General features: G+C 72.3%; 105 protein-coding genes and 2 tRNA genes (2 of these 107 cut by a window edge). 45 read left to right on the top strand and 62 right to left on the bottom strand.

All coding sequences use genetic code 11. The features are described 5' to 3' along the window. The 3 genes in view from GA0070617_RS24505 to GA0070617_RS24510 are tightly spaced (at most 53 nt apart) and all read right to left on the bottom strand, a layout consistent with a single transcriptional unit that may run on beyond the window. Window positions 1–100, bottom strand: the start of a protein-coding gene (locus tag GA0070617_RS24505; protein WP_229688642.1) for a phosphoadenylyl-sulfate reductase. Its footprint begins 662 nt before the window's first position; the window shows 100 of its 762 coding nt (coding positions 1–100); it begins with the start codon at window positions 98–100; its stop codon lies beyond the left edge, outside the window. 53 nt (window positions 101–153) lie between these two features. Beyond that, on the bottom strand, window positions 154–312 hold the full coding sequence (locus tag GA0070617_RS30790) for a hypothetical protein (protein WP_175440644.1): 159 nt from the start codon (window positions 310–312) through the stop codon (window positions 154–156). Next, window positions 309–2,021, bottom strand: a complete 1,713-nt coding sequence (locus GA0070617_RS24510; protein WP_091447267.1) for a nitrite/sulfite reductase — start codon at window positions 2,019–2,021, stop codon at window positions 309–311. Before GA0070617_RS24510 ends, GA0070617_RS30790 begins: the two co-directional genes overlap by 4 nt. A 507-nt stretch (window positions 2,022–2,528) precedes the next feature. Here GA0070617_RS24510 and GA0070617_RS24515 point away from each other — a divergent pair. Then, window positions 2,529–4,037, top strand: coding sequence for a glycosyltransferase family 39 protein (locus GA0070617_RS24515; RefSeq protein ID WP_229688639.1), 1,509 nt, complete (start codon window positions 2,529–2,531; stop codon window positions 4,035–4,037). Window positions 4,038–4,168: 131 nt separating this feature from the next. Here GA0070617_RS24515 and GA0070617_RS24520 read toward each other — a convergent pair whose 3' ends face one another. Together GA0070617_RS24520 and GA0070617_RS24525 are read right to left on the bottom strand one after the other, a co-directional pair. After that, window positions 4,169–5,683, bottom strand: a complete 1,515-nt coding sequence (locus GA0070617_RS24520; RefSeq protein ID WP_091447273.1) for a PAS domain-containing sensor histidine kinase — start codon at window positions 5,681–5,683, stop codon at window positions 4,169–4,171. 24 nt (window positions 5,684–5,707) lie between these two features. Next, the gene (locus GA0070617_RS24525; RefSeq protein WP_091443268.1) at window positions 5,708–6,739 is read right to left on the bottom strand and encodes an SIS domain-containing protein; all 1,032 of its coding nucleotides are present in this window, start codon (window positions 6,737–6,739) and stop codon (window positions 5,708–5,710) included. Window positions 6,740–6,926: 187 nt separating this feature from the next. Here GA0070617_RS24525 and GA0070617_RS24530 point away from each other — a divergent pair, with 187 nt between their 5' ends. Beyond that, window positions 6,927–8,753: a tetratricopeptide repeat protein gene (locus GA0070617_RS24530; protein ID WP_091443271.1), complete on the top strand. Its 1,827-nt coding sequence runs from the start codon at window positions 6,927–6,929 to the stop codon at window positions 8,751–8,753. Between the two features lie 6 nt (window positions 8,754–8,759). Here GA0070617_RS24530 and GA0070617_RS24535 read toward each other — a convergent pair whose 3' ends face one another. Then, the gene (locus GA0070617_RS24535; protein WP_091443274.1) at window positions 8,760–10,349 is read right to left on the bottom strand and encodes an MDR family MFS transporter; all 1,590 of its coding nucleotides are present in this window, start codon (window positions 10,347–10,349) and stop codon (window positions 8,760–8,762) included. Between the two features lie 105 nt (window positions 10,350–10,454). Here GA0070617_RS24535 and GA0070617_RS24540 point away from each other — a divergent pair, with 105 nt between their 5' ends. Further along, the gene (locus GA0070617_RS24540) at window positions 10,455–11,021 is read left to right on the top strand and encodes a TetR/AcrR family transcriptional regulator (protein ID WP_091443278.1); all 567 of its coding nucleotides are present in this window, start codon (window positions 10,455–10,457) and stop codon (window positions 11,019–11,021) included. A gap of 109 nt (window positions 11,022–11,130) precedes the next feature. Here GA0070617_RS24540 and GA0070617_RS24545 read toward each other — a convergent pair whose 3' ends face one another. Next, window positions 11,131–11,640 (bottom strand): GNAT family N-acetyltransferase, encoded by a 510-nt coding sequence (locus GA0070617_RS24545; RefSeq protein WP_091443281.1) that lies wholly within the window; start codon window positions 11,638–11,640, stop codon window positions 11,131–11,133. Beyond that, entirely contained in the window at window positions 11,637–11,858 is a 222-nt protein-coding gene (locus tag GA0070617_RS24550; protein ID WP_175440645.1) for a biotin/lipoyl-binding carrier protein, read from the bottom strand. Before GA0070617_RS24550 ends, GA0070617_RS24545 begins: the two co-directional genes overlap by 4 nt. Window positions 11,859–12,135: 277 nt before the next feature. On the opposite strand from GA0070617_RS24550, the gene GA0070617_RS32460 reads away from it, so the two are divergent. Further along, window positions 12,136–12,210 (top strand): 50S ribosomal protein bL37, encoded by a 75-nt coding sequence (locus tag GA0070617_RS32460; protein ID WP_370461611.1) that lies wholly within the window; start codon window positions 12,136–12,138, stop codon window positions 12,208–12,210. A gap of 67 nt (window positions 12,211–12,277) precedes the next feature. Here GA0070617_RS32460 and rsrA read toward each other — a convergent pair whose 3' ends face one another. The 5 genes from rsrA to GA0070617_RS24575 form a co-directional block, all read right to left on the bottom strand. Beyond that, window positions 12,278–12,565: a mycothiol system anti-sigma-R factor gene (gene rsrA / locus GA0070617_RS24555; protein ID WP_091443284.1), complete on the bottom strand. Its 288-nt coding sequence runs from the start codon at window positions 12,563–12,565 to the stop codon at window positions 12,278–12,280. A 1-nt stretch (window position 12,566) separates the two neighbouring features. Continuing rightward, on the bottom strand, window positions 12,567–13,406 hold the full coding sequence (locus tag GA0070617_RS24560) for a sigma-70 family RNA polymerase sigma factor (RefSeq protein WP_091443288.1): 840 nt from the start codon (window positions 13,404–13,406) through the stop codon (window positions 12,567–12,569). A 293-nt stretch (window positions 13,407–13,699) separates the two neighbouring features. Then, the gene (locus tag GA0070617_RS24565; RefSeq protein WP_091443291.1) at window positions 13,700–14,320 is read right to left on the bottom strand and encodes an alpha/beta hydrolase family protein; all 621 of its coding nucleotides are present in this window, start codon (window positions 14,318–14,320) and stop codon (window positions 13,700–13,702) included. 121 nt (window positions 14,321–14,441) lie between these two features. After that, complete coding sequence (locus tag GA0070617_RS24570) at window positions 14,442–14,837, bottom strand: WhiB family transcriptional regulator (RefSeq protein ID WP_091443295.1); 396 nt, start codon at window positions 14,835–14,837, stop codon at window positions 14,442–14,444. Between the two features lie 198 nt (window positions 14,838–15,035). Beyond that, a complete protein-coding gene (locus GA0070617_RS24575) occupies window positions 15,036–15,743 on the bottom strand; it encodes an SOS response-associated peptidase (protein ID WP_091443299.1) in 708 nt (235 codons plus the stop codon). A gap of 104 nt (window positions 15,744–15,847) precedes the next feature. Between GA0070617_RS24575 and aroA the strand changes: the two genes are divergently transcribed. The 4 genes from aroA to GA0070617_RS24595 all read left to right on the top strand — a co-directional run bounded on the left by aroA (window position 15,848) and on the right by GA0070617_RS24595 (window position 20,075). Next, window positions 15,848–17,149, top strand: coding sequence for a 3-phosphoshikimate 1-carboxyvinyltransferase (gene aroA, locus GA0070617_RS24580; RefSeq protein ID WP_091447283.1), 1,302 nt, complete (start codon window positions 15,848–15,850; stop codon window positions 17,147–17,149). Between the two features lie 165 nt (window positions 17,150–17,314). Beyond that, a complete protein-coding gene (gene rsgA, locus GA0070617_RS24585) occupies window positions 17,315–18,241 on the top strand; it encodes a ribosome small subunit-dependent GTPase A (protein WP_091447280.1) in 927 nt (308 codons plus the stop codon). Between the two features lie 50 nt (window positions 18,242–18,291). Then, window positions 18,292–19,095, top strand: coding sequence for a histidinol-phosphatase (gene hisN, locus GA0070617_RS24590; RefSeq protein ID WP_091443303.1), 804 nt, complete (start codon window positions 18,292–18,294; stop codon window positions 19,093–19,095). Between the two features lie 59 nt (window positions 19,096–19,154). Beyond that, complete coding sequence (locus GA0070617_RS24595) at window positions 19,155–20,075, top strand: hypothetical protein (protein ID WP_175440816.1); 921 nt, start codon at window positions 19,155–19,157, stop codon at window positions 20,073–20,075. Here GA0070617_RS24595 and GA0070617_RS24600 read toward each other — a convergent pair. After that, complete coding sequence (locus tag GA0070617_RS24600; RefSeq protein WP_091443312.1) at window positions 20,033–21,232, bottom strand: glycosyltransferase; 1,200 nt, start codon at window positions 21,230–21,232, stop codon at window positions 20,033–20,035. The two genes, GA0070617_RS24595 and GA0070617_RS24600, sit on opposite strands and share 43 nt — an antisense overlap. 283 nt (window positions 21,233–21,515) lie before the next feature. Between GA0070617_RS24600 and GA0070617_RS24605 the strand changes: the two genes are divergently transcribed. Together GA0070617_RS24605 and GA0070617_RS24610 are read left to right on the top strand one after the other, a co-directional pair. Continuing rightward, window positions 21,516–22,331, top strand: coding sequence for an ATP-binding protein (locus GA0070617_RS24605; protein ID WP_229688638.1), 816 nt, complete (start codon window positions 21,516–21,518; stop codon window positions 22,329–22,331). Window positions 22,332–22,390: 59 nt separating this feature from the next. Next, on the top strand, window positions 22,391–22,963 hold the full coding sequence (locus GA0070617_RS24610; protein WP_091443315.1) for a DUF5709 domain-containing protein: 573 nt from the start codon (window positions 22,391–22,393) through the stop codon (window positions 22,961–22,963). A gap of 10 nt (window positions 22,964–22,973) precedes the next feature. Here GA0070617_RS24610 and GA0070617_RS24615 read toward each other — a convergent pair whose 3' ends face one another. Together GA0070617_RS24615 and macS are read right to left on the bottom strand one after the other, a co-directional pair. Then, window positions 22,974–23,621, bottom strand: a complete 648-nt coding sequence (locus tag GA0070617_RS24615; RefSeq protein WP_091447288.1) for a response regulator — start codon at window positions 23,619–23,621, stop codon at window positions 22,974–22,976. Between the two features lie 8 nt (window positions 23,622–23,629). Beyond that, window positions 23,630–24,775, bottom strand: coding sequence for a MacS family sensor histidine kinase (macS, locus tag GA0070617_RS24620; protein ID WP_091443318.1), 1,146 nt, complete (start codon window positions 24,773–24,775; stop codon window positions 23,630–23,632). 156 nt (window positions 24,776–24,931) lie between these two features. Between macS and GA0070617_RS24625 the strand changes: the two genes are divergently transcribed. Continuing rightward, window positions 24,932–25,393, top strand: a complete 462-nt coding sequence (locus GA0070617_RS24625; protein WP_229688637.1) for an ATP-binding protein — start codon at window positions 24,932–24,934, stop codon at window positions 25,391–25,393. A 61-nt stretch (window positions 25,394–25,454) separates the two neighbouring features. Continuing rightward, complete coding sequence (glpK, locus tag GA0070617_RS24630; RefSeq protein WP_091443321.1) at window positions 25,455–26,939, top strand: glycerol kinase GlpK; 1,485 nt, start codon at window positions 25,455–25,457, stop codon at window positions 26,937–26,939. Window positions 26,940–26,943: 4 nt separating this feature from the next. On the opposite strand, the gene GA0070617_RS24635 is transcribed toward glpK, so the two are convergent. Further along, a complete protein-coding gene (locus tag GA0070617_RS24635; protein ID WP_091443323.1) occupies window positions 26,944–27,777 on the bottom strand; it encodes a phosphoribosylaminoimidazolesuccinocarboxamide synthase in 834 nt (277 codons plus the stop codon). A gap of 221 nt (window positions 27,778–27,998) precedes the next feature. Between GA0070617_RS24635 and GA0070617_RS24640 the strand changes: the two genes are divergently transcribed. Then, window positions 27,999–29,333, top strand: coding sequence for an ABC transporter substrate-binding protein (locus GA0070617_RS24640; protein WP_229688636.1), 1,335 nt, complete (start codon window positions 27,999–28,001; stop codon window positions 29,331–29,333). A gap of 13 nt (window positions 29,334–29,346) precedes the next feature. On the opposite strand, the gene GA0070617_RS24645 is transcribed toward GA0070617_RS24640, so the two are convergent. The 5 genes from GA0070617_RS24645 to GA0070617_RS24665 all read right to left on the bottom strand — a co-directional run bounded on the left by GA0070617_RS24645 (window position 29,347) and on the right by GA0070617_RS24665 (window position 34,444). Beyond that, complete coding sequence (locus GA0070617_RS24645; protein ID WP_091447296.1) at window positions 29,347–29,595, bottom strand: hypothetical protein; 249 nt, start codon at window positions 29,593–29,595, stop codon at window positions 29,347–29,349. A 141-nt stretch (window positions 29,596–29,736) separates the two neighbouring features. Next, window positions 29,737–29,813: transfer RNA gene (locus GA0070617_RS24650), tRNA-Met, on the bottom strand. A gap of 148 nt (window positions 29,814–29,961) precedes the next feature. Continuing rightward, window positions 29,962–30,038 (bottom strand) — tRNA-Met (locus tag GA0070617_RS24655). 143 nt (window positions 30,039–30,181) lie between these two features. Next, window positions 30,182–33,214: a UPF0182 family membrane protein gene (locus GA0070617_RS24660; RefSeq protein ID WP_175440647.1), complete on the bottom strand. Its 3,033-nt coding sequence runs from the start codon at window positions 33,212–33,214 to the stop codon at window positions 30,182–30,184. A 216-nt stretch (window positions 33,215–33,430) separates the two neighbouring features. Beyond that, on the bottom strand, window positions 33,431–34,444 hold the full coding sequence (locus GA0070617_RS24665) for a YlbL family protein (protein WP_175440648.1): 1,014 nt from the start codon (window positions 34,442–34,444) through the stop codon (window positions 33,431–33,433). A 180-nt stretch (window positions 34,445–34,624) separates the two neighbouring features. Between GA0070617_RS24665 and GA0070617_RS24670 the strand changes: the two genes are divergently transcribed. After that, window positions 34,625–35,854, top strand: a complete 1,230-nt coding sequence (locus GA0070617_RS24670; RefSeq protein WP_091443332.1) for a zinc-dependent metalloprotease — start codon at window positions 34,625–34,627, stop codon at window positions 35,852–35,854. Between the two features lie 102 nt (window positions 35,855–35,956). Here the strand turns inward: GA0070617_RS24670 and GA0070617_RS24675 are convergent, their stop codons facing one another. Beyond that, on the bottom strand, window positions 35,957–36,592 hold the full coding sequence (locus GA0070617_RS24675; protein WP_091443335.1) for a hypothetical protein: 636 nt from the start codon (window positions 36,590–36,592) through the stop codon (window positions 35,957–35,959). Between the two features lie 17 nt (window positions 36,593–36,609). Continuing rightward, window positions 36,610–37,140: a M48 metallopeptidase family protein gene (locus GA0070617_RS24680; protein ID WP_091443338.1), complete on the bottom strand. Its 531-nt coding sequence runs from the start codon at window positions 37,138–37,140 to the stop codon at window positions 36,610–36,612. Between the two features lie 505 nt (window positions 37,141–37,645). Here GA0070617_RS24680 and GA0070617_RS31815 point away from each other — a divergent pair. From GA0070617_RS31815 to GA0070617_RS24695, 3 genes are all read left to right on the top strand, one after another. Continuing rightward, entirely contained in the window at window positions 37,646–37,813 is a 168-nt protein-coding gene (locus GA0070617_RS31815) for a DUF5679 domain-containing protein (protein WP_007464795.1), read from the top strand. A 184-nt stretch (window positions 37,814–37,997) separates the two neighbouring features. Beyond that, window positions 37,998–39,134 carry a TOMM precursor leader peptide-binding protein gene (locus GA0070617_RS24690; protein WP_091443345.1) on the top strand — a complete coding sequence of 379 codons (1,137 nt, stop codon included), beginning with the start codon at window positions 37,998–38,000 and terminating at the stop codon, window positions 39,132–39,134. Between the two features lie 164 nt (window positions 39,135–39,298). Next, window positions 39,299–40,627, top strand: coding sequence for an ABC1 kinase family protein (locus tag GA0070617_RS24695; protein WP_091443349.1), 1,329 nt, complete (start codon window positions 39,299–39,301; stop codon window positions 40,625–40,627). A 446-nt stretch (window positions 40,628–41,073) separates the two neighbouring features. Here GA0070617_RS24695 and GA0070617_RS24705 read toward each other — a convergent pair whose 3' ends face one another. The 3 genes from GA0070617_RS24705 to GA0070617_RS24715 form a co-directional block, all read right to left on the bottom strand. Next, window positions 41,074–41,439, bottom strand: a complete 366-nt coding sequence (locus GA0070617_RS24705; protein WP_091443355.1) for a WhiB family transcriptional regulator — start codon at window positions 41,437–41,439, stop codon at window positions 41,074–41,076. Window positions 41,440–41,568: 129 nt separating this feature from the next. Further along, a complete protein-coding gene (locus GA0070617_RS24710) occupies window positions 41,569–41,823 on the bottom strand; it encodes a hypothetical protein (protein WP_091447299.1) in 255 nt (84 codons plus the stop codon). A 148-nt stretch (window positions 41,824–41,971) separates the two neighbouring features. Beyond that, a complete protein-coding gene (locus GA0070617_RS24715; protein ID WP_091443358.1) occupies window positions 41,972–44,164 on the bottom strand; it encodes an ATP-dependent DNA helicase UvrD2 in 2,193 nt (730 codons plus the stop codon). A 103-nt stretch (window positions 44,165–44,267) separates the two neighbouring features. Between GA0070617_RS24715 and GA0070617_RS24720 the strand changes: the two genes are divergently transcribed. Then, on the top strand, window positions 44,268–44,537 hold the full coding sequence (locus GA0070617_RS24720; protein ID WP_091443363.1) for a mycoredoxin: 270 nt from the start codon (window positions 44,268–44,270) through the stop codon (window positions 44,535–44,537). Between the two features lie 360 nt (window positions 44,538–44,897). Continuing rightward, on the top strand, window positions 44,898–45,887 hold the full coding sequence (locus GA0070617_RS30120; protein ID WP_139135751.1) for a hypothetical protein: 990 nt from the start codon (window positions 44,898–44,900) through the stop codon (window positions 45,885–45,887). 208 nt (window positions 45,888–46,095) lie between these two features. On the opposite strand, the gene GA0070617_RS24725 is transcribed toward GA0070617_RS30120, so the two are convergent. Next, entirely contained in the window at window positions 46,096–47,442 is a 1,347-nt protein-coding gene (locus tag GA0070617_RS24725; protein WP_091443367.1) for an MFS transporter, read from the bottom strand. 196 nt (window positions 47,443–47,638) lie between these two features. Between GA0070617_RS24725 and GA0070617_RS24730 the strand changes: the two genes are divergently transcribed. The 4 genes from GA0070617_RS24730 (at window position 47,639) to GA0070617_RS31820 (ending at window position 51,575) form a co-directional block, all read left to right on the top strand. Then, window positions 47,639–48,607 (top strand): helix-turn-helix domain-containing protein, encoded by a 969-nt coding sequence (locus GA0070617_RS24730; protein ID WP_091443371.1) that lies wholly within the window; start codon window positions 47,639–47,641, stop codon window positions 48,605–48,607. Between the two features lie 78 nt (window positions 48,608–48,685). Further along, on the top strand, window positions 48,686–48,910 hold the full coding sequence (locus tag GA0070617_RS24735; RefSeq protein ID WP_091443374.1) for a DUF397 domain-containing protein: 225 nt from the start codon (window positions 48,686–48,688) through the stop codon (window positions 48,908–48,910). 809 nt (window positions 48,911–49,719) lie between these two features. After that, entirely contained in the window at window positions 49,720–50,937 is a 1,218-nt protein-coding gene (locus GA0070617_RS24745; protein WP_229688689.1) for a hypothetical protein, read from the top strand. 338 nt (window positions 50,938–51,275) lie between these two features. Further along, window positions 51,276–51,575, top strand: a complete 300-nt coding sequence (locus GA0070617_RS31820) for a hypothetical protein (protein WP_229688688.1) — start codon at window positions 51,276–51,278, stop codon at window positions 51,573–51,575. A 178-nt stretch (window positions 51,576–51,753) separates the two neighbouring features. On the opposite strand, the gene GA0070617_RS30130 is transcribed toward GA0070617_RS31820, so the two are convergent. The 8 genes from GA0070617_RS30130 to GA0070617_RS24765 all read right to left on the bottom strand — a co-directional run bounded on the left by GA0070617_RS30130 (window position 51,754) and on the right by GA0070617_RS24765 (window position 60,282). After that, window positions 51,754–53,043 (bottom strand): hypothetical protein, encoded by a 1,290-nt coding sequence (locus tag GA0070617_RS30130; protein ID WP_139135752.1) that lies wholly within the window; start codon window positions 53,041–53,043, stop codon window positions 51,754–51,756. Between the two features lie 133 nt (window positions 53,044–53,176). After that, window positions 53,177–53,332 carry a hypothetical protein gene (locus tag GA0070617_RS30795; protein ID WP_175440649.1) on the bottom strand — a complete coding sequence of 52 codons (156 nt, stop codon included), beginning with the start codon at window positions 53,330–53,332 and terminating at the stop codon, window positions 53,177–53,179. A 19-nt stretch (window positions 53,333–53,351) separates the two neighbouring features. Then, window positions 53,352–54,926, bottom strand: coding sequence for a hypothetical protein (locus GA0070617_RS30135; protein ID WP_139135753.1), 1,575 nt, complete (start codon window positions 54,924–54,926; stop codon window positions 53,352–53,354). A gap of 132 nt (window positions 54,927–55,058) precedes the next feature. Then, on the bottom strand, window positions 55,059–55,214 hold the full coding sequence (locus GA0070617_RS30800; RefSeq protein ID WP_175440650.1) for a hypothetical protein: 156 nt from the start codon (window positions 55,212–55,214) through the stop codon (window positions 55,059–55,061). Window positions 55,215–55,233: 19 nt separating this feature from the next. After that, complete coding sequence (locus GA0070617_RS30140) at window positions 55,234–56,517, bottom strand: hypothetical protein (RefSeq protein ID WP_139135754.1); 1,284 nt, start codon at window positions 56,515–56,517, stop codon at window positions 55,234–55,236. Window positions 56,518–56,648: 131 nt separating this feature from the next. Beyond that, on the bottom strand, window positions 56,649–57,662 hold the full coding sequence (nudC, locus tag GA0070617_RS24755) for an NAD(+) diphosphatase (protein WP_091443377.1): 1,014 nt from the start codon (window positions 57,660–57,662) through the stop codon (window positions 56,649–56,651). Then, the gene (locus tag GA0070617_RS24760; RefSeq protein ID WP_091443380.1) at window positions 57,659–58,993 is read right to left on the bottom strand and encodes a M16 family metallopeptidase; all 1,335 of its coding nucleotides are present in this window, start codon (window positions 58,991–58,993) and stop codon (window positions 57,659–57,661) included. The genes nudC and GA0070617_RS24760 overlap by 4 nt, the downstream gene beginning before the upstream one ends. Further along, the gene (locus tag GA0070617_RS24765; RefSeq protein WP_091443383.1) at window positions 58,990–60,282 is read right to left on the bottom strand and encodes a M16 family metallopeptidase; all 1,293 of its coding nucleotides are present in this window, start codon (window positions 60,280–60,282) and stop codon (window positions 58,990–58,992) included. The genes GA0070617_RS24760 and GA0070617_RS24765 overlap by 4 nt, the downstream gene beginning before the upstream one ends. Window positions 60,283–60,556: 274 nt before the next feature. Between GA0070617_RS24765 and GA0070617_RS24770 the strand changes: the two genes are divergently transcribed. The 4 genes from GA0070617_RS24770 to GA0070617_RS24785 are packed head-to-tail and all read left to right on the top strand — an operon-like array spanning window position 60,557 to window position 63,863. Then, the gene (locus tag GA0070617_RS24770) at window positions 60,557–61,009 is read left to right on the top strand and encodes an RrF2 family transcriptional regulator (protein ID WP_091443387.1); all 453 of its coding nucleotides are present in this window, start codon (window positions 60,557–60,559) and stop codon (window positions 61,007–61,009) included. Between the two features lie 52 nt (window positions 61,010–61,061). Continuing rightward, on the top strand, window positions 61,062–62,156 hold the full coding sequence (locus GA0070617_RS24775; RefSeq protein WP_091443390.1) for an ABC transporter substrate-binding protein: 1,095 nt from the start codon (window positions 61,062–61,064) through the stop codon (window positions 62,154–62,156). Beyond that, a complete protein-coding gene (locus tag GA0070617_RS24780) occupies window positions 62,153–62,947 on the top strand; it encodes an ABC transporter ATP-binding protein (protein WP_373868447.1) in 795 nt (264 codons plus the stop codon). The genes GA0070617_RS24775 and GA0070617_RS24780 overlap by 4 nt, the downstream gene beginning before the upstream one ends. Next, on the top strand, window positions 62,937–63,863 hold the full coding sequence (locus GA0070617_RS24785) for an ABC transporter permease (protein ID WP_091443393.1): 927 nt from the start codon (window positions 62,937–62,939) through the stop codon (window positions 63,861–63,863). Before GA0070617_RS24780 ends, GA0070617_RS24785 begins: the two co-directional genes overlap by 11 nt. Before the next feature lie 73 nt (window positions 63,864–63,936). Here GA0070617_RS24785 and GA0070617_RS24790 read toward each other — a convergent pair whose 3' ends face one another. From GA0070617_RS24790 to GA0070617_RS24810, 5 genes are all read right to left on the bottom strand, one after another. Next, window positions 63,937–65,241, bottom strand: a complete 1,305-nt coding sequence (locus GA0070617_RS24790) for a DEAD/DEAH box helicase (protein ID WP_091443397.1) — start codon at window positions 65,239–65,241, stop codon at window positions 63,937–63,939. Between the two features lie 211 nt (window positions 65,242–65,452). Beyond that, window positions 65,453–65,656 carry a cold-shock protein gene (locus GA0070617_RS24795; RefSeq protein ID WP_091443400.1) on the bottom strand — a complete coding sequence of 68 codons (204 nt, stop codon included), beginning with the start codon at window positions 65,654–65,656 and terminating at the stop codon, window positions 65,453–65,455. Window positions 65,657–65,866: 210 nt separating this feature from the next. Further along, window positions 65,867–69,358: an ATP-dependent helicase gene (locus GA0070617_RS24800; protein WP_091443404.1), complete on the bottom strand. Its 3,492-nt coding sequence runs from the start codon at window positions 69,356–69,358 to the stop codon at window positions 65,867–65,869. Between the two features lie 35 nt (window positions 69,359–69,393). Then, complete coding sequence (locus GA0070617_RS24805; RefSeq protein WP_139135755.1) at window positions 69,394–73,146, bottom strand: ATP-dependent helicase; 3,753 nt, start codon at window positions 73,144–73,146, stop codon at window positions 69,394–69,396. Between the two features lie 519 nt (window positions 73,147–73,665). After that, window positions 73,666–74,511, bottom strand: a complete 846-nt coding sequence (locus tag GA0070617_RS24810) for an LOG family protein (protein ID WP_091443411.1) — start codon at window positions 74,509–74,511, stop codon at window positions 73,666–73,668. A gap of 153 nt (window positions 74,512–74,664) precedes the next feature. Between GA0070617_RS24810 and GA0070617_RS30805 the strand changes: the two genes are divergently transcribed. Beyond that, complete coding sequence (locus tag GA0070617_RS30805) at window positions 74,665–74,832, top strand: hypothetical protein (RefSeq protein WP_175440385.1); 168 nt, start codon at window positions 74,665–74,667, stop codon at window positions 74,830–74,832. A 42-nt stretch (window positions 74,833–74,874) separates the two neighbouring features. Here GA0070617_RS30805 and dapE read toward each other — a convergent pair whose 3' ends face one another. Further along, the gene (gene dapE, locus GA0070617_RS24815; RefSeq protein WP_091443415.1) at window positions 74,875–75,948 is read right to left on the bottom strand and encodes a succinyl-diaminopimelate desuccinylase; all 1,074 of its coding nucleotides are present in this window, start codon (window positions 75,946–75,948) and stop codon (window positions 74,875–74,877) included. A gap of 142 nt (window positions 75,949–76,090) precedes the next feature. On the opposite strand from dapE, the gene dapD reads away from it, so the two are divergent. Continuing rightward, entirely contained in the window at window positions 76,091–77,050 is a 960-nt protein-coding gene (dapD, locus tag GA0070617_RS24820) for a 2,3,4,5-tetrahydropyridine-2,6-dicarboxylate N-succinyltransferase (RefSeq protein ID WP_091443419.1), read from the top strand. 118 nt (window positions 77,051–77,168) lie between these two features. Here dapD and GA0070617_RS24825 read toward each other — a convergent pair whose 3' ends face one another. Continuing rightward, window positions 77,169–80,567 (bottom strand): S8 family serine peptidase, encoded by a 3,399-nt coding sequence (locus GA0070617_RS24825; protein ID WP_091447312.1) that lies wholly within the window; start codon window positions 80,565–80,567, stop codon window positions 77,169–77,171. A gap of 137 nt (window positions 80,568–80,704) precedes the next feature. On the opposite strand from GA0070617_RS24825, the gene GA0070617_RS24830 reads away from it, so the two are divergent. Continuing rightward, entirely contained in the window at window positions 80,705–81,241 is a 537-nt protein-coding gene (locus GA0070617_RS24830; protein ID WP_091443422.1) for a sugar O-acetyltransferase, read from the top strand. A gap of 101 nt (window positions 81,242–81,342) precedes the next feature. Then, window positions 81,343–84,090, top strand: coding sequence for a hypothetical protein (locus tag GA0070617_RS31825; protein WP_091443425.1), 2,748 nt, complete (start codon window positions 81,343–81,345; stop codon window positions 84,088–84,090). Between the two features lie 108 nt (window positions 84,091–84,198). Here the strand turns inward: GA0070617_RS31825 and GA0070617_RS24840 are convergent, their stop codons facing one another. The 4 genes from GA0070617_RS24840 to GA0070617_RS24855 all read right to left on the bottom strand — a co-directional run bounded on the left by GA0070617_RS24840 (window position 84,199) and on the right by GA0070617_RS24855 (window position 88,047). Then, window positions 84,199–84,876 carry a nucleoside/nucleotide kinase family protein gene (locus tag GA0070617_RS24840; protein WP_091443429.1) on the bottom strand — a complete coding sequence of 226 codons (678 nt, stop codon included), beginning with the start codon at window positions 84,874–84,876 and terminating at the stop codon, window positions 84,199–84,201. Beyond that, a complete protein-coding gene (locus GA0070617_RS24845) occupies window positions 84,876–85,517 on the bottom strand; it encodes an SIMPL domain-containing protein (RefSeq protein ID WP_091443432.1) in 642 nt (213 codons plus the stop codon). Before GA0070617_RS24845 ends, GA0070617_RS24840 begins: the two co-directional genes overlap by 1 nt. A 326-nt stretch (window positions 85,518–85,843) precedes the next feature. Then, window positions 85,844–86,911 (bottom strand): prephenate dehydrogenase, encoded by a 1,068-nt coding sequence (locus tag GA0070617_RS24850; protein ID WP_373868448.1) that lies wholly within the window; start codon window positions 86,909–86,911, stop codon window positions 85,844–85,846. Window positions 86,912–87,072: 161 nt separating this feature from the next. Then, a complete protein-coding gene (locus GA0070617_RS24855; protein ID WP_091443438.1) occupies window positions 87,073–88,047 on the bottom strand; it encodes a hypothetical protein in 975 nt (324 codons plus the stop codon). A 129-nt stretch (window positions 88,048–88,176) separates the two neighbouring features. On the opposite strand from GA0070617_RS24855, the gene GA0070617_RS24860 reads away from it, so the two are divergent. Next, window positions 88,177–90,018 carry a M48 family metallopeptidase gene (locus GA0070617_RS24860; protein WP_091443441.1) on the top strand — a complete coding sequence of 614 codons (1,842 nt, stop codon included), beginning with the start codon at window positions 88,177–88,179 and terminating at the stop codon, window positions 90,016–90,018. Between the two features lie 183 nt (window positions 90,019–90,201). Here GA0070617_RS24860 and dapC read toward each other — a convergent pair whose 3' ends face one another. Both dapC and fdxA read right to left on the bottom strand, forming a co-directional pair. Then, window positions 90,202–91,308, bottom strand: a complete 1,107-nt coding sequence (dapC, locus tag GA0070617_RS24865) for a succinyldiaminopimelate transaminase (RefSeq protein WP_280519284.1) — start codon at window positions 91,306–91,308, stop codon at window positions 90,202–90,204. Next, window positions 91,305–91,631 carry a ferredoxin gene (gene fdxA / locus GA0070617_RS31130; protein WP_030490464.1) on the bottom strand — a complete coding sequence of 109 codons (327 nt, stop codon included), beginning with the start codon at window positions 91,629–91,631 and terminating at the stop codon, window positions 91,305–91,307. Before fdxA ends, dapC begins: the two co-directional genes overlap by 4 nt. A 79-nt stretch (window positions 91,632–91,710) precedes the next feature. Here fdxA and GA0070617_RS24875 point away from each other — a divergent pair, with 79 nt between their 5' ends. Beyond that, a complete protein-coding gene (locus GA0070617_RS24875; protein ID WP_091443447.1) occupies window positions 91,711–92,685 on the top strand; it encodes a GNAT family N-acetyltransferase in 975 nt (324 codons plus the stop codon). Window positions 92,686–92,732: 47 nt separating this feature from the next. Here the strand turns inward: GA0070617_RS24875 and GA0070617_RS24880 are convergent, their stop codons facing one another. The 3 genes from GA0070617_RS24880 to mshB form a co-directional block, all read right to left on the bottom strand. Continuing rightward, window positions 92,733–93,200, bottom strand: coding sequence for a hypothetical protein (locus GA0070617_RS24880; RefSeq protein WP_091443450.1), 468 nt, complete (start codon window positions 93,198–93,200; stop codon window positions 92,733–92,735). Window positions 93,201–93,300: 100 nt separating this feature from the next. Further along, window positions 93,301–93,780 (bottom strand): hypothetical protein, encoded by a 480-nt coding sequence (locus GA0070617_RS24885; protein WP_091447316.1) that lies wholly within the window; start codon window positions 93,778–93,780, stop codon window positions 93,301–93,303. A 17-nt stretch (window positions 93,781–93,797) separates the two neighbouring features. Continuing rightward, a complete protein-coding gene (mshB, locus tag GA0070617_RS24890; protein ID WP_091443454.1) occupies window positions 93,798–94,766 on the bottom strand; it encodes an N-acetyl-1-D-myo-inositol-2-amino-2-deoxy-alpha-D-glucopyranoside deacetylase in 969 nt (322 codons plus the stop codon). An 86-nt stretch (window positions 94,767–94,852) separates the two neighbouring features. On the opposite strand from mshB, the gene GA0070617_RS24895 reads away from it, so the two are divergent. After that, window positions 94,853–96,994 (top strand): S9 family peptidase, encoded by a 2,142-nt coding sequence (locus GA0070617_RS24895; RefSeq protein WP_091443457.1) that lies wholly within the window; start codon window positions 94,853–94,855, stop codon window positions 96,992–96,994. Between the two features lie 45 nt (window positions 96,995–97,039). Here GA0070617_RS24895 and GA0070617_RS30155 read toward each other — a convergent pair whose 3' ends face one another. Further along, window positions 97,040–97,288, bottom strand: coding sequence for a hypothetical protein (locus GA0070617_RS30155; protein ID WP_139135757.1), 249 nt, complete (start codon window positions 97,286–97,288; stop codon window positions 97,040–97,042). 26 nt (window positions 97,289–97,314) lie between these two features. Between GA0070617_RS30155 and GA0070617_RS24900 the strand changes: the two genes are divergently transcribed. The 4 genes from GA0070617_RS24900 to GA0070617_RS24915 all read left to right on the top strand — a co-directional run bounded on the left by GA0070617_RS24900 (window position 97,315) and on the right by GA0070617_RS24915 (window position 102,096). Next, entirely contained in the window at window positions 97,315–97,863 is a 549-nt protein-coding gene (locus tag GA0070617_RS24900; protein ID WP_091447319.1) for a Uma2 family endonuclease, read from the top strand. Window positions 97,864–98,250: 387 nt separating this feature from the next. Next, window positions 98,251–99,057 carry a hypothetical protein gene (locus GA0070617_RS24905; protein ID WP_091443460.1) on the top strand — a complete coding sequence of 269 codons (807 nt, stop codon included), beginning with the start codon at window positions 98,251–98,253 and terminating at the stop codon, window positions 99,055–99,057. Between the two features lie 8 nt (window positions 99,058–99,065). Continuing rightward, entirely contained in the window at window positions 99,066–100,991 is a 1,926-nt protein-coding gene (locus tag GA0070617_RS24910; RefSeq protein ID WP_091443463.1) for a fumarate reductase/succinate dehydrogenase flavoprotein subunit, read from the top strand. Between the two features lie 4 nt (window positions 100,992–100,995). After that, on the top strand, window positions 100,996–102,096 hold the full coding sequence (locus GA0070617_RS24915; protein WP_091443467.1) for a succinate dehydrogenase/fumarate reductase iron-sulfur subunit: 1,101 nt from the start codon (window positions 100,996–100,998) through the stop codon (window positions 102,094–102,096). 199 nt (window positions 102,097–102,295) lie between these two features. Here the strand turns inward: GA0070617_RS24915 and GA0070617_RS24920 are convergent, their stop codons facing one another. Then, window positions 102,296–102,739, bottom strand: a complete 444-nt coding sequence (locus GA0070617_RS24920) for a (deoxy)nucleoside triphosphate pyrophosphohydrolase (protein WP_091443470.1) — start codon at window positions 102,737–102,739, stop codon at window positions 102,296–102,298. A 182-nt stretch (window positions 102,740–102,921) separates the two neighbouring features. Here GA0070617_RS24920 and GA0070617_RS24925 point away from each other — a divergent pair, with 182 nt between their 5' ends. The 3 genes from GA0070617_RS24925 to GA0070617_RS24935 all read left to right on the top strand — a co-directional run bounded on the left by GA0070617_RS24925 (window position 102,922) and on the right by GA0070617_RS24935 (window position 104,756). Beyond that, the gene (locus GA0070617_RS24925; RefSeq protein ID WP_091443472.1) at window positions 102,922–103,230 is read left to right on the top strand and encodes a 4a-hydroxytetrahydrobiopterin dehydratase; all 309 of its coding nucleotides are present in this window, start codon (window positions 102,922–102,924) and stop codon (window positions 103,228–103,230) included. A 148-nt stretch (window positions 103,231–103,378) separates the two neighbouring features. Next, a complete protein-coding gene (locus tag GA0070617_RS24930) occupies window positions 103,379–103,741 on the top strand; it encodes a PH domain-containing protein (RefSeq protein ID WP_091443475.1) in 363 nt (120 codons plus the stop codon). A 283-nt stretch (window positions 103,742–104,024) separates the two neighbouring features. After that, window positions 104,025–104,756: a SanA/YdcF family protein gene (locus GA0070617_RS24935; protein ID WP_091443478.1), complete on the top strand. Its 732-nt coding sequence runs from the start codon at window positions 104,025–104,027 to the stop codon at window positions 104,754–104,756. Window positions 104,757–104,930: 174 nt separating this feature from the next. On the opposite strand, the gene GA0070617_RS24940 is transcribed toward GA0070617_RS24935, so the two are convergent. The 4 genes from GA0070617_RS24940 to GA0070617_RS24955 all read right to left on the bottom strand — a co-directional run bounded on the left by GA0070617_RS24940 (window position 104,931) and on the right by GA0070617_RS24955 (window position 108,579). After that, window positions 104,931–105,617 (bottom strand): D-Ala-D-Ala carboxypeptidase family metallohydrolase, encoded by a 687-nt coding sequence (locus tag GA0070617_RS24940; protein ID WP_229688555.1) that lies wholly within the window; start codon window positions 105,615–105,617, stop codon window positions 104,931–104,933. A 372-nt stretch (window positions 105,618–105,989) separates the two neighbouring features. After that, window positions 105,990–108,029, bottom strand: coding sequence for a hypothetical protein (locus tag GA0070617_RS24945; protein WP_139135758.1), 2,040 nt, complete (start codon window positions 108,027–108,029; stop codon window positions 105,990–105,992). Continuing rightward, entirely contained in the window at window positions 108,026–108,277 is a 252-nt protein-coding gene (locus tag GA0070617_RS24950) for a hypothetical protein (protein WP_091443487.1), read from the bottom strand. Before GA0070617_RS24950 ends, GA0070617_RS24945 begins: the two co-directional genes overlap by 4 nt. After that, window positions 108,277–108,579 carry a DivIVA domain-containing protein gene (locus GA0070617_RS24955; protein WP_091443490.1) on the bottom strand — a complete coding sequence of 101 codons (303 nt, stop codon included), beginning with the start codon at window positions 108,577–108,579 and terminating at the stop codon, window positions 108,277–108,279. The genes GA0070617_RS24950 and GA0070617_RS24955 overlap by 1 nt, the downstream gene beginning before the upstream one ends. 264 nt (window positions 108,580–108,843) lie before the next feature. On the opposite strand from GA0070617_RS24955, the gene GA0070617_RS24960 reads away from it, so the two are divergent. The 4 genes from GA0070617_RS24960 (at window position 108,844) to GA0070617_RS24980 (ending at window position 111,134) form a co-directional block, all read left to right on the top strand. Further along, window positions 108,844–109,254 (top strand): GntR family transcriptional regulator, encoded by a 411-nt coding sequence (locus GA0070617_RS24960; protein WP_091443493.1) that lies wholly within the window; start codon window positions 108,844–108,846, stop codon window positions 109,252–109,254. Between the two features lie 324 nt (window positions 109,255–109,578). Further along, on the top strand, window positions 109,579–109,842 hold the full coding sequence (locus tag GA0070617_RS24965; protein WP_091443500.1) for a DUF6244 family protein: 264 nt from the start codon (window positions 109,579–109,581) through the stop codon (window positions 109,840–109,842). A 224-nt stretch (window positions 109,843–110,066) separates the two neighbouring features. After that, the gene (locus tag GA0070617_RS32465) at window positions 110,067–110,654 is read left to right on the top strand and encodes a DUF6244 family protein (protein WP_373868395.1); all 588 of its coding nucleotides are present in this window, start codon (window positions 110,067–110,069) and stop codon (window positions 110,652–110,654) included. A 33-nt stretch (window positions 110,655–110,687) separates the two neighbouring features. Next, entirely contained in the window at window positions 110,688–111,134 is a 447-nt protein-coding gene (locus GA0070617_RS24980) for a hypothetical protein (protein WP_091443509.1), read from the top strand. Here the strand turns inward: GA0070617_RS24980 and GA0070617_RS24985 are convergent. The 4 genes from GA0070617_RS24985 to ychF form a co-directional block, all read right to left on the bottom strand. Further along, complete coding sequence (locus GA0070617_RS24985; RefSeq protein ID WP_091443512.1) at window positions 111,131–111,715, bottom strand: hypothetical protein; 585 nt, start codon at window positions 111,713–111,715, stop codon at window positions 111,131–111,133. The two genes, GA0070617_RS24980 and GA0070617_RS24985, sit on opposite strands and share 4 nt — an antisense overlap. A 912-nt stretch (window positions 111,716–112,627) precedes the next feature. Next, on the bottom strand, window positions 112,628–113,023 hold the full coding sequence (locus GA0070617_RS24995; RefSeq protein ID WP_091443515.1) for a PIN domain-containing protein: 396 nt from the start codon (window positions 113,021–113,023) through the stop codon (window positions 112,628–112,630). Beyond that, window positions 113,020–113,259 carry a hypothetical protein gene (locus GA0070617_RS25000; protein ID WP_091443518.1) on the bottom strand — a complete coding sequence of 80 codons (240 nt, stop codon included), beginning with the start codon at window positions 113,257–113,259 and terminating at the stop codon, window positions 113,020–113,022. Before GA0070617_RS25000 ends, GA0070617_RS24995 begins: the two co-directional genes overlap by 4 nt. Window positions 113,260–113,310: 51 nt before the next feature. Continuing rightward, window positions 113,311–113,406: the final stretch of a redox-regulated ATPase YchF gene (gene ychF, locus GA0070617_RS25005; protein ID WP_091443522.1), read on the bottom strand. It continues 990 nt past the right edge of the window; the window shows 96 of its 1,086 coding nt (coding positions 991–1,086); its start codon lies off the right edge, out of view — the gene reads right to left on this strand; it ends in the stop codon at window positions 113,311–113,313.

Below are 113,406 nucleotides of genomic sequence, written 5' to 3' on the forward strand. Positions count from 1 at the left end.
CCAACGTCCGCAGCTCGGCCGCGGAGCGGCGGGCCGGATCCTGCCGGGCACCAGGACCGACCAGCCCGAGCCCCGCCGCCGACACCAACCCCGCACTCAGCTGAGCTGGTCTTCCGTTCGCGACTGCGGGGCTCGCAAGCTCACTCCTCGCGCTCACCGAGCCACCGCCTGGGAGAGGAGGCCGGCGAACTTGACGGTGAAGACCCGGGCGCAGGCGTGGCACTCCCATGCGCCGTGTCCGGCCTCGTTCGGCCGCAGGTCCTCCTCACCGCAGTACGGGCAGTACAGCGGTGCGGAACGAGTCTCGCTCATCTCAGCTCCTCCTCGTCGACCCGGACAACCCAGTTGGCGAACGTCTCGCCGTCGGTCCGACCGGCCAGGTAACGACGGGCCAGCCGCTCCACGTACTCGGGAAGCTCCTCGGCGGTGGTCTTCAGGCCGCGCAGCTTGCGGCCGAAACCGGCGGTCTGCCCCTGCGCCATGCCCAGGCCGCCACCGAGGTGCACCTGGAAGCCCTCTACCTGACGACCGTCCGGGCCCACCACCAGCTGCCCCTTCAGGCCGATGTCGGCGACCTGGGTCCGGGCGCAGGCGTTCGGGCAGCCGTTGATGTGGATGGAGATGTCCGCGTCGAACTCACGCAGCCGTTCCTCCAGCCGGGCCACCAGCTCCTCACCGCGGGCCTTGGTCTCGACGATGGCGAGCTTGCAGTACTCGATGCCGGTGCAGGCCATGGTGCCGCGCCGCCAGGCCGACGGCCGGGCCTCCAGGCCGATCTGGCGGAGCGCCCCGACCAGGGACTCCGTCCGCTCCGGCGCGACATCCAACACCAGGAGCTTCTGGTACGGGGTGAAGGCGATCCGGTCGCTGCCGTGGGTGGCCACCGCATCGGCGAGTTCGGCGAGCTGGGTGCCGGAGACCCGCCCGACCACCGGGGCGGCCCCGACGTAGTTACGCCCGTCGCGCTGCGGGTGCACGCCGATGTGGTCGAGGGGCTTGCTCGGCAGCTGCGGAGCCGGGCCGTCCAGCAGCGTCCGGCCGAGGTACTCCTTTTCCAGGATCTCCCGGAACTTCGTCACGCCCCAGTCGGCGACCAGGAACTTCAACCGGGCCCGGTTACGCAGCCGGCGGTAGCCGTAGTCGCGGAAGATGCCTACCACGCCGGCCCACACGTCCGGGATCTCGTCCAGCGGCACCCAGACCCCGAGCCGCTTGGCAAGCATCGGGTTGGTGGAGAGCCCGCCACCGACCCAGAGATCGAAACCGGGGCCGTGCTCGGGGTGCTCGACCCCGAGGAAGGCGATGTCGTTGGCCTCGTACGGGGTGTCGGGCAGCCACGAGATCGTCGACTTGAACTTGCGGGGGAGGTTGGAGTACCGCTTGTCACCGACGTACCGGCGGACGATCTCGTCGATCGCCGGCGTCGGGTCGACCACCTCGTCCCGGGCGACCCCGGCGACCGGGCTGCCCAGCACGATCCGGGGGCAGTCGCCGCACGCCTCGGTGGTCTGCAGGCCGACCGCCTCCAGCCGACGCCAGATCTCCGGCATGTCCTCGACCCGGATCCAGTGGTACTGGATGTTCTGCCGGTCGGTGATGTCCGCGGTGTCCCGGGCGAACTCGGTGGAGATCTCCGCGAGCACCCGGAGCTGGGCCACGGTCAGCTGCCCGCCGTCGATGCGGACCCGGAGCATGAAGAACTCGTCCTCCAGCTCGTGCGGCTCCAGCACGGCGGTACGCCCACCGTCGATGCCCGCCTTGCGCTGGGTGTAGAGGCCCCACCAGCGGAACCGACCGCGCAGGTCGACCGGGTCGATCGAGGCGAAGCCCCCGTGGGCGTAGATGTTCTCGATCCGGGCGCGGACGTTGAGCGGGTCGTCGTCCTTCTTCGTCCGCTCGTTGGCGTTGAGCGGCTCGCGGTGGCCGAGTGCCCACTGCCCCTCCCCGCGTGGCCGGCGGGGGGCCCGAGCCTTGGGTGCCGTCGGGTCCTGGGACCGGGCCGGGGTGCTGCTGACCGCCATCGCGGCGTCCTCCATCGTCTGGGGCGGTGCCTCGGTGGGGGCGCGGGCGCGGCGGCCGGCCCATGCTGGGCCGTGACGGCGGTGTCTTCGACAGGCCGGCGCGGGACGCACCCGAGACAGAGTGGGTCGGGCGTCCTCAGTAGGCCGGACAGATCGCGCTGCGTACGCGGCCGTAATCGACGTGGCGGCGAGCCACGAAGCGGCGGACGACAGCGGCGGTCATGCGCCCATGCTGCCACAACCGGACTCCGCCGGCCAAGGACCCGGTGTCCCATCCCACATCACGGGCGGAGATCCCGCCCGCACCCACCGTCGCCATGATCAACCATTCGGGTACGGGCGAGCTGCCGACATCCCCGACGCGGGGCGGACCAGGTGTGCGACGCTCCTGCCGTGGGCGACATACCGGAAGAATCCGATTCGCCCGGCTCACCTCCGGGTCGCTGCCCCACTTCCGGCCGGCGTTCGGGCCCCTGGCGGGCGGTTCCCGGGTGGCTCTGGCCGACGGTGCTGACCCTCGGGATCATCCTGACCGGGATCGATCGGGCGCAGCCGTGGCGGGACGAGTTGGCGACCTGGAGCGCAGCCAGCCGGAGCCTGCCCGACCTGGCCCGGCTGACCGGCAACATCGACGCCGCCACCGGGCCGTACTACCTGTTCACGCACGGCTGGATCATGCTGTTCGGGGACAGCACGGCGGCCCTGCGACTGCCGTCGGCGCTGGCCGTGTCGGCGGCGGCCGGGCTGACCACCGTACTCGGACAGCGGCTGGTGGGCCCCCGGGCCGGACTACTCGCCGGACTGCTCTTCGCGGTGCTGCCCGGCACCTCCCGGTACGGCCAGGAGGCCCGGCCGTACGCGCTGGCGACCCTGCTCGCCGTGCTGGCCACCCTGCTGCTGGTGGAGGCGGTACGGCGGCCGGCCGGGTGGGGCCGGTGGCTGGCCTACGCCGTGACGGTGCTCGCCCTCGGCCTGACCCACCTGGTGGCGCTGACCCTGCTGCCGGCGCACGGGGTGTTGGTGCTGGTCGCATCCCGCCGCGACGGTGGGCGCTGGTTGCTGGCGCTGGTGCCGACCGTGCTGGGGGTGGCCCCGCTGGTGTTGGCCGCCCGCGCGCAGCGGGGTCGTCAGCTCGACTGGGTGGATCCGGCCCGGTGGACCGACCTGACCAGCCTGCCCGGTGGCCTCGCCCAGAGCGTGGCGGTCGGCGGGCTGCTGCTCGGGTTGGCCGCGCTCGGCACGGTCCGGTTCGGCCGGCGCGCCGTGGTCCCGGCTGCCTGCCTGCTCCTGCCGGTGCTGCTGCTCTTCACCGTCGCCCTGGTGGTACCGCTCTGGGTGCCCCGGTACCTGTTCTTCACCGTCCCGTTCGGCTGCCTGCTGGCCGGCGCGGCGCTCACCCTGGCCCCCGGCCATCCCACCCGTCCCGGGTCCACTGGCACCGGTGTCGACGCCCGCCCCCCGACCAGAAGATCGTGGAAGGAAACAGCCCCCACAGGGGCCAGCATCTTCCACGATCTTTCAGCCCCACCGGTCGGGGCGACGCTGCCGCCGGCGCTTGTCGTGGTGGCCCTGGTCGGGCTGCTGGGTCTGCCCGACCAGGTGGCGTTGCGCCGGACCCACGAGTGGCCCAGGAGCGCCGCCGTCGACTACCGGGGCGCGGCACAGGTCGTCGCCGCCGGGCAACGTCCGGGTGACGCGGTCGTCTACTCCCCACGCGACGGTTGGCTCTTCCTCGACCTCGGTCTGGCGTACCACCTGGGCCCGGCCCGGCCCCGCGACGTGCTGGTGGTCCGTGACCAGGCCCGGCGCGCGGACCTCTGGGCCGACGAGTGCGGTGAACCCGCCACCTGCCTGGCCGGGGTGAACCGGGTGTGGCTGGTCACCGCCGGACGGCGGGCCGATCCGCTGGCCGCCGTCGGCGGGGCGAAGGGTGCCGCGCTACGCGCCGACTTCACCACGGTCCAGGTCTGGCCCCGGGCCGGCCTCACCGTGACCCTCCTGACCCGCCAGCCCTGACCGACCAGCCACCCGGGCCAACCAGCGGTCGGGGCCACCCAGCGGAGCGGAGCCGACCAGCGAACCGCGGCCACCCAGCGGACCGCAGCCGACCAGCGGACCGGGGCGGTGGCGAGGGCGGATGCGGGTCGTCAGCCGCGGCCCAGCGGGACGACCAGGACCGCCTCGGTGCCGCCGGCCGCACCACCGCGCAGCTCGATGGAGCCGCGTAGCTCCCCGGTGACCAGGGCCCGCACGATCTGCAGGCCCAGTCGACCGGCCCGCTCGGGGTCGAAGTCCGGTGGTAGGCCACGCCCGTTGTCGGCGACCGTGACGTGCAGCTTCTTGCGGGACCGGTGCGCGGTCACCACCACCTCGGCGGGGCCGGGCGGCGGCTGGTCGTCGGCCGGCGGCGGGAAGCCGTGTTCGGCCGCGTTGAGCAGCAACTCGTTGAGGACCATCACCAGCGAGGTGGCGATCTCGGCGGGCAGGATCCCGAAGCTGCCGGTACGGCGCATCCGGACCGTCACCTCGGTGGCGGCCACCTCGGTCGCGGCCGAGGCCACCCGGTCCACGATGCCGTCGAACTCGACCGCCTCGTCGCTGGACATGGAGAGGGTCTCGTGGACCAGGGCGATGGAGGCGACCCGCCGGACCGACTCCTCCAGCGCCACCCGGGCCTCCGGCATGGTGACCCGACGGGCCTGCAGGCGCAGCAGCGCGGCGACGGTCTGCAGGTTGTTCTTCACCCGGTGGTGGATCTCCCGGATGGTGGCGTCCTTGGTGATCAGGGCCCGGTCGCGGCGGCGTACCTCGGTGATGTCGCGGACCAGCACCAGCGCGCCGATCGGCACTCCGGCGGGCATCAGCGGCAGGGCCCGGGTGAGCATGGTCGCGCCCCGGGCGTCGATCTCCCGGCGGGGCGGCGCCTCGCCGCGCAGCGCGGCGAGGATGCCGTTGGCGGCGTCGGTGCCCTCCAGCGGATCACCGGCCAGTCGCCGGTGCAGCACCGCGAGATCCTCCCCCACCAGATGGGAGGCGCGTCCCAACCGCCGGTACGCCGACTGGGCGTTCGGGCTGGCGTAGGTGACCTTGCCGCTGGCGTCCAGCCGGACCAGCCCGTCGCCCACCCGGGGCGCCGAGGTGGTCTCGCCCGGATGCCGGGGCGGCGGGAAGGTGCCGTCGGCGATCATCTGGGCCAGGTCGTCGGCGGTGGTCAGGTAGTTCAGCTCCAGCTGGCTCGGGGTACGGGCGGTGGAGAGGTTGGTGTCCCGCCCGACCACGGCGATCACCTCACCGCCCTCCCCGTCGGGGGTCCGCAGCCGTACCGGGATCGCCTCGTGCCGGGCCGGTACGTCGCCGTACCAGACCGGGTCGCCCTCCCGCCAGATCCGACCCTGCCGGTAGGCGATCTCCAGGTGGGCGGCCTCCGGGCCGCCGAGGATCCGGCCCACCTGGTCGTCCTGGTACGCCGTCGGGGCGGTGGTCGGCCGGACCTGGGCCACACAGCAGAACCCGCCGTCGGCGTCGACCGGCACCCAGAGCAGCAGGTCGGCGAAGGACAGGTCGGAGAGCAGCTGCCAGTCCCCGGCGAGACGGTGCAGATGGTCGATGTCGGCGGGACGGAGCCTGGTGTGCTCCTCGGCGAGATCACGCAGCGTGGACACCCACACAGCCTGCCACGGGCCGGGTCACATCGTCGCGGTGACCTTCTTCAGCCCCCGGGGCGCGTCCGGGTCCTCGCCCCGGGCCAGCGCCAACGCCAGCGCCAACCGCTGCATCGGCAGGATGTCCAGCAGCGGGGCGTACCGCTCGTCGACCTCGGGTACGGCCAGCCGGGCGGTGGACCCGGCCGGTGCCGAACCGACCGCCAGCACGTCGGCACCGCGTTCACCGAGGCGGGTCAGCACCTCCGCCATGGACCGGCCACCGGGGCCGGAGCCGACCACGGCCAGCACCGGCACGTCCGGATCGGTCATGGCGAGCGGGCCGTGCAGCAGGTCCGCTCCGGAGAAGGCAAGCGCCGGCAGGTAGGAGGTCTCCATCAGCTTGAGGGCGGCCTCCCGGGCGGTCGGGTACGCGTACCCCCGGCCGGTGGTGACCAGCCGGGCGGCGAACCGGTAGCGGGGGGCGAGCGTGGTCGCGGTGGGGTCGTCGAGGGTCCGGGCGGCCAGTTCCGGCAGCGTGTCCATCACCGCCCGCTCGGTGGCCGGCAGCACCCCGTCGCCGGCCCGGATCCCCTCGACCAGCATCAGCAGGGCGAGCAGCTCGGCGGTGTAGGTCTTGGTGGCCGCCACCGCCCGCTCGTGGCCGGCGGCGATGTCGATCGCCAGCTCGGCGGTCTCCACCAGCGGGGAGTCCGGGGCGTTGGTGACCGCGAGGGTCAGCGCGCCGGACTCGCGGGCGGTGCGCAGCACCTCGGTCAGGTCGGGCGAGCCGCCGCTCTGGCTGACCCCGACGACCAGCGCGTCGGAGAGGTCCGGTCGGGCACCGAAGACGGTGACCGCGCTGGGCGAGGCGAGACCGGCCGGCAGGCCGAGCCGGATCTCGGTCAGGTACGCGGCGTAGAGCGCGGCGTGGTCGGAGGTGCCCCGGGCGGTGAAGACCACGTGCCGGGGACGCCGCTGCGCGATGATCGCGGCGACCCGGGCGATCGCCCCCGCGTGCGTGGCGTCGAGCAACCGGGCGTAGCCGGCCGGCTGCTCGGCGATGTCGGCGGCCATGCCGGCTCCTGCTCGCGTCACGGGGGGCTCCTCTCCTGCGCGGTTGGCGCGCGTTTCATGCTCAGTGTTGCATCATTCTGCCGTCAGCGGCAATCGAACGAGCAGCAATGCGCAGTGGATCACCGGTTTCGCGAGCCATCCCCTAGGCTTGCCCAGCCCTGAACACACCTACGAGCGAGAGGGTGACGTGTCCGAGGGGGATGCCGCGCTGACCGCGGCGGAGGAGCTTGCCCTGGCCCGACTGGCTATCGACTCCGGCGATCTGCCGCACGCCGCCGGTCATGTCGCCGGTGCGCTGGCCCAGGCACCGACCCTGCCGGAGGTGCACGAGACCCTGGCCCGACTGGCCGCGGTCGACGGCTCCGGTGGCGTCGACCTCTTCCCGCTGCACCACCGCGCCTTCGTCGGCACGGTGGTGGCCCGCGCCCACCTGCTCGCCGCCGCCGGCCGCCCGGCCGAGGGGCTGGACCTGCTCGCCGCCGCCACCGGGCACTCCCCCGGCGTCGACTGGGCCGGAGTGCCCTGGGTCACCGCTCCCGAGCTGGCCGAACGGCTCGATCCCGAACGTACCGCCCGGATCCTGATGCAGATCTGCGCGGCGGTACCGGATCCGGCGCCCCGGGCCGGCCGCGCGGCGTTGGGCCCGTACCTGACCCTGGCCCGCAACGCGGTCACCGTCCACCCCGACCACGCCCTGCTGCTGGGCGCGGCGTCCGCGCTGGCCCGCCGGGTCGGCGAGGCCGCCCTGGCGATCCGCTGGGCCAGCCGCGGGGTACGCGCCCAGCCGTCGAAACTCGGCGAGGTGTGGCTCGGGTACGCCTACCGCAGCGCGGGCCGGACCCGGGAGGCGCTGGCCGCCCTCGGGCGGGCGGTCGCCCACGACCCGGACGACCTCGCGGTCTACGCCGACATCGCCGGCACCCTGGCCGACCACGGACGGCTCGACGAGGCGCTGACCTGGACCGACCGGGCGCTGGCCCGCGACCCGTCCTTCGACTGCGCGGTGCACACCGCCCACCGGCTGCGGTACCAGCGCGACGGTGAGGTGGCCCACCTGGTGGCGCTGGCGGACTTCGTCCGGGACCACCCCGACGACACCCACGAGCACGGCGACCTGGCCGAGTGCTGCCGGGGCCGACCCTGGCTGGGGCAGCTCACCCCGGCCGGTGGGCAGCTGGTCGACGCGCTGCGCGGGACGCTCCACCCCACCCCGGCGGTGCTCCGGTTGACCGTGCCGGAGCCGCCCAGCGCGCTGCGGGCCGTCGCCGCCGCCCGGCCGGAGCTGGCGGTGGAGGTGGCATCGGCCGAGCCGGCCGGCCCGGACCCGTGGTCGCCCCGCCGGCCGGTCACCCGGCAGCTCTGGCAGCACGACGGCGGTACGGTCCGCCCGGCCCTGCCCCCGCCCTCGGAGGAGGCGGCCCGCCGGATCCGGCAGGTGGCGCAGCCGGCCTGGCCGCACCCGCCGGCGGCGTACGACGCGGCGGTCGGCCTGGCCACCCTGGACCTGCCGGACCTGCTCGGCCTGCTGGTGCATCCGCCCGAGGCGCCGGCCAGCGCCCTGGGCCGGGTGCTGGCCGGTCAGGACCCGTCCCTCTGGGTGCGGTGCGTGCAGGTGTGGGCGTGCCTGGGGCTGCTGCACCACCGCACCGACGAGCCGTGGGAGTCCTCGGTACGCCGACAGGTGCTGCTGGACCTGCTCTGGGGGGTGGAGGACTGGGTCACCGAGGCCGCGCTCTTCGCCCTGGTCACCGCGGCCTGGGTGGATCCGGCGGTCCGCCCGGACGTGGCCCGGGCCACCGCCGAGCGCCTCGCCGACGTGGCCGTGGTGGCCCGGCAGCGGCCGGTGCCGATCGCCGTCTCGCTGGCCCACCTGGCGCTGGCCGCACCGGAGCTGGACCCGCCCACCCTCGGGTTGGCGTACCGGCTGCTGGGGACCCGACCGGGACGGCCCGGCGGCCGACCGGTCGGGTTGCTGCGCCGGATCTGGCGCCGCCTCACCCGCCGGCCGGCCTGAGCGCGGTCAGGACACCGGGGCCCGACCCAGCGCCGCCTCGGCCTGCTCCGACCCGGTGTCGGTCGACGCGCGGGCCTCGTTCTCGGTCCGCAGCGGCACCTCCCGCAGGAACCAGGCAAGCACCGGCACCGCGACGGTGAACAGCACCGCCCAGAGGAAGACGTGGGAGATCGCGTCGGCGAGCCCACCGAGCACCAGCTGCTGGGCCTGCGCCGGGAGCTGGCGCAGCTGCTCCAGGTCGACCCCGGCACCTTCGCCGCCCCCGCTGGCGAAGGTGCCGCCGGCGGCCGAGTCGGCGAGTCGGCGGGCGAAGACCGCGCCGAAGAGCGAGATGCCGAACGAGCCACCGATCGACCGGAAGAAGGTGGCCGCGCCACTGGCCGCGCCGAGGTCCTTCTGCTCCACGCTGTTCTGGGCGATCAGCATCGAGGTCTGCATGAGGAAGCCCATCCCCACCCCGAGGACGATCATGTAGAGCGACGACTCGACCTTGCCGGTGCCGACGTCCAGCCGGGTCAGCAGCAGCATGCCGGCGGTCATCACCACCCCGCCGACGATCGGGTAGATCCGGTACCGGCCGGTCCGGGTGATCGCCCGGCCGACGACCAGGGAGACCAGCAGCATGCCGAACATCAGCGGCATCAGCAGCAGGCCGCTGCCGGTGGCCGAGGCGCCCTGCACGGTCTGCTGGTAGAGCGGCAGGAAGCTCATCGCGCCGAACATGGCGAAGCCGAGCAGGAAGCCCACCGCCGAGATCAGGGCGAAGTTGCGGTTGGCGAAGAGCCCGAGCGGCAGGATCGGCTCGACCGCCCGCCGCTCGACGAAGCCGAACACGACCAGGCTCACCACGGCCAGCGCCACCAGGCCGAGGATCTGCGGCGAACCCCACGGGTACTCGTTGCCGCCCCAGGTGGTGATCAGCACGATCGCGGTGATGCCGACGGAGAGCAGCGCGGCGCCCAGCCAGTCGATCCGGTGCTCGGTGCGGTACCTCGGCAGCTTCAGGGTGGCGATCAGCAGCAGCAAGGCCACCCCACCCACCGGCAGGTTGACGTAGAACGCCCAGCGCCAGGAGAGGTGGTCGGTGATGAACCCGCCGACCAGCGGGCCGGCGACCATGGCGATGGCCATCGAGCCGGCGATCAGGCCCTGGTAACGGCCCCGCTCCCGGGGCGGCACCAGGTCGCCGATGATCGCCATCACGCCCACCATCAGGCCGCCGGCGCCCAGCCCCTGCACCGCCCGGAAGGCGATCAGCTGCACCATGCCGACCTCGGGGCCGCCGAGCAGGTCGGAGCCGGCCATGCCACAGAGCGCCGAGCCGAGCAGGAAGAGACCGACCGAGCTGAGGAAGACGTTCTTGCGGCCGTAGAGGTCGCCGAGCTTGCCCCAGATCGGGGTGGAGACGGTGGTGCCCAGCACGTAGGCGGTGACCACCCAGGTGAAGTGGTTCAGCCCGCCGAACTCACCGACGATCCTCGGCAACGCGGTGTTGACGATCATGTTGTCCAACATCGCGAGCATCATCGCGATCATCAGACCGAAGAGGATGACGCGCACGTTGGGGCGTGCGCCGTCCCGGCTGACCTGCACCATTGGGTAAGCTCCCCGCGTTGAACTTACTTGCCGACCGGCTAGTTGACTTACTTGCCGTACGGTAAGCTGGCCGCGATCCGGCGTCAAGCGAAATGGAGAACATCGGTGACCGAGAGCACAGGCGGCACGCGCGAGCGGATCACGGCCGTCGCCCTGGAGCTCTTCACCGAGCAGGGGTACGAGAAGACCTCACTGCGGGAGATCGCCGAGCGGCTCAACGTGACCAAGGCCGCCCTCTACTACCACTTCAAGAGCAAGGACGAGATCGTCAGCAGCGTCGTCGAGGAGCGGCTGGAGCGGGTCGACGAGCTGATCGCCTGGGCCCGGGAGCAGCCACCGACCCTGGAGACCCGGCGCGCGCTGCTGAGCCGCTACGCCGAACGCATGTTCGCCGACGAGCGCCCCTCGGTGATGCGGTTCTTCGAGCAGAACCAGACCGCCCTGAAGAACCTCGCCGCCGGGCAGCAGATGCGCGATCGGCTGATGCAGCTGGCCGACATGCTCTCCCGGGGCGACGACACCCCGGCCGGGCAGGTCCGCGCCGCGCTCGCCCTGTTCGCGGTGAACTCCAGCTGGTTCGCGATCCGTACGCCCGGCATCGACAACGCCGAGCGGCTGAAGGTCGCCCTGGAGATCGCCGAGGAGCTGGTCACCCGGATCGGCCGGAACTGACCCGGGTGGCCGTCCACCGCGCCGCTCCGGCGTCGGGTCTACCGCACCGCTCCGGCGTCGGTGAGATCGCGCCGGTCAGGCGTCGGTGAGACCGCACCGCTGCGGCGGGTCAGGCGTCGGTGAGATCGCGGCGCAGCGCGAGTAGGTCGACCCCGGGCAGCGGAGACCAGTCCCGCTCCGGGACCCGCCGGAAACCCGTCCGCGCGTACAGCCGGCGCGCGGCGTCGGCGAACCCGTCGCGTACGCAGATCACCACGGCCGTGCAGCCCAACCCGCGGGCCCGGTCCAGACAGGCCCGCACCAGCGCGACGCCGGCACCCCGGCCCTGCGCCGCCGGATCCACCGCCAGCATCCGGAACTCGGCCTCACCGGGGCGGGCCTGCTCGGCGTACGGGGTGCCGGGCAGCACGAAGGTCACCGTGCCCAGCAGCGCCCCGGTCGCCCCGTCGACCGCGACCAGCACCTCGCCGCTGGCCGCCCGGGTCGCCACGTCGGCGAGCACGGCCTGGTAGCCGTGCTCGCCCTTGAGCTGCCCGTCGGCTTCGTAGGCGGCGACCGTCAACCGGGCCACCGCCGCGAACTCGTCAGGCGTGGCGACCCGGATCAGGGTGCCGGTCAACCGATCACCGCGATCAGGTCACCGTCCTGCACCACGTCGCCCTCGTTCACCGCGAGCTGCTGGACGACACCGTCGGACTCGGCGACGACCGGGATCTCCATCTTCATCGACTCCAGGATCACCAGCGTGTCCCCCTCGGACACGGTGTCCCCGGTCGACGCCACGACCTTCCAGACGTTCGCCACCATCTCGGCGCGGATCTCTTCGGCCATCTCCACGGCCCTCCCTCTCCACCGGTGTGCCTGCGAACGGTATCCAATCACGTCCGCATTCCAGCGGCGTTCCATCCTCCCCGTGGCTTGCCGGGAATTCGCACCGTCGCGGGCCGGATCCGGCCCGCGACCATCACCGGCCGGATCGCACCCCACGGCCGGTCGACGGCCGGGCCGCCAACTACCATCAGCGGGTCGGACCCCGGACGCTCCGGGGCACCGGTACGCGACCGCCGGCGCGCCGACCGCGCGACCGGTGGCGGCACCAGCATGAGGAGGTCAGATGGCGAAGAAGGCCCGGAAGAAGAAGGCCCGGAAGAAGAGCGCCGCCAACCACGGCAAGCGCCCCAACTCCTGACGACAAGCGACGACCCACCCCCACCGGGCTCGGTGGGGGTGGGTCGATCGGTTCGGTCGGGCGCTGCTCAGTCGGCCAGTTCGCGCGAGTCGGCGGTCTCGAAGACCACCAGCTCGGTCAGCCGCAGCCGCAGCCGTTGCCGTAGCTCGTCCGGCGCGGTCTCGTTGCCGCAGCAGCGCGCCACCAGCGCCCGCACCTCCTGCTCGATGCCGTACTCACGCAGGCACGGGCTGCACTCGTCGAGGTGGTGCCGGATCCGGTCCCGCCGTTCGTCGGCGCACTCCAGATCCAGGTAGAGGTAGACCTCCGCGAGCACCTCACGGCAATCCGTCTCGTGCGGCTCCCCACAGCTCATGTCACACCTCCCGACCGGCGGCGGCCGTCGAGCCACCCGAGGAACGGGCAGCGGAGAAGCCACGGTCGGCGGCGTACCGCTCCAGCAGCTTGCGTAGGTTGCGCCGGCCGCGGTGCAACCGCGACATCACCGTACCGATCGGCGTACCCATGATGTCAGCGACCTCCTTGTAGGAGAAGCCCTCGACATCGGTCAGGTAGACGGCCAGCCGGAACTCCTCCGGGAGCTGCTGCAGGGCCTCCTTGACGTCGCTGTCCGGCAGCCGGTCCAGCGCCTCCGTCTCGGCCGACCGCAGCCCGCTGGAGGTGTGCGACTCGGCCTCGGCGAGCTGCCAGTCGGTGATCTCCTCGGTCGGCGCCTGGATCGGCTGGCGCTGCCGCTTGCGGTAGGAGTTGATGTAGGTGTTGGTCAGGATCCGGTAGAGCCAGGCCTTCAGGTTGGTGCCCTGCTCGAACTGGTGGAAGGCGGCGTACGCCTTCAGGTACGTCTCCTGGACCAGATCCTCGGCATCCGCCGGATTGCGCGTCATGCGCAGCCCGGCAGCGTAGAGCTGATCGACGAAGGGCATCGCGTCCCGCTCGAAGCGGGCCCTGCGCTCGTCCGTCTTCTCGGTGGTCAACCGCACATCCCCTCGCGTCGGATGCTTTCGGCCCGAGGATACGCGCACCGGGCGGCCGGCAGATTCACTTTCGCCCGCTGTGCCCCTGCTCACCATGTCACCGGTGCCCGCCGGCGGCTCGACCGGCGAGGCCGACGCTGGCCACTCCGGTCCGCTCAGCAGCCGTCTGAGCTGCTGCGCTCCCCCTGCGTCCCGTTCCCGGATCCGGGTCTCGGTCGGCATCCGGTCACCCCCCTCGGCAGATGTGTCGTCCGAGGGGGTAAACGCGAGCGGGCCGGTTCCGCATTCCGGACGGTGTCACCGGTCGCACCGGCACCGGCGCGGCGGCCGTCCCCGGTCCTGGTCCCTGACCCGGCGCGGCCGGACAGGGACCAGGAAGGGCCTGGGAGGGCGGGGTGGTTCCGGCGGCCCGGGCTGGGCGGCCGACACCATCGGTTGCAACGAGGGCCCACCGGCGGCGGACACGGCCGGCAGCGTACGGAGATCACACCCGGGTCGGCCCGTCGGACCCCGAATCAGTGCGCCCAGCCCTGCCGGCGCAGCCAGTCCAGCACCACCGTGGCCGTGCCGGCCGGGTCCCGCCCCAGGTCGTGGCGCTCGCCGGGGCGCTCGACCACCCGCACGACCCCCTCGGCCACCGGCACGCCGAACGGATCCCGGTCCCCGTTGACCACCAGGGTGGGCACCGCGGTGGGCAACTCCGCCGCCCGGGAACGCTCCGGTCGCCCCGGCGGGTGCAGCGGAAACGCCAGGGCGACGACCCCGGCCGCGCCGAGGGCCGGGGCGGTCCGGCAGGCCACCCGGGCACCACTGGACCGGCCGCCGAGCAGCAGGGTCGACGCTCCGGGATGCCGTCGACGCAGCTGCGTGACGACGGCGAGCCAGGCCTCGTCCAGGTGACCGGCCGGGGCCGGGGCCCGCCGACCGGCGACCCGGTACGGCTGGGTCACCCGCGCCACCAGCAGACCGGCCGCGACCGCCGCGTCCCGGAGCGCCAGCAGGTCGGGCGCGTCGACCGAACCCCCCGCACCGTGCCCGAGCACCAGCAGTGTCGCGGCCGGGCCGGCCGGTGGGTCGGTGTCGACCCGGGCCGGCCCGCGCGGCGTGCTGATCTCGATGCTGTCGTGGTCTGGCACCGCCCCATTCTGCGCCTGCCGCGACCGCCGGCCCGGACGAACCGGGGCCGGCGGCTCGGCCCACCGAGCCGGACGAGGCCGACTCAGCGGGTCGAGGCCGGCTCAGCGGGTCGAGGCCGGCTCAGCGGGTCGAGGGGACCAGGGTGAGCAGCCGGTCGCGGACCGGCGGGCCGGCCTCGTCGGCGGCGTCCGGATCCGGTTGGACCTCGGTACGCCAGGCGACCAGCATTGCGCGCCGTTCCCGTGGAGTGGTGCCACCCCAGACCCCGTGACAGTCCCCGACCTCCAATGACCAGGCCAGACAGGAACCCTGCACCGGACAACTCCGACAGAGCGCGACAGCCGCGTCGGCCGGTTCGTTCGGCGCCGGAAAGAACGTCTCCGGATCGACGTTCTGACAGGTGCCTCTGGTCCGCCAGGCATCGTCAGAACGCCGTTCCCGTAACGCGCGTAGCAGTCGCGGGTCGCGGCGCGCGGCAGCGACCTCGTGCGGACGGGGCATGCGTGCCCGTGTCATTCACCCACCTCCCCCGTGGGACCGGCAAGATCGATGGGGGTCGTTCGCCCCCTGCGAATCGACACCCACCACCGGCGCTGTGTTCTATCGCACTTGCCGACACCGAGACAAGTCTCTGCCGGAAAGATGGCTAAACACCCACGCGACGTTTCGCCCGCAACTCTGGCAAATTAGTACGCGACAATGTGCGGGAGCGGGTCAGAAGAGTGGCGTCTCCGCCGACGGCGCTCCCGGTGAAGCCGGAACCCGGGCGGTCAATTCCGGCCCGTTGTTGCGTACGTTGCCCACCGCCGGGCCGACCGGGCGGATCTCCAGGCCGGCCAACCAGTCCGGCGACGGCGGGGCGAGCAGCCCGGCCGGGTCCTCTGTCGGCGCCAGCCAGGGCGTCCAGCGTTCCGGCGGCAGCAGCAGCGGCATCCGCTCGTGCACCTCGGTCAGCTCACCGACCGCGGCGGTGGTGAGCACGCTGCAGGTGGCCAACGGGCCGTCCGCCCCCGTCCAGACCGACCAGATGCCGGCGAACACCAGCACCGAACCGTCGGCCGGGGTGAGGAAGTACGGCTGTTTCCGGCCCTCGACGCGGGCCCACTCGTACCAGCCGTCCGCCGGCACCAGGCAACGGTGCCGGGCGAACGGGCGGGCGTAGGCCCGACTGGTGGCTACCGTCTCGGCCCGCGCGTTGATCATGCGGGCCCCGGCGGACGGGGACTTGGCCCACGGCGGCAGCAGACCCCAGCGCGCCAGGTCGAGCACCCGCCGGCCGGTGGAGTCGACCCGCGCCACCGGCACGTCCTTGGTGGGCGCGACGTTGTGGTCCGCCGTGCTCCGCCCGCCGGTGTCGTCGTACGCCTCCAACAGGGCGCTCAGCTCCCCGGAGCTCCGCGTGGTCGCGTACCTGCCGCACATGGCACCCACGCTAACCGCCGGCCCGCTCCCCTGCTGTCCCGCCAACCGGGAGCGGATCCGAGGCCCACCGGGCGCCGTTCACGCAACGGGGCAGAATGGGCACCGTGGGAAACCTGACCGCCACCCGAGCACCCCAGCCGTGGACCGCGCCGAAGGCCACCGATCCGGTCGCCGCCACGCTGCGGCTGCCCGGCAGCAAGTCGTTGACCGCCCGGGCCCTGGTGCTCAGCGCCCTGGCCGGCGGCCCCTCGACGCTCACCCGGCCGCTGCGGGCCCGGGACACCGAGCTGATGGCCGGCGGGCTGCGGGCCATGGGCGCCCACGTGTCGACCAGCGACGACCAGCAGTGGCTGGTCCGCCCGCACCGGCTGGTCGGCCCGGCCCACGTCGACGTCGGTCTGGCCGGCACGGTGATGCGCTTCGTGCCGCCGGCCGCCGGCCTGGCCGAGGGGCGGATCACCTTCGACGGCGACCCGCAGGCCCGGTCCCGTCCGCTGGGCCCGCTGATCGGCGCGCTGCGCTCCCTCGGGGTACGCATCGACGCCCCCGGAAGCGGCAGCCTGCCGCTGGCCGTACTCGGCTCCGGGCGGGTCACCGGTGGTGAGGTGGTCATCGACGCCTCCGCCTCCAGCCAACTCGTCTCCGGCCTGCTGCTGGCCGCGCCGCGCTTCGACCGGGGGGTGGTGGTCCGGCACGTCGGGCCGCCGGTGCCGTCCGCCCCGCACCTGCGGATGACGACCCGGATGCTCCGGGCGGCCGGGGCGGCCGTCGACGACACCACGCCCGACGTGTGGGTGGTCGAGCCCGGTCCGCTCACCGGACGCGGCTGGGAGATCGAGCCGGACCTCTCCGGTGCGGTCCCGTTCTTCGCCGCCGCCCTGGTCACCGGCGGTCAGGTGACCCTGGGCGGGTGGCCGCACAGCAGCGCCCAGCCGGTGGACCGGCTCCGGGAGCTGCTGCACGCCATGGGCGGCGAGGTCGCCGTGACCACCGACGGGCTGACCGTCCGCGGCACCGGCCGTCTGCACGGGTTGGACGCCGACCTCTCCGACGTCAGCGAGCTGACCCCGGTGCTGACCGCGCTGGCGGTGCTCGCCGACTCGCCGTCGCGGTTCACCGGTGTGGCGCACATCCGGGGCCACGAGACCGACCGGCTCAGCGCGCTGGCCCGGGAGTTCACCGCGATCGGCGCGAACGTCACCGAGCTGGTCGACGGGCTGGAGATCCGTCCCCAACCGCTGCGCGGCGGCGCGTTCGGCACCTACCACGACCATCGGATGGCCCATGCCGCCGCGGTGGCCGGGCTGGTCGTGGACGGCATCGAGGTGGACGACATCGGCTGCACCGCCAAGACCATGCCGGATTTTGCGGCACTATGGTCGGCGATGGTGACCGGCAGCAGCTGACGCGACAGGGGGCAGGTCCTGGCGACCAGGAAACGCGAGTACGACGAGGACGACGTCCGGGTCCGACCCGGCAAATCGTCGCGTCCGCGTACCCGTAACCGGCCCCGGCACGCCGACGCGGTGGACGGCTTCGTGATCGCGGTGGACCGGGGCCGCTACACCTGTGTGCTGGCCGACGCCGGGCCCGACGTGCCGGTGGTCACCGCGATGCGGGCCCGGGAGCTGGGCCGCAAGTCGGTGGTGGTGGGCGACCGGGTGGGGCTGGTCGGGGACACCTCCGGGGTGGCCGGCGCGCTGGCCCGGATCGTCCGGATCGCCGAGCGCCGGTCGGTGCTGCGGCGGACCGCCGACGATGACGAGACCACCGCCGAGGGGCGGCTGGAACGGGTGGTGGTGGCCAACGCCGACCAGCTGGTGATCGTCAGCGCGCTGGCCGACCCGCCGCCGCGTACCGGTTTCGTCGACAGGTGCCTGGTGGCCGCGTACGACGCCGGGATCGAGCCGCTGCTCTGCCTGACCAAGGCCGACCTGGCCGGCCCGGAACAGGTAGTCGACTACTACACCGAGCTGGAGCTGCCGTACGTGCTGATCCGACCGGACGGCGACCTGGCCGCGCTGCGCGCGCTGCTCGCCGGCCGGGTCTCGGTGCTCGTCGGCCATTCCGGGGTGGGCAAGTCGACCCTGGTCAACCGGCTCGTGCCGGACGCCGAGCGGGCCGTCGGCGTGGTCAGCGCGATCGGCCGGGGCCGGCACACCTCGACCAGTGCGGTGGCCCTGCGGCTGCCTACCGACGGCGAGCCGGCCTGGATCGTCGACACCCCGGGGGTACGCAGCTTCGGATTGGCCCACGTCAGCGCGGACAGCCTGCTGCACGGCTTCCCCGACCTGGTGGAGGGGACGGTCGACTGCCCGCCCAACTGTCCGCACACCGCCGACGAGGTCGACTGCGCGCTGGACGCCTGGGTGGCCGGCGGCCGGGCCGACGGGCGACGGCTGGCCTCCTACCGGCGGCTGCTGGCCTCCCGGGCCGGCGAGCCCAACCCGGGCTCGACGGAGACCGCCGAGCCCGGCGACCCGCCGCCCCGGCTCTGACCGGCACCCGCCCGCGCGTGGTGGACCCGGGCGTCGCTACGGTTTCGGTCATGACCCGGTACGCCGACGATCTCGCCCTGGCCCACCTGCTCGCCGATCGCGCCGACGCCGTCTCGACGGCCCGGTTCCGCGCGCTCGACCTGCGGGTCGAGGCGAAGCCGGACCTCACCCCGGTCTCCGACGCCGACACCGCCGTCGAGCGGGAGATCCGGGCCGTGCTGGCCGCGCGGCGCCCCGGTGACGGCCTGCTCGGCGAGGAGTACGGCGAGCAGCCACCGACCGGAGCCGCCGGCCGCCGCTGGGTGGTGGACCCGATCGACGGGACGAAGAACTTCATCCGGGGCGTACCGGTCTGGGCCACCCTGATCGCGCTGCTGGAGGCGGACCGGCCGGTGCTGGGGCTGGTGAGCGCACCGGCGCTCGGCCGCCGGTGGTGGGGTGCGCTCGGTGCGGGGGCCCACGCCGGGCCGGACCTCGCCGGTGGCACGCCGATCCGGGTCTCCGGGGTGGGCCGGCTCGCCGACGCGAGTTTCTGCTACTCCTCGCTGGACGGCTGGATCGCCGGCGGCCGGCTGGACGGGATGCTCGGTCTCATGCGGGACACCTGGCGCAGCCGGGCGTACGGCGACTTCTACGGTTACATGCTGCTGGCCGAGGGGGCGCTGGACGTGATGGTGGAGCCGGAGCTGTCCCTGTGGGACATCGCCGCGCTGGTGCCGATCGTCACCGAGGCCGGCGGGGTGTTCACCGACCTGACCGGCCGGCCGGCTCCCGGCGACGGCAGCGCGGTGGCCAGCAACGGCCCGTTGCACGCCGACATCCTGGCCCGGCTCGGTCGGCCAGCCGCGCGCTGACCCACGGCACCCTCTATCCTCGCCAGGTGTCCACATCCGGTTGGTGTTTCCTGGCGGCGATGATCGTCGCGTACGGTTTCGCCAACCTGTTGCAGTCGGTCGCGGCGGCACGCACCACTGTGCACCACACCTTCGATCCGGGACTGTTGCTGCGGTTGGCCAGCCACCGCACGTACCTGGTCGGCTTCGCCTGTCAGGTGACCGGTTTCGTGCTGGCCTTCCTGGCCCGCCGGGACCTGCCGCTCTTCCTGGTCCAGGCCAGTGTGGCGGCCGGGCTCGGGGTCACCGCCGTGCTCGGCGTGGTGGTGTTGAAGTGGCGGCTGCCGATGGCCGAGGTGGCGCTGCTGGCGCTGCTCTTCGTCGGGATCACCGGGCTGGTGCTCGCCGCCCGGCCGGCGCCGTCGAAGCAGCTCGGTCCGGCCGGCATCGTCGCGCTGCTGATCGTTTTGGGCCTGATCGCGGTGCTGGGTGTCTTCGCCGTCCGGCTGCACGGCTCGCCCGGGTCGGTGGCGCTGGGTTCGCTCGCCGGTCTGGCGTTCGCCGCGGCGGCGGTGGCGGCCCGCCCGCTGGCCTCCGCGCCCTCGGCCGAGGCGATACTGCGCGATCCGCTGCTCTACCTGCTCGTCGCCCACTCGGTCGTCGGCCAGCTCCTGCTCGGTCTGGCCATGCAGCGGGGCTCGACCACCGCCGCCGTCGCGGCCATGGACGCCGCCGGTGCGGTGCCGGCGGCCGTCGTCGGGCTGCTGCTGCTCAACGACAAGATCTGGCCGGGGCGGGAATGGCTGGCCGGGCTCGGTTTCCTGGCCACCCTGGTCGCGGTGATCGGCCTGACCCGGTACGCCGCGCCGCAGCACCACCACGCGGTCGCCGACCGGCGGGAGCTGTCCGGCGTGGGCATCCCCGTCCAGGCGCCGCCGCAGCCGACGCGCCGCACCGTTCAGGCCTCGACCGGCTTACGCCGGCCGACCACCCGCTCGTAGAGCCGTTCCAGGGCACCCGCCGTCCGCTCCCAGGTGTAGCTGCACCGCACCCGGTCGACGGCGGCGTGCCCGTAGGCGAACCGGCCGGCGTTGTCGGCGAGCAGCCGGCGCAGGGTCACGCCCAGCGTCCGGACGTCGCCCGGGGGCACCAGCCGCCCGGTGACCTCGTCGACCACCGCGTCGGCGATGCCACCCATCGAGTAGCCCACCACGGGCACCCCGCAGGCCATCGCCTCCAACGACACCCGTCCGGCCGAGGAGTAGTGCGGGGTACACGCCACCACGTCCGCCGAGCGGTACCAGGTGGCCATCTGGTCGTGCGGGACGGCGCCGACGATGCGCACCTGCTCGCCGACCCCGTGCTGCTCGGCCAGCTCACGCAGGCGACGGGCCTCGGCGTGGTCGGCCAGCCGGCCGGCCGGGGGACCACCGGCGATCACCAGCTCCGCGTCACCCACCAGGCGCATCGCCCGGATCAGGTCGTCCTGGCCGTGTCCGGCGGCGAGCCCGCCGACGGAGAGGATCCGGGACCGTTGCTCCCGGGGGGCCGCCTCGCCGTCGGGGTGGAACTGGGTGACGTCCACGCCGGCCGGCACCATCGCCACCGCGGCCCGCCGCAGGCCCATCCGGGTGAGTTCGTCGACCTCGTCGTTGCACTGCGCCACGGCGATGTCCACCGCCCGGGTCAACGCCCGCTCCAGCGGGATCCGCTCCCCCGGCCCGCCGTAGCGCCGGCCCAGGTGGCGTAGCTGCTCGACGCCGAGGGAGTGGAAGGTCTGCACCACCGGTACGGCCGTCTCCCGGACCGCGGTGGCGGCGGCCAGGCCGCCGATCCAGTAGTGCCCGTGCACCACCTCCGGCTGCCACTGGCCGGACCAGCGCTCGGTCAGCCAGCGACCGAACTCGGGCACGTACGGCACCAGCTTTGCGGTGGGCGTCGGAGCCGGCGGTCCGACCGGCACCCGTTCCACCCGGTACCCGCCGACCTCGGCGGTGTCGGCCAGTTCCGTCCCCTCCCGGCGCTCGTAGACCCGGACGTCATGGCCGCGCTCGGCCAGCTCGGCCGCGACCCGGGCGATGTGCTGATGGGTGCCGACGGCGGGGCCATCGGCATGCGGGGACGGGCCGGCGTGGGCGCAGACGAGGCCGACGCGCATGAGTCACCTCCAGCGTTCTACGAGAGGATGGATGCTCCGGTCAGAGCGTCCCATTAACCGGGGCCCGTCAGGCCCAAACCTGACAGATCGGGATCGGTCAGGCGGCACCTGACCTCCCGGTTCGGGCCGAACCCCACCAGCCGGACGGGCCGGTCACCGGACGGCGACAGTCGGTGCCCCGCACATTCCGACGCCGTCGGGTCGGCATGACCGGCCACCGGTGGGGGTACGGGCGAAGGATGCCGTTGACCTGCCCGTCCGATGTCGGCCCCGGAGTACGCAGATGAGCTGGGCCGAGAACGCCGCCGCCCACTCGGGGTCGGCCGTGCCCACCGACCGGCGTACCCCGCCCGAGGTGCGCTGCCGGGTGGAGGCCGGGCCCGGCACGGGAACCGTCCGGCTCGACGGCGTGCTCACCCGGGCCGACGGCGAGGCGGTACGCGACGCGCTGCTGGCCGCGGTCTGGGAGCACGCCGGTCCGGTCCTGGTCGATCTCACCGGTCTGCGGGGCGCCGAGCCCTCCGCCGACCGGGTGTTCGCCGAGGCCCATCGGGCGGTGGCCGGCTGGCCCACGGCGGGGCTGGTCCTGCTCGACCCGGCGGAGGTGACCGGCCGGGGCGGCTCCGCCCCGTTGGACCCGTACGCGCCACGGCTCTGCGCGACCCTGGCCGAGGCGCGCGCCGCGCTCGCCGGTGCCCGGTCGACCCCGGCGGTCGACGTCGACCTCGCGCCGGTCGTCGGGGCGGCCCGCCAGGCCCGTGCGCTGATCGGTGCGAGCTGCCAGCGATGGGAGTTGCCGGAGCTGGTCGAGCCGGGTTGCATCGCGGTGACCGAGCTGGTCAACAACGTGGTCGCGCACGCCGGCACGACGATGACGGTCCGGCTGGCCCCGCAGCTGGGAGCGCTGCGGCTGGCCGTCCGGGACCGTTCCCGGCGGCTACCGTCCTACGCGGGTCTCGCCCCGCCCACCTCGACCGGGGGCCGGGGACTGCTGCTGATCGACACGGTCGCCCGGCGCTGGGGCAGCACCGCGGTACCCGACGGCAAGGTGGTCTGGTGCGTCCTGCACGCGGAGGACGAGTTGTCCTTTCCCCGGTGAGGAGCAGCCGGGGCGGCATGGTCGGTTAGTGCCGTGGAGGCAGTGGGTAGTGCTCAGCCATGCGCGACGACGAGTTCCCGACGCCCGTGTCCGACCCCGAGGCGGACGGCCTGCCCGACACCGCCGACGACGACTCGACCGCCCACGACGACGTGGCGACCGGGCGGGAGGCGGACGGTCCGGACCCGGCCCAGTTGCCAGGTGACCGCACGCCGGTGGCCGTCGACCGGTTCGGCACCACGGCCGAGGAGCAGCTCGACGGTGAGTCGCTGGACTACAAGCTCGACCGGGAGCAGTACGAGCGGCCGGCCGACGACCCGCTGGCCGGCCCGGTGGATCCGGACATCGCGGCGGAAGCCGACAGCGAGGAGGCCGCGGCACAGGCCCAGCTCGACGCGGACGTGATCGATCCGGGGCCGACCTCGGACCCGAACTCGCCGGTCTCCATCTACGACCACGGCCAGCTCGGCACGGTGGCCGGACACGAGGTGGGACGGCTCGTCGAACCGGACGAGGGGGTCCGCAGCGACCAGGAGAGCGATTCCGTCGCGTACGACGCGGGGGCCGCCGGTGGTGGGGCCAGCGCCGAGGAGCTGGCGATCCACGAGACCCGCCCGCCCGAGGCGCACTGACCCGGGGCGGTCACTCGTCCAGACCCTGCTCGATCGCATAACGGGTCAGCTCGACCCGGTTGTGCAGCTGCAGTTTGCCCAGGGTGTTCTGGACGTGGTTCTGCACGGTCCGGTGGGACAGCCCGAGCCGCCCGGCGATCTGCTTGTAGGACATGCCCTTGGCCACCAGGCGCAGCACCTCGGTCTCCCGCTCGGTGAGTCGGGGTGCCGCGCCGCCGCGGCCGGCCGGGCCGCCCTCGGTGGGGTCGGCGGCGAGCCGGCGGTACTCGCCGAGGACCAGCCCGGCCAGCCCGGGGGTGAAGACCGGCTCGCCGGCGGCGGTCCGGCGCACCGCGTCCAGGAAGTCGGCCGGCGCGGCCGACTTCAGCAGGTAACCGGTGGCACCGGCCTTCACCGCGTCGAGGACGCCCTGCTGCTCCGCGCTGGCCGAGAGCATCAGCACCCGTACGTCGGGCAGCACCACGCGCAGCCCGTGGATCACCTCGACCCCGGAGATGTCCGGCAGTTGCAGGTCCAGGACGACCACGTCGGGACGCGCCGAGGCGGCCACCCGGACCGCCTGCCGCCCCTCGCCGCTGGTGGCCACCACCAGGTGCCCGGCCTCGCCCAGGTCGCGGGCCACCCCCTCGCGCCACATCGGGTGGTCGTCGACCACCATCACCCGGATCACCGGTCGGTCCGCTCGACGGTCAGTTCCACCTCGGTGCCGTGGCCCGGCGCGGAGTGGATCCGCACCGATCCGCCGAGGTCGGCGACCCGGCCCCGGATGGACTGCGCGACACCGAGCCGGCCCTGGTGGGCCGCCTCGACCAGCCGGCCCTGCGGCATGCCCGGTCCTTCGTCGCGTATCGAGACCGTCACTGTCGTCTCCTCATCCTCGATCAACACCCAGGCCCGGCCGCCGGCGTGCCGGTCGACGTTGTCCAACGCCGCGCCGGCCGCCGCGGCCAGTTCCCGGGCCACCCGGGCGGGCAGCGGCACCGGCGTGGCGGGGGCCGACACCGAGACCGTCGCCGAGGCGTACCGGCCCAGCAGGGTACGCAGGTCCAGGGTGCCGGAGGGCGACGACCCCGGCTCGTCGTCGGCGGCCGACCGGCTCGGGTCCCCGCTGATCAGTGCGCGCAACGCCGCCTCCTGCTCACCGGCGAGCCGGGCCAGTTCACCCGCCTCGCCGTCGAGGGCCGCCCCGCGCCGTTGCACGAGGGCGAGCACCTGGAGCACCGAGTCGTGGATGCCCCGCGCCAACCGTTCCCGTTCCCGGGTCGCGGCCTCCAGCTCCACCGCCCGTTGCAGACGCTGCTCGGCGGTCACCGCCAACCGGGCGACGTGGCCGACCACCCCGCCGGCGAGGAGGATCAGGATGGCGCCGGTGAACGACGAGTTGTTGAGCCGCTCCCGGGTCACCAGCAGGTCCGTCCCGGCGACCAGCAGGGCGGCCACCGTGCCCCGTCGCCGGCCACCGGAGACGGCCCAGGCCAGCACCGGCCCGCCGAGCCAGGCCACGGCGAGGGTGGGCACGCCGGCGGCCAGCGCCGCGCGGCCGACCACCCAGGGGGTGACGAGCAGGACACCGAGCACCACCAGCAGGTCGGCCAGGAGCAGCGGCCAGCGCCGCCAGGCCGGCCGGGCGTAGGCCACCGCGCTCAGTACGCTCCAGGCCAGCATCACCAGCAGGACCACGAACGCCGCCAGCGGGCGGGCGTACCGGTGGGCGTCGCGCAGGACCAACGCGCAGACGTACGCCAGCGAGGCGAAGCGGAACACCGCGATGGCCCGCCACAGCGGTCCTTCGAGACCGCCGGGCGAGGACATGGCGACACCATGCCACAGGCGGGTCAGCTGCCCGAACGGACGACCGACCACTGCCAAATGATGCCACTTAAACCCACAAAAGCCGCAAATCACTCCTGGTCTCGGTCGCCAGGGTGGCACACGGCGAATGCGGATACCCGCACACCGCGTACGGTTGTGCCCATCGAACCTTTCGTCCTCATCGCCGAAGCCTTCGACGAAGGCCGGGTGACCGAGTTACGCCACTCGGTCACCTCCTGCGCGCATGCCGCCGGACTACGCGGTCAGGGCCTGGACGACTTCGTGCTGGCGGTCAACGAGCTGATCACCAACGCGGTCCGGCACGGTGGCGGCCAGGGCTGGCTGCGGTTGTGGCCGGCCGCCGGACAGCTCGTCTGCGAGGTAGCCGACCACGGGCCCGGCATCAGCACGCAACGCCTGGACGACCGGAGCCGCCCCGCGCCGGAGACCGCCGGAGGCTGGGGCCTCTGGCTGGCCCGGGAACTGAGCGACGCCATGGAGGTCGAGACCGGGCTCTCCGGCACGACCGTCCGGATCAGCGCCGCGATCACCGTCCTGGCCGAGCAGACCGGCGAGCACCAGGCCGGCCACCGGGCGGGGCAGGCCGACACCGCCTGACGCGCCTCCGGCGGCCCGCGCGGAGACTGCGCGCCGGCCCCGGTTTCGGTACGGTGCCGGGGTGACCCCCCAGTACGTCGCCGCCATCGACCAGGGCACCACCTCGTCCCGGTGCATCGTCTTCGACCGGGCCGGAGACATCGTCTCGGTGGCGCAACGCGAGCACCGGCAGATCTTCCCCCGGCCGGGCTGGGTGGAGCACGACGCCGCGGAGATCTGGGAGAACGTCCAGCTGGTGGTCCGGGAGGCGCTCGCCGCCGCCGGCACCGACCCGGGCGGGCTCGCCGCGGTGGGCATCACCAACCAGCGGGAGACCACCGTCGTCTGGGACCGGGCCACCGGCCAACCGGTGGCCAACGCCATCGTCTGGCAGGACACCCGCACCGGGCCACAGCTGCGCGAGCTGGAACGCGGTTACGGCGAGCAGCGGCTACGCGAACGGACCGGGCTCATCCTGGCCACGTACTTCGCCGGCCCGAAGCTGCGGTGGTTGCTGGAGCACGTCGACGGGCTGGCCGAACGCGCCGAACGGGGTGAGGTCCTCTTCGGCACGATGGACAGCTGGCTGATCTGGAAGCTGACCGGCCGGCACGTCACCGACGTCACCAACGCCAGCCGGACCATGCTGATGGACCTGCGTACCCTCGACTGGGACCCCGAGCTGCTCGACGCCCTGGGGGTGCCGGCGGCGATGCTGCCGCAGATCCACTCCTCCGCCGAGGTGTACGGCACCGCCGGCGGGGTGCTCGAAGGGGTGCCGGTGGCCAGCGCCCTCGGCGACCAGCAGGCGGCCCTGTTCGGGCAGACCTGCTTCCAGGCGGGCGAGGCCAAGTGCACCTACGGCACCGGCAGCTTCCTGCTGCTCAACACCGGCACCGGGCCGGTCACCTCCAGCCACGGCCTGCTCACCACCGTCGCGTACCGGATCGAGGGTCAGCCGGCCGTCTACGCCCTGGAGGGGGCGATCGCGGTGACCGGGTCACTGGTCCAGTGGCTGCGGGACAACCTCGGCCTGATCTCCACCGCCGGCGAGGTGGAGGAGCTGGCCCGCACGGTCGAGGACAACGGCGGCTGCTACGTCGTACCCGCCTTCTCCGGGCTGTTCGCGCCACACTGGCGGCCCGACGCCCGCGGGGTGATCGCCGGCCTGACCGGCTACATCACCAAGGGGCACCTGGCCCGCGCGGTGTTGGAGGCCTCGGCCTGGCAGACCCGCGAGGTGGTCGACGCGATGAACGCCGACTCGGACGTGGCGCTGCGCCGGTTGCGGGTGGACGGTGGGATGACCGCCAACGAGCTGCTCATGCAGTTCCTCGCCGACGTGCTGACCGTACCGGTGGTCCGCTCCCGGATCACCGAGACGACCTGCCTCGGCGCCGCCTACGCCGCCGGTCTGGCCGTCGGCTTCTGGCCGGATCTGGCCACCCTGCGGGCACAGTGGCGCTCCGACGCCCAGTGGGAGTCCGCCATGGACCCCGGTGACCGCGAGCGCGAGCTGCACCAGTGGCGCAAGGCGGTACGACGCACCCTGGACTGGGTGGAGTGACCGGTCAGTCCCAGCGGTTGCCGGTCAGCTTCTCGTACACCTCGACGTAGCGCGCCCGGGTGGCCTCGACCACCTCGGCCGGCACCTCGGGGGCGGGGGCCTGCTTGTCCCACCCGCTGCCGGCGGCCCAGTCCCGGACGTACTGCTTGTCGAAGGAGAACTGGGCCCGACCCGGCTGGTACGACTGCGCCGGCCAGAACCGCGACGAGTCCGAGGTGAGCACCTCGTCGGCGAGGACCAGGGTGCCGTCCGGCGCCCAGCCCAGCTCGATCTTGGTGTCGGCGACCAGGATGCCCCGGTCGGCGGCCAACTCCGCACCCCGGCAGTAGACGTCGATGGTGATCTGGCGCAGCCGCTCGGCGGTCTGGGCCCCGACCTTCTCCACCACCTCGGCGAAGGAGATCGGCTCGTCGTGGGCACCGGCCGGCGCCTTGGTGGAGGGGGTGAAGATCGGCTCCGGCAGGATCGACGCCTCGACCAGCCCCCGGGGCAGCTCCAGCCCGCTGACGGCACCGGTGCGCTGGTACTCGGCGAACCCGCCACCGGTGAGGTAGCCCCGGGCCACGCACTCGACCGGGACCATCTCCAGCCGACGACAGCGGATGGCCCGGCCGGCGAACTCGGCCGGCACGTCGGTGCTGGAGATCACGTGGTTGGGCACCAGGTCGGCGAGCTGCTCGAACCACCACAGCGACAGCGCGGTCAACAGCCGTCCCTTGTCCGGGATCGGCGTCGGCAACACGACGTCGTAGACCGAGATGCGGTCGGAGGCGACCAGGATCAGGTCGTCACCGTCGGTGTAGAGATCCCGAACCTTACCCGAGTGCAGAAGTTCCACGCGCCTAGTACATCACGCGCCACCGCGGTGTCCGGAAACCCCACCGCAGTCGTACCCGCTGGGTACCCGGCGGTCACGGACCGCGACCGTCGTCGATCCGCTGACCGTACGGACCGGCCATCGTTGCCGGTCCGGCCGATGGGTCGACGTTGACACCCACGCGCGTCACCTGTGTAAATGGTCCGACCGCGTGCACCTGCCCGGCACCGAGGAGCCTCCCCTTGCCCGCCGCCCGACACCCTCTCCTGTCCCCTCCGGACGCCGATCCCGGCCGCCGGCGGCTGCTCGCCGCCGCCCTGGGACTGCCGGTCCTCGGCGCCGGCGCGCTCACCGGCTGCCAGGCCGACCGGGCCGCCCCGGTCCGCGAGGAGCCGGTGGAACTCTCCATCTTCTGGTGGGGCAACCAGCTCCGGGCGGAGCTCACCGAGCGCGCCCTGCGCCTCTACACCGCCCGCAATCCCCAGGTCACCTTCCGGGTCACCTGGCAGGCCAACAGCGGCTACTACGAGCGGCTCGCCACCCAGGCCGCCGCCGGCAACGCACCCGACCTGCTGCAGATCGACGACAACTTCCTCGCCGAGTACGCCCAACGGGAGATCCTGCTCGACCTCAGTGGACACGTCGCGGACAGCCGACTGGACCTGAGCGGCCTGCCCGAGAGCCTGGCGAGCTACGCCGAGGTGGGTGGCCGGACGATGGCGGTGGCCGCCGCCCAGAACACCCCCGCGCTGGCCTTCAACCGCAGCCTGCTGCGCCGGCTCGGCCAGCCCGAGCCGCAGATCGGGATGTCCTATCAGGAGTACCTGAGCTGGGCCGACCAGGTCACCCAGGCCAGCGGCGGCAAGGTCGCCGGCACCATGGACCCCTCCGGGGACTACCGGCCGTTCTGGCTCTGGCTGCGCTCGCGCAACGCCGAGCTGTACCGGGGCCGGCGGCTCGGGTTCGACGCCGACGACGTGGTCGACTGGTTCGACCTCTGGCAGCGCGCCCGTTCCGCCAAGTCCACTCCGAGGCAGGCGCTGGTGGACCGGGCCGCCGACGGCGACCCGTCCCGCCAACTCGTGGTCACCGGCGACAGTGCCGCCTCGTTCTGCTGGTCCAACCAGCTCGCCGACCTGCAGAGCCACACCGAGGACGAGATCGACCTGGTCAGCTGCCCCGGCCCACCCTCGGCACACTGGGCGCGGGCGTCGATGTACTGGGCGGCGTTCCGGGGCACCCGCCACGCGGACACCGCCGTCGACGTGATCAACTTCCTGACCAACAACCTGGCGGTGGGCGAGGCACTGGGCATCGAACGGGGGCTCAGCGCCAACCTCGGCGTCCGGCGGTACGTGCAGGACAACCTCACCGACGAGGCCGTCAAGCGCTCCGCCGCCTTCGAGGCGACCCTGGCCAGCCGGTTCGGGCCGGCGCCCGCGCCGCCACCGAGGGGGCACGGCAAGGTCCGCCGGTTGCTGACCGGTGCCGCGGAGAGCGTGCAGACCCGCCGCTCCACCATCCGGGCCGCCGCCACCCGCTTCGTCAACGAGGCCGGAGCGGCCCTCGCCGAGTGACCCGCCCGCCGGGTCAGCGGGGTGGGCCGCCGCGCCGGTTGCGGGTCAGCCGGAGCAGCAGCAGGACCACCGCGACGACCACCACCAGACAGCAGAGCAGCCCGATCACGCCGAACCCGCCCCGGGACCGCCGTCTGGCGGCCTCCAGCACCAGCTCACCGGTGCCACTGGACGCCCAGGCCGCGACGGGCACGAAGACCGACAGCGCGACCGTACCGAGGACCGCACCGAGCCGGCCCCACCATCTGCTCCACGAAGACATGACCTCATCCTCCCCGACCGGCGCAACGTCGGCAGCCCCGATCGCCCGGCCGGACGGACAGTGGTCGAAACCGGACACCCGGGTCGACCTCGGCCGGCGCACACGGCGAAGGCCCCGGAGAAGATCTCCGGGGCCTTCGGGTGGTAGCGGGGACAGGATTTGAACCTGCGACCTCTGGGTTATGAGCCCAGCGAGCTACCGAGCTGCTCCACCCCGCGTCGCTGGGAAAAGCTTAGCGCACCCCCGTCGGGAAGATCAGCCGGGGGGTCAGGACCGGAAGGAACCGGCCAGCAAACGCGGACGACCCCGAAGGGAACGGGCCTTCGAACGCGAACGGCCCCGAGGAGATCCTCGGGGCCGTTCGGGTGGTAGCGGGGACAGGATTTGAACCTGCGACCTCTGGGTTATGAGCCCAGCGAGCTACCGAGCTGCTCCACCCCGCGTCGGTAGGACAACCCTAGCGCACCACCCGCCGGCGGTGCAAAACGGCCCCGGAGAACCGGCGCGTGTACGGCGAAACCCGTGGTCACGGGAGCAACAGAGCTCCCACGGCCACGGGTTCGTCGAGACCGAACCGCTCCCCGGGTCAGCCGCTCGGGCTGGGCGCGGGCGTGCCCGTCGGACTGGCGGCCGGAGACGCCGGGGCGTTCGGGTTGCCCGCCTGCTGGGCCCGCTGGAACGCGGCCATCGCCTCGTCCAGCTGCTTCAGCGCCTCGCCGTACCGGGCGAAGTCACCGGAGGTCTGCGCGGCCCGGACCTCGGCGATCGCCGTCTGCACGGCCTGGGCCGCCTCGGCCAGATCACCGGTCAGCTCCGGGGTGGTGCCCGGTGACGGCGGCGGGGTCGGCGAGGCCGGCGGCGTCTCGTCGTCCCCGGCCGGCGGCGCGGGCGTCTGGTTGCCCGCCCGTTCACCCTGCTCGACCAGCGCCTTGATGCCCTCCGACACGTTGTTGGCAAGCACCACGTACGAGCCGCCGTCGCCGTACGACATCAGCACCCGCTGCAGCAGCGGCGGCGCGTTCTCCTGGTTGGTCTTGACGTAGACCGGCTCGACGTAGAGCATCCCGTTGCCGAAGGGCAGGGAGAGCAGGTTGCCGTACTGCACCTGGGCCTGGTTCGAGGAGAGCAGGTTCAGCTGCTGCCGGATGTCGGCGTTGTTGGTCATCTGCTGGTGCACCTGCACCGGCCCGGAGATCCGGGTCTGGTCGGGCAGGTCCAGCACCTCCAGTCGGGGCTGCCCGTCGACGTACGACCCGCTGATCAGCGCGGCGAGGTTCTGCCGCCCGTTCGGAGTGACCGCCGAGGTCAGCTGGAACCTCGGCCCGTCCTGACCGGGGAACTGGGTGTAGAGGTAGTACGGGGGCTGCCGCTGCCCGCTGTCCGGGTTGTCCGGCACGCTCGGCACCTGCCAGAAGTCCTGCGCCGAGTAGAAGTCCCCCGGATCGGTCACGTGGAACTTGGTGAGCAGGTTGCGCTGCACCTTGAACAGGTCCGCCGGGTAGCGGAAGTGCTCGCTGAGCTCGGCCGGGATCTCCGACTTCGGCCGGACCAGGTCACCGCCGAAGGCCTTGTTCCACGCCTTGAGCACCGGATCGTTGTCGTCGAACTCGTACAGCCGAACGGTCCCGTCGTACGCGTCGACAGTCGCCTTCACCGAGTTGCGGATGTAGTTGACGTTCTCCCGGGCCAACTGGAAGGTGCCCCGGCCGGTCAGCTCGTCGGCGGTCTCCTGCTGGAGGTTGACCCGCTCGGCGTACGGGTAGGTCGCGGACGTGGTGTAGCCGTCGATGATCCACTGGATCCGGCCGTCGACCACCGCCGGGTACGGGTCACCGTCAACGGTCAGGAACGGGGCGACCTTCTCCACCCGGTCCCGCGGGTTGCGGATGTAGAGCAGCTTGGAGTTCTCGTTCACCCGGTCGGAGAGGAGGAAGTTCGACTCCTGCTCCTTGATCGCGTACAGCAGTCGGCGGGGGAACGACCCCACGTCGACGCCGCCGCTGCCGGTGTAGGTGTAGAACTCGCCGGTACCGGTGCTCTCACCCTCGCTGTCGCCGACCGGGCGGTCGAACTCCGCGTTGCGCTCGGGGTCGGTCTGCCCGACGATCGCGTAGTCGCCCGGCTCCATCCGCTCGCCGTAGTAGACCCGGGGCTGCTCGGTCGGGATGGTGTCGGCGCGGGCGGTGCAGAGCTCGCCCTGGGCGTTCTGCTCCTCCTGCTGGTCGTTGGCGTCGTCGAGGAAGCCGGAGACGAAGAACGGCTGCCCGCCGCAGACCACCCGGTTGGCCGGGGCCGCGACCAGCCCGTACCCGTGGGTGTAGACGGTGTGCCGGTTGATCCAGGTGTCCTGCTGGTTGCTGAGCTGCCGGTAGTTGATCTCCCGGAGGCCGACCACGTAGTCCTGGGTGGTGCCGTTGACGGTGTACCGGTCGACGTCGAGCTTCTCGCCGAAGTCGTAGAACTGCCGGACCTGCTGCCGCTGGGTGTAGGTCTCGGAGACCAGCTGCGGGTCGAGCAGGCGGATGTTCTGCACCACCGCGGTGTCGGTGGCCAGGCTCGCCGGTGGGGTGAGGTTGTTGGCCGCGTACCTGACCGGTTCGGTGCCGGCGAGCCCGAACGACGCCCGCGTCGCGTCGATGCTGCGCTGGATGTAGGGCGCTTCCTTGTCCTTCTCGCTCGGCCGGACCTCGAAGGTCTGCACCGCCCACGGGTAGATCCCACCGATCGCCACCGCGGAGACCCCGAGCAGGGCGAGCGAGATGCCCGGCCAGACGAGGTTACGCATCACCGCGTTGGAGAAGACGACGATCGCGATCGCCACCACGACCGAGATGTAGGCGAGGATCTCCTTGGCCGGCAGCAGCGCGTTGACGTCGGCGTAGCCGGCGCCGTAGAGGTTGACGCCGTCGTTGTACTCCAGCAGCATCGCCCGCCGGTCGAGCACGTACGCGACCGCCTTGAGCCCGACGAAGACCGCGACGAGGGTGGTGACGTGGGCGCGGGCGGCGTTGGTCATCCGGTCGCCGACGCCCTGCAGCCGGATCCCGCCGAAGATGTAGTGCACGGCCAGCGCCCCGAGCAGGGCGAGCACCACCATGGTGAAACCGACCCCGAGCAGGTAGCGCCAGAACGGCAACTGGAAGACGTAGAAGCCGATGTCGATGCCGAACTCGGGATCGTCCACCCCGAAGTCGCCGCCGTTGCGGAAGAGTAGCCACTGGCTCCACCGGCTCTGCGCGGACAGCCCGGCGAAGATCCCGACGACGACCGCCACCAGCGTGATCCAGAGCCCCAGCCGAGGCCCGAGGAGCATCCGGTACCGCTCCAGGGTGGCCTGCTCGGCGGAGTGCGGCCGCAGACTGGGCCGCAGCCGGTGGGCCAACCAGAGGTTGCCGCCGATCAGCGCGGCCATCAGCACGCCGATGGTGAGGAAGAGCAGCAGCCGGGTGGTCAGCACGCTGGTGAACACGTCGGTGAAGCGGACCTCGTCGAACCACAGCCAGTCGGTCCAGACCTGCACCCCCCAACTGAGCAGGCTGAACAGCACGAACACCCCGACCAGCACGCCGATCGTGACGCGTCCGCGTCGGCTCATCCTCGGCAGGGGGCTGCTACGCATGACCACTGTTTGGCTCCGCACGCTCGATGTGATCGGCTCCGACCAGGCACCCCAGAGTACGGGGTGTTCCTGAACGCGTACGGTCAAGGTCTGGCCACGCCAGCTGTGTTGCACACCGGCGGCCGGGCGCACCCGGCCCGGTCGATGCCGCTGATCGAGATCGGTCGGTCGGTGCCGGGCGGGCCCCTCCGGGAGCGGGCGGGTGGCGCGTGCGGGTCAGCAGCGGACGGGTTGACCCCCCGAGCGGACCGCCGCCAGGGCGGTGAGCGCCTCGTCCAGCGAGCCGACCCGGAGCAGGGGCAGGTCGGGCTGGGGGTTGCGCAGCGCCTCCGCGCAGTTGTCCGCCGGCACCAGGAAAGCCTCCGCCCCGGCCTGCTTCGCCCCGACCAGCTTCTGGGCGATGCCGCCGATCGGCCCGACCCGGCCCTCGTCGTCGATGGTGCCGGTACCGGCGATGATCTTGCCCCCGGTCAGGTCCTCGGGCTCGATCTTGTCCACGATGCCGAGGGCGAACATCAGCCCGGCGCTCGGCCCACCGATGTCCCCCAGGTCGATCTTGAGGGTGAAGGGGTGCGGCTGCTCCTGGGCGATCTCCACCCCGATGCGCGGCCGGCCGTCCTGCTCCCGGCTGGTCACCGTCGCCGTGGCGGCCGCCCCCGACCGGGTGTAACCGATGGTCAGCGCGGTACCCGCCGGGGCCGCCCGGACCAGCTCGGTCAGGCTCGCCGCGGTGGTCACCGGCTGCCCCTCGACGGAGGTCACCACGTCACCGACGCGCAGCACCCCGGCGGCCGGGCCGGCGGCCGCCACCGTCTTGACCACCACCTGGATCGGGTAGCCCAACTCGGCCAGGGCGGCGGTCTCGGCGCTGGTCTGGGAGGTCCGGAAGTCCTCCTCGTTGCGCTGCTTGACCTCCTGCTGCGACTCACCGGGCGGGTAGACCAGCTCGCGCGGCACCACCGCCCGGTCCGAGGAGAACCAACCGGCCAGCGCCGAGCGCAGCTTGACGCTGGGCTGCACCCCGACCGTGGTCAGCCGCAGCTGACCGGCGGAGGTGGAGGTCTCCCGCCCGGTGATCTGGATGACCTCGGTGCCGTCCTCGGTGCCCAACGTGTCGACGGTCGGCCCCGGACCGAGCACCACGTACGGAATGGGCGTAACCAGGACACCGACGCTCAACAGGGCGGTGAGCAGAGCACCGAGCAGGACGGTCACGCCACGACGTCTCATGCGCCAGAGCGTACCGACCGCGCCACCGGCGACCGGCGCGCGCCGCGACTTCGCCCTCAGCGCAACGCCGGTGGGGCCGACCTGGGGCGCGGCCCGCGTACCGTAGACGTCGTGCCTGATATTCCGTTCGGTTTCGCGCTCCCGGGTGGGCAACCACCAGACCCCAACGACCCCGCGCAGATGCAGCAGTTCATGTCCCAACTGCAGCATCTCTTCGCCGCGTCGGGCGGCGGCCCGGTCAACTGGGACCTGGCCCGGCAGGTGGCCGCCAGTCAGCTCGCCGCGGTGGGTGATCCGGCGGTCTCGCCGTTCGAGCGCAACGCGGTCGAGGAGGCGTTGCGGCTGGCCGACCTCTGGCTGGAGCCCGCCTCCGACCTGCCGTCGGGCATCCAGAACTCGGTAGCCTGGAACCGCAACGAGTGGATCTACCGGACCCTGGACGTCTGGCGCAAGCTCTGCGACCCGGTCGCCAGCCGGATGGTCGGCGCGATGGGTGACCTGGTGCCCCCGGAGGCCCGCGCCCAGCTCGGCCCGATGCAGTCGATGGTCGCCACCCTGGGCGGCGCGCTCTTCGGCGGTCAGCTCGGCCAGGCGCTCGGCTCACTCGCCGCCGAGGTGCTCTCCGCCGGCGACATCGGGCTACCGCTCGGCCCGGCCGGCACGGCCGCGCTCATCCCGGCCAACATCCGCGCGTACGGCGAGGGCCTGGAGCTGCCCGAGGACGAGGTACGCCTCTACGTCGCCCTGCGCGAGGCCGCCCACCAGCGGCTCTTCCAGCACGTGCCGTGGCTGCGCGGACACGTGCTCAGTGCCGTCGAGACCTACGCCGCCGGCATCCGGGTCAACCGGGAGGCGGTCGAGGAGGCGATGGGTCGGGTCGACCCGACCGACCCGGAGTCGATGCAGGCGATCGCGCTGGAGGGCATCTTCACCCCCGAGGACACCCCGGCGCAGAAGGCCTCGCTGGCCCGCCTGGAGACCGCCCTCGCCCTGGTCGAGGGCTGGGTGTGCCACGTGGTGGACAGCGCCGCCGCCGAGCGGCTGCCCAACGTGGTCCGGCTGGCCGAGGCGTTCCGCCGCCGTCGGGCCGCCGGTGGCCCCGCCGAGCAGACCTTCGCCGCCCTGGTCGGCCTGGAGCTGCGCCCGCGCCGGCTGCGTGAGGCCGCGGCGCTCTGGGCCGCCCTGACCGAGCACCGGGGCATCGACGGCCGGGACGCCCTGTGGGGGCACCCCGACCTGCTCCCCTCCGACGACGACTTCGCCGACCCGGTGGCCTTCGCCCGGGCCGAGCTGGACCTCGGCGAGTTGGAGAGCTTCGACTTCACCGCGCCGGGCGGCCCGCACGAGCAGGCACCGGGCGAGGCGCCGCGCCTCGCCGAGGAGCCCGGGGACGACGACAAGCGCCCCTGACCCGCGCACCGTCACAGCGTCACCGCCGGCTGGCCGGTGCCGGAGCCGGATCAGGCCGGTCGGTGCCGGAGCGGGATCAGGCCGGTCGGTGCCGGAGCGGGATCAGGCCGGTCGGCCGGCGTCGGAGAGCAGGGCTCGGGTGGCGTCCCAGCCCGGTGTCGCCGGGTCGAGCAGGGCCAGGTCGGCGGGGCCGCGCAGCCGGTGCCAGGCCGGCGTGACCGCCACCTGACCAGGCTGCGGTGCCGCCGCGCGCAGCGCCGCCGGCCGCCCGGTGTCCAGATCCAGGTCCGGCAACCACCCGGGTACGGGCAGCCGCACCGCGACGCCCAGCAGCCCGGGACCGCCCGCCCCGGAGCCGGCGTCGTCCGCCCCCGCGACGCCCGGGGCGACGGCGACCGGACGGCTGGTGAGCGGGCGGAGCAGCTTGGCAAGGGTCAGCCCCGGCAGGTCGGGCGCGTCGGCGGCCACGACAGCCGCCTGGTCGTACCCGTCGAGCAGGCCGAGCACGGCAGTCGGTGTCGGTCGCGCCACCTCGTGCACCGCCGTACCCGGCCAGACGACCGCGTCGGCGAGCCACCGGTCGGCGGGCGTCACCGCCACCGCGGTCTCCACCTCGTTGAGGGTGGCGAGCAGGTCGACGACATCCTCGGCGAGGGCCGTGCGCCAGTCAACCGGATCGATGCCCGGCGGTGACCAGGTCACCGGGGCGAGCAGCGCCACCACCACACGTCGAACCACTCACCGACCCTAACCGGTCAGTCGGCGAGCGGGACGCCGGAGACCGCCGCGACGCCCTCCAGGTAGCCGCGCGCCCGTTCCGTCTTCGGGTAACGCCCGACCAGGGCCCAGAACCGGGCGTTGTGGCTGGGCACGATCAGGTGGGCCAGTTCGTGCAGCAGCACGTAGTCGAGCACCCAGTCCGGCATGTCCTGCAGCCGGTGGGAGATCCGGATGGTCCGGTCGGCCGGGGTGCAGGAGCCCCAGCGGCCGTTCTGGTTGCTCACCCACCGGACGCTGGCCGGCACCGCCTGCGGGCCGTACTCGCCGAGGTGCTGGTCGATCAGCCGGGCGGCCCGGGTGAGCAGCTCGGTGTCCGAGCGGCCCAGCCGACCCTCGCGGGCGGCGAGCCGGGCCAGCATCCGGTCCACCCACTCGCTCTCCTCGGCCCGGGAGAACTGGTCCGGGATGAGCACGACGACCCGCTCACCGTCGCGGTAGGCGGACACCGTACGTCGCCGACGCTGACTGCGCCGTACCTCGACGACCGGCTTCCGCGCCCCCGTCATCAGTGGGCCGCGCAGCCTCGGAATCCTGTCACGAGGAAAAGCTAATGCGTACTGACCAGGGATCCGCAAGGGTCAACCGCTCGACACGCGCCCGGAAAGTGGTGATTGGTCGTTAGGAGTCCTAAAAAATTATCCGTGACGCCGCTCCGAATGGTCTTCATCACCCTTCGTGGCGGGCACCCGGCCGGACCGGACGGTCCACCCGGGCGGTGCGGCCGGCCAGCCACGGGGGCGGCGCAGGGGCACCGATGAGGGGGTTCGCCCGGCGTGTCCCCGCCAAACTGACTTATCCGACCTTATTCGCCATGCACACTCTCGACGTCGACTTCCTCACAGTGTCGATGCACGCCTGACATGGAACTGCCCAGACCTGGGTAGGGTCCGCGGACCAGCGGTCATGAGCATGATCGTGGAGCAAGACCCAGCGCCGGTGCCCCCGTGGGCCCGCCGCCGGGGGCAAACCGCCGGCACGGCAATGACCGGCGGACTAGACGAGGAGGGCACCGTGGCCGATCAGGCCCAGACCTACAACGGTTACTGCGTCAAGTGCAAGGAGAAGCGGGACTTCGAGGGACACGTCGAGGTCTCGAAGACCGGGATGAACATGGCAAAGGGCAAGTGTCCGGTTTGCGGGACAACAGTGAACCGGATCCTGGGCAAGGCGAAGGTCTGACCGTACGAACCCGAGGGGAGGGTGGCCCGACCGGCCACCCTCCCCTCGGCATGTCGGCTACCCGACACGGTTACCGACCGGTTGTGGATAACTCAGGATTTCCTGTGGACAGCCCTGGACAGGGTGCGCCACACCTGTGGAAAACGAGCGACGGAGAGCGGGGATGCGGTGACTATCTGTCGACATGACCCGCGCCATCCTCCCCCGCCCCACCCTGCTGCCCGGTCTCGCCCGGCTCTGGCGTGACCGGCACACCCTGCAGCTCGGCGTCGAGCCCGGCCGGGCGGTACTGCTGGAGATCGCCAACCCCCGGGCGGCCCGCCTGCTCGACCTGCTCGACGGCAGCCACAGTGTGCGCAGCATCCTCGGGCACGCCTCGGTGAGCGAGGTGGCACCGGAGGAGGCCCGCGGGCTCCTCGACGCCCTGCACGCCGTCGGGCTGGTCGTACCCGCGCACACGCTGCTGCCCCGGGACCTCGCCGGGCCCGCGCGGACCCGGTTGACCGGCGAGGCGGGGGCGCTCGCGCTCACCCCGCAGCCGCTGCCCGGCACCCCGGCCCAGGTGCTGCGCCGACGACGCGGTGCGCGGGTGGTGGTGACCGGCGCGGGTCGGCTCGGCGGGCCGGTCGCCGTCGCCCTGGCGCAGGCCGGCATCGGCCACCTCGACCTCGACCTGGCCGGCCAGGTACGCCCGTCGGACCTGGTCGGCACCGGGCTACCCGCCGCCGACGTCGGCCGGTCCCTCGCCGCCGCGGTCCGGGACGCGATCCGCGGCGTCGCACCGGGTACGGAGACCCGGCCGATCCGGCGCGGCCGGGCAGACCTGGTGCTGCAACTCGGCACGGACCGGCCCGCCGCCCTGCTCGCCACCGGGTACGCCCAGCGTCGACAGGCGCACCTGCTGTTGACCCTGCGCGGTGGCGTACCGGTGGTGGGGCCGCTGGTCCGGCCGCCTGCCGGTCCCTGCCTGAACTGCCTCGACCTGCACCGCACCGACCGAGACCCGGACTGGCCGTCGTTGGCCGCCCAGCTCGCCGTGGACGGCCGGGAGGAGGCCTGTACGGTCACCACCCTGCTCGCCGCCACCGCGTACGCCGCTGCCGAGGTCCTGGTCCAGCTCGACGGCGGCACCCCGGAGACGCTCGGACGGGCCGTCGAGATCGGCGCCGCCGGGCAGCTACGTCGGCGGGTCTGGGCCCCCCACCCGTCCTGCGGCTGCTCGGGTGGTCGGCGTCGGAGCAGCGCACCCGGCCGGTCCGCCGGGAGTCCGGACGAGCGGGGCGGTGAGCCGGGCGGTGAGCCGGACGAGCGGGGCCGGTGAGCCGGACGAGCGGGGCGGTGGGCCGGACGAGCGGGGCCGGTGAGCCGGGCGAGCGGGGCGGTGAGCCGGACGAGCGGGGCCGGTGAGCCGGGCGCGACGGTACCGACGGGCGAAGCCCGGGCGCGGAGCAGCAGCCAGCCCACCGAGTCGGTAACAATGGCCGGGTGACCGACATCCCGCGCCGGGCTGTGTCCCGGACCGCCAAGCTCGCCGCTCTGCCGCTCGGCTTCGCCGGGCGGACCGTCCTCGGCATGGGAAAGCGGGTCACCGGGATCGCCTCCGACGTGATCTCCGCAGAGATCCAGCAACGCACCGCCGAACAGCTCTTCAGCGTGTTGGGCCAGCTCAAAGGCGGTGCGATGAAGTTCGGTCAGGCCTTGTCGGTCTTCGAGGCGGCCCTGCCCGAGGACATCGCGGCCCCGTACCGGCAGGCGCTCACCAAGCTCCAGGAGGCGGCCCCGCCGCTGCCGGTCGCCAGCGTGCACAAGGTGCTCGCGGAGCAGCTCGGCCCGGACTGGCGGGAGCGGTTCGCCGAGTTCGACGACGTACCCGCGGCGGCGGCCAGCATCGGGCAGGTGCACCGCGCCACCTGGCGGGAGGCCGACGGCACCACCCGGGACGTGGCCGTCAAGATCCAGTACCCGGGCGCCGGTGACGCGCTGCTGGCCGACCTGAAGCAGCTCTCCCGGCTGGGCGCGATGTTCCGGGCGATCCAACCCGGGCTCGACATCAAGCCGCTCCTGGCCGAATTGCGGGAACGGATCACCGAGGAGCTCGACTACGAGCTGGAGGCCGAGTCGCAACGCGCCTTCGCAGCCGCGTACGCCGACGACCCGGAGATCTTCATCCCGCCGGTGGTGTCGTCCGCGCCGCGGGTCCTGGTCACCGGGTGGGTCGAGGGCCGGCCGCTGGCCGACATCATCCGCGAGGGCACCGAGCAGGAACGCGACGAGGCGGGGCGGCTGATGGCCACCCTGCACCTGTCCGCACCCTCGCGCGCCGGGCTGCTGCACGCCGACCCGCACCCGGGCAACTTCCGCATGCTGGCCGACGGCCGGCTCGGCGTGATCGACTTCGGGGCGGTCGCCCGGATGCCCGAGGGCACGCCGGAACCGATCGGCCGGATCGCCGGGTTGGCCCTGCGCGGCGAGGCGGAGGCCGTGGTGGCGGGGCTCCGCGAGGAGGGCTTCGTCAGTACGACCGAGGAGATCGACGCCCAGGCCGTGCTGGAGTTCCTCCAGCCGGTGTTGGCACCGATCGCCGAGGAGGAGTTCCGGTTCACCCGGGCCTGGCTACGGGCCGAGGCGACCCGGCTGGCCAACCCCCGGTCCCCGGCGTACCAGCTGAGCCGACAGCTCAACTTGCCGCCGTCGTACCTGCTCATCCACCGGGTGACGCTGGGCTCGATCGGGGTGCTCTGCCAGCTTGAGGCGAAGGCGCCGTACCGGGCGATCCTGGCCCGCTGGTTGCCCGGCTTCGCCCCGACCCCCTGACCCGTCCCGGCCTCCAGCCCGCTGGACCCGCGCCGCCGTCTGGCCCCGCCCCGCCGTCTGGCCCCGCCCCGCCGTCTGATCGCGCCGCCGTCTGACCCCGCGCCGCCCCGGCTCAGTCCCGCACCACCCCGGCCCGCCCGTCGAGGTGTGAGAAGGGCCCCCTGCTATACCGAAAGCGTTAACAGGGGGCCCTTCCTTACCGGGGTTAGCGGGTGCCTAGGTCCAGGGCCGACTGGCGGCGGCCGTTCATGGCGACGGTACGGGCGGATCGGGTTGCCTCAGTGCTCGTGGTGGTACGACCGGCCTGAGGCCGAGGCATTCGAGCCCGGGACAACGCTTCGTGGAGTAGTTGCATCTCGACGGCTCCGTTCGGGTGGTGCAACAGCACGGACATCAGTTCGCTGATCGCCGGTACGGAACCGGCCGGGACACTGGTGAGGAACATGTCAGGCCGCCAACCGGACCGCGTTGCGCTGGTCCGACAGCCCGCTCGCGGCCAGCCGCGCCTCGGCCTCGGCCCGCAGCGCGGCGTCCCGGGCGAGGTCGTCCTTACGTGGACGGCCCCGGGGCCGCTTACGCGGTACGACCGCGCCACGCTCGAAGATCTCGCCGCCCCAGACACCCCACGGCTCGGCCCGCTCCGCCGCGCCGGCCAGGCACTCGACGCGCAGCGGGCAGTCCCCGCAGAGCGACTTGGCCAGCTCGAGCTCGGTCGGCGAATCGGAGAACCACAGGTCGGGGTCGACCTTCCGGCAGGGCAGGCTCGCCTCCAGCTCGACGTTCACGTCGAGGGTGGCCAATGCCAGGCTCATCGCCCGGTCACCTCTCTCTCACTTCGATCTTGTCGATCGCTTCGACGTACTGCTATGAGCAGAAAAAACGGAGGCCGCGGATCCCGGTAGCGGGTTCCGCGGCCTCGAGGTGAGCCGGTGGTCTGAGAATCAGACCGGTCTCCCTCGAGGTGGAACACCGCGGACGTCCAGCCGCTTCATGGCATTCGGGGCACCCTTGCCCGCGAAGCCACTGGTCCCCTCGACTCCGGTTGGCGCGACGGTGAGGGTCAGCTCGGGCTGAACCTCGACCTGGTGCACCTGCGGATCCGACAGTGGTGCCACGGTCAGCAGGACCGGGGCAGCCGACCACGTGGCGAGGCCAACGGGCTGCGCCTTCGGACGCTCATACGTGTAGATCTCCATCTGGCACACCCCCCTCACGTTCCCTCGGGTCGACTGGCTTCTCCACACTCGCCGATCGGCTGCCCATTGCCCCCTGAGCAGGGAGAATGGCGCCGCTCGCGTGGTGTGTCCTGAGGCTATTCCTCGCCCCGGGCCGAGGGCAAACGAATTACGGCGAGTTCTTGGAAGTTTTCTCAGAGCAGATCTCGTCGACGCTCGCGCCACCCACCAGGGCCAGCACCGCCGCCCCGTAGAGGCCCAGCTTGCGGGCCCCGATCCCGGCGATCGCGAGCAGTTCCTCGGTCCGGCCCGGTCGCCGTTCGGCCAACGCGACCAGGGTGGCGTCGGTGAAGATCACGTAGGCCGGCACCCGCTGCGCGCCGGCCACCCGCTGCCGCCAGTCACGCAGCCGGTCGTGCAGCTCCGGGTCGAGGTCGGACGGGCAGGTCGGGCAGCGCCCCAGCTTGCGGTCCGGCCCGGCGACGAGGGTCGCGCCGCAGATCCGGCAGACCACCACCTGGGCCCGTCGTCGCTCGATGCGCTGGGCCGGGGTGCCGGCCCGCTCGGCACCACCGGCCCGCTCGGTGCCACCGGCCCGCTCGGTGCCACCGGAGCGGTCCAGCTGCGGCAGGAAACGCGACGGCCGACGGGGCCGCCCACCGGGTGAGCGGGCCGAGGCGTACGACAGCCAGAGCCCCTGCCGGGCCCGGGTGATGCCGACGTAGAGCAGCCGGCGTTCCTCCTCCACCTGCTCGGCGGTGCGCGCGTAGGTGATCGGCAGGGTGCCCTCGGCGAGCCCGACCAGGAACACCGCGTCCCACTCCAGCCCCTTGGCCGCGTGCAGCGACGCCAGGGTCACCCCGTCGACGGTGGGCACGTGCTGCTGGCTGGCCCGCCGTTGCAACTCGTCGTTGAAGTCGGCGAGGGTCACCGGGGGTTGCACCGAGGCCGCCGGCCCGAGCGGCACCACCGCCGGGGTGGCGGCGTACTCCTCGGCGAGCTGGACCAGCGCGGCCAGCGCCTCCCAGCGCTCCCGGGCGGCACCACCGGCCGGCGGGGTGTCGGGCGTCCAGCCCACCGCCGACAGCGCCTCGACCACGGCGGTCGGCAGCGGCGTCTGGCCGGGGATGGACCGGGTGGCCGCCCGCAGGGCGACCATCGCCTGCCGTACCTCGGTCCGCTCGAAGAACCGCTCCGCGCCCTGCACCAGGTACGGCACCTCGGCCTCGGTGAGCGCCTTCTCGTACGCCTCGGACTGCGCGTTGGTCCGGAACAGCACCGCGATCTCCCGGGCCGGGGTGCCGGCGTCGATCAGCGACCGGCAGCGCGCGGCGACCGCGCCGGCCTCGGCCGGCTCGTCGGTGAAGATCCGCAGCTCCGGTTCGGGGCCGGTGGGGCGCTGGCCGACCAGCTCCAGCCGCAACCGGGCCTCGGTCCCCCGGGCCCGCGAGATCACCGCGTTGGCCAGCCCGACCACCTGGGGCGTGGACCGGTAGTCCCGGACCAGCCGGACCACCGTCGCCCCCCGGTGCCGACGGGCGAAGTCGACCAGGTACGACGAGGTGGCCCCGGTGAAGGAGTAGATCGTCTGGCTGGCGTCACCGACCACGGTCAGGTCGTCCCGACCGCCGAGCCACACCTCCAGCAGCCGCTGCTGCAACGGGTTGACGTCCTGGTACTCGTCCACGACGAAGTGCCGGTACTGGCCGCGGACCTGCTCGGCGACGTCGGGATGCTCCTCGATCCCCCACACCGCGGCGCGCAGCATGTCCTCAAAGTCGATCACCCCGTTGGACCGTTTGATCTGCTCGTACGCGGTGAAGACCTCGGCCACCTTCGCCGGGTCGTGCGGGGTGTCGCGCAGCGCCTTGGCCGCCGCCACCGCGTACTCCCCCGGCTCGACAAGCGAGGACTTGGCCCATTCGATCTCACCGGCCAGGTCCCGGGCGGCGGCCCGGTCGGTGCGCAGGCCGACCCGGGCGGCGGCGAGGGTGACCAGCCGGACCTTGCTGTCCAGCAGCTCGGGCATGGCCCGACCGGCCAGCAGCCGGGGCGCGAAGTACCGGACCTGCCGCAGTGCCGCCGCGTGGAACGTCCGCGCCTGCACCCCCGGGACCCCGATCAGCGCGAGCCGGCTGCGCATCTCGGCTGCCGCCCGGGCGGTGAAGGTCACCGCGAGCACGTGCCGGGCGGCGATCTCGCCGGTCAGCGACCGGTGCGCGATCCGGGCGGTCACCGCGCGGGTCTTCCCGGTGCCGGCGCCGGCCAGCACACAGACCGGTCCGGCCGGCGCGGTCACCGCGGCGCGCTGCTCCGGGTCCAGCCCGGTCAGCACCCGCTCGCCCGCCGAGTGAACCGCCACAGCCAGGAATCATCGCAGCTTCGGTTGACGTTGCAGTCTCTGGCTGGCCCGATCGTGAGCCAGTCGATCGTAGGTGCCGGACCGACCCGTTGGAGGACCCCAGATGTTGACCATGTATTCCACCCCGTGGTGCGGCTACTGCCACCGGCTCCGTTCCCAGCTGGACCGGGAGGGCATCGGGTACGAGGTGGTCGACATCGAGCAGGATCCGCAGGCCGCGGAGTTCGTGATGGGCGTCAACGGCGGCAACCAGACCGTGCCCACGATCCGCATAGTTCCCGCCAACGGCGGAGACGAGATCGTGATGACCAACCCCTCGATCGTACAGGTCAAGAATGCTCTGGCTCGTGCCAGTGCGGACATCAGTAGCTGATCGATTGCTCCCGTGGCCGCATACGCGGTCCAGGTGGCGCAGGAGGCCCCGGTGATGAGCCGGGGCTTCCCGCTGAATGCCCGAGCGCCTGCCAGGCGCTCTCCGCCTCAGCCTTGAGGTGTCGATGAAGGGTTGGGCGAGAGACGCCCAGTGCGTCAGCGATCGAGTCCGTCCTGATCAGACCAACGGTCGCCCGGCGGGAGCTACGTGGCATTGACAATGGGTGTCTCAGCTCAGTGGCGCGTCGCGGCCGTGGTGAGGAACGTGCGCCAGGCGGCCGGGGGTGAAGGTCAGGGGTGCGGCTTGAACCGGGTCCGGTTGACGTACGTAGTGAGGCTGAGTCGTCTGGGATGGAGCAGCATGACTGATGAGTGGGGTCTGGCGGATTTGCCGGGGCCAGATGATCCTTTCTGGCAGTTCAGCGACCAGGATTTCCCAGCTGTAGGGTTGGGAGACGCCGCGTTCGATGAGGAGTGGCTCGAAGGAATATTCGGCCCGCAGGAAGCGGCCGTGTCCGAAGGCTCGGCGGGTCACGGCCACAACGAGGTGGCACTGTCGGGTCCGTCGCAGGTGCCCCGGCCCCGGCAGCACGAAGGTCGTCACTACCGTGGCGCCCAGGAGTGGGCGGAAAGTATCGTCGAATACCACACCCTCGTCAATGGTGCGCCGCCCTCCGGTAGAGGAGCGGCCCGGGCGGTCGGACACGAAGCCACCTATGACCGCCTGGCACATCTCCGGAACGGTCACACCAAGATCTCGCCGGAGGAGGCCCGAGTCCTCTCGACGTTGTCCGGCGACTGGGCTTCCATCGTCTTTCCGGAAGGCGCAAAAGGTCGCCCTCACTACCTGCAGGCGCTGAAAGGCCGACCAGAGGTGCCTCGGCCCCGGCAGAGGCATCACCGTGGTGCCCGGGAGTGGGCGGATCGTATCGTCGATTACCACACCCTCGTCAGCGGCGCGCCACCCAACAGCCAGAGAGCGGCCCTGGCGGTCGGACACGAAGCCACCTATACCCGCCTGGCACATCTCCGGAACGGTGTTAGCAAGATTTCGCCGGAGGAGGCCGGAGTCCTGTCGGCGTTGTCGGGCGGCTGGGCTTCGGTCGTCTTTCCGGAAGGTGCGAAAGGTCGCCCCCACTATTTGGCGATGCTGTCGGAGGCACCGTCGGGTGGCTTCACGGCGGGTGTCGGAGCGGAGTCCAGTAGCGCCTACGGCGATCCACGGGAGGTCTCCCTTCTCGCGGCCCTGACCTCACCGGGAACCTCACCACAGTTGCGGGGGCGCTCGGCGCAGTCTCCTTCCATCGCGTTCCCGACGACGCCGTCCAGGGCGTTCTCACCACCCCGATGACGGCGACGAACCCTTCGCCGTGACGGTGCGATCGCATGATGGGCGAGCCGTCGTCGCCCCGCTCGACGGAACCATCAGCTCTCGCGTACTCGCCCAACAAGGACCGGTTGGTGAAGATCGTCTGCACCGCGTTCGGGAGCCACTGGGTGGCCTCGGGCATCCAAGTGCTCCCCCCGCTTAACGCTTCCAGCAGAGAAGGGCGCCCTTCTCACCGTTCCCGCGGTGGGTTTGCGGGTTGGTGGGCGCCTGCCACCCGGACCAGCGGCTGCGCTCGACGCGGGGCCGGGATCCGGGTGGCCGGCACCGACCCGACCAACCCGGTCGTCAGGGCAGCCCCGGTCGGCGTCGGCGCGGTGGTGCGCCCGACGGGCGGTACCGGTGGCGAGAGCCGGCGCCCCCGCCACAGGAACCCCCCGGCGGCCACCGTGACCACGCTGACCAGCAGGAACAGCAGCCGGTAGTCGAGCACCCCGACGAGCAGCGCGCCGACCCCGATCGACACCGCCTGTGGAGCGCCGACCGCCGAATCGGTGGCGGCGGTGACCCGACCCAGCAGGCCGGCCGGGGTGGCCGCCTGTACCAGCGTGTTCAGTCCCACCAGGCTCAGCGGCAGGGCCGCGCCGGTCACCAGCAGCGCGGCGAAGCCGAGGCGGGGGTCCGGGTACGCCAGCGCGCTGGTCGCCGCGCCGAAGAGGCCGACCCCGACGGCGATGGTGCCGACCTCGCCGATCCGGCGTACCACCCGGGCGGAGAGCAGCCCGCCGACGATCCCGCCCACCCCCTGCACGGTCACCAGCACGCTGACGAAGGCGGCGTCGCGTCGGAGCCCCTGGTCGACGTAGGCGAAGATCAGCGACTCGGTGAAGCCCATCACCAGGGAGGCCAGCCCGAGACCGAGCAGCGCCCGGCGCAGCGCGGGCTGGTCGGCCAGGTGCCGCAGCCCGGAGCCGAGCTGTGCCGACCAGCCCAGTCCCCGGGTCGACGGCACGGGCTCCGGGACCCGGAGCAGACCGGTAAGCACCGCGGCGACGCCGAAGCCGACCATGCTGAGCGAGGTCAACAGCCAACCGCCGGCCGCGGCGTAGAGCGCGGCCCCGGCCAGCGGACCCACCAACCGCAACCCCTGGCGTACGGTCTGCAGCGCGGCGTTGGCGTCGGCGAGCTGACCGGCCGGCACGATCGTGCGGATCAGCCCGTTGACCGTGGCGTTGACGATCACCTGGGAGAAGCTGTACAGGCCCGCCACCAGGTAGACCAGCCACACGTCGCCGGCGTCCCGGACGGCCAGCAGCGGGACGAGGACCAGGGCGGCGACGAGGTTGGCCCCGGCCAGGAACGGTCGACGGCGGTACCTGTCGATCACCCAGCCGACGAGTGGGGCCAGCACCTTCGGCGCGATGATGACGAACAGGGTCGCCCCGGCCAGGCCGTCGGAGCCGGTCAGGTCCTTGACCCAGATGGCGAGCGCGAGCAGCAGGGTCGACTCGGCGGCCCGACCGGCCGCCAGGGCCACGAAGAGCAGGCGGAAGTCGGGGTGGCGCAGGACGGTGCGCATGGTGGTCCTCCGGCGGGGGTGACGCGGGGTCGCAGCGAACGGAGCGGTCCCGTTCCGGACATCTTCGCTGGCATTTCCGCGAGACACGCGTCAGCCGAAGCTTCCTTCCCCGGCCGCGCCGTCCATACTTACCGTGGGGGGCGAATTTCATACGGTTACCGTCGTGTCTGCGACGGTCCACGGAGAAGAGGGCGATGTGCCTCCTGCCTCAGTCAGCCCGATCATGCGTCGCCGCAGGTTGGGTCAGCAGTTGCGCCGCCTACGCGAGCTTGCCGGGTTGACCGGCGAGCAGGTCGTCGAGCGGGTCAAGTGGGCTTCGGCCTCGAAGTTGTCCCGGTTGGAGAACGGCCGCAGCCGCCCCGACCCCGACGACGTCGAGGCGCTGCTGGCCCTCTACCAGGCCCCGGAGGAGATCCGCCGGGATCTTTCCACCATCGCCCGCGCCGCCGGTGACATGCGCGAGTGGCTGCGCCGGACGTACCCGGTGATGACCGAGCAGCAGCGCGGGTGGGCGCAGCTGGAGGCGGGGTGTGTGGAGATCTGCGAGTACAACCCGGTCCTGGTGCCCGGGTTGCTCCAGACGCCCGGGTACGCCCGGCTCCGCATCACCTCGGCCCGGTCGGTCGGTGAGGGGCGGGCCGACCACCTGGAGCTGGAGGTCCAGGCCCGGCAGGCGCGGCAGGCGTTGCTGGAGCGGTCGTTGGACGCGCCCCGCTACACCGCCGTGTTGGAGGAGGCGGCGCTCGGCCACCGGGCCGGGCCGCCCGAGGTGCTCCGGGAGCAGCTCGACAAGCTCCGCGAGCTGGCCACCCTGCCGAACGTGACGCTGCGCCTGCTGCTCCGGGACACCCGGATCGACAACTGGTACGTCCCGCCGACGGCGTTCTCGCTCTACCGTTTCGCCGATGAGCTCGACCCGGAGACCCTCGCCATCGAGGGGGGATACACCGACGTCGTGTCGACCGATACAAACATCATAAAGCCCTATAAAGTTGCTTTTGAGTGGCTTTGCTCAGCGGCGCTCTCGGTCTCGGAGACCCGGAGCTGGCTCGCCGAGGCCCACCAGCGGCTGGCCGGGACGGCGATCCGGCCCACGGTGGTCCCCGGGCCGACACCGGCACCGGTCCAGCGTCGCGGGGAGCACGGACGCCTGACCGACCGGTGATCCATCGGGCACCGCTGCGGGCAGCGTCCACCGGGCCGCACCCGTCCCATCGGAGCAGAACAGACCAGGAGCAGAAGCATGAACGACATCCGTACCAGTGCCGTGTTGGCAAGCGCGCCGTGGCGCACCAGCTCCCGTAGTCAGACCTCCAACTGCGTCGAGGTCGCCGCGCTGGACCACGGTCCGGCCGCGGTCGCCCTGCGGGACAGCAAGGACCGGGGTGGCCCGGTGCTGCTCTTCGACCGCACCGGCTGGCAGGGCTTCCTCACCGGCACCAAGGGTGGTCAGTTCGATCTGGGCTGACGCTCCCCGACCACGCGAGGCCGTCGGCAGTCGCCGGCGGCCTCGCCGTACGGCACGACCGTCACGGCTGCGGCAGATCCCGTCGCGATGACCGGTCGAGCGGTACCCGGTCGGGTTCCGGGGGTTGCGCCGCGCGCGCCCACGCCAGGAAGCGGCGGTCGCCGCCCCATCCATGAAACCGCATCGCGTACCCCTTTCACGTGTTCGGCCGTTGGGTAGAGAGCCGGCAGCTCCGCGACCACCCGGAACCCAGATTGCCAAGAGTTGCCGGACAAGTGCACTGCGTTACGTGATGCGCTTCGGACATTCGACTGGTGCCGGGAAGGACCGAGATGAACCGGGCTGTGAAGGTGGCGATGGCCGAGGCCGGCGAGACCGCCGAGAGCCTCGCCGGGCAGGTAGGGGGTGTTAGTGGGCGGCGTCGACCGGCATCGCGTACATCACCGCTCGGCGGCAGTACGCCGCCGGGACGCTGCCTGTTCCCACCTACCGGATCGGCCGGCTGATCATGGTCGGTGAGCCAGTCACCGGCACGTCGGCCGATTTCGTGACCTACGCGGCCTGGATGCGTGAAGTGCCCAAGGCGCAGTGGCGTCGGATGGTCGAGGACGCGGTGGAGATGGTCGACCTGGCTGATCAACGTCGAATGCGGATCCGCCAGAGGCTGCAGTTCCGAAAAATCATCTCGGGGCTCGGAGAGACAGTGGTGGTCCTCAGCACACATCTCAGCAACAACTGCGAGCGGGCTCTGGCTACACGTTCGTAACTCCCCGATCCGTTGGGCCCTTCCCCTGCTTGTCGTACTCGACGTGGCCGTGGTGTTTCTCCGGAACCGGCACTGGATCGGCGTCTGGCCGGAGACCGGTGCCGCAGCACAGGTACCCGCGTACCTCCTGGGAGTGGTCGGTGCTGGTGCTGCCGCCTGGGCGGCGAGCGCCCCGGGACGGCACGGGGTCGAGGAACAACTCGGTGCGGCGAAGGTCCACCCCTCGCAGGTCGAGGCCCATCGACTCACCGCCACTCTCCTCGTTCTGCTGATTCCGTACCTGGTAGGCCAGGCCATCGCTTTCGCCGTGACCGCCCGCACGTTTCCGCCGGGTGTACATCTCTGGTTGGGCTACGTCGTTGTCGGCCTGTTCGTGATCCTGTTGTCGGTCGCAATAGGCTGGACCTGCGGACGGCTCCTAGGGCCAGTCTTCTCCGCGCTCACCGCCGCACTGGGATTCCTGTTCTTGACTGTGTTACTGGACCGCGTCGGATTCGTTGTGGTCTCCGGACGGCCGGATGTGGCGGTCGATCCCGTGCCGGTCGCCCTGCGGCTGGCTGTGGTCATCGTCTTGCTACTGGCCCTTGTGTGGGCCGCGGGCACCGGTGCGGGTCGGTCCGCAAAAAAACGAAGAGCTGCCGCACTGATCCCCGCTGCGCTACTGCTTCTTCTCGTCATGGCAACGACCAATGTGATCACCGACCGCAGGCCTCCGGGCGACAGAGCTGCCTGCCTCGACGGTTCGACAAGACTGTGCGCCTGGCCCGAACACGAAAAGTACCTGCCGCAGCTGCGGGAGGTCAGTGCTCGGGTGGACGCCCTACCCGAGGTCTTCACTCGTCCGCCGCTCATCAACGAGGTCGGCTTCACCAAAGAATTCGGCCCGGACGGCGTCCAATACCTCGGCGACTCGGGTCCACCCTCCTTCAACATCCTGGAAGGAAGCCCCTGGTCGTACGCGGCCGACATCGGCAAGGCGATCACCAGCAGCACCTTCGGCTTCATGGACCTGCAGAACTGCGACTGGATGTCGATCACCCAAACTGATCAGGCACGACTCGCGGCTGTCGACAAATGGCTGGAATCCTACCTCGTCGGCGGAGGTACCCCGGATTACCTCACCAACGCTCCGGAAGAGTTGCAACGGGCGTGGGCCAAGGGGCGCGCCGTCGCGGCAGCCAACACCCGCAACGAACAGTTCCGCTGGGTCGAAGGCGAGGTGACCGAGCTCAGTGGACGTTACTGCCAGCCAGGAGACTGAGCGACACCCCGCGAGCGGCGACCCGCTGCGGCTGTATCTCGCCGCCAGACCGACCGGAGCCGTCCTGGCCGGTACGGTGCTACTCGGCGCGCTCACCGCCTGGTTCGGTCTGGTCAAGACACCGATTCCCATGGCCGCTGGTTCGGACGGCACCACGATTCCCCTGTGGCGGATGATCGTCCTGGGTGCCGCCGTCCTGCCGATCCTCGCGCTGTACAGCTCGCTGGCCGATCTGGAACAGGTAGCGACGCGGCGACTGCGGTCCATGCAGCGCCGCTATCTTACCGGGCTGGTCATCGATATTCCTGGCGATCTGCGCGACTGTGTTGCGCCCCGCCGTGCTCGCCGTCATTGCCCGGTCCTGGCTGGCCTGGCTCGGGCTTGCGCTGCTCGCGGGGGCGATCCTGGGCTGGCGACTGGCCTGGACACTTCCGGCCGCGACCGCCGTCGTGCTCTGGTACTGGGGATACAGCGGCAACCAGGAGTACCGGTGGTGGGAGTTCAGCGCCCGACCGCACGACGACCTACCCAGCTTCCTGCTGAGCGTGGCACTCCTTGCCGTCGGCCTCACCGCCTATGCGGCGACCCCTTGGCGTCTTCGACGTTGGAAGTCGATGGCCGCCACCGGCCGCCGGTAGGCGTTCACGTGGCCGGTTGGACCAACCAGCCTCGGATCAGGAAGTGGGCGATGGAGCTGGCCATCGGCAGGGTCACCCCTCTCGGGTGAAACCGGCCAGGCAGGAGAAGCGCAACCGGCAGACCTGCCGGGGCCAGGCGGCGTCATTCCGTGCCGTCACGGCGAAGGGTTCGTCGCCGTCATCGGGGCGGTGAGAACGCCCTGGACGGCGTCGTCGGGAACGCGATGGAAGGAGACTGCGCCGAGCGCCCCCACAACTGTGGTGAGGTTCCCGGTGAGGTCAGGGCCGCGAGAAGGGAGACCTCCCGTGGATCGCCGTAGGCGCTACTGGACTCCGCTCCGACACCCGCCGTGAAGCCACCCGACGGCGCCTCCGACAGCATCGCCAAATAGTGGGGGCGACCTTTCACACCTTCCGGAAAGACGACCGAAGCCCAGCCGCCCGACAACGCCGAGAGAGCTCCGGCCTCCTCCGGCGAAATCTTGCAAACACCGTTCCGGAGATGTGCCAGGCGGGCATAGGTGGCTTCGTGTCCGACCGCCAGGGCCGCTCTCTGGCTGTTGGGTGGCGCGCCGCTGACGCGGGTGTGGTAATCGACGATACGATCCGCCCACTCCCGGGCACCACGGTGATGATGACTCTGCCGGGGCCGAGGCACCTCTGGTAAGCCTTCCAACGCCCGCAGATACTGAGGGCGACCTTTCGCACCTTCCGGAAAGACGACCGAAACCCAGCCGCCCGACAACGCCGACAGGACTCCGGCCTCCTCCGGCGAAATCTTGGTGCGACCGTTCCGGAGATGTACCAGGCGGTCATAGGTGGCTTCGTGTCCGACCGCCCGGGCCGCTTTCCGACTGTCGGGTAGCGCCCCGCTGACGCGGGTGTGGTAATCGACGATACGATCCGCCCACTCCCGGGCACCACGGTGATGATGACTCTGCCGGGGCCGAGGCACCTCTGGTAAGCCTGCCAACGCCCGCAGATACTGAGGGCGACCTTCTGCACCTTCCGGAAAGACGTCGGAAGCCCAGTCGCCCGACAACGCCGACAGGACTCCGGCCTCCTCCGGCGAAATCTTGCCATTACCGTTCCGGAGATTTACCAGGTGGTTATAGGTGGCTTCGTGTCCGACTGCCAGGGCCGCTTTCCGACTGTTGGGTAGCGCCCCACCGACGAGGGTGTGGTATTCGACGATACTTTCCGCCCACTCCTGGGCGCCACGGTAGTGACGACCTTCGTGCTGCCGGGGCCGGGGCACCTGCGACGGACCCGACAGTGCCACCTCGTTGTGGCCGTGACCCGCCGAGCCTTCGGACACGGCCGCTTCCTGCGGGCCGAATATTCCTTCGAGCCACTCCTCATCGAACGCGGCGTCTCCCAACCCTACAGCTGGGAAATCCTGGTCGCTGAACTGCCAGAAAGGGCCATCTGGCCCCGGCAAATCCGCCAGACCCCACTCATCAGTCATGCTGCTGCTCCATCCCGGACGACTCAGCCTCACTACGTACGTCAACCGGACCGGGTTCAACCGAGCAGCGCATCGACTATGGCCCCGAACACACTCATGCCGCGTTCACCGACGGGGTGAAGCCGGTCGAGGGCTACGCCAACCAGTGCTCGATCAGGAAGTGAGCGATGGAGCTGGCCATCGGCAGAGTCACCCGGCGGCCGTCGCCCGCGTCGACCAGCCGGTCGACCAGCACGGCGGCAATCTCTGCACGGGTGAACCAGCGCGCGGTGGCGATCCCGGCCGTCACGGCGAAGGGTTCGTCGCCGTCATCGGGGCGGTGAGAACGCCCTGGACGGCGTCGTCGGGAACGCCGTGGAAGGAGACTGCGCCGAGCGCCCCCGCAACTGTGGTGAGGTTCCCGGTGAGGTCAGGGCCGCGAGAAGGGAGACCTCCCGTGGATCGCCGTAGGCGCTACTGGACTCCGCTCCGACACCCGCCGTGAAGCCACCCGACGGTGCCTCCGACAGCATCGCCAAATAGTGGGGGCGACCTTTCGCACCTTCCGGAAAGACGACCGAAGCCCAGCCGCCCGACAACGCCGACAGGACTCCGGCCTCCTCCGGCGAAATCTTGCTTGTACCGTGCCGGAGCTTTCTCAGGCGATCATAGGTGGCTTCGTGTCCGACCGCCAGGGCCGCTTTCCGACTGTCGGGTAGCGCGCCGCTGACGAGGGTGTGGTATTCGACGATACGATCCGCCCACTCCCGGGCACCACGGAGATGCCTCTGCTGGGGCCGAGGCACCTCTGGTAGGCCTTCCAACGCCCGCAGATACTGAGGGCGACCTTTCGCACCTTCCGGAAAGACGACCGAAGCCCAGCCGCCCGACAACGCCGACAGGACTCCGGCCTCCTCCGGCGAAATCTTGCTAACACCGTTCCGGAAATGTGCCAGGCGGTTATAGGTGGCTTCGTGTCCGACCGCCAGGGCCGCTCTCTGGCTGTTGGGTAGCGCGCCGCCGACGAGGGTGTGGTATTCGACGATACGATCCGCCCACTCCCGGGCACCACGGAGATGCTGGCTCTGCCGGGGCCGAGGCACCTCTGGTAAGCCTGCCAACGCCCGCAGATACTGAGGGCGACCTTTCGCACCTTCCGGAAAGACGACCGAAGCCCAGCCGCCCGACAACGCCGACAGGACTCCGGCCTCCTCCGGCGAAATCTTGCTAACACCGTTCCGGAAATGTGCCAGGCGGGCATAGGTGGCTTCGTGTCCGACCGCCAGGGCCGCTCTCTGGCTGTTGGGTGGCGCCCCGCCGACGAGGGTGTGGTATTCGACGATACGATCCGCCCACTCCCGGGCACCACGGAGATGCTGGCTCTGCCGGGGCCGAGGCACCTCTGGTAAGCCTGCCAACGCCCGCAGATACTGAGGGCGACCTTCTGCACCTTCCGGAAAGACATCGGAAGCCCAGTCGCCCGACAACACCGACAGGACTCCGGCCTCCTCCGGCGAAATCTTGGTGTGACCGTTCCGGAGACTTACCAGGTGCTTATAGGTGGCTTCGTGTCCGACCGCCCGGGCCGCTTTCCGACTGTCAGGTAGCGCCCCACCGACGAGGGTGTGGTATTCGACGATACGATCCGCCCACTCCCGGGCACCACGGTAGTGGCGACTCTGCCGGGGCCGGGGCACCTGCGACGGACCCGACAGTGCCACCTCGTCGTGGCGGCCCGCCGAGCCTTCGGACACGGCCGCTTCCTGCGGGCCAAATATTCCTTCGAGCCACTCCTCATCGAACGCGGCGTCTCCCAACCCTACAGCTGGGAAATCCTGGTCGCTGAACTGCCAGAAAGGATCATCTGGCCCCGGCAAATCCGCCAGACCCCACTCATCAGTCATGCTGCTCCATCCCAGACGACTCAGCCTCACTACGTACCTCAGCCGGACCCGGTTCAAGCCAAGCAGAGCCTCGACTATGGTCCCCGAACACACCCGTGCCACCTTCACCGACAGAGCGGTGCCGGCCGAGGACTACGCCAACCAGCCCCGGATCAGGAAGTGAGCGATGGAGCTGGCCATCGGCAGAGTCACCCGGCGGCCGTCGCCCGCGTCGACCAGCCGGTCGACCAGCACGGCGGCAATCTCTGCACGGGTGAACCAGCGCGCGGTGGCGATCCCGGCCGTCACGGCGAAGGGTTCGTCGCCGTCATCGGGGCGGTGAGAACGCCCTGGACGGCGTCGTCGGGAACGCCGTGGAAGGAGACTGCGCCGAGCGCCCCCGCAACTGTGGTGAGGTTCCCGGTGAGGTCAGGGCCGCGAGAAGGGAGACCTCCCGTGGATCGCCGTAGGCGCTACTGGACTCCGCTCCGACACCCGCCGTGAAGCCACCCGACGGTGCCTCCGACAGCATCGCCAAATAGTGGGGGCGACCTTTCACACCTTCCGGAAAGACGACCGAAGCCCAGCCGCCCGACAACGCCGACAGGACTCCGGCCTCCTCCGGCGAAATCTTGCCATTACCGTTCCGGAGATTTACCAGGTGGTTATAGGTGGCTTCGTGTCCGACCGCCAGGGCCGCTTTCCGACTATTGGGTAGCGCGCCGCCGACGAGGGTGTGGTATTCGACGATACGATCCGCCCACTCCCGGGCACCACGGTGATGATGGCTCTGCTGGGGCCGAGGCACCTCTGGTAAGCCTGCCAACGCCCGCAGATACTGAGGGCGACCTTCTGCGCCTTCCGGAAAGACGTCGGAAGCCCAGTCGCCGGACAACGTCGAGAGGACTCCGGCCTCCTCGGGCGAAATCTTGGTGTGACCGTTCCGGAGATTTGCCAGGCGATTATAGGTGGCTTCGTGTCCGACCGTCTGGGCCGCTCTCTGGCTGTTGGGTAGCGCGCCGCCGACGAGGGTGTGGTAATCGACGATACGATCCGCCCACTCCTGGGCACCACGGTGATGCCTCTGCCGGGGCCGAGGCACCTCTGGTCGGCCTTTCAGCGCCTGCAGGTAGTGAGGGCGACCTTTTGCGCCTTCCGGAAAGACGACGGAAACCCAGTCGCCGGACAACGTCGAGAGGACTCGGGCCTCCTCCGGCGAGATCTTGGTGTGACCGTTCCGGAGATGTGCCAGGCGGTCATAGGTGGCTTCGTGTCCGACCGCCCGGGCCGCTCCTTTACTGGAGGGCGGCGCACCATTGACGAGGGTGTGGTATTCGACGATACGATCCGCCCACTCCTGGGCGGCAGGGTAGCGACGACCTTCGTACTGCCGGGGCCGGGGCACCTGCGACGGACCCGACAGTGCCACCTCGTCGTGGCGGCCCGCCGAGCCTTCGGACACGGCCGCTTCCTGCGGGCCAAATATTCCTTCGAGCCACTCCTCATCGAACGCGGCGTCTCCCAACCCTACAGCTGGGAAATCCTGGTCGCTGAACTGCCAGAAAGGATCATCTGGCCCCGGCAAATCCGCCAGACCCCACTCATCAGTCATGCTGCTCCATCCCAGACGACTCAGCCTCACTACGTACGTCAACCGGACCCGGTTCAACCGAGCAGAGCCTCGACTATGGTCCCCGAACATACTCATGCCGCGTTCACCGACAGAGCGGTGCCGGCCGAGGACTACGCCAACCAGCCCCGGATCAGGAAGTGAGCGATGGAGCTGGCCATCGGCAGAGTCACCCGGCGGCCGTCGCCCGCGTCGACCAGCCGGTCGACCAGCACGGCGGCAATCTCTGCACGGGTGAACCAGCGCGCGGTGGTGATCTCGGTGGGGTCGACGCGTACCGGCTGGGTGGCGTCGGCGCGGGCCAGGAAGCCGAGCATCAGCGAGCCGGGGAACGGCCAGGACTGGCTGCCGGCGTACCTGATGTCGTCGACGGTGACGCCGACCTCCTCGCGGACCTCGCGGAGCACGGCCGCCTCGGCCGACTCGCCCGCCTCGACGAAGCCGGCCAGGCAGGAGAAGCGCAACCGGCCGTCCTGCCGGGGCCAGGCGGCGTTGTTGCCGAGCAGGCAGCGTCCCGCCGGGCCGGGCACCCCGTCGTGGACCAGCACGATCATCGCCGGATCGGTGCGGGGCCAGGCCCGGCGGCCGGTCGGGTCGACCCGGGACCAGCCGGCCTCGTCCGGCTCGGTGGGCCGACCGGTGGTCGAGGAGTACCCGTGTCGCAGGTGCCAGTTGGTGAGCGCGACGGCGGTGGTGAGGATCCCCGCGTCCCGGTCGGCGAGCAGGTGACCCACGTCGCGCAGGTTGACCGGGCGGGTGCCGGCCAGGTCCGGCAGCGGCGCGTCCACCGCGAATACCGCCACCCCGTCCGGCTCGACCCCCAGGAAGAGCGGACTGACCTGCCCGTTCGCTGTGGGAGGCAGGTCGTCGGGGGTGAGCAGCACCAACTGCGGCGGGTCGCCGCTGACCAGGGCCCGACCGTCGGCGGCGGAGTCGAGCACCAGCACCCGCGAGCGCGGCCAGGCCTCGGCGAGCCACTGCTTGTCGGTACGCCGGTGCGCGGCCCGGTCCAGCGTGGTCCGGGCCAACGGCGGCGGCTCCCACGACAACGCACCCGCGCCGGCCGGGCCGGCGGCGTCGCCGGCCGCGCCGACCGGACCGGAGTCACCCGCGCCGGTGGTGGTCATGGTGTGGCGGTCTGGACCGGGGTGAGCACGTCGAGTTGGCTGCGGATCCGGGCGGCGTCACCGAGCACCACCACGACGCCCCGGGCGGGGGCCAGGTAGCGGGCGCCGGCCTCGGCCACGTCGTCGACGGTGGCCTTGGCGAGTCGGGCCGCGTGCTCGGCCAGGAAGTCCAGCCGCAGCCCGTTGCCGGCGTACGCGCTGGTCAGCGAGGCCAGCCCGGCCTGGGTGGACATGCCGAGCTGGAGGGTGCCCAGGGCGTACTGGCGGGCCTGCTCCAGCTCGTCGGGCTTGGGCGGCACCGAGGCCAGCCGGCCCAGCTCGTAGGTGGTCTCCAGCAGCGCCGGGCCGGTCACCTCGGTGGCCACGTCGGCGGCGGCGACCAGCACCGAACCGGCCACCGAGTGCTCCACCATCGAGTACGGGCCGTACGTGTAGCCCTTGTCCTCCCGGATGTTCTCCGTCCAGCGGGAGGAGAAGTAGCCGCCGAAGATCAGGTTGGCGAGCTGCAGCGCGGCGTGGTCCGGGTGGGTGCGCCCCACCGCCGGCAGCGCGATCCGCAGCGACGACTGCACCGCGTCGGGCCGGTCCACCAGCAGCAGCGGACCCGGTTCCAGGGGCGGCGCGGGCGGCAGTTCGGCCCGGTGGCCCGCGCCCTGCCAGTCGCCGAGCGCCCGCTCGGCGGAGTCGAGCACCCGCTCCGGCTGGACGTCGCCGACGAGCACCAGGACCGCCTCGGCCGGATGCACCCGTTCGGCGTGCAGCCGGCGCAGCGCCGCGGGGCGTACCGCCCGGATCTGCTCCGGCTCGGGGGTCTGCACCGCGTACGGGTGCCGGCCGTAGATCCGCTTGAGCAACGCGGTCCGGGCCAGGTGGGCGGGTTGGCTCTGGGCCACCTGCACCCGGTCGATCAGCCGGTCCCGTTCGGTGGCCACCTCGGCGCTCGGATAGCTCGCCGAGGTGAGCACCGCGGCGAGGATCTCCAGCATCCGGTCCAGCCCGGTGACCAGGCCGGCACCGGAGACCATCAGCCGGTCCGGGTCGTGCCCGGCGGAGAACCCACCGCCGACCTTCTGCAGCTCGGCGGCGATCTGCACGCTGGACATGGTGTCGGTGCCGGAGAGCATGGTCTGCGACAGCAGCGCCGCCCGGGCCAGGTGGGGCCGCCCGAACGGCATCCAGAGCCGTACCTCGACCAGCGGGACGGCCGGCCGGCGGACCGCGATCACGGTCAGCCCGTTCGGCAACGTCCGTTCGGCCTGGGTGGGCAGCTTGAGCCGACGGTTCGGCCGCAGCGGCGGCAGCGTACGGTCGGCGGTCGCGACGGCGGTCACCTGGCACCTCCCGGAACGATCTCGATCGACGCCCGGCGGTGTGGCCGGAGCGTCGCGGCGGCGGCCCGGACCTGCTCCTCGGTGACCTCGCCGACCAGCCGGGGCAGCTCGTTGAGCAGGCCCGGCTCGCCGCGCTGCTGCTCCAGCACGGCCATCCGCAGCGCCCGGCCGAGCACCGCGTCGACGTCGCGCAGCAGGTGGGTCGCCATCCGGGCCTGGGTACGGGCCAGCTCCGAGTCGGTGAGCCCGTCGGTGGCCAGCCGGTCCAGCTCCTCGTCGACGGTGCGCAGCACCTTGTCCACGTCCCCGCCCGGCGGCAGGTGGGCGTCGAGCAGCAGCGCGGTGGGGTCCCGGACGTCGAAGGGGTCGCCCATGAAGCCGAGGTACCCGCCCAGGCCGGTGACCGTCCGGTCCCGCTGGATGAGCCGCTCGACCAGCCGGGACGCCTCCCCGTCGGTGAGCACCTCGGCCAGCACCACGTACGGCAGGTAGCCGGCGAAGTCGCCGATCGGGTCCGGTACCCGCCAGGCCGCGGAGACCGCCGGCAGCGGTGCCAACTTGTCGACGTACGACTGTCGTCGTTCGGCGGTCAGGTCCGGCTCGCCGAAGTCGGGCCGGACCGGGGCGGGTCGGGCCGGCACGTCGCCGAAGTGCCGTTCGATCAGGCCGGTGGCCTCGGCCACGTCGAGGTCCCCGCTGACCGCGAGGACGGCGTTGCCGCTTGCGTAGTAGCGCTGGAAGAAGTCGGTGGCCTCGGCGACGGTGGCCGACTCCAGGTCGGTGAAGGAGCCGTACCCGTCGTGGGCGTTGGGGAAGGTGTCGAACATGACCGGCGGCAGGGTGAGCCAGGGGAACCCGCCGTAGGGCCGGTTCAGCACGTTTACCCGGATCTCCTCCTTGACCACGTCGACCTGGTTGCGGAGGTTCTCCTCGGTCAGCCGGGGGCCGCGCATCCGGTCGGCCTCCAGGAACAGCGCCCGTTCCAGGGCGTTGCTCGGCAGGGTCATGTAGTAGTCGGTGTAGTCCAGGTGGGTGGTGCCGTTGAAGGTGCCACCGGCGCCCTGCACGTGCCGGAAGTGGGCCAGCTTCTCCAGGTTCTCCGAGCCCTGGAACATCAGGTGCTCGAAGAGGTGGGCGAAGCCGCTGCGCCCCTCGGGCTCGGAGCGGATGCCGACGTCGTAGACCACCGCGACCCCGATCACCGGGGCACTGCGGTCCGGGGCCAACACCACCCGCAGGCCGTTGTCGAGGGTGAACCGCTCGACCGGGTACCGGGTCGCCGGAATCACGGGCCGCCCCCCGGTGCCGTTGGCTGCCGACCTGGTTCCGGATCTCTGCGCCGCCACGGTGACGACCCTAGCGCGTCGGGATCCCGACTGTGCCGTCTCCCCTCGCGGTGTTCGTACTGGTCGGCACGTTCTGGTCGGGGCGCTTCCGCCCACCATCCGAACGGATGGTTGACCGCCGGCCGCCCATGCTCCACTATTCCCATCATTCAGGTAGGAGAACTCCGGTTTCCCTGCCGGTGGACCCGCGTCCGCCGGCACCCAGAGAGGACGGGACATGTACATCCTGGCTCGCGGCGACTACGCGCTCCGGGCCATGCTGGCCATCACCGCGGCCCGGGGCGAGTTGGTCAAGGCGGCCACCCTCGCCGCCGACCAGCACATCCCGCCCAGCTTCCTGCAGGACATCCTGCTGGAACTGCGCCGGGCCGACCTGCTCCTGAGCCACCGGGGCGTCGAGGGCGGCTACGCCCTCGCCCGACCCGCCACCGAGATCTCCGTCGGGGACGTCCTGCGCGCGGTCAGCGGCGTCCTCACCGTGGTCCGCGGCCTGCCCGCCGACACCACCCGATACCAGGGCCCCGCCGCCCGGCTGCGGGACGTCTGGCTGGCCGTGCAGCACGCGATCGGCGACATCGTCGACCGCACCAGCCTCGCCGACCTGCTCAACGACGACATCGGCACCTCGACCGGTTCCCCGGAGGCCGTCCGCAGCACGCCGGCCTCCTGATCCCTTTCCCCACACGATCACGGGTCCTCCCCTCACCCTTGGAGAAGACAGCATGAACTCGCGAACTCTGCGCGTACTGCGGGAACGCGGTGCCCGTACCCTCGCCGCGACCGTGGCCGCGCTGCTGGCGGTCACCGTCCTGGCCGCCTGCGGCGAGGACGAGGCGGCCGGCGGCGGCGCCGGCGGCGAGGCCACCGAACTGCGTCTCGGCCTCTTCCCGAACATCACCCACGCGCCGGCCCTGGTCGGGGTGCAGAACGGCATCTTCGCCGAGAAGCTGGGCGGCGACGTCAAGCTCAGCACCACCCCGTTCAACGCCGGACCGTCGGCCATCGAGGCGCTGTTCAACGGGGCCATCGACGCCACCTACATCGGCCCGAACCCGGCGATCAACGGCTGGGCGCAGTCCAAGGGCACCGCGCTGCACATCATCGCCGGCAGCACCTCGGGCGGGGCCGCGCTGGTCGTCAAGCCCGGCATCAACGGCGTACCGGACCTGCGCGGCAAGAAGATCGCCACCCCGCAGCTCGGCAACACCCAGGACGTGGCGCTGCGGTACTGGCTCAAGCAGCAGGGCCTGAAGACCGACACCAACGGCGGCGGCGACGTCTCGGTCCTGCCCACCCCCAACTCGGAGATCATCACCGCCTTCGGCAGCGGCGCGCTGGACGGCGCCTGGGTGCCCGAGCCGCACCTGAGCCGGCTGATCATCGAGCACGGGGCCAAGGTGCTCAAGGACGAGAAGGACGAGTGGCCCGGCGGACAGTTCGTCACCACCCACCTGATCGTGCGCAAGGAGTTCCTCGACAAGAACCCCGGGCTGGTCAAGAAGCTGCTGGAGGGGCACGTCGCCGCCGTCGACTTCGTCAACGGCAACCGGGAGGCCGCCGCGAAGGCCGCCAACGAGCAGCTCAAGGCGCTCAGCGGCAACACGTTGAAGGACGAGATCCTGACCGCCTCGTTCGCCAACCTGACCTTCACCGTCGACCCGATCGCGCCCTCGCTCTACGGCAGCGCCAAGCACGCCGAGGAGGTCGACCTGCTCGACCCGGTCGACCTGAACGGCATCTACCAGCTCGGCCCGCTCAACGAGATCCTCAAGGCCGCCGGCAAGCCCGAGGTCAGCGCCGAGGGTGGTAGCTCGTGAGTCTGCTCGACGCAGACGTCGCCGGGGCGGCCGGGTCCGGGAAGCGTCCCGGTCCGGTCCGCCTCGACGGCGTCTCCAAGGCCTACGGGCGGGGTCGGACCGCCCTGCTCGCCCTAGACCGGGTCTCGCTCGACGTACGACCTGGCGAGTTCGTCTGTCTGCTCGGCGCCTCCGGCTGCGGCAAGAGCACCCTGCTCTCGCTGGTCGCCGGGCTCGACCCGGTCACCGGGGGCAGCATCGACACCGGGGGCCACCGGGTGTCGATGATGTTCCAGGAGCCGGCCCTGTTCCCCTGGCTGACCGTGGCCCGCAACGTGGAGATCGCGATGCGGTTGCGGGGCGTGGGGCGCGAGGAACGCCGGGCCTCCGCCGCCGCGCTGCTGGAGACCGTCCGGTTGACCGGCTTCGGCCACAAGCGACCGCACGAACTTTCCGGCGGGATGCGGCAACGGGTGGCGCTGGCCCGCGCCCTGGCCCAGGACGCCGACCTGCTGCTGATGGACGAGCCGTTCGGCGCGCTGGACGCGATGACCCGCGACATCCTGCACGACGAGTTGGAACGCATCTGGCGGGAACGGTCGCTGACCGTGCTCTTCGTCACCCACAACGTGCGGGAGGCCGTCCGGCTGGGCGACCGGGTGATCCTGCTCAGCAGCCGGCCCGGCCGGATCATCGAGGAGTTCGGCGTCGACCAGCCCCGGCCGCGTCGGATCGACTCCACCGAGGTCGCCGGACTCGCCGCCACCATCACCGACCGGCTCCGTACGGAGGTGTCCCGCCATGCCCAGTGAGTCGAAGACCAGCCGCCCGGTGCTGACCGCGCCGGACGGCGGTGCCGAACGGCCGGACCGTACCGCCGCCGACGAGGTCACCGGCCTGGACGCCCTGGAACTCGGGCCGGCCCGCCAGGACGGCCGGGCCGGTGACCTCGGCCGGGCGGCGTGGCGCAACACCTGGCCGAAGCTGCTGGCCATCGCCCTGGTGATCGCCGGCTGGCAGCTGCTGTACCTGAGCGAGTGGAAACCGCCGTTCGCCCTGCCCTCCCCCGCGACCGTCCTCACCGACCTGCGGGAGCTGGTGGTCAGCCCGGACTTCCCCACCGCGCTGGCGATCACCGCCCAGCGGGCGCTCACCGGCTTCCTGCTGGCGGTGGTCATCGGTACGGTGATCGGCGCGGCGGTGGCCCGGTTCCGGCCGCTGCGCGCCGCGATCGGCTCGCTGATCACCGGCCTGCAGACCATGCCGTCGATCATCTGGTTCCCGTTCGCGATCCTGCTGTTCCAGATCAGCGAGACCGCGATCCTCTTCGTGGTGGTGATCGGCGCGGCACCGTCGATCGCCAACGGGCTGATCGGCGGGATCGACTACGTGCCGCCCACCTGGTTGCGGGTCGGCAAGGTGCTCGGCATGCGCGGCCTGTCGCTCTACCGGTTCCTGATCCTGCCCGCCTCGCTGCCGTCGTTCATCTCCGGACTCAAGCAGGGCTGGGCGTTCGCCTGGCGCAGCCTGATGGCCGGCGAACTGCTGGTGATCGTGGCCGGGCAGGGTTCCATCGGCTCGCTGATGCAGGGCGCGCGGGAGTTCAACAACGCGCCCCGGCTGCTCTCCTGGATCATCATCGTGCTGGTGCTCGGCATCCTGGTGGACATCCTGTTCAACGCCGCCGACAACGCGCTACGCCGCCGGTGGGGGCTCCAGCAGTCCTGACCCAGCAGCGGAAACGACGCCCGCCACCGCCGGAGAACGGCGGTGGCGGGCGTCGACTGTCAGCAGGTGCGGCTCAGGCGGTACGCGGGCGGCGCGGACGCCGGGACCGGCCGGAGGCCCGGTGCGAGGTACGTCCCGCACCGGCACCCGCACCGGTCGCGGCACGGGCCGGGGTGGCCGGCGGGGCGACGATGGTCACCGGCACACCGGAGGGCTCCCGGGCGCCGGTCACCCGGGCCAGCGCCTCGTCACCGGGGCGTACCTGGGTGGAGTGCGGCTTGATGCCGGCGACGCTCATCAGCTTGGAGACGTCCCGGCGCTGCTCGGGCAGGACCAGGGTGACCACGGTGCCGGACTCGCCGGCCCGGGCGGTCCGGCCGCCCCGGTGCAGGTAGTCCTTGGCCTCGGTCGGCGGGTCGACGTTGACCACCAGGTCGAGGCCGTCCACGTGGATGCCCCGGGCCGCCACGTCGGTGGCGACCAACGCGGTCACCTGCCCGTTGCGGAACTGCTCCAGGATCCGGGTGCGCTGCGGCTGCGACTTGCCACCGTGCAGCGCGGCGGCGCGTACCCCCTTGGACAGCAACTGCCGGGCCACCCGGTCGGCGCGGTGCTTGGTGCCCATGAACAGGATGGTCCGCCCCTCGCGGGCGGCGATCTGGGTGAGCGCGGCGGGCTTGTCCACCGCGTCGACGTGCAGCACGTGGTGGGCCATCGCGGTCACCGTGGCGGTGCCCGGGTCGACCGAGTGGGTGACCGGGTTCGACAGGTACCGGCGGACCAGCCGGTCCACGCCCCGGTCCAGGGTGGCCGAGAAGAGCATCCGCTGCCCGCCCCGGGCGACCTGCTCCAGCAGCTTGGTGACCTGCGGCAGGAAGCCCATGTCGGCCATCTGGTCGGCCTCGTCGAGGACGGTGATCGCCACCTGGTCCAGCCGGGCGTCACCCCGGTCGATCAGGTCGTGCAGCCGGCCGGGGGTGGCCACGACCACCTCGGCGCCGGCGCGCAGGGCGTCCGCCTGACGCTGCAGCGAGAGGCCGCCCACCACGGTGGCGATACGCAGTCCGACCGCGCGGGCGTACGGGGTGAGCGCGGTGGTGACCTGCTGGGCCAGCTCCCGGGTCGGCACCAGCACCAGCGCGAGCGGGCGGCCGGGCCGGGCCCGCTGACCGGCCGTACGGTGCAGCAGCGCGAGTCCGAAGGCGAGGGTCTTGCCGGAGCCGGTCCGACCCCGGCCGAGCACGTCCCGGCCGGCGAGCGAGTCCGGGAGGGTGGCCGACTGGATCGGGAACGGCTCGGCGATGCCCTGCGCGGTCAGGGCGGTCAGCAGCGCCGGGTCCAGCCCGGTGGTGCCGAACGAAGGAATGACAGTGGTCATGGTGAAGCCTCTCCTCGACGCGGCACGTGTCGAGGAGGGCGCCGGAGGGCGCTGCCACCGGGGCCTGGGCGCCGGTGGTCACAAGCACGAACCGAATGGGTACGGGCGGCCCACCCGCGCCGCGCCCGACGTCGGTCGGGCGCGGCACGGCGGACCTGCCACGTCACCGCCTCCTGGCGGAGGTGGTGGATGTCGCTGGTGGTGCGGTGAATCAGATCGGGCGGATGTTCTCCGCCTGCGGGCCCTTCTGGCCCTGGGTCACCTCGAACTCGACGCGCTGGTTCTCGTCCAGGCTCCGGTAGCCAGAAGTCTGGATGGCCGAGAAGTGGGCGAAGACGTCGGCTCCGCCGCCGTCCGGGGTGATGAAGCCGAAGCCCTTGTCAGCGTTGAACCACTTGACGGTACCAATTGCCATGTGTTTCGTCTCCTTGACGGAACGTGCTCACCCGCAACTGTTGCGGGCCGAGTGGGAGCGTCCCGCGCATCGCTGCGCGGGTCGCACGTCGCTGCTGGTCGCCCCGCCCGGAGAACTCCGGACACGACAAAATGCGCCTGGGCCACAATCCGCCAGGCGCACACAGAGTCTCTGGTAACCAAAACTGCAACCCGCACAGCCTAACACGGATCAGCCAACATGCAGCCCCCCCGCCGAGATTTCCGGCAGCGCGGTGATCAACGCGGTCAGACCGGCGGCGTCCAGCAGGTCGGCCGGGCGCACGGTGACCCCGTCCCGGACGTGGTGGAACGCCGCACCCACCTGCTCGACCGGGACGCCGGCCAGCTCCGCCCAGGCCAGCCGGTAGACGGCCAACTGCACCGCGGCGGCCTGCGCGTCGTCGCCGGTGGGCTGCCGCCCGGTCTTCCAGTCGACCACGTCGAAGCGCCCACCCGGCCGGGCGAAGACCGCGTCCATCCGCCCCCGGACCACCACACCGGCGACGACGGTGGCGAAGGGCACCTCCACCTCGATCGGCACCCGGTCGGCCCACTCGCTGGCCAGGAAGCGCTCCTGCAACTCCACCAGGGCCTCGTCCGGCGCGGCCTCGGCGTCGGCGGCACCGGGCAGCTCGTCCAGGTCGAGCAGCCGGTCCGCGCCGAACCGCTGCTCCAACCAGGTGTGGAAGGCGGTCCCCCGCCGGGCGTACGGGTTGGGCGCGCTGGGCATCGGCCGGCGCAACGTGCGGGCCAGCGCCTCCGGGTCCCGCCGCAGGGCCACCAACTGGGTCACCGACAGCTGCTCGGGCAGGACCACCTCGACCGCCGCCGCCCGCCGGAGCAACTCGGCCCGCTCGGCCAGCAGCAGGTCGGCCTCCCACCGCCACCGGGCCACCTCCGGATCGTCACCACCGGCCGGCGCGTCGCCGCCCGGTGCCGCGTCGCCCGGTGCCGCGTCGCCCGGTGCCGCGCCGCCCGGTGCCGCGCCGCCCGGTGCCGCGTCGCCGTCGGGTGGGCCACCAGCGCCGACGGGGTCACCGGGCGGACCGGCCGGGTCGGTCAGGAAGCGCCGGACCAGCGCGGCGGCCTCGGTCAACGCCGGCCGCCGCCCACCCAACGGATCGGCCGGCCACTCGGCGCGCAGCACCACCTCCGTGGTCGGGTTGACCGCGTCACCCGCCGGCTCCGGCGCCCACTCGTCGACCAGGAAGCCGGCCCCGCCGGCCAGGCAGGCGTCGTGCACCTCACGGAGGAACACCGACGGGCCCCGGGGACGCTTCGTCTGCTCCCCCCACCAGTACCCGGAACAGAGCAGCAGCCGGCGCGGCCGGGTCACCGCGACGTACGCCAGCCGGCGCTCCTCCCGCTCGTCGTGGGCCCGCCAGGCGTCGGTGAAGTCGGCAAAGGCCCGGGCCACCCCACGTTGGTCCTCCGCGTCGTCCAGGGAGAACTCCGGCAGGCCGTCGGCGTCCCCGCGCAACGGGAACGGCAGCACCCCCAGCCCACCGAGCCAGTGGTCGGAGTTGCGGACCACCCCCGGCCAGCCGCCCCGGGTCAGCCCGGCCACCGCCACCACGTCCCACTCCAGGCCCTTGGCGGCGTGTGCGGTGAGGATCTGCACCGCGCCCTCCACCACCTCCACCTCGCCGGGGGTCAGCCCCCGCTCGGAGTCCTCGGCGGCGGTGAGGAAGGCCAGGAAACCGGCGAGCGTCGCGCCCGGGGTCTCGCCGCTGAACCGGGCCGCGGTGTCACCGAGCGCGTCCAGGTGGCCCCGGGCCAGCCCGGCGTCGCCGGTGCCGTCCCGACCGGCCCGGACCGCGACCTCCACGTCCAGGCCGATAGTCCGCTCGACGTCCGCGATCAGCTCCGGCAGGCTCTGGTCCATCCGGTACCGCAACAACGCCAGCTCCCGGGAGTACGCGCGCAGCCGCGCGAACCCCTCCGCCGAGTACGCCTGCGCCGGCCCCAGGTCGGCCAGCGCCTCGACGAGCGTCGCCTCGTCCAACCGGTCGACGGTGATCTCCGGATCGTCGGCGCCGGTCAGCTGCTGCCGGGCGGTGGCCAGGGTCCGGGCCCGCCGGTGCAGCGCCACCAGGTCCCGTGGCCCGATCCGCCAACGGGCCCCGGTCAGCAGCCGCAGCAGCGCGGCACCGTCGGTCGGGTCGGCCAGCACCCGCAGCGTGCACACCACGTCCCGGACCTCCGGGGTGTCCAGCAGCCCGCCCAACCCGACCACCTCGACCGGCAGCCCCCGGTCCCGTAGGGCCGCCTCGATGGCCGGGATCTGGCTACGCAGCCGGACCAGCACGGCCGTGGTCGGCCGCCGCTCCACCGGAATGTGTTCCGGCGACGCGTCCGGTTGCCGGGCCGCACCCCGCCAGGCCGCGAGCACGCTGTCGGCGATCCAGGCGGCCTCGTCGACGTAGGTGGGCAGCAGCGCGCAGTGCAGCGTGCCCCCGGCGGCACCACGCGGACTGCGGTGCGCGACCGGCTCGGCCACGCTCATCGCCGCCCGCAGCTCGGGCACCCGGGCCCCGGCCGCCCGCAGCGGCGTGGCCAGGGCGTTGGCCACCGAGAGGATCTCCGGCCGGTTACGCCAGCTCGTGGTCAGGCCCAACACCCGCGCCGGTACGCCCACCGAGTCGACGAAGTCGCCGGGGAACCGGTCCAGGGTGCCCGCGCTCGCCCCCCGCCAGCCGTAGATGGACTGGCACGGGTCACCCACCGCGGTCACCGGATGGCCACCACCGAAGAGCGAGTGCAGCAGGACCACCTGCGCATGGCTGGTGTCCTGGTACTCGTCCAGCAGCACCACCCGGAACCGGTCCCGCTCGATCTCACCCACCCCGGGATGGTCCCGGGCCACCCGGGCCGCCCGGGCCAACTGGTCGGCGAAGTCCATCGCCTCGAAGTCGTCCTTGCGTCGGGCGTACGCCCGCACCAGCGGCAGCAGCCGCAGCCGGGTCTGCTGACGGGCCAACGCCCGGCGCACGTCGGCGTAGATCCGCCCCGGACGCGACTGCACCTCGGCGAAGAACCGGCCGGTCCAGGCGGCCAGGGTGTCCGGGTCCACCAGGTGCTCGTCCAACTCGCCGGCGAGCGCCAACACCGCGTCGGTGATGGTGCTCGGCATCCGCTCCACCTCGGACATGTCCCCGTCGTAGTTGCGCACCAGCAGGTCCACCAACTGCCAACGGGACGCCTCGGTGAGCAGCCGGGTGGCCGGCTCGTACCCGGCGCGCAGGCCGTGCTCGGTGACGATCCGGGCGGCGTACGAGTGGTACGTCGACACGGTCGGCTCACCGGCGAACGGATCGTCGAGCGGGTCCCGGCTGCGCCGGCCCAGCCGCCGGACCAGCTGGTCCAACCGGGTACGCACCCGGTGCCCCAGCTCACCGGCGGCCTTACGGGTGAAGGTGAGCCCGAGGACGTGCTCGGGCCGGACGTACGAGTTGGCCACCAGCCAGACCACCCGGGCGGCCATCGTCTCGGTCTTGCCCGACCCGGCGCCCGCGACCACCAGCAGCGGTTGCACCGGCGCGGCGATGATCGCCGCCTGTTCCCGGGTCGGTGCCGGCAGCCGGAGCAGCTTCGCCAGCTCGACCGGGGTGTACCGGGGACCGGCGTCGGCCGACCGGGGCGCCGGTGCCGGGGCGGCGGGGAAGAGCGCGGGCTGCGTCACCGGGGGGCCTCAGCTCGCACGGTCACTCCTCGCGGTCATGCCGGACCCGCAGACGTCGGAGGTTCGACCACCTGTCGGCCCTGGCCGGAGATCGGGCAGCTGGTGCGTACCGGGCAGACCCGGCACTTCGAGTTGGCGACCGCGGCGAACGTCGCCGCGGCCATCGTATCGGCGGTCCGCCTGACCAGCGCGGTCGCCCAGCCGGCCGCGGGCCCCTCACCGGCCGGGGCCTGGCTCTGCTCCCGGGCGTCCTGCCCGCCGGTGCCGAGCTGCACCAGGGCCGCCCCGCCGGAGGTCTCACCGAACTCGGCGAACGCCCCCGCCTCGACCGCCGCCTGGTACGCGCCCAGCTGCGGATGCTCGGCCAGGTCGGTCGCGTTGACCGCGGTGGACTTGCCGGTCTTCAGGTCGACCACGACGAGCCGGCCGTCCGCGTCGACCTCCAGCCGGTCCACCCGGCCATTCAGCTCGACCGGCCGGTCCGGGTCATCCAGGCGTACCGCGAACTCGTGTTCGATGGCGAGCAGTCGGCGCGGGTTGCCGGCCAGCCACCGCAGCAGCTTGTCCACCATGGCCTCGGCGCGGGCCTGCTCCGGCCCGGCCATCCAGCGGGCGGCCAGCTCGATGGCGTCGAACCGGGCGGTGACGTACTCCAGCAGGGCCGACCGGTCGACGCTGGCGTCCTCGGCGAGCATCGCCGCGGCGTGCACCAGGTTGCCGACGCCCTGCGCGGTACTGGCCGGCCCGCTGCCGCCGTGCCGTTCCAGCAGCCAACGCAGACTGCACCGCAGCGCGCTCTCCATCCCCGACGGGGTGACCCGCACCGGCTCGCCCTCGTCGACCAGCGGCCGGTCGTCGGAGAGCCCGCGCAACCCCCACCAGTCGTCCGGATGCGCGCCGGGCACCCCGGCGGCGGCGAGCCGGGCCAGCTCACCCGCCGCCGCCCGCCGCCGGGCCGCCGACGCCGAGGGGTCGGTGACCGCGGTACGCAGCTCCGCGACCAGGGCGGACAGGGTCAACGCCCGGGGCGGCCGCCCCACCGGCAGGACGGTCCCCGCCGGTCCCGCGTCGTCCGGTCCCGGCTGGTCGGGTGGTACGGCGTCGTCCAGGCCCCGCTGGTCGGGTGGCACGGCGTCGTCCGGGCCTGGCGGGGTCGGGCCGCCGGGGTCGTCCGGGTCGGTCGGTCCGGTGCTGGGGCCGAGTTCGTGGAGGAACCGGCTGGGCTGCTCCTCGTGGTCGTCCCCGCCGACCGAGGCCGAGGCGACGGCGCTGACCAGCAACCGTCGGCGGGCCCGGGTGACCGCCACGTGGAAGAGCCGCCGCTCCTCGTCCAGCAGCGCCGAGGTCTGCCCGACCAGGCTGGCCAGCCGGCCGGTCCCGGCGGCCCGGCCGGACAGCACGTCGACCAGGCGTTCCGAGCCGAGCAGACTGCCGCGCAGACGCAGGTCCGGCCAGACGCCCTCCTGCACCCCGACGACGGCGACCAGGTCCCACTCCAGGCCCTTCGCGGCGTGCGCGGTGAGCAGCCGGACCGCCTCACCCCGGTCGGCCCCGGCGGCCAGGGTGTCCGCCGGCAGATCCTGACCCAGGACGTGGTCGAGGAAGACCTCGGCCCGCGCGCCGGGCAGTCGGTCGGTGAACCGCGCCGCCGCGTCGAAGAGCACCAGTACCGCGTCCAGGTCCCGATCGGCCGCCTCGGCCCGCCAGCGCCGCGCGGTCTCGTGCTCACCGGTGGCCGTCCGACCCGCGACGATCGCACCGCCCCAGCGTTCGGCCAGGCCGCTGGCGTCCCAGGCCGCCCAGAGCACGTCCTCGACGGTGGCACCGGGCCGGTCGGCGGCCTCCCGGGTGACGGCCAGCAGCCCGGCCACGGTCTGCGCCGGCTCGGCCCACCGCCGGTCGATGGCGGCCAGCTCCTCCGGATCCCGCAGCGCGTCGACGATCAGCTCACCGGAGGGGCGACGGTCCCCCACCGCCAGCGCCAGGGCACGCAGCCCCTGCCGCAGCCGCCGCTCGGCCAACGGATCGGCCCCGCCCAGCGGCGAGTGCAGCAACGCCACCGCGGCCTCCTCGTCCAGCCGCTCCGGCTCCAGCGCGCACCGCAGCAGGAGCAGCAGCGGCGCGACGGCCGGCTGCAGGTGCAACGGCAGGTCCTCGCCGTGCACCACGGTCGGCACCCCGGCCGCGTGCAGCGCCCGCCGCAGCGACGGCAACTGCCGGGCGGTCGACCGGACCAGGACCGCCATCCTCGACCACGGCACCCCGTCGAGCAGGTGCGCCGCGCGCAGGGCGTGGGCCAGCCAGGCCGACTCACTGGTGGTGGAACGGAACGTCCGGACCTCGACCGTGCCGGCCGGGGTGTCGGGCAGCGGCGTCAACCGGCGGTGTGCCGCCGGACCACGCAGCCGGCGGGCCAACCGGCCGGCCGCAGTCACCAGCCCGGCCCCCGACCGGTACGAGGTGGTCAGCACCACCCGGGCCGCCGGTGCCCCCGAGGCGGTCCGGAACCGGTGCCCGAAGGAGCTCACCACCTGCGGATCGGCCCCCCGGAAGGCGTACGTCGACGAGTCCGGGTCACCGAAGGCGACCAGGGGCTTGCCGCCGCCGGCGATCACCTCCAGCAGGTCCACCTGGGCGGGGTCGGTGTCGGCGAGCTCGTCGACGTACACGTACGACAACCGTCGGCGCTCGGCGGCCAGCAACTCCGGGTCGTCCAACAGCAACCCACGCGCCGCCCGAACGAGCTCGGCCGGGTCGTAGGCGACCGAGCCCCGGTTGGCCACGTCGCGCAGGGCGAGCACCGCGACGTACTCACGCAGGAAGCGCGCGGCCGCCGGCCAGTCGGCCCGGCCCAGCTGCTCACCCAGCCGGGCCAGCTCCGCCGGACCGACCCCGCGCTCCGCCGCCCGCATCAGCAGGTCCCGCAGCTGGGCCGCGAACGCCCGGGTACGCAACGCCGGCCAGAGGTCCTCCGGCCAACCGACCGGATCCACCAGCCCGTCCCCACCGGACGCACCACCCACCGGACCGCCCCCCAGGCCGGCCGCCGAACCCCCCGGACCAGACGCCGAACTCACCGGGCCAGACGCCGAACCAGCCGCCGGGCCGGACGCATCATCCGTCGGGCCACCGGACCGACCGCCCGCCGTCCCGCCGGCGCCATCCGACGCCTCGTGGTCACGGACGGTCGGTGCCCCGGTGGTCGGCGCGGCCCGTACCAGGTCGGCTCGGGCCCGGGCGGTCCGCGTGTCCGGGCCGGCCGCCGGCTCGCCCTCGGGGCTGCCGGCCGGCCCGTCACCTACCAGGTCGAGCAGCTCCCGGATGATCAGATCCTGCTCGGGCCCGGTGAGCAGCCTCGGCGACGGCTCACCCCGCTCGGCCGCGGCCCGCCGGAGCAGACCGAAGGCGTACGCCGGGAAGCTGCGGACCAGCGGCTCCCGCAGCACCAGACGGCCGTCCCGGGCGATCCGCGCCTCGATCCGGCGACGCAGGTCGGTGGCGCCCCGGCGGCCGAAGGTGAGCACCAGGATCCGTTCCGGGTCGACGCCCTCGGCCACCCGCGCGGCAACCGCCTCGATCAGGGTGCTGGTCTTGCCGGTACCCGGCCCTCCGACCACCAGCATCGGCCCGCCGGTGTGCCCCACGACCTCGGCCTGCAACGGATCGTCGACCCGTCGTCGCCCATCCCCGCCGACTGCGGACCGGGCGCTGATCCCGGCCTGCCCGGCGGACGACTCCCGCTCGTCGCCGGCCGGCCCGGACGACCCACCGGCCTGCCCGGACCACACGCCGGCCGGCCCGGACGACCCACCGGCCTGCCCGGACCACACGCCGGCCGGCCCGGACGACCCACCGGCCTGCCCGGACCACACGCCGGCCGGCCCGGACGACCCGCCGGACTGGCCGGACCATGTGCCGGACTGGCCGGACCATGTGCCGGACTGGCCGGACCTTTCGCCGGACTGGCCGGGCGACGATTCGGGCCGGTCGCCGGCCGGCCCGGACGATGTGCCAGGCCGGTCGCTGAGCTGCCCGGACGACGGCTCCCGGCCGCCGTCCGCACCGGGACCTACCGACGGTGCGGCGGCACCCGGCTCACCCGGGGGTGCCACCGGGTCCGTCGTGCCCGCCGGTCGCACCAGCCGATAGACCTGCATGTCCCCATCCCACCATCCGGCTGTGACACCTGCTCCGCAGGACACCGGGGAGCGCCCACGGGCTGGCCGACTCCGGACGCGCCGGCCGGACAACCCGTGTGGTTAGAGGGGTTCCCTGCTATACCGAAAGCGTTAACAGGGGGCCCTTCCTTACCGGGAGGGGTCGGCGGCTTCTTGTTGGTCGGCGGCGGTGCGGGCGACGCTCTCGGCGCGTACCGCCTCCTGCTCGGCGGAGAGGGCGGCCTCGGCCTCCACGATGTGCCGTACCGCGGCGTGCACGTCGTCGGTGAGGCAGATCAGTTCCAGGTCGACCGGGCCGATCTTGCCGTCGGCGGCCATCGTGTCACGCAGCCAGTCGAGCAGTCCGCGCCAGTACGCGGTGCCCATCAGCACCACCGGGAAGCGGGTGACCTTGCCGGTCTGGACCAGGGTGAGCGCCTCGAACAGCTCGTCCATGGTGCCGAAGCCACCGGGCAGCACCACGAACGCCTGGGCGTACTTGACGAACATGGTCTTGCGGGCGAAGAAGTAGCGGAAGTCGATGGCCAGGTCGACCCACTCGTTGATGCCCTGCTCGAAGGGGAGTTCGATGCCGAGTCCGACGGAGAGCCCGCCGGCCTCGCTGGCCCCCCGGTTGGCCGCCTCCATCACGCCCGGTCCACCGCCGGTGATGACCGCGTACCCGGCGTCGGCCAGGGCCGCGCCCAGCGACTCGGCCAACTGGCACTCGGGGCTGTCCGGCTTGCTGCGGGCGGAGCCGAAGACGCTGACCGCCGGCGGCAGGTCGGCCAGCGTGTCGAAGCCCTCCACGAACTCCGACAGGATGCGCAGCGCCCGCCAGGCGTCCTTGGTCTTCCAGTCGCTGCGTTCCCGGGAGTCCAGCAGGCGCTGATCGGCGGTACTGTTCGGAATGGCACCGCGACGCAGGGTGACGGCGCCCCGGTGTCGTTCCCGACCGGGCCCCCGGCGTGCGTCGCGCCTGTCGCTGTTACTCATGGCAGCAACCGTAGTGGAGCAGCACCTTTGGGGTACGCGTGCCGGACATCCGACAAAGTTTTCGCGATCTTGGGCAACTAATTCGGTGGCCGGTACGTCTTACTATTCACATACCGGGTATGCCCGGCGCGCGCTTCGGGGGAGGAGCAGAGCGTGATCAGTAACAGCGAGATGCTCAGGATCAGGCGACAGATGCAGCGGCGGATCCGCGACGTGGTGGCCGAGCGCCGCCGCGCCCGCCTGATCGAGCACGCCGTCGCCGACGAACCGGCGGCTGCCCCGGCGGCCACCGACCCGGCCACCCTGACCCGTACCTCCTGACGACCGCCGCCCCACCCGGACGGGCGGGGCGGCGGCGACCGGTCAGGCCGGGGCCAGCCAGCGGTGCAGGGTGGCGGCACCGTCGCGGATCTTGCCGATCTCGACGTGCTCGTCCGGGTGGTGGGCCAGGTTGGGGTCACCCGGTCCGAAGTTGAGCGCCGGCACGCCCATGGCCGCGAAACGGGCCACGTCCGTCCAGCCCAGCTTGCCGATCGGCGCCGCGCCGACCGCCGCCACGAACTCCTTCGCCGGGGCCGCCTCCAGGCCGGGCAGGGCACCGGCCGCCGAGTCGGTCACGGTCAACTCGAACCCGGCGAAGACCTCCCGCAGGTGCGCCTCGGCGTCGGCCGGCGTCCGGTCCGGGGCGAACCGGTAGTTGACCTCGATCTCGCAGTGGTCCGGGACCACGTTGCCGGCCACCCCGCCGGAGATCCGGACCGCGTTCATCCCCTCCCGGTAGTCGCAGCCGTCGATGGTGACCCGCCGGGCCTCGTACGTCTGCAACCGGCGCAGCACCTCACCGGCGCCGTGGATGGCGTTCACCCCGTGCCAGGAACGCGCCGAGTGGGCGCGTACCCCGGTGGTGGTGACCCGGGCCCGCATCGTCCCCTGGCAGCCGGCCTCGACGATGCCGTACGTCGGCTCCAGCAGCAGCGCGAAGTCCGCCGTCAACCACTCCGGGTGCGCCTCGGCGACCAGGAAGAGCCCGTTGTACGTCGACTCGATCTCCTCCGCCTCGTAGAAGAAGTACGTCACGTCGTAGCGCGGCTCGGGCACGGTGACCGCCAGGTGCAGCGCGTACGCCACCCCGGACTTCATGTCGGAGGTGCCGCAGCCGTACATCAGGTCGCCCCGCAGGGTGGACGGGAAGTTGTTGTTCAACGGAACCGTGTCCAGGTGCCCGGCGAGCACCACCCGCTGGGCCCGACCCAGTTCGGTACGGGCCATCACCGTGTTGCCGTACCGGTGGGTGCTCAGGTGCCCGACCTTGCGCAGCACCTCCTCCACACAGTCGGCGATCGCCTTCTCGTTGCGGGAGACGGACTCTATGTCGACCAGGGCGCGGGTCAGGGCCACCGGATCGGCGAGGACCTCGGGGGTAAGCGGGTTCTCCATGATTGGCACGGTACCGTCAGATCCGGTGTGCGTGAGCAGCGAGCGTGCCGCGCGACGACCGCGTGGAGATCCGCCCGCCGCGCCCCGGCCACGGCGCTCCGTGCGTGGCCGCGCCACCGTCGACGAGGAGAAAGGTGCAGCAGTGACCTCCGCAGAACCCGCCTGGGGCATCGGCCTGGCCACCGTCACCGCCGAGGGACAGGTGCTCGACACCTGGTACCCGACCGGCAAGCTGGGGCTCGGCGAGTTGCCGTTGGTCCCCGGTGAGGACCAGGGCGACGTGCTCGACCTGCCACCGGGCGCGATCGGTGACCGGGTGCTGCCCGGTCTGCGTACCGTCGAGGTGGTGACCGTGATCGGGTCGCTGGAGGACCCGATCAAGGACACCTCCGACGCGTACCTGAGGTTGCACCTGCTCTCCCACCGCCTGGTCCGGCCCAACGAGCTGAACCTCGACGGCATCTTCGGCAAGCTGGCGAACGTGGCCTGGACCTCGGCCGGGCCGTGCCCGCCGGAGCGGGTCGACGAGCTGCGGGTGATCGAGCGGGCCGCCGGCCGCCACCTGGCCGTGTACGGGGTGGACAAGTTCCCCCGGATGACCGACTACGTGGTCCCCTCCGGGGTCCGGATCGCCGACGCCGACCGGGTCCGGCTCGGCGCGTACCTCGCCCCCGGCACCACGGTCATGCACGAGGGCTTCGTGAACTTCAACGGCGGCACGCTGGGCACCTCGATGGTCGAGGGGCGCATCGTGCAGGGCGTGGTGGTGGGTGACGGCTCCGACATCGGCGGCGGCGCGTCGATCATGGGCACCCTCTCCGGCGGCGGCACCGACCGGGTACGCATCGGCGAGCGGAGCCTGATCGGCGCCAACGCGGGCGTCGGCATCTCGCTCGGTGACGACTGCGTGGTGGAGGCCGGCTGCTACATCACCGCCCCCTCCAAAATCAAGCTTCCGGACGGCAAGGTGGTCAAGGCCCGGGACCTCTCCGGGGTCGACGGCCTGCTCTTCTGGCGCAACTCGGTGACCGGCGCGCTGGAGGCGAAGCCCCGCACCGGCCAGGGCATCACCCTCAACGCCGCCCTGCACGCCAACGACTGACGTGCAAGGAAGGGCCCCTTCCTAACGCTTTCTGTATAGGAAGGGGCCCTTCCAAACGCTTCTGGCGCCCCGGTGGTCCCGGTGGTCCCGGCCGTCACGCCGGGACCACCGGGGAGGTTCACCGCAGGCGGTACGCCTGGATGATCTCCTGGGTCACCGTGTTGCCGGCGGTGTCCCGGGCGGTGGCCCGCAGCGAGGCGTACCCCTTGCCGGCGGGGTGGTGTGCCGCGACCATCCACTGCTTGCCTACCTGGTACACCCGCGCCGTGCGCCAGTGCTTCCCGCCGTCGTACGACAGCTCCACGCTCAGCGACTTGACCTTCGCCGCCGGCGCGCCGGGCTGGCGCTCCACCTCGACCGGGATGAGGAACGGCTTGCCGGCCGCCGCGCTGTTGTCGTCGCGCAGCGGCGGCTGGAAGCGGACCGCCATGGCGGGCAATCCGACCGGTTCGTCTCCCGGCACGTGCGTGGAGACGAAGGTCCACGCGGCGTCGACCCGGGTGCTCAGGTCGGTGAAGCCGCGGGTCGTGGACACCTCCAGCCGGTACGTGGCGCCACCGGCGGGCACGGGGAACTCGGCCCACCCCGCGTCGGAGGTCTCGTCGACCAGCTTGCCGTCGCGGTACAGCGCCACCCGGGCGGTGTCGGTGAGCGAGTAGCCCCGGTGGCCCGCCTGGTCGCTGTAGAGCGACAGGTCGACCAGGATGGTGTCACCGATGCGGCTCACCCCCTGCCCCGGCCAGCGTGGCTTCGCCAGTGACGGCCCGTACGGCGCGACGTTCCAGGTGTCCCGGTAGGTCCGACCGGCCCGGTAGGCGGTCGGGGCGGACTCCAGCATCGAGTGGGCGTCCAGCCAGCCATCCTCGGTCGGCTTCCCGAAGGACAGCACGGACGACCACTGCACCCCGTTGGTGTTGTGGTACTCGGTCCGCTCCCCCGGCACCGCGACGGGCAGGACGACCGCGGACGAGCCGACCGGGTACTTCGCGGACTCGCCGAAGGTCACCCGTTCGACGTCCAGCCCCGGGTCGGGACCCCGGAACCGGTGCACCGCCGTGGCCAGGTCCCGCTTGCGGTAGTCCTTGGTGAATCCGGTCGGGAAGCGACCCGGGACCGCCTCGGTGACCGCGTACAGGTAGGGAGTGCTCGACACGTCCGGGTCGGTCCACTGGGCGGCGACCGTGGCGACGAAGCGCTCGGCAGGCACCCGGGCACCGAGGTTGGCGGACCGCAGGCCGGTGAAGTCGTCGGTACCCAGGCCGAAGCCGAAGCCGTAGTCGTCGCCGAGCCAGTTCGCACCCAGGTCGACCATCACGGGGACGGCGGAGGGCTCCGGCACCGACATCCGGACCGGCTTCGCCTTGCGCGCGTCGATGGTCAACTCGGTCGGCCCGTCGACTGTCAACTCCGGCTGCACCAGGGCGCTCACCCCGGCCAACTCCTCGCCGTCGATCTCCAGGAGGTAGCTGACCAGCCCGTACCGGCCCTTGGGCAGCCGGGCCGTGGCGGTGCCGTCCTCGGCGTACAGGTCGTGGTAGGCGGGCCGGTCCAGGCCCACCAGGGTGGTCCACGGCTCGGCCGCCGGCGCCCCGGTGGAGTCCAGGTGCCGGACGGTCACCGGGTAGCTCTCCACCTCGCGGTGCACGGCCAACGCGGTGACCGCCCGGACCGTGCCGGAGCTGGCGACGATCCGGCCGGTGTAGTAGCCGTCCGGGCCGGTGACGCTGGTGTCGGCGGTGACGTCGGCCTTGGCCGTACCGCCGGCCGGCACGGTGACCCGGGTGGTGGAGAGGGTGACCGCACCCGCCGGGGCCGGCTCGCCGTCCGGGCCGGTGACCTCGGCGGCCAGGTCGAGGGTCAGCGCCGTGCTGCCGGCGTTGTGCCAGGTCACGGTCCGGTTGATCGGCTCGTCGTCGTCGTGCGGCCACTCGGTACGGCCGAACGAGACGCTTACCGGGTCGCTGGTGACCACCTGGGTGATCGCCTTGGCCACGTCGACCCGGCCAGCGCCCTGCTGGTACGCGGTCAACTCCGGGTGGGGCTTGGCCGAGGCGGTCAGGGTCGCCTTGAGCTGGCCGGCCTGCCAGTCCGGGTGCTGCTGGGCGAGCAGCGCCACCGAGCCGGCCACGTGCGGGGTGGCCATCGAGGTGCCGGAGGCGGCCACGTACTGGCCGGCGACCACGTCGCCCATGGTGGTGCCGCTGGCCCGGGCGGCCACGATGTCCACGCCGGGCGCGGTGATGTCCGGTTTGAGGGCGTCGTCACCGACCCGGGGGCCACGGCTGGAGAACTCGGCCAACTCGTCGTCGCGGTCCACCGCGCCGACGGTGAGCGCCGCGTCCGCCGAGCCGGGCGAGCCGACCGAGCCGTCGCTGCCGTCGTTGCCGGCGGCGATCACGAAGAGGGTGCCGGTCTCGGCGGTCAGGGTGTTGACCGCCTCCTCCAGCGGGTCGATCTCCGGGCCGTCCCACCCGCCGAGGCTCAGGTTGACCACGGTGGCCTGCTTCTCCTGGGCGGCCCACTGCATGCCGGCCAGGATCGCCGATTCGGTGCAGAAGGTGGACTCGCAGACCTTCCCGCTGAGCAGCGTCGCGTCCGGGGCGACGCCGCGGTACTTCCCGCCGGAGGCCGCGCCGCTGCCGGCGATGGTCGAGGCGACGTGCGTGCCGTGTCCGACGGTGTCGCCGGTCTCGGTCACCTCGCTGAAGTTGCGGCTCTCGGCGACCCGGCCGACGAGGTCGGGGTGGGCGGCGTCGATGCCGGTGTCCAGCACGGCGACGGTCACCCCCCGGCCGGTCCAGCCGGCCTGGTGGGCGGCCGGGACACCGATCTGGGCCACGCTGTGGTCGAGGGTGAGCTGTCGTTTGCCGTCCAACCAGATCCGGTCGACACCCCCCGCTGTGTCGGTACGGGCCCGGCTGGAGCCGGCGGTCAACGCCGACCAGACCGCTGCGGTCCGGGCCTTGGGCGCCGTGACCGCCGCCCCCTCGATGGCCGGCAGGTCACGGGTCACCCGGACCCCGCCGAGCGCGGGTGCGCCGCGCCGGGCCGGACCGCCCGGGGCGTACCCGAGCAGTAGCGGCACGTCGTCCCGCCGGGCGTCGTCGTAGCCGGCGGCGACCAGCCCGGTGACGTCGAAGAGCCGGTGGTCAAGCTTGCCGGCGCGGATCAGCGGCAGCGCGTCCTGGGGCAGCACGCTCACCCGCCCCTGGTCCCGGCGGGTCAGGAACCGCATGCCGGCCCGTCCCTCGCCGCGTCGGACGGCGACGTCACCGGCGGCGGTCAGGGTCACCCGGTCCCCGGTGATCAGGGTGACGGTGGCCGTCCGCGCCCCGCCGGGCGGTGCCGACGGCACGGTCCGGGTCGGCCCGGGGTGCTCCGGCTGCCCGGCCGGCGCGGCCGAGGCCGCCGCCGGAACCCCGAACACCAGACCGAGTACGAGACCGAGCGCGATCGATTTTCTACTTCCGTGCAACGGTGCCTCCTCCTGAAGCGTTGTTACTGTCGGGAGTCGCATCGACACCACGGTCGCATCGACACCGGCCAGAATTGCATACCGAGTAGGTATCAGGGAAGACAGAAACATGACCAGTTAGGTACAAAGTGGAGTCATCACCAGGCAACGGGCGGCCGCCGACCTCGATGCGGGAGCGCATGTTGGCAGGTGAGGCGTACCAGGCCGACGACCCGGAGATCACCGCCGACCAGGAGCGTGCCGCCCGACTGATGGAACGCTTCAACGCCAGCCGGGCCGACGACCCGGCCGGGCGACTGGCCGCGCTGCGCGAACTGCTCGGCTCGGTCGGCGACCAGAGCTGGGTCCGGCCGCCGCTGTACTGCGACTACGGCTACCGCATCCACCTCGGACCGCGCAGCTTCGTCAACTACCACGCGGTCCTGCTGGACGTCGCCCCGATCACCATCGGCGCGGACGTCCAACTGGGATCGAACGTCCAACTGCTCACCCCCACCCACCCGGTGGAACCCGGACCCCGCCGGGACAAGTGGGAGGGTTCGGCACCGATCACCATCGGCGACAACGTCTGGCTCGGCAGCGGGGTCATCGTGCTCGCCGGGGTCACCATCGGCGCGAACACGGTGGTCGGCGCCGGCACCGTGGTGACCCGCGACCTGCCGGCGAACGTGGTCGCGGTGGGTAATCCGGCCCGGGTGATCCGCACCTTCGACTGAGGCGATCACGGCATTCACCTGCGAAAACCACTCGATCAGGGGTGGTCGACACGAGCAAAGAGGTGCACTCTGGGTAGCGATACCGTCACCGGGAGGTAGCCATGGCCGGCCGGGTCCTCGAACTACGCGTACACGGGGTGTCCAACACACCCCCGGACCAGATCCTCGGCCTGCAGCCCGAACCCGGTGGTGACGGCCCCCGCCCCTGGTTGGTCGCCGGCGACGAGGTGACCGGCTTCTACCGGTCCACCGCCGCCGGTGCCGCCGACCCACCCACCGCCACACCGCCCGTCGTCGAGGCGTACAGCTGGGGGCAGTTGACCTCCGGCGCGCGGACCGCGCACGACGTCTACCGGGCCTTCTGGACGCTGGTGTTGCCCTTCGCCCTGGCCAACGTCGCACTGCACGCCCGACCGGGCATCCCGCCCGACCCGGACCAGGAACGCTGGGGCAGCCGCTCCGGGATCACCGCCTGGCTGCTGCGGCTGTTCTGCCTGAGCCTGACCGGCACCCTGGCACTGGCCGCCACCGGCATCGGCGTCGACCTGGTCGGCTGGCAGTGCGTCGACGAGGCCTGCCTCGGCCGCATCCCCGGCCCGTGGGAGTTCCTCGGCCACGGCTGGTGGAGCGAGGGCAGCCACCCGCTCGCCGTCGGACTGCTGCTCCCGATCGGCCTGCTGGTCGTCCTCGGCCTGCTGACCTGGCGGACCTACCAGTACGAGGCTCAGATGCCGGCCCAGCCCGCCGTGCCGTCCGGGGAGGACGCCGGCACCACCGCCACCCGCACCACCGCCACCGGGCCGGCACCATCGGACCAGCGACTGGACAACCCGTTGCAGGACCCCACCTTCTGGTGCGGGGAGGGGCAGCTGCGCCGGGCCGCGGTCCTGCACCTGTGCACCGGTACGGCGACCGCCGCGGCGGTGCCGCTCGGCGCGGTGCTCGCGATGGACCCGCCGCACGGGGCGAAAGCCGCCGTCGCCTGGCCCTCGGTTCTGCTCTTCGTCGCCGTGGCGGTCATCGCCGTGGTGGCCCTGGGCCGGCCGTGGCTGAGCCGACGCGCCGGCGCCACCCCGCTCGGGCGGTGGAGCCTGGCGGTCATCGTGCTCACCGGCGTCGGACTGGCCGGCACGGTGCTGTTCCTGCTGCTACCGGAGGGGCCGGCCGGCTCCGCACTGGCCGCGCTGCGCCCGCCCGCCGGCTGCGCCGAGAACCCCCGGCTGGCCGGCTGCCAGGCCGACCGGTCCCTGCCCGGGTACGACTGGATCATCTCCTGGTTCGGCACCGGGCAGGTGCTGCTGCTGATCACGATCGGGGTGGTGAGCCGCTCCGGCCGACGTGCACTGGCCGCTCCGGTCACCGCGGTCCTGCTGCTCGCGGCGGGGGCCGCGTGGATCTCCGGTTGGCTGCCCGGTGTCGCGCCGGCCCCACCGGGGCTGGCGATCTGGATGCTCGCCGTCCCGGCGGGTCTGCTCGCCGGGACCGGGCTGCTGCTGCCCCGTACCGGGCCGGCCAGCACGGCCGTTCCCCCGGCCGGCCACACCGACCTGGCCTGGGGTGGCCGGGGTGCGGCGCTCATCGCCGGCTTCGGCTGGCTGCTCATGATCGCCTACTGCGCCGGCGTCCTCTACTGGGCCGCCGACCGGCTGAACAACGGGGCCACCCCCAGCGGCCGGTCCGCTGTCGTCCCACCGATCCCGGTGATGTGGGCCGGACTGGCCTTCGCGATCGCGCTGCTGACGTTGCTGGTCGTCGTGGTCCACGGCGCGGTCCTGTTCAGCCGGATCCGCTGCCGGGAGTACGCCGGCCTGGTCCCGCCCGGCAACACGCTCTCCGCCCACGAGATCCGTCGCTGCCGGGACGTCAGCACCTACCGGGCGTTGCACCGGCTCGTCGGTGAGCACGGAATCCGGCTCGTCGGCCGGTACGGGGTGGTCGCTGCCCTGCTCGCCGTCAGCGGGTGTGCCGCCGCCCTGTCCCACACCCGCCCCCACCCCATGTCGGTGACCGGCTGGTCGGTGGTGGTCAAGGCGGTCGCCGACATCGGTGACTCCCTGCTCGGCTGGCTACCGGTGGCGATCGCCGGGCTGGGCCTGCTGGTCTACCGCAACGAGACGGTCCGCCGCAGCGTCGGGGTGATCTGGGACATCGCCACCTTCTGGCCCCGGGCCGCGCACCCGCTCGCGCCGCCCAGCTACGCCGAACGGGCGGTGCCGGAACTCCAGACCCGCGCCGCCGGCCTGCTGGCGCTGCCCGAGAACGACCCACGCCGGATGGACGGGATCATCCTCTCCGGCCACAGTCAGGGGACCGTGCTCTGCGCGGCGATGCTCCTGCAACTGCCGGCCCGCTGGCGGCAGCGGATCTGGTTCTTCTCCTACGGATGCCAGCTCACCCGCCTCTACGGGCGGATCTTCCCGGCGTACTTCGGACCGGACCGGCTGCCGGTCCTGGCCGACGCGCTGACCAGACCCGACGCACTGACCGAAGCTGGCGCGCGGACCGAAGCTGGCGCGCGGACCGAAGCTGGCGCGCGGACCGAAGCTGGCGCGCGGACCGAAGCTGGCGCGCGGACCGAAGCTGGCGCGCGGACCGAAGCTGGCGCGCGGACCGGCTGGACGAACTTCTGGCGGGAGACCGACCCGCTCGGCTGGCCGGTCGGTGCCGGCGGGCAGGACCTGCCGGTACGCGACCCGGAGGCGCTGCACCCCAGCGACGGGGAGGTCGCCGACCCGCCGATCCGCAGCCACAGCGGCTACCCGGAGGCCGCCGAGTACCGCCGGGAACGGGCCCGGGTCACCTGGCTGCTCCGCCGGCCAGTCCCCGCCCCACGCCAGGGCGTCGACTGAGCAGCCCGCCGCCGGGGTCCGGCAACGCCCGGCAGCCGGACGCCGGCCGGGTCCGTTCCGGTGACCGGGCCGACCGGGCCCAGTCCGGGTCCGTTCCGGTGGCCGGGCTCAGTCCGGTGGCGGGTCGGTCAGCCGGACCACCAGGTCGGCGCGGTCGGCGGTGCCGGCCACCCGGGCCGCGTTGGCCTCGTCGCTGCCCAACGCCCAGGCCCGCGCCTGCTCCGGCGACTGCCCGTACCCCAGGCGTCGGTCGATCAGCCGACGGTGCCGTACCTCGGCGTCCAGGTCGAGGAACCACGCCTCGTGCAGCAGCGACCGCACCTCGTCCCACGGCGGATCGGAGAGCAGCAGGTAGTTGCCCTCGGTGACCACCAACCGGACCTCCGGCGGCACCTCGATCGCCCCGGCGACCGGCTCCTCCAGGTCACGGCGGAAGGTCGGGGCGTACACCGCGGTCATCTCCAGGCGGCGGAGTCGGCGCAGCAGCGAGACGTACCCGTTGGCGTCGAAGGTGTCCGCCGCGCCCTTGCGTTCGGCTCGGCCGAGCCGCCGCAGCTCGACCTGGGCCAGGTGGAAGCCGTCCATCGGCACCAGCCGGGCGGTCGGGCCCAGCTCGGCAACGATCCGCTCGGCCAGGGTGGACTTGCCCGCCCCGGGGGCGCCGGCGATGCCGAGCAACTGACGGGGACCGGCCTCGGCGAGGGCCCGGGCCCGGCCGACCAGCTCGGCGACGGTGTACGAGGGCGTCGGTGGCGGTGGCGGTGGCGGCGACGGAGGTGGCGGCATCAGTTCAGGACCGGCTCGCTGATGGTGAACCGGGCCTCCACGCTGGCCTGCACGGACTGCGGCTGCGGATCGAGATCCAGCTCCGGCCGGCCGTCCTCGACGGCACCACCCATGGTGAACGCCGCGCGGGTCATCATCGGCTGCGGGTTCAGCCCGCTGTCGGCCAGCTCGACCAGGGCGGTCACCCGCGCGCCGAGCGCCTCGGCGTACTCCCGGGCGCGGACCAGGGCGTCGGTGATCGCGGCGTGCCGGGCCTGCCGGTACACCGGGCTGTCCGGCCGCAGTGACCACCACGGGCCGGCCACCTCGATCTGGTCCTGGTCGGCCAGGCGCAACATCAGCTCACCGAGGGCGGTGAAGTCGGTGACCGTCACCGTCGTGGTGACCCGCCCCTGGTAGGCCACCACCCGCTCACCGGAGCGTTTCGTCAGCGGGTACACCTGCACCTCACCGGTCTCCCGGCGGTCGACGTCGGCCGAGTCGAGCAGCGCCCGCACGGCGGCGGCCCGCTCGGCGAGCCGGGTCAGGGTGGTCTCCCGGTCGCGGTCCCGGGCCGACGCGGTCACCCGGAACCGGGCCAACTCCGGAGCCACCTCCCGGTACGCCTCGCCGCGCACCGCCACCACCGGTCCATCCACCATCCCCCCACCCTAGGTGAAAGGAAGGGCCCCCTGTTAACGCCTTTGGTAGAGCGGGGAACCCTTCTCACACCCCGACACCGCCACCACAGTGGAGCCGGCGCACGCCGGGGGGAAGCCGGCGCCACGCCGTGGGAAGCCGGCGCACGCCGTGGGAAGCCGGCGCACCCCGTGGGAAGCCGGCGCACCCCGTGGGAAGCCGGCGCACCCCGTGGGAAGCCGGCGCCACGCCGTGGGAAGCCGGCACGCCCGGGGGGTCAGGCCGTGGGAGCCGGTGCCACGCCGTCGGGAGCCGGCGCACGCCGGGGAAAGCCGGCACGCCCGGGAGGTCAGGCCGGCTGCGGCAGCCGGGCGTCGTAGGTCACCAGCGCGGCCTCGACCCGGCAGCCGGTGAGGTGCCCGCCCGCCGCACCCAGGCCGGTCAGGTAGGACAGCTCGGCGACCGGGTCGGCGTCGACCGGGAACTCCCGCCGCTGGCCGGTGAACGGGCAACCGGCCAGGGTCGTCCGGGCCGCCCGGGCCTCGTCGTACCGGGCGGTGAGGGTGCCGGCGTCCCCGGCGGTCAGCGCGTCGGCGAGCTCGTCGAGGAAGGCCCGGACGGCGGCCAGCTCGGCCAGTACCCGCTCCCGGTTGCCGAGCAGCATGTTCGCCGTCCGCCCGGGTGGGCTGCCGGCCACCCGGGTGCCGTCGCGGAAGCTGCCGGCGGCCAGCGCGAGCACCGCGTCGCCCAGCTCTGCCCGGTGCGCCGCACCCGCCAGCGCGCCGGCCACCAGATGGGGTACGTGCGAGCAGAGCGCCACCACCGAGTCGTGCTGCCCCGCCGTCATCGGCACCACCCGGGACCGGAACACGTCCCGCAGCAGCCCGGCGAGCCACCGGAACGCCGGCAGTCCCGGGCCCGTCGGGCAGAGCACCCAGGCGGCGTCGGCGAACAACCCGGGTACGGCCGAGGTGAGCCCGGCCCGGTCGGTACCGGCCATCGGATGCCCGGCCACGAACCGGTGCCCCAGCGCGTGCCGCTCGGCGAAGTCCGCCAGCTCCGCCTTGGTGCTGCCGACGTCGGTGAGCACGCAGCGGTCGCCGGCCACCCGGGCCACCCGCAGCAGGGTGTCGGCGAGGGTGGGCAGCGGCCCGCAGAGGAAGACCACGTCGCGGTCGACCACCGCCTCGTCGAGCCGGTCGGGGCAGACCACCCCCTGCGTACGGAGCTGCTCCCGGGTCGCCGGGTCCGGATCCCAACCGGCCACGTCGAGACCGGCCTGGCCCAGCCCGAGCAGGACCGAGCCGCCGATCAGCCCGGTACCGACAACCGCCGCCCGGACCGGACCGTCAGACGGTTGCGTACCGTGATGTGCCGCTCGGCGCGGGGGCGATGATCCCGGCTCGTCCACCGGCAGAGGATATCTCCCTCGGTAGGGCTCCTCCCCGCCCAGCCGCGAGCCAGCCGCCCAGCCGCTAGCCAGCCGCCCAGCCGCGAGCCCGCAGGCCGGCCGCTAGCCCGCAGGCCCCGCGAGCCCGCCTCCAGCCGCGAGCCCGCCGGCGAGCCCGACGGGCGCGGTCAGTCCTCCGCGCCCACCCGGTCCCGCTGGGCGAGGAACGAGCCGACCGGATCGCTGGAGTGGTACTGCCACGGGAAGGGCGTCACCAGGTCGCCGATCACCTCGAACTGCTCGGCGGCCGAGGAGAGGTCACCGGCCATGGCGAAGGCCATCGCGAAGGCGTTGTGCACGTTGGGCCAGCCGGGCCGGCGCCGGTAGTCGGGGTGCCGCACGGAGTGGTCGGCGGCCGCATTCAACTCAGCCAGCACCTCCGGCTGGCCGATGTAGTCGGCGTCCTCGCCGATCGGCAGGTCGACCCACATCTCCAGGTGCGCGACCATGACCAGCTTGCCCAGGGTGGAGCCGGCGGGCGCCTTCGCCGCCGCGCCCCGGGCGAACTCGAACATCTCCTCGTGGCTGCCGGACCACTTGCGGCAGAGGTACTGCAGCATCGCCTCGTGGGCGACCCGGTGCCACGGGTACCGTTCGACCACCGCGTCGAAGCGCCGCCGAGCCTCCGCCGGATCGACCTGCCGGCCCCGGGCCGACTGGACCAGGAGGGCTCGGGCGGTGACGTCCTCCGGATCCCGGTCGACCACCTCGTCCAGGCAGTTCTCGGCGAACTTGAGCCCCTTGTGAAACTCGCGGAACTGCTCCTGGCTGGTCTGCGCCGCTCGGGCCGAACCCCGGGCCTGGCCGGCCCGGTGCAACGCGTGTGCCCCCTTGACCAGCATCGGCAGGGTCGACCGGGGCTCGGCGTCGATCCACTCGCCGATCCAGTCCTGCACCCCGTCGACCTGGGCGACGACCCCGAGGCAGAACGCCCGGTCATCCGGGTCGGTGACCGGGGTGAGCAGGTCCCGGGCGGTGGGCCAGTCCCGCAGCTCGAACGCCGCGATCAACGCCTCGGCGGTCGGATCGCCCTGGGCCGGATCGATCGACAACGCGGGGCTCTCCTGCTGCTCCTGCCGGGCCCGGCGCCGGAACGGCCACATGGTTCGTCCTCTCCACCATCGGTCGGTGGTCTCCGATCGACTGAACGGAGGGTTGCCGACAAAAGATCCACATCGTACTGTCCGTCAGCCATCCGCAGGAACCGGGTGGATCACGGGGAAGGACAACACATGGCTGCGACGTACCGGGCGCTCGCCTCCGTACTGATGCTTGTCGGTTTCTATCTGGTCGCGCTGCTGCAACTCGCGGTCGTCGTGGCCGCTTTCGGGTGGCTGACCCGGGAGCGCTCCGGCCTCTTCGCCACCAACGTGCTGTGGCCGCTGATCGCCGCGCTGGGTGCGGTGGTCGTCGGCCTGTGGCGGTCCCTGCGGACCAGGGACGAGCCCCTGCCCGGACTGGTCCTGACCGAGCAGGACGCGCCGCAGCTCTGGGCGACCGTGCGGGAGCTGGCCGACGCGGTGGCCACCCGGGCGCCCGACGAGATCCGGCTGGTGCCCGAGGTGAACGCGGCGGTCACCGAGCAGACCCGACTGTTGGGGCTCGTCGGTGGCCGGCGGACCCTGCTGGTGGGTATGCCGCTGCTCCAGGCCATGCGGGTCGACCAGCTTCGCTCGGTGCTCGCCCACGAGCTGGGTCACTTCTCCGGCCGGCACACCCGGTTGGGCGGGGTGGCGTACCGGGGACGGTTGGCCATCGGGACGACCATCAACCGGATCGGCAGGTGGAACCCGATCGGCATGGTCTTCCGGGGGTACGCCCGGCTCTACCTGCTGGTCGACAACGCCGCCTCGCGGCGTCAGGAGCTGGAAGCCGACCGGGCCTCGGTGCTGCTGGCCGGGCCGGAGGCGGCGACCTCCGCGCTGCGCAGCCTGCCGGCGATCGACGCCGCCTGGTCGTTCTACACGCAACGGTACGTCGAGTCGGGCTGGTCGGCCGGGCTCGCCCCGGACGACCTCTTCGGCGGCTTCGGGCAGCTGCTCGCCGCCCGGCAGGAGGAGATCGACCGGCTGCGGGAGGAGGCCCCGGAGGGCTCCGCCTCCCGGTGGGACACCCACCCGCCGATCGGCATCCGGGTCGCGGCCATGGCCGACGCCCCGGCCGGCGGGGCCGCGCCGGACGACCGCCCCGCCGGGGTACTGCTCGCCGACGTCGACGCGGCGGGCCGGGCCCTGCAGGCGGCGGTGGTCGAGCACGGCGACCGCACCCTGCTGCCCTGGCCGGAGTTCATCGCCGCGACGCTGGCCGCCTCGGTGCAGCACCGGGCCGACACCTTCTACCGGGCCGCCGGTCGGTTCACCGGCACCACGGAGCCCGGTCTGCCGACCGTACTGGAGCTGGTACGTGAGAACCGGCTCGGCGAGTTCGCCGAGCAGTTCTTCGACGACGCCACCCGCAAGGAGGCGGCACAGCGGTTCGCCGGTCCGCTGGAGACGCTGCTGATCAACGCCGCGATCCGCTCCGGGCGGGCCCGCTGGCAGCTGTCGTGGAGCGCCCCGGCCGAACTGGTCGGGGTCGACGGCGAGCCGCTGGACCTCGCCGAGGCCGCCAAGCTGGCGGTGTCGCCGCAGACCCTGGACGAGGCGTTGGCCCGGCTGACGGCACTCGGCATCGACCCGGGCGCGGCGACGGTGGTGCAGACCCGGGCCACCGGACGCAACGCCGGCCTGATCGGCGGGATGGCCAACGTCAAGTTGGACGGGCAGAAGCACGACCTGCTGATCCTCGACCGTGGTCTGGTTCTGGTCGGTAACCCGGGTTCGTCCGACGAGGGCAAGGAACGCCTGCGACGGCTGGCCGGTTCGACGACGTTGGAGGAGCTGGCCCAGAGCCACACCTTCGTACCGTTCGAGGAGGTCACCGGGGTCGAGGTGACCCGGGAGGTGCCGCTGAAGGCCACCCTGACGCTGCACGACGGACGGGCCGTGACGCTGCACGAGTCCTTCACCGGCGACCTGTTGGAGCCGAAGAGCCGGGACACCCTGCTGGAGGTCTTCAGGTCGCTCGACGACTGACCGCCCCCGCCGGTGGTGGCCCGGTCGGCGAACCGACCGGGCCACCACCGGCCACGAAGACGTCCCCGCCGGCAACCGGCTGGGCTGGCCCCCGCCGTCAACCGGCTGGGCTGGCCCCCGCCGTCAACCGGCTGGTTAGCAGGGGACCCCTCTCGACCGTATGCGTTAAGAGGGGGCCCTTCCTTACCCGCTGAGGCGGTTGGTGACGGCGGCGACGTGCGCGTCGGAGGCGGTCAGCGCCACCCGGACGTGCTGGTTGCCCCCCGGGCCGTAGAACGCCCCGGCGGCGACCAGGATGCCCCGCCGGGCCAGCCAGTCGACGGTCTGCCAGCAGTCCTCACCCCGGGTGAGCCAGAGGTAGAGGCCGGCCTCGGAGTGCTCGATGGTGAAGCCGGCGGCGGTGAACGCGGCGGCCAGCGTCTCCCGGCGGGCCCGGTACCGCTCGCGCTGCTCGTCGGCGTGGGCCTGGTCACCGAGGGCGGCGACCATGGCGGCCTGCACCGGCGCGGGCACGATCATGCCGGCGTGCTTGCGCACCTTGAGCAGCTCGGCGACGAGCGCCGGGTCACCGGCGACCAGTCCGGCCCGGTAGCCGGCCAGGTTGGAACGCTTGGACAGCGAGTGCACCGCGAGGATGCCCTCGTACGACCCGCCGCAGACCTCCGGCGAGAGCACCGACACCGGCTCGGCCGTCCAGCCCAGCGGCAGGTAGCACTCGTCGCTGGCCACCACGGCACCGCGCTCCCGGGCCCAGTCGACCACCTTGCGCAGGTGGGCCGCCGGCAGCACCTGACCGGTCGGGTTGGCTGGCGAGTTCACCCAGACCAGACGTACCCGGCTGGTCGGCCCGACCGAGGTCAGCGAGTCGGCCCGCACGCTGATGGCCCCGGCCAGCCGCACCCCGTCGTCGTAGGTCGGGTAGCAGACCGAGGGGATCACCACGACGTCGCCGGGCCCGATCCCGAGCAGGGTCGGCAGCCAGGCCACCAACTCCTTCGAGCCGATCGTGGGCAGCACGCCGAGACCGTCGACACCGGCCCCGCAGGACCGGGCCACCCAGGCCGACATGGCCTGGCGCAGCCCGACGGTGCCGGCGGTCAACGGGTACCCGGGGGCGTCGGACGCGTCGGCCAGCGCCTGCCGGATCACCGGGGGCACCGGGTCGACCGGCGTACCCATGGAGAGGTTGATCGGCCCCCCGGGATACGCCGCGGCCAGGCTGGCCGCGGCGTCCAGGGTGTCCCAGGTGAACTCGGGCAGCCGCGCCGACAGCGGCGTGGGCCGGCTCAGTGGCCCTCTCCACGTGGCGGCTGGGCGGCGACGAAGGTGGCGTCCTTCTCCACCTTGCCGACCTTCGAGGCACCGCCGGGCGAGCCGAGGTCCTCGAAGAACTCGTAGTTCGCCCCGGTGTAGTCCTTCCACTGCTCCGGTACGTCATCCTCGTAGAAGATCGCCTCCACCGGGCAGACCGGCTCACAGGCACCGCAGTCGACGCACTCGTCAGGGTGGATGTAGAGCATCCGGTTTCCCTCGTAGATGCAGTCGACCGGGCATTCTTCGATGCATGCCTTGTCGAGCACATCCACGCAGGGCTCGGCGATGATGTAGGTCACCGGTCTTCTCCTCCGCAAGACACGCCGCGATCACCCGCGACGGTTAGAGCCTAGTATCTCGCCGGGGAGGGGGTCGATCGTGCTCCGACAGCAGGATGTGGGATACCGGATCGTGGTCCGCCGGATTGTGGGGATTCGCGAGGGCCGGCCGCTCTTCTCCGACGCGCTCGGCGACCTGGTCGAGCTGACCGAGACCCATCTCACGATGACCACCGCCCGGGGCCGGCTGCGGATCCCGCTCACCGAGGTGCACCGGGCCAAACGGGTGCCGCCGACCCGCCGGCCGACCGCCGCCGCCGTGGTCGCCCTGGAACTCGCCGCCGACGAGGCCTGGCCGGCACCGGTACGCGGGCGGCTCGGCGACTGGCTGCTGCGCAGCGCCGACGGTTGGAGCGGGCGGGCCAACTCCGCGCTGCCGGTCGGCGACCCGGATCGTCCGCTACCGGCCGCCGTCGACGCGGTCGAACACTGGTACGCCCAGCGGGGCCGGCCGGCGCTCGTCAACACGCCGCTGCCGCTGGCCGCGCCGGTCGCCGCCGAGCTGGACGCCCGGGGCTGGACGGCCCGCCCGCCGGTGCTGGTGCAGACCGCCGAGCTGGCCCCCGGCCCGCCCTGGACGGCGCCGGCCGGGCAGCGGGACCGGCCGCCGGTGGAGTTGACCGGGACGCCGTCGGACGACTGGCTCGCCGTCGCCACCGACCGCAAGGGCGGCCTGCCGCCGGCCGCCCGGCACGTGCTCACCGCCGTGGACCAGGTCCGCTTCGCCCACGGGTACGCCGACGGCACGCTGGTCGCGATCGGCCGGGGCACGATCACCGGTTCGGGCCGGTGGCTGGGGCTCAGTCTGATCGAGGTACTGCCCTCGGCCCGTCGGCAGGGGCTGGCCGGCCAGGTGATCCGGGCGTTCGCCGACTGGGCCCGGGCCAGCCGGGCGACGCACGCCTTCCTCCAGGTCGAGCAGCACAACGCGGCGGCGGTGAACCTCTACCGGCAGTTCGGGTTCACCACCCACCACACCTACCTCACCCGCGTCGCTCCCACCCGCGGTGGCTAGCCGGGTGGGTCAGCGGCGCTCCCGCCCTCGGCGGCTGGCCGGGTGGGTCAGCGGCGGACGACCCGGCGGGGTTTGGCGTTGCCCCGCTCGGCGTACCGCTTGAGCTGCTGGGAACGGTGGTCCCGGCCCAGTGCGGTGAGCACCAGGTAGCCGACCAGCGTCCCGGCGCCGCTGGCGGCCAGGTAGAGCCAGATCTGCGCGAAGAACGTGCCGGCCCCGTTGGCGAACGGGTTGTTGCCGACCAGCAGCGGACCGACCAGGACGGTCAACAGCAGGGCGACCAGTACGGCAGCGGCCAGGTCGGCACCCCACCGGGCCACCGGACGGTCCCGGCCCCAGTGGAAGGCCAGCCCGGCGAGGATCACCCCGATCACCAGGAACATGCCCAGCGAGACGCGGTCGGCGGCGGCGCTCTGGTCACCGTCGACGCCGAACTCGATCACCAGCCGGGCGACCACGTTGACCGCGAACAGGGCTCCCGCGAGCGCACCGACTGTGCGCCACCGCTCGTTCATCGCACGCCTCCAGTCGTATCACCCGCCCGGTGGCGGGTTCCTGGCTGGAATGTCTACCACCTGGGCCGGGCTCCCGTCAGCACCTCGCCGCCCGCTCGGCTCAGCGCGGTGCGGCCGTGGCCGACGGCGGTGGCGGCGGTGGCGGAGCCGAGGGCGGCGGTGGGGCGAGGATCTGCCGGAAACCCATCACCGCGAACGTCATCGCACCCGCCACGATCATCGCCAGGCCTACCCAGTTCTCCGCGGCCAGCAGCAGGTCACCCTCGGCGGTCCGGACCGCCGCCACCGACATGATCACGAACCACGGGGTCGCGGGCAGCACCACCGCCCAACGCCGGCCGACGGTGTCGTGGGCGAACCAGCTCAGCGCGATGTTGGCCGCGATGGCCACCAGCACCGACACCCCGATCAGGTGACCACCCACCCGAACCGCCGAGAGCAGCAGCTCCAGGATCGCGGTGAGCACCGCGGCGACCACCGCGACCGTCCCGCCCGCCACCCGCAGCGCGAGGTCGGCCCGCCGCGCCCAGCGGCCGGGTGGGGGCGGCGGGGCGGTGTCGTCCTGGTCGGTGGGGGCCATCGGCGCGGCGGGCAGGGTCACCGTTGGCCGACCGCCGGCACCACGGCGGACTCGGCGTCGTCCGGCCCGCGCTGCGCGCCGGCCTCCGTCGGGCCGGCCGCGTCGTCCGGGGCCAGGCCGGCGAAGAGGTCGTCCTCCCAGCCGTACCGGCCGGTGCCCGACCCCTTCTCCCCCACCGCCAGGGTGAAGTACTCCACGCCCATGAACTCGGCGCCGAAGTTCCCGGCGATCGAGTAGAGCCAGGAGGTGGCCGGGATCTGGGTGGCGTGCGCCCGCATCGCCGCCTCCTTCGCGGCGTGCTGCTCGGTGGCGTCGACGCAGGCGGCGATCTGCTGGTCCGGAGTACCGAAGGGCAGCTCGGAGAGGTCGGTGATGCCGGCGAACGGGTTGTCCGACGCCTCGGCGAAGTGGGTCAGCCCGGCCTCCAGCACGCTGCGCGGCATCGCCGTCCAGTACACCTTCGCCGGGGCGATGCCCTCGGCGGCGGCCAGCTCGTGGGCGCGCATCGCGACCCGGTGCGCCTGGATGTGGTCCGGGTGCCCGTAGAAGCCGTTCTCGTCGTAGGTGATCATGACCTGGGGGCGTACCTCGCGGATGATCTCCAGCAGGTGGCCGGCGGCGACGTCGAGGTCGGCCTGCCAGAAGGCCCGGGGGTGCTCGTTGGTCTCCAGGCCCATCATCCCGGAGTCGCGGTAGCGGCCCGCGCCGCCGAGGAACCGGTGGTCGGTGACGCCGAGCGCCGCGCAGGCCCCGGCCAGCTCCCCGATCCGGTACCCGCCGAGCTGGTCGGCCCGGTCGGCGGCGAGCTCGGCCAGCTCCGGCACGTGGATCTCACCCTCCTCGCCGAGGGTGCAGGTCACGAGGGTGACGTGCGCCCCGGTCGCGGCGTAGTGCGCCATCGTCGCGCCCGTACCGATGGACTCGTCGTCGGGATGCGCGTGGACCAGCAGGAGCCGGCGGGCGGGCAGCGTCGTCACGACGGTCACTCTAACCGGCGGTTCCGGGCCACCGTCGGGACGCGTCCGTCGCAGGTCCGCCACATCACCGCCGGGGCGGCTCTACGATCGGCCCTGTGGACTATCCGGAGCTGGCCGCCCGTACCCGTAGCTTCAGCAACGGTGCGCCGCGGGCCGTCTCGGTGACCGGCGACGGCGCCCGGGTGGTCTTCCTGCGCTCGGCCGGCCCGGAGGATCCCGCCGACGCCCTCTGGCTGCTCGACGTCGACTCGGGCACGGAACGGCTGGTGGCCGAGCCGGCGCGGTTGCTCGGTCCGGACGCCGACCTCGGACAGATCTCCCCGGGCGAGCGGGCGATGCGGGAACGGCGGCGTCTCGACGCCGCCGGCATCGGCTCGTACGCGCTGGACAACGCCGGCCGGGTGGCCGCCTTCGCCCTCGCCGGTCGGCTGTTCCGGGCCGACCTGGTGCACGGCGACGTGGTCGAGGTGACCACCGCCGGCCCGGTGCTCGACCCGCGCCCCGACCCCACCGGACAACGACTGGCGTACGTCACCGACGCCGCCGACGGGGTCCGCCGGGGCGAGCTGCGGGTGGTCGAGACCGACGGCACGGACGTCCTGCTGGCCGGCGAGGACGCCGGGGTGACCTGGGGGTTGGCCGAGCACATCGGCGCCGAGGAGTTCCACCGGTTCCGGGGCTACTGGTGGAGCCCGGACGGCCGGTCGATGCTCGCCGCCCGGGTCGACGAATCCCGGCTGCCCCGCTGGTACCTGCACGACCCCGCCCACCCGCAGACCCCGCCGACCCCGGTCGCGTACCCGGTCTCGGGTGGCCGCAACGCCGAGGTGAGTCTGCACCTGCTCGACCTCGACGGGGGCTGGGTGGACGTGCACTGGGACCGGGAGACCTACCCGTACCTGACCTCGGTGGTCTGGGCCGACGGCGGACCGCTGCTCACCGTGCTGCGCCGTACCCAGCAACACGGTCTGGTGCTCGCCGTCGACCCGCGTACCGGCGAGACCCAGGTGCACGCGGAGCTGGCCGACCCACGCTGGGTGGAGCCGATCCCGGGCACCCCGGCCCACCTGCCCGACGGGCGGGTGCTGGTCGGTGGCGAGCTGGCCCACGACGGGTACGACGCCCGGTGCCTCTTCGCCGACGGCACCCTGCTCACCCCGCCCTCGCTCTACGTACGCCGGGTGGTGGGGCGGCTGCCCGGCGAACACGCCCCACCTGACCTGCTGGTCGAGGCGAGCGACTCCGAGCCGAGCCAGCGGCACCTGTACCGGGTCCGGACGGTGATCGGCGGCGGGGTGGACGCCCGCCGGATCACCACCGACCCGGGCTGGCACAGCGCGGTCGTCGGCGGGAACGTGCTGGTGGTCGGGGCCACCGGGCTGGACCATCCGGGCACCCGCTGGACGGTGTGGCAGGGCGACCGGGAAGTCGCGGTGCTGCGGTCGTCGGCCGCCACGCCGCCGTACGCGCCCCGCCCGGTGCTGGAGCGGGTGACCGACCGGCGGCTACCCACCGCGGTGCTCTACCCGGGCTCGCACGTGGCCGGCCGCCGGCTCCCGGTGCTGCTCGACGTCTACGGCGGGCCGGGACACCAGGAGGTGGTCGCCGCCCGGGCGGCCTGGCTGGAGCGGCAGTGGTGGGCCGACGCCGGCTTCGCGGTGGTCACCGTGGACAACCGGGGTACGCCGGGCGTGGCCCCCTCGTTCGAGAAGGCGGTCCACCGACGGCTCGCCGACGTGGTCCTCACCGACCAGGTCGACGCGCTCACCGCCCTCGCCGGCAAGCACCCCGACCTGGACCTGGACCGGGTGGCGGTGCGCGGCTGGTCGTTCGGGGGCTGGCTGGCCGCCCTGGCGGTGCTGCGGCACCCCGAGCTGTTCCGGTGCGGGATCGTGGGCGCGCCGGTGACCGACTGGGCGCTGTACAACACCGCGTACACCGAGCGGTACCTGGGCCCGCCCGAGGACGGCCCGGACGTGTACGCCCACCACTCGCTGGTGGAGCTGGCCGCCGACCCGGTCGGCGACCCGGCCGAGGCCCGGCCGCTGCTGCTGATCCACGGACTGGCCGACGACAACGTGGTGGCCGCACACACCCTGCGGCTCTCCGCCGCCCTGCTGGCCACCGGCCGGCCGCACGCGGTGCTGCCACTGCCCGGCGCCACCCACCAGGCCGCCGGCGGACTCACCCAACGCCTGCTCCACCAGGAACTCACCTTCCTCCACACCCACCTGTAAGGAAGGGCCCCCTGTTAACGCTTTCGGTAGAGAAGGGTCCCCTTCTTACCGACCGGCCAGCGCGGGGCGGGCCAGCGCGGGGCGGGCCAGCGCGGGGCGGGCCAGCGCGGGGCGGGCCAGCGCGGGGCGGGCCAGCGCGGGGCGGGCCAGCGCGGGGCGGGCCAGCGCGGGGCGGGCCAGCGCGGGGCGGGCCAGCGCGGGGCGGGCCAGCGCGGGGTGGGGTGGGGCGGGGCGGCGCGGGGCGGGGTGGCCGCATGTGGGGTGCGACGATCGGGGTGGTCGGGCCGGGAACATCTCGCGGGACCGAGGAGGGGGTGACCATGACCCTGGCGGCGTACGAGCACGACGGACCGTGGACCGATGAGGAGTACCTCGCCCTCGGCGAGACGTCGCAACGCGTCGAACTCTTCGACGGGAGCCTCCACGTGACCCCAGCCCCCACCCCCCGCCACCAGCGGATCTCCCGAAAGCTCGGGAACCTGCTGGAGGCTGCCGCCGAGCCCGCCGGCCTGGATCTGCTGGAGGCGGTGAACGTCCGGTTACGTCCCGGCCGGGTGGTCATCCCCGACCTGGTGATGGCCCGCATCATCGACTTCGACGAGGTGTACGTCGAGGCGGCTGACGTACGGCTGGTGTGCGAGATCGTCGCACCCGGCAACGCGACCACCGACCGGGTGCTCAAGATGCACTACCACGCCGCCGCGGGCATCGACTGGTACCTGCTGGTCGAGCAGGCGACCGGGGTGCTGCGGCTGTACCGCCGGCGCAACCGGCACTTCGTCGAGGACTCGACAGGCAAGCCGGGTGACCCGCTGACCCTGGTCGATCCGGTACGGGTGAGCGTCGACCCGGCGGATCTGCTCCCGTAAATACCCGCCGGGCTTCGTTTCTGCCCCTACGGAGGCCCCGGTTCGGCGTAACGTAGGTCACTACTTGGCTGGTGGTCGATGCAGGCCCCGGCACGACTTGGCGTGCACACACCAGGGCGGTTCGGTGTGCGTACACCAGAGCGGTTCGGTGTGCGTACACCAGAGCGGTTCGGTGTGCGTACACCAGAGCGGTTCGGTGTGCGTACACCAGGGCGGTTGGGTGGGTGCGGACCGGCGCGGCCTGGTCCGCGTGGACCGGGGCGGCCTGCGTGGAACGAGGCGGCCTGGTGTGTGCAGGAACGCGGCAGCGGGTGCGGGTTTCCGGGTCCGGCTGTCCGGCAGGGACGTGATCCGTTGCCCGCGAGGGCCCCGTCAGGGAGAGACACGATGACTTCGACGGCAACGAGACCGCGGGGGGCGCGGGCCCGCGCCGCCATCGCGGCCCGCACGTTGCGGACCGACCGCTGGTGGTTCCCACCGCTGATCACCGTGGTCCTGCTCAGCGCCTGGCTGGCGTACGGGACCGTGCGGATCTTCATGCACAAGTGGTACTGGGTGGCGGAGTACCACTACCTCACGCCGTTCTACTCGCCCTGCATCACCGACCGGTGCGTGCCGGAGGCCTCGCACTTCGGGCAGTTCCTCCCCGGCTGGTGGATCATCCCGGACGCCGCGCTGACCCTGCCGCTGCTGCTGCTGTTCCGGTTGACCTGCTACTACTACCGTAAGGCGTACTACCGGTCGTTCTGGTTGTCGCCACCGGCCTGCGCGGTGCCGGACGGGCACCAGAGCTACTCCGGTGAGACCCGCTTCCCGCTGCTCGGCCAGAACGCGCACCGGTACTTCTTCTACATCGCCGTGCTGATCTCGTTGATCAACACCTGGGACGCCGTGCTGGCCTTCCACTCCCCCGAGGGCTTCGGGTTCGGCCTGGGCAACCTCATCCTGGTCGGCAACGTGACCATGCTCTGGGCGTACACGATCTCCTGCCACTCATGCCGGCACATCGTCGGCGGCCGGTTGAAGCACTTCTCGAAGCATCCGGTGCGGTACAAGGCGTGGACCGGGGTGTCCTGGCTGAACGTACGGCACATGCAGCTCGCCTGGATCACCCTCGGCACCCTGGTGGTGACCGATTTCTACATCATGGCGCTGGCTGCCGGCTGGTTCTCCGACCTGCGGTTCATCAACTAGAGGGCGACATGACCACTACCGACACCAGCACCACTCGCATCGAACGACACCACTACGACGTCGTGGTCATCGGGGCCGGCGGGGCCGGGCTGCGCGCGGCGATCGAGGCCCGGCTGGCCGGCCGGAAGACCGCGATCATCTCGAAGTCACTCTTCGGCAAGGCGCACACCGTGATGGCCGAGGGCGGCGCGGCGGCGGCGATGGGGAACGTGAACAGCCGGGACAGCTGGCAGGTGCACTTCCGCGACACCATGCGCGGCGGCAAGTTCCTCAACAACTTCCGGATGGCCGAGCTGCACGCCAAGGAGTCGCCGCAGCGGATCTGGGAGCTGGAGACGTACGGCGCGCTCTTCGACCGGACGAAGGACGGCAAGATCTCCCAGCGTAACTTCGGCGGGCACGAGTACCCGCGACTGGCGCACGTGGGCGACCGGACGGGCCTGGAGCTGATCCGTACCCTCCAGCAGAAGATCGTCTCGCTGCAGCAGGAGGACCGGCGGCAGTTCGGCAGCTACGACGCCCGGATCAAGGTCTTCTCCGAGACCACCGTCACCGAGCTGCTGCTCGACGGCGACCGGATCGCCGGGGCGTTCGGCTACTACCGGGAGTCCGGCGAGTTCGTCCTCTTCGAGGCCCCGGCGGTGGTGCTGGCCACCGGCGGCGTCGGCCGGTCCTACAAGGTCACCTCGAACTCCTGGGAGTACACCGGCGACGGGCACGCCCTGGCGCTGCGGGCCGGGGCGACGCTGATCAACATGGAGTTCCTGCAGTTCCATCCGACCGGCATGGTCTGGCCGCCGTCGGTGAAGGGCATCCTGGTCACCGAGAGCGTCCGGGGCGACGGCGGGGTCCTGAAGAACTCCGACGGCAGGCGGTTCATGTTCGACTACGTCCCCGATGTCTTCCGCAAGCAGTACGCGGAGACCGAGCAGGAGGCGGACCGCTGGTACACCGACCCGGACAACAACCGGCGTCCGCCCGAGCTGCTCCCCCGCGACGAGGTCGCCCGCGCGATCAACAGCGAGGTCAAGGCCGGCCGGGGTACGCCCGCCGGCGGCGTCTTCCTGGACATCGCCTCCCGGCGTCCGGCCGAGGAGATCCGTCGCCGCCTGCCGTCGATGTACCACCAGTTCAAGGAGCTGGCCGACGTCGACATCACCGCCGAGCCGATGGAGGTCGGGCCGACCTGTCACTACGTGATGGGTGGCGTCGAGGTGGACCCGGACACGGCCGCCGCGTACGGGCAGGTACGCGGGCTCTTCGCCGCCGGTGAGGTCTCCGGCGGGATGCACGGGTCGAACCGGCTGGGCGGCAACTCCCTGTCGGACCTGTTGGTCTTCGGCAAGCGGGCGGGTGGACACGCGGCCTCGTACGTCGAGGGTCTGGGAGCCCGGCCGAAGATCGCGGTGAGCGCGGTCGAGGTCGCGGTGGAGACGGCGTTGGCGCCGTTGCAGCGCGACACCGGGGAGAGCCCGTACACCCTGCAGCAGGACCTGCAGGCGGTGATGGGTGACCTGGTGGGGATCATCCGCCGGCAGCACGAGCTTGAGGACGCCCTGCGCCGGCTGGGCGAGCTGCGGGAGCGGGTGGCCAAGGTCAGCGCGGTCGGCGGCCGGCGCTACAACCCGGGCTGGCACCTGGCGCTGGACCTGCGCAACATGCTGGTGGTCTCGGAGTGCACCGCGCTGGCGGCGCTGGAACGCCGGGAGTCCCGGGGCGGGCACACCCGGGAGGACTTCCCAACGATGGAGCCGGCCTGGCGTCGGGTGAACCTGGTCTGCTCGCTCGACGGCGACACGGTACGGCTGGTGCACAAGCCGTTGCCGGCGATGCGGCCGGAGCTGGTCGACCTCTTCGACCCCGCCGAGCTGGCCAAGTACCTGACCGACGAGGAGTTGGCCGACGTCGACGCCCGCGCGGAGAAGGAGAGCTGACGACATGGGCGAACAGAACTCCCCGACCACCGGTACGCCGGGCGGGAAGCGACAGTTCCGGATCTGGCGGGGTGACGCCGGCGGCGGCGAGCTGACCGACTACCAGGTGGAGGTGAACGAGGGCGAGGTGGTCCTCGACGTGATCCACCGCCTGCAGGCCACCGACGCGCCGGATCTGGCCTGCCGGTGGAACTGCAAGGCCGGCAAGTGCGGTTCCTGCTCGATGGAGATCAACGGCAAGCCGCGGCTGGGCTGCATGACCCGGATGTCGACGTTCGGCGACGACGAGACCGTCACGGTCACCCCGTTGCGGACCTTCCCGATCATCCGGGACCTGGTCACCGACGTGTCGTTCAACTACGACAAGGCGCGGGAGACGCCGGCCTTCGCGCCGCCGGCCGACGTGGCTCCGGGTGACTACCGGATGCAGCAGGTGGACGTGGAGCGCTCGCAGGAGTTCCGCAAGTGCATCGAGTGCTTCCTGTGCCAGACGGTCTGCCACGTGATCCGCGACCACGAGGAGAACAAGCACGCCTTCGCCGGGCCCCGGTACTTCATCCGCGCCGCCGAGCTGGACATGCACCCCCTGGACACCCGGGGTGACCGCAAGGAGTACGCGCAGGCGGAGCAGGGCCTCGGCTTCTGCAACATCACCAAGTGCTGCACCGAGGTCTGCCCCGAGCACATCAAGATCACCGACAACGCGATCATCCCCATGAAGGAACGGGTCGTCGATCGCAGGTACGATCCCCTCGTATGGCTCGGTAACAAGATCTTTCGGAGGGGTCAGGTGCCTCAGACCAGCGTGACCAGCTCACCGCACGGCGGTGCCGTCCACTCCAGCGCGGAGCACGGCGGCGTGCACTCGCACGCGGGGGGCTCGCACGACCCGCAGGCCGAGGCGCAGGCGCAGCAGGGCGTCAACTGGCACCGCGAGGTGCCCCGACCGACCGCCCCGCCGGTCGACGACAACGGCAAGCTGCCGCTGACCGAGCTCACCTTCGACCGGGCCGCCGCGCCGTCGCCGTTCGGTGACGACGTGACGTTCCCGATCCCGCCGGAGCACCTCAACTTCGCCCACCCGAAGCAGGACGAACAGTACTGATCCGGACAACCCGGGGGCCGCGGCACACGCCGTCGGCCCCCGTGCCGTTTGCGGCCGGCAGCCTCGTGCCGTTTGTGGCCGGGCAGCTGGCAGCCTCGTGCCGGTTGTGGCCGGGCAGCTGGCAGCCTCGTGCCGTTTTCGGTCGCGAGGCGCGGTTCTGCGGTCGAGAGGCGCGGGTTGTCGGCCGAGCGGCCGGCGGTCAGCGGCCGGTCGCCAGGAGTGGGCGGAGGGCTTCGACGATGGGGGCATCGGCGGGCAGCCAGGTGACCGTGTCCAGCTCGGCGGCGGAGAGCCAGCGCATCGCCGAGTGCTCCAGCGCCTTCGGTTCGTCGCCGTACAACAGGCGGGCGGCATACACTTTCAGTACGCTCCGACCGTGGGCCATCCGGACGTTCCGACCCACCCGGTCGCCGATCTCGACCCGTACGGCGAGCTCCTCGGCGCACTCGCGGACCAGCGCCGCGGTCTCGCTCTCGCCCGGCTCGACCTTGCCACCGGGAAACTCCCACATCCCGGCGACCTCGGGCGGCGCGGTGCGGGCACAGGCGAGCACCCGCCCGTCGTGGATGATCGCCGCACCCACGACGACCTTCGGGCTCCGCCGCTCGGGCTGGCCGCTCGCACTGATCCGTTCGGTCCGCACGGGCGTCCAGCGTGCCAGATCAATAGGCGGTTTGGGTACCGTAGCCAGCCGCTCGTTCAGTAGATGAGGTAATTGTGGGCGTGGACACACCCGCCAGGCGACGACAGACTAGAGGCACAGACAAGACACGGGTGGGCGACGATTTGGCCACAAGCCGGCAACGACGCCTGGGAGGTGCGGTGATGCGTGTGCTGTTCAGCGGCCGGGCGAAGCGCGACTACCTCAGTGACGCGCTCACCCTGCTGTCCGGGTGGACCCGCGAGGGTGAGCAGATCCGCCGCACGCTGGTGATGGACGACGCCCAGCACGCGGCCCTGACCGAGCGGGTCAAGGTCGTCTCGGACGCGCTGCACCTGCGTCCGGAGATCAGCCGCCGGGCCGACGAGACGCAGATCTGCGTCGGGCACCCCGACGACCGGCCGTTGTCCGAGGGTGAGGTCCTGCTGGCCGCCCGCATCGAGGACGCGTACCGCGCCGTCACCGCGCCCTGAGCATCCACCTGCTCCCGCCTCCCCGGCTGGATCCGACCTACCCGTCAGGCTAGGACCTCAGGCCGCGTCACGCTGTCCCGGTGCCGACTCCCACCACCGGGTACGCCATGACTGGCCGCGTTGGCATGCCCCCTTTACCGTCGAAGACATGGCAAACGCGACGTACGACCGCAAGGAGCAGTTCCAGCAGATCCAGAGCGGGCTGCTCGACGGGGAACAGATCATCGCCGTCTACGACGCGGTGGGCACCGGGACCGGATTCATCGGCCTCACCGACCGGCGCGTGATCATCCAGGACCGCTCCTTCGTCGGGAAGCGGTACGCGATCACCAGCATCCCGTACTCGAAGATCACCAGCGTGAGCGTGGTGAGCAACAAGTCCTGGGGCGGCTCGTTCTTCTCCAGCGGGTCGATCGCCATCCACGTCGGTACCCACACCTACGAGGTGGAGTTCCGGGGCGACCAGAAGAGCCACCACGTACACAACGTAATCCTCCACTACATCTCCTGAGGTGTAAGGAAGGGCCCCCTGTTAACGCTTTCGGTAGAGAGGGGTTCCCCGCTCACCCCCGAGCCGGCGACCCGGCCCGACGGGCGCCACGGAGCCAGCACGGAGAGTGATTGGTGCAGCGCCTACGGCCCGGACCGACGGGCGGCGGCCCCGACCCGACGGACGCGGCACAAGCGGCCCGACCCGACGGACGCGGCACAAGCGGCCCGACCCGACGGACGCGGCGGAGGCAGCGCGGGGACGGTGACGTAGCGGGGTGGGCGGCGCTTGGGATACTCGACGTATGCGGAAGTGGATCTCCAGAACGTGGTCGGGTGCGTGGACGTTCTGGCGGTCCGACGGGCATCCGGTCCGGCGTCGCCTGCTCCGGGCCGGTCTCGCCCTCGCCCTGGCCGCCGGTCTCGGCGTGGGCGCGGTGGTGGCCAGCACCGGTTGGATCCGCACCGGCGCCGACGGGCACCTCTACGCCGAGCACGACGTCCCCGAGGCGCCGGTCGCGCTGGTGCTCGGCACCAGGGTGTACCCGGACGGGACGCCGTCGCCGTTTCTCGCCGGTCGGTTGGCGGTCGCCCAACGGCTGCTGGAAACCGGGAAGGTCCAGGCCATCCTGGTCTCCGGCGACAACATGAACCACGACTACAACGAGCCCGAGGCAATGCGGCGCTGGCTGGTCGAGCAGGGCGTACCCGCCGAGAAGGTGGTGCTCGACTACGCCGGTTACGACACGTACGACTCATGTGCCCGGGCCAAGCGGATCTTCGGCGTACAGCAGGCGACCGTGGTCACCCAGACCTTCCACCTGCCCCGCGCGGTGACGGTGTGCCGCCGGCTCGGCATCGACGCCGTCGGGGTCGGCGACACGAGCGCCCGGGCCTACGAGCGAACCTGGCGGATCAGCTCCAGCCGGGAGTACGGTGCCGCCCTCAAGGCCGCCGTCGACGTCCTTTCCGGCCGTGACCCGAGCCGCCTCGGCCCCAGCGAGAGCACCCTGGACGACGCGCTGCGCACCAGCTGACCAGCGGCCGAGCACCGCTCGGGCGGTCCGCCCCTCGGGTCCTCGGCCGCCCGGGTCCTCGGCCGCTCGGGCGGCCAGCAGAACAGCCGGTCGGCCCCGCTCGGGCGGTCAGCAGAGCATCCGGTCGGCCGCTCGGGCGGCCAGCAGAACAGCCGGTCGGCCCCGCTCGGGCGGTCAGCAGTTCGGGGCCCGCCAGAACTGGGTGTCCCGGTTGGCGACGTGGACGTGGTCGTCGTGGCCGGGATATCCGGGGCCGAGGATCTCCCGGAAGCCGCAGGTCCGGGCCGTCCGCCACAGTTGGCACTGGCTGGGCCGGCTGGCCAGCCCCAGGTCGGCCGCCTTGCCGAAGGTGTGCAGGCTGTTCGTGGCACCGCCGACCCGGCTGTTGCAGGAGACGCTCCGGAAGCCGGAGGTGATGACGATCGGCCGGTCGCCGAGCTTGTGGCGCAACGCCTCCAACTGCCACATCACCAACAGCAGATTCTGCCGTACGACACTGGCCGGAACCGCCCCACCTGAGAAGCCCGTCTCACCGCAACCGCCGGTGAATTCCGGGTACGAGAAATGCGTCGGCGTACAGTCCTGTTTTTGTAGGGAATAAATGATGTTGAACGTTTCCGGGCCGGCGGTCCCGGTGGTGTTCTGCAGCCCGTAGCCGGCCTTGAACCGGCGCACCGCCGCCGCCGTGGCCGGGCCGTAGACGCCGTCGACCGCGAGCGTCTCACCCTGCTCGACCCAGCCGGAGATGCGGATCTGCAACTGGGTGACGTCCGGGCCGGTAGCACCTTGCGACAGGGTGCGGGTCCAGGTGAAACAGGCGTCGCTCGGGCCGACCGCCGCGCTCGTGGCCGACTCCCCCACGGCGCTGCCTGAGGTACGGTCCGCAGCGGACGAACCCAGCGCACAATTGACTGAAAGCATTCTGAAGACACCATCGAACATGACCGACTCCAAGCGGTTGGAAACACGCCGTCCGAGGCTGCCAGCAGTGAGTCGACTGCACTGGAAAGCCGCCCTGAGTCCAGAATGCCGCGCCCTTTCGGCCATATCAAACAATTTCGCCTGCCGCAGGTCAACCGCAATTTTGACGCACCCGTGACGCATCGTGTGCCATTCTGTCGCCGGCCCTGCGGCGATCGCCTGACCGGGGACCGACAACCCCGGCAACCACCACACCGGAAACCGAAAGGCGTCCGACCAGAAAGGCGTCCGACCAGGACCGAACGCGCCCCGTCAGCCGCTCAGGCCGAGGGCGGCGAGGGCGGCGGTGAGGCCGGCAGCCCGGACGACCGGGTTCCAGCCGTCGCGCTCGCGGAGCCCGACCACGCATCCGCCGGCCGCGAGGCGGACCCGGATGAACTGGTCCGGATAGTGGCGGGCCAGCCGCAACAACGCCGCCACCGGGTCGACGGCACCACCCGGCTCCGGGCCGGGCACCGGCACCTGCGGCACCGCGAGCGGCACCATCAGATCGGTCGGCACGGCGGCGTGCGCCGCGCCGTCCAGCATCCGCAGGCAGAACCCGACGGCCGCCTCGACCGAGGGCAGCCCGGGTGGGCTGATCCGCTCGTCCGGCGTACCCGGGGCCACCAACTCCACCGACCACCAGCAGCCACCTTCCCGCAGCGGCTGGTCGGGGTCGTACCGCTGGTCGGTGACGCTGACCGCCGCGTCGAGGCCGAGGCCGGCGGCGAGCCGGAGCAGCGCAGACAGCGGTGGGGCCGACGGTCGGACGGCCGCGACCATCAGCCGGGCGGCGGGCCGGCCCGCCGCCGCGTCGCGGACGAATCGGGTAAGCGCCGGATCGGTTGTCCCATCCCCGACGACCAGGCCTTCGCGCAGGTCACGGTGGATCGGCAGGCCACCGTCGGCGTCGGTCAGGTCGACCGGGCGTACGCCGAAGGCCGCCGCCCGATCCGCCAACCGGTACCGGTCACCGAGGCGCAGTACCGGCGGACCACCCGGCCACCCACCGACGGGTACGCCCGGGGCAAGGTCGTCGGCCGACCACAGCTCGTGGGTGGCGGCCCCGCTCAGGTCGGTCACGGTGACCACCGCCGCCTCGTGTACCCGGCCGCTGTCGCCGCAGCTCACGCAGGTGACGTCGGACGCCTCCAGGCCGGTGCCGGCACAGTGCCCACAGTCGGGTCCGCCGTCGGCGTCGCAGCGGCAGCGGCGTAGCCGGGTGCCCGGCACACAGTCGGGACACCGGCGGTGGCCGATCGGCTGCCCCTGCCAGGACGGTGCCGGCGGTTCGCCGGCCCGGACCAGGGTGTCCCGTCGCGACCAGGTCACCTGCCCGGTGTCGGTGGCGTGGATCTCGTCGACCGGTGGGCCGGCCCGCAGCCGGACGTACCGCCACCGGCCGTCCCGCCACACGGCCTGCGCACCGGGTGCGCGGCGCAGCAACATCCGCAGCCACCACGCCGTCCAGCGCGGCCCGGCCGCCGTCCGGTCCGGTTCGACCGCAGTCCGAGGCGGTCCGGCACGCCTCGGGGTGATCGCGTAGGCCGGGGCGTCCCGGCCTCGCTCCCGCAGCCCGGCGAGGGCGGCGAACGGACCGGTGCCGGCGAGCGCCGCTGCCAGGTCGTCGAAGCCGCCGTCGGGCAGGTCGGGCACCCGTCCACCGGGCACCTCGAACCGGACGTACCAGCGCGGGCCGCCCGGCCCCCGGCGGACCTCCACGACCAGGTCGAGGCAGAGCAGGTCGGCGAGCCCACGCAGCCGGGCCAACGCCCGCGCCGGCTCCGGGTCCGCCGGCCCGCCCGGGGTGCGCCCGACGAAGATCCGCCACGGCCGGTACGACCGCCACGCGATCGCCCTCGCCACCAGCGCGTCCCGCCGCTCTGCCGGCAGGTCCGGCCGGTACTCGTGGTGCAGTGGCAGCACCAGCGAGAACGGCTCGACCTGCGGCGGCGGCACCCCGACCTCGGCGGCCAACCCGGCGAGCAGCGGTCGCAGCGTCACCTGCCAGCCACCGGTACCGTCCGGGGTCGGCGCGATGCTGCCCGCCACCACACTGGCCGAGGCGACCGCGCCGGTGTCCAGGTTGGCCAGGGTCAACACGAGCTGCGCCCGCCGCCGACCCACCCCGTCGCAGTCGGCGCAGGCCCGCACCACGGTGCCGACCCCGTCGCAGCGCAGGCAGTCCCGGTACGCCTCGCCGGCGAACTCCCCCGACCGGTAGACCAACCGGTCGCCGCCGATCCGGCACAGGCAGGGCAGCACGCTGAACGTCAGTCCGGCGCAGGACGGACACTCGACCACGTTCACCGGGGCACGCTCCCGGCGCACGGCCCGTCGTGGCCGACCCGCAGCGCGCAGCGCCGGCCGCCGCCCAGCCGGGCGTCACAGAAGACCCGATGGCGTACGCCCTGCTCGTCCTCGTACGACACGGTGATCTCCCCCGGGTCGGTCTGCGCCAGCACCGTCGACCAGCGGGCCAGCACCCGGGCCAGCCGGACCGCACCGGGCAGGTCCCCGGCGACCACCGGCAGATGGATCACGAACCGGTCGGCCATCAGTACACCCGCTGGTTCGCCTCGCGCCGGGCGTACTCGGACTGCCAGGTCCGCAGCGCGTCCCGGACCCGCCCGGCCTCCTCCCGACTGGAGTCCAGCCGGTCGTAGAGCACCGCCAGGTCGTCGGCGACCTGCCGCAGGAACTCGTGTACGTCGACCGGGTCCAGCCCTCGCCGGAACAACCCGACCGTCCGGAACCGCCGCCACCGCACCTGCCACGGCCGCACCGGCGCGTACCTCGACCGGTACACCCCCGGCCGCTCGGGCTGATCTCCCCACCAGCTCCTGAGCCCCTTACCCATCCCGCTCCCGCCTCTCCATCAGCACCTGGAGGGGCGGCCCGCCCGGTCCCGACGGGCCACCCCGGCCCTGTCCCCGCAGCCCAACCCAGCAGTACGCAGACAGGACCCGCCTATGCGATCGCTTTGTCTCGTCCGAGGGACACCTGACTTCGTTACGGTCCGCAATCGCACGGTTGACTATAGGCACAGACGTGCAGGGGTGCAAGCCCCTAGACGGCTAGGGGCACAGGGGTGCCTTTCTGAAGGGGTCGCGAGGCTATCGGCATGACGATCGATCCGCGCTCGCATACGCCGGTCTACGTGCAGCTCGCCGACCTGCTACGCGAGCAGATCGAATCCGGAGAACTCGCCCCGGGGTCGACGCTCGCCAGCGAGAACCGCCTGACCCAGGAGTACGGCATCGGCCGCGAGGCCGTGCGAATGGCGATGGCAGCCCTACGCGCCGAGGGCCTCGTCAAAACGATCAAGGGACAGGGAACACTGGTCCGCGAACGACTACAGCGCCACGATGTCGAGTTGGGGCCGGGCGGCTCGGTCATCGCCCGCATGCCCACCGGCACTGAACGCCGCGAGATGGATCTCGACGAGGGCGTACCAATCCTGGAGATCCACAGCCCAACCGGTGAAGTCCAGATCCTCCCCGCCGACCAGACCCGGGTCACCCGAGCGAAGTAGGCCCGACATAAGGCCGCATATCGGACCACCAGCCGGCTTGATCCACTCGGTTGTGCCGAAATGGCGGTATCCAGCGCCTCTGGATACCGCCATTTCCGCCCAACCGTGTTGATCGAGCGGATCCGGCACCCGTTGGCGCCGTGGGGAAGCGGTCAGGTCGGGGCGAAGGGCCGCCCGGGAGCACCCTTCGGGGCAACCCGCCCCTCAACGTCACCCAGGGTAGGTGCATGGTCGCGCATTGCTGTGACTTGCCGTACCCTCCCTTGTGTTCGGAAGCAGGTGGGCCGTACGACCAGGAACCGCGAGAACGAGCAGGGAGGTTCGATGAGCGCTGGGCAGGTTCTTGCCAGGCTGGCCGCAGCAGCACAGAAACTGGACGAGGCGAAGGCCAAGACCGTTGCCGCCGTCCAGGACGTCGAGGAGGCCCGGAATCTCACGGCCGGCGCGCTCGAAGGAATCGGCGGCGCACAACTCATCGGCATCATCGACGCCTGCCGGCAGGCACTCGGCCAGGCCGCTCAGGCCGCCGACCCCGCCAAGCAGCACGTCCAGGAGACCATGACCCGGGTGCAGGCCCTGGGCAGTTGAGCCGGGGCAGACTTCCCGGACGCACCATCCCACGACAAAGGAACGCTCGGACTTCTCCTCGTGGCCGGCCGCACCGAGCGTCCGCCTGAGCTTCGATCAGCACGAAACCAAGGAAGCCACTGTCGTCTATTTATCTTTCGGTGATCCAATAGTCGCTTTGCGTGCGGCAGCTCGAATACCCTCCCTGGTGCCGGTGCCACTGACCGGGTCGCCCACGGTGACTCATGGACGAACCGGGAGGCTTGGTGAGCGTTGCTCAGATACTGGCCGGGCTGGCGGGGGCGTTACGGAAGCTCAACGACGCCCGAGCCAAGATCAGCGCCGCGGCTGAGGACACGGAGCAGGCCCGTACCCACACCGCGGCCGCCCTCGAAGGCGTGACCAGTGGGCGGCCGATGAGCGCCGTCACGGCGTACCAGATGGCTTTGACCGAGGCCGCCGAGAGCATCTTGCCGGCCATCCAGCACGTCGAGGAGACGGTGGGCCAGGTGTACGCCCTGGGAAACCACTCGGGGGTGGCGGTGGCACGAACGGTCGTCCACCCCCCACGATCCGGCCGTCCGCACCGTACCCGGGCGATGTTGACCTTCCCGGTCAGGGCGAACGGCGGGCCGCGCGCTCTCGCGAGGAACAGGGCGCACCCGCGCCGAGACGGCGCCGGAAGGCCGTCGACTCCCAGCAACTCACGGTCGGCGCGTCGGTGGCGGCCTGGGGCTGGGGCAGCTTTTCCGAGTACCTGTCGGCCCACCCCAAGACATTCTTCAACATCATCATGGGCGGGGTCGTGGCCTGGGCGTCTGTCAAGGCGTTGAAGGAGAGCCGGGAGGCGAACAGGGGGGACCCCGATGGAGATCGACGACCAGGTTGAGGAGAAGGTCCGAGACACGCTCCACTGGGCGGTGAAGCGCCAGGACCGCGATTTCGACGCGGCACTGGCCCGCTTCTCGACCCGCGCCGAACGATCAGCGGCCCTGGAGTTGCTGGTCGCGATCAGCCGGTTCGTGACGTACGACCTCTGCGCCGGCACCCCGTCCCCGGGCCAGGTGGCGGCGCTGGCGGCCGAGATTGCGGTCGCGGAGTCCTGGTCGGGTCTGTCGAGCGACGAGGTGGGTTCCTATCTCGACCTGGTGACCCGGGGTGACCTGGCCCAGGACCAGCTCACCGGGGAGGCCTTCGTCGTCCTGTCCTTCGTCGTCAGCGCCAGCCTGTTGGCGATGCGCCCCAAGCAGGAGGGCGAGTGGTGGTTCGACTACCTCGACCGGGTGGAGTCGGCTCTCGAAGCAGCCGGCTAGCGCCGGCCGGGTGCCGGCTGCGGGGCCGTCGTCCCGCCCGGTCCCTGGTGCCGCGGGTCGCCGTGGGTGGCGGGTGCCCGGTAGCTGGTGGTGTCCACCGTGGATCCCGTGCCTGCACCTGCGCCTGCGCCGCCGTGCCGCAATCCGGCGACCGCCGCCGTACTGGGTGAGAGCGGCAGATCCTCGATCCGTACCCGTTTGGGTGCGGGCTGCTCCAGCAGATCCTCGATCCGTACCCGTTTGGGTGCGGGCTGCGGGGTGCCGGTCCCAGCCTGCGGGTGGGGCTGCTGTGGGCCCCGCAGACTCGCCGCAGCCGCCGTGTCGACGGCCGTCTGCTGGCGGTTCATCGCCTCGTCGGCGGCCTGCATCGCAGCGGTGAGGCTGTTCGCGTACCTGAAAAGGTTCTGCGCGAACGCGTCGTACTTCGGGTTCTCTCCCGCTCGTTCGAGTTGCGGCAGACGCCAGCCCAGCTGCTTGTCCCAGCTGGCGAGCCTCCGCTCCATCTCAGCCCAGACCTGCGGATCCGCGAGGTTGCCGTACCTGGGGTGGTTGATCGGGTCGGTGATGTCCTTGCGGTCCATCGATCCTCCGCGAGCTGTCTTGATCCGCTCCGAACCCTCGCGAGCCTACCGGTCGAGCGCTTCACCTGCCCGGACGCGACGGATCAGACCACCGTTACCGATCATGCTCGACCTGGACCGGCTGGTCCTCGGGCCGGACGAGCTGACAGGCGTCCAACCCCTCCGGTTGCCCTGAGAAGTCGCCGTACGTGGGGTGGCTTCGGCCCGGATCCAACAGTGCCGCCGCGTGGCGCGCTGCATGTGCACGCCCGCATCATGCACCGACGAGAATAGTTGCAATGACCTTGACAAATGGATGCTATCCGACAGATCGCAATATCAGGGCTGCCTGCCGCCCCTGCCGATCGATACGGTTATTTGGCGCGCAAGGCAGCCGGGGACCCGAAATCCGTTCACCAGAGAATCGGGGAAAGTCATGCAGTCAAAGACCAAGAACTACTCACGATTCGCCATCGTGATCGCCGCGATGCTGGCCGCCGTATTCGGATTCAGCTCGAACACTGGAAACAATAACCAGAACTGGAGCTGACCCGTCCGCCGATACGCCGGTTGCCCCGCCATCCAGGGGCAACCGGTATATCAGGCCGAACAGTTGCCCACCGGCATCGAGGTCGAACGGGAGATGACGATCCGGCTCGACGAGCGAAACGTCCGATCGAACCGTCGAACTACGCAAGTACGCGGAAGCCGGTATCGCCTACTACTGGCGCGTCGAGGACGAGGACGAGTTACCGGTCGTGCACGCGTACGAACTCGACGCACCCACCCGGGTGCTACGCGCCGACCGGGATCCACCGCCGCGAGCTGCGCAGCGCCACCCCGTTCCCGATCACGCTCGACCTGGACAGGTTGGTGCCCGGCCGGCCGATCTGAACGCGGGCCGCCGCCACGAACCGGCTCCGGCCGCCCCGGTCACAGCCCGATAATTCGAACCCGCTGCCCGCAAAGCTTGACCATGTCGTCCCCATCAGAGGTCAAGACCACCACCGGCCCGGGAAGCCGCAGCGCCACCTCGGCGACCATGGCGTCGATGGCGTACTTGTGCCCGTGTAGCCCCGCTTCCCTCAGGAGGCTGGCGCTGCGATGGACAGTTTCCTTCGTCACCGGCTCCACCCGCATCCGGGACAAAAGCCAACCCAGCCGTGCGATGTCCACACCGCCATACGACACCTCGACGATGGTGGCAGCCGACATGGCGAGATCAACCCCGTCGCGCTCTGCCTGCTCCAAAAGCCGCATCACCTTGCGGTCCCGATCGATCCACGAAGAGAAGCCCTGCGAATCGAGCACCAGCGACTCGATGCTCACGCCGCGTGCCTCATCCCCTCGGTGCCATGCAGCAGCGCCTGGGCCTCGGCCATCTCCTGATCGGTGAAGGCGCCGAACTCACCTTGGTAGGCGTCCAGTTCCTCTCGCAGAAGCCTGCGCCGCTCGGCGCGCTCGGCCAACTCGGTCAGGTAACCGGAGACGTTGTCGGTGTGCGTCTTCATGCTCTCCAACAGCTCCGCCGGCAGCGTGATCGTGACCTTCTTCGTCCTCGCCATTCAGTGACCACACCATGGTGTTACCGCTGGAAATCGGCCATCAAGCTCAGCTCAGACGTTGAAGCGGAACTCCACCACGTCGCCGTCCTGCATGACGTACTCCTTGCCCTCGATGCGGACCTTGCCCGCCGACTTGGCCGCCGCCAT

Origin of the sequence: Micromonospora yangpuensis, assembly GCF_900091615.1 — a bacterium.
Classification (GTDB): domain Bacteria; phylum Actinomycetota; class Actinomycetes; order Mycobacteriales; family Micromonosporaceae; genus Micromonospora; species Micromonospora yangpuensis.

Coding starts and splice junctions, on each gene's coding strand:
- GA0070617_RS30790 (WP_175440644.1), bottom strand. CDS start 312: ATGAGCGAGACTCGTTCCGCACCGCTGTACTGCCCGTACTGCGGTGAG.
- GA0070617_RS24510 (WP_091447267.1), bottom strand. CDS start 2,021: ATGGCGGTCAGCAGCACCCCGGCCCGGTCCCAGGACCCGACGGCACCC.
- GA0070617_RS24525 (WP_091443268.1), bottom strand. CDS start 6,739: ATGGCCGCCGACATCGCCGAGCAGCCGGCCGGCTACGCCCGGTTGCTC.
- GA0070617_RS24535 (WP_091443274.1), bottom strand. CDS start 10,349: ATGGTGCAGGTCAGCCGGGACGGCGCACGCCCCAACGTGCGCGTCATC.
- rsrA (WP_091443284.1), bottom strand. CDS start 12,565: ATGAGCTGTGGGGAGCCGCACGAGACGGATTGCCGTGAGGTGCTCGCG.
- GA0070617_RS24560 (WP_091443288.1), bottom strand. CDS start 13,406: ATGCCGACCGAGACCCGGATCCGGGAACGGGACGCAGGGGGAGCGCAG.
- GA0070617_RS24570 (WP_091443295.1), bottom strand. CDS start 14,837: ATGACACGGGCACGCATGCCCCGTCCGCACGAGGTCGCTGCCGCGCGC.
- GA0070617_RS24575 (WP_091443299.1), bottom strand. CDS start 15,743: ATGTGCGGCAGGTACGCGACCACGCGGAGCTCCGGGGAGCTGAGCGCC.
- hisN (WP_091443303.1), top strand. CDS start 18,292: ATGACCCGGTACGCCGACGATCTCGCCCTGGCCCACCTGCTCGCCGAT.
- GA0070617_RS24595 (WP_175440816.1), top strand. CDS start 19,155: ATGATCGTCGCGTACGGTTTCGCCAACCTGTTGCAGTCGGTCGCGGCG.
- GA0070617_RS24600 (WP_091443312.1), bottom strand. CDS start 21,232: ATGCGCGTCGGCCTCGTCTGCGCCCACGCCGGCCCGTCCCCGCATGCC.
- GA0070617_RS24605 (WP_229688638.1), top strand. CDS start 21,516: ATGAGCTGGGCCGAGAACGCCGCCGCCCACTCGGGGTCGGCCGTGCCC.
- GA0070617_RS24610 (WP_091443315.1), top strand. CDS start 22,391: ATGCGCGACGACGAGTTCCCGACGCCCGTGTCCGACCCCGAGGCGGAC.
- GA0070617_RS24615 (WP_091447288.1), bottom strand. CDS start 23,621: ATGGTGGTCGACGACCACCCGATGTGGCGCGAGGGGGTGGCCCGCGAC.
- macS (WP_091443318.1), bottom strand. CDS start 24,775: ATGTCCTCGCCCGGCGGTCTCGAAGGACCGCTGTGGCGGGCCATCGCG.
- GA0070617_RS24645 (WP_091447296.1), bottom strand. CDS start 29,595: ATGTCTTCGTGGAGCAGATGGTGGGGCCGGCTCGGTGCGGTCCTCGGT.
- GA0070617_RS24660 (WP_175440647.1), bottom strand. CDS start 33,214: ATGCGTAGCAGCCCCCTGCCGAGGATGAGCCGACGCGGACGCGTCACG.
- GA0070617_RS24665 (WP_175440648.1), bottom strand. CDS start 34,444: ATGAGACGTCGTGGCGTGACCGTCCTGCTCGGTGCTCTGCTCACCGCC.
- GA0070617_RS24670 (WP_091443332.1), top strand. CDS start 34,625: ATGCAGCAGTTCATGTCCCAACTGCAGCATCTCTTCGCCGCGTCGGGC.
- GA0070617_RS24680 (WP_091443338.1), bottom strand. CDS start 37,140: ATGACGGGGGCGCGGAAGCCGGTCGTCGAGGTACGGCGCAGTCAGCGT.
- GA0070617_RS24690 (WP_091443345.1), top strand. CDS start 37,998: ATGACCCGCGCCATCCTCCCCCGCCCCACCCTGCTGCCCGGTCTCGCC.
- GA0070617_RS24705 (WP_091443355.1), bottom strand. CDS start 41,439: ATGAGCCTGGCATTGGCCACCCTCGACGTGAACGTCGAGCTGGAGGCG.
- GA0070617_RS24710 (WP_091447299.1), bottom strand. CDS start 41,823: ATGGAGATCTACACGTATGAGCGTCCGAAGGCGCAGCCCGTTGGCCTC.
- GA0070617_RS24720 (WP_091443363.1), top strand. CDS start 44,268: ATGTTGACCATGTATTCCACCCCGTGGTGCGGCTACTGCCACCGGCTC.
- GA0070617_RS30120 (WP_139135751.1), top strand. CDS start 44,898: ATGACTGATGAGTGGGGTCTGGCGGATTTGCCGGGGCCAGATGATCCT.
- GA0070617_RS24725 (WP_091443367.1), bottom strand. CDS start 47,442: ATGCGCACCGTCCTGCGCCACCCCGACTTCCGCCTGCTCTTCGTGGCC.
- GA0070617_RS24735 (WP_091443374.1), top strand. CDS start 48,686: ATGAACGACATCCGTACCAGTGCCGTGTTGGCAAGCGCGCCGTGGCGC.
- GA0070617_RS30130 (WP_139135752.1), bottom strand. CDS start 53,043: ATGACTGATGAGTGGGGTCTGGCGGATTTGCCGGGGCCAGATGGCCCT.
- GA0070617_RS30135 (WP_139135753.1), bottom strand. CDS start 54,926: ATGACTGATGAGTGGGGTCTGGCGGATTTGCCGGGGCCAGATGATCCT.
- GA0070617_RS30140 (WP_139135754.1), bottom strand. CDS start 56,517: ATGACTGATGAGTGGGGTCTGGCGGATTTGCCGGGGCCAGATGATCCT.
- nudC (WP_091443377.1), bottom strand. CDS start 57,662: ATGACCACCACCGGCGCGGGTGACTCCGGTCCGGTCGGCGCGGCCGGC.
- GA0070617_RS24770 (WP_091443387.1), top strand. CDS start 60,557: ATGTACATCCTGGCTCGCGGCGACTACGCGCTCCGGGCCATGCTGGCC.
- GA0070617_RS24775 (WP_091443390.1), top strand. CDS start 61,062: ATGAACTCGCGAACTCTGCGCGTACTGCGGGAACGCGGTGCCCGTACC.
- GA0070617_RS24785 (WP_091443393.1), top strand. CDS start 62,937: ATGCCCAGTGAGTCGAAGACCAGCCGCCCGGTGCTGACCGCGCCGGAC.
- GA0070617_RS24790 (WP_091443397.1), bottom strand. CDS start 65,241: ATGACCACTGTCATTCCTTCGTTCGGCACCACCGGGCTGGACCCGGCG.
- GA0070617_RS24795 (WP_091443400.1), bottom strand. CDS start 65,656: ATGGCAATTGGTACCGTCAAGTGGTTCAACGCTGACAAGGGCTTCGGC.
- GA0070617_RS24810 (WP_091443411.1), bottom strand. CDS start 74,511: ATGAGTAACAGCGACAGGCGCGACGCACGCCGGGGGCCCGGTCGGGAA.
- dapE (WP_091443415.1), bottom strand. CDS start 75,948: ATGGAGAACCCGCTTACCCCCGAGGTCCTCGCCGATCCGGTGGCCCTG.
- GA0070617_RS24825 (WP_091447312.1), bottom strand. CDS start 80,567: ATGCGACTCCCGACAGTAACAACGCTTCAGGAGGAGGCACCGTTGCAC.
- GA0070617_RS24830 (WP_091443422.1), top strand. CDS start 80,705: ATGTTGGCAGGTGAGGCGTACCAGGCCGACGACCCGGAGATCACCGCC.
- GA0070617_RS31825 (WP_091443425.1), top strand. CDS start 81,343: ATGGCCGGCCGGGTCCTCGAACTACGCGTACACGGGGTGTCCAACACA.
- GA0070617_RS24840 (WP_091443429.1), bottom strand. CDS start 84,876: ATGCCGCCACCTCCGTCGCCGCCACCGCCACCGCCACCGACGCCCTCG.
- GA0070617_RS24845 (WP_091443432.1), bottom strand. CDS start 85,517: ATGGTGGATGGACCGGTGGTGGCGGTGCGCGGCGAGGCGTACCGGGAG.
- GA0070617_RS24855 (WP_091443438.1), bottom strand. CDS start 88,047: ATGTGGCCGTTCCGGCGCCGGGCCCGGCAGGAGCAGCAGGAGAGCCCC.
- GA0070617_RS24860 (WP_091443441.1), top strand. CDS start 88,177: ATGGCTGCGACGTACCGGGCGCTCGCCTCCGTACTGATGCTTGTCGGT.
- GA0070617_RS24880 (WP_091443450.1), bottom strand. CDS start 93,200: ATGAACGAGCGGTGGCGCACAGTCGGTGCGCTCGCGGGAGCCCTGTTC.
- GA0070617_RS24885 (WP_091447316.1), bottom strand. CDS start 93,780: ATGGCCCCCACCGACCAGGACGACACCGCCCCGCCGCCCCCACCCGGC.
- GA0070617_RS30155 (WP_139135757.1), bottom strand. CDS start 97,288: ATGTTCCCGGCCCGACCACCCCGATCGTCGCACCCCACATGCGGCCAC.
- GA0070617_RS24900 (WP_091447319.1), top strand. CDS start 97,315: ATGACCCTGGCGGCGTACGAGCACGACGGACCGTGGACCGATGAGGAG.
- GA0070617_RS24905 (WP_091443460.1), top strand. CDS start 98,251: ATGACTTCGACGGCAACGAGACCGCGGGGGGCGCGGGCCCGCGCCGCC.
- GA0070617_RS24910 (WP_091443463.1), top strand. CDS start 99,066: ATGACCACTACCGACACCAGCACCACTCGCATCGAACGACACCACTAC.
- GA0070617_RS24915 (WP_091443467.1), top strand. CDS start 100,996: ATGGGCGAACAGAACTCCCCGACCACCGGTACGCCGGGCGGGAAGCGA.
- GA0070617_RS24925 (WP_091443472.1), top strand. CDS start 102,922: ATGCGTGTGCTGTTCAGCGGCCGGGCGAAGCGCGACTACCTCAGTGAC.
- GA0070617_RS24930 (WP_091443475.1), top strand. CDS start 103,379: ATGGCAAACGCGACGTACGACCGCAAGGAGCAGTTCCAGCAGATCCAG.
- GA0070617_RS24935 (WP_091443478.1), top strand. CDS start 104,025: ATGCGGAAGTGGATCTCCAGAACGTGGTCGGGTGCGTGGACGTTCTGG.
- GA0070617_RS24950 (WP_091443487.1), bottom strand. CDS start 108,277: ATGGCCGACCGGTTCGTGATCCATCTGCCGGTGGTCGCCGGGGACCTG.
- GA0070617_RS24955 (WP_091443490.1), bottom strand. CDS start 108,579: ATGGGTAAGGGGCTCAGGAGCTGGTGGGGAGATCAGCCCGAGCGGCCG.
- GA0070617_RS24960 (WP_091443493.1), top strand. CDS start 108,844: ATGACGATCGATCCGCGCTCGCATACGCCGGTCTACGTGCAGCTCGCC.
- GA0070617_RS24965 (WP_091443500.1), top strand. CDS start 109,579: ATGAGCGCTGGGCAGGTTCTTGCCAGGCTGGCCGCAGCAGCACAGAAA.
- GA0070617_RS32465 (WP_373868395.1), top strand. CDS start 110,067: ATGGACGAACCGGGAGGCTTGGTGAGCGTTGCTCAGATACTGGCCGGG.
- GA0070617_RS24980 (WP_091443509.1), top strand. CDS start 110,688: ATGGAGATCGACGACCAGGTTGAGGAGAAGGTCCGAGACACGCTCCAC.
- GA0070617_RS24985 (WP_091443512.1), bottom strand. CDS start 111,715: ATGGACCGCAAGGACATCACCGACCCGATCAACCACCCCAGGTACGGC.
- GA0070617_RS25000 (WP_091443518.1), bottom strand. CDS start 113,259: ATGGCGAGGACGAAGAAGGTCACGATCACGCTGCCGGCGGAGCTGTTG.